This is a genomic window from uncultured Rothia sp. (assembly GCF_963507905.1).
GTDB lineage: Bacteria > Actinomycetota > Actinomycetes > Actinomycetales > Micrococcaceae > Rothia.
Genome location: NZ_CAUOUU010000010.1, coordinates 1 through 92,620 on the forward strand (window position 1 = coordinate 1; position 92,620 = coordinate 92,620).

At 58.1% G+C, this 92,620-nt stretch carries 70 protein-coding genes, 1 tRNA gene and 1 riboswitch; of the genes, 27 read left to right on the forward strand and 44 right to left on the reverse strand.

The genetic code is table 11. From position 1 onward, the window contains the following. Positions 1-229 precede the first annotated feature (229 nt). A complete protein-coding gene (locus RQ593_RS06970) occupies positions 230-763 on the forward strand; it encodes a GTPase (protein WP_246823251.1) in 534 nt (177 codons plus the stop codon). Positions 764-810: 47 nt separating this feature from the next. After that, positions 811-2,244, forward strand: a complete 1,434-nt coding sequence (locus RQ593_RS06975; protein ID WP_070633871.1) for a D-mannonate dehydratase — start codon at positions 811-813, stop codon at positions 2,242-2,244. A 24-nt stretch (positions 2,245-2,268) separates the two neighbouring features. On the opposite strand, the gene RQ593_RS06980 is transcribed toward RQ593_RS06975, so the two are convergent. Continuing rightward, a complete protein-coding gene (locus tag RQ593_RS06980; protein WP_049354383.1) occupies positions 2,269-2,901 on the reverse strand; it encodes a LysE/ArgO family amino acid transporter in 633 nt (210 codons plus the stop codon). Positions 2,902-3,106: 205 nt separating this feature from the next. On the opposite strand from RQ593_RS06980, the gene RQ593_RS06985 reads away from it, so the two are divergent. Further along, positions 3,107-4,024 (forward strand): LysR family transcriptional regulator ArgP, encoded by a 918-nt coding sequence (locus RQ593_RS06985; protein ID WP_049354382.1) that lies wholly within the window; start codon positions 3,107-3,109, stop codon positions 4,022-4,024. A gap of 14 nt (positions 4,025-4,038) precedes the next feature. Continuing rightward, a complete protein-coding gene (locus RQ593_RS06990) occupies positions 4,039-5,049 on the forward strand; it encodes a hypothetical protein (RefSeq protein WP_294644385.1) in 1,011 nt (336 codons plus the stop codon). A 94-nt stretch (positions 5,050-5,143) separates the two neighbouring features. Here RQ593_RS06990 and RQ593_RS06995 read toward each other — a convergent pair whose 3' ends face one another. Then, positions 5,144-5,458, reverse strand: a complete 315-nt coding sequence (locus RQ593_RS06995) for a cell division protein CrgA (protein WP_005507388.1) — start codon at positions 5,456-5,458, stop codon at positions 5,144-5,146. Between the two features lie 159 nt (positions 5,459-5,617). Between RQ593_RS06995 and RQ593_RS07000 the strand changes: the two genes are divergently transcribed. From RQ593_RS07000 to RQ593_RS07010, 3 genes are read left to right on the forward strand one after another with little or no spacing between them, the layout of a single operon-like run. Continuing rightward, on the forward strand, positions 5,618-6,367 hold the full coding sequence (locus tag RQ593_RS07000) for a class E sortase (protein WP_294629712.1): 750 nt from the start codon (positions 5,618-5,620) through the stop codon (positions 6,365-6,367). An 18-nt stretch (positions 6,368-6,385) separates the two neighbouring features. Next, positions 6,386-6,547: a hypothetical protein gene (locus RQ593_RS07005; protein ID WP_005507386.1), complete on the forward strand. Its 162-nt coding sequence runs from the start codon at positions 6,386-6,388 to the stop codon at positions 6,545-6,547. Between the two features lie 15 nt (positions 6,548-6,562). Then, positions 6,563-7,195, forward strand: coding sequence for an aminodeoxychorismate/anthranilate synthase component II (locus tag RQ593_RS07010; protein WP_200963524.1), 633 nt, complete (start codon positions 6,563-6,565; stop codon positions 7,193-7,195). A gap of 227 nt (positions 7,196-7,422) precedes the next feature. Here RQ593_RS07010 and pknB read toward each other — a convergent pair whose 3' ends face one another. The 14 genes from pknB to RQ593_RS07080 all read right to left on the reverse strand — a co-directional run bounded on the left by pknB (position 7,423) and on the right by RQ593_RS07080 (position 26,853). Further along, positions 7,423-9,573: a Stk1 family PASTA domain-containing Ser/Thr kinase gene (pknB, locus tag RQ593_RS07015; protein ID WP_311450180.1), complete on the reverse strand. Its 2,151-nt coding sequence runs from the start codon at positions 9,571-9,573 to the stop codon at positions 7,423-7,425. Positions 9,574-9,620: 47 nt separating this feature from the next. Continuing rightward, a complete protein-coding gene (locus RQ593_RS07020) occupies positions 9,621-11,375 on the reverse strand; it encodes a protein kinase domain-containing protein (RefSeq protein ID WP_311450181.1) in 1,755 nt (584 codons plus the stop codon). Next, a complete protein-coding gene (locus tag RQ593_RS07025; RefSeq protein ID WP_311450182.1) occupies positions 11,372-12,811 on the reverse strand; it encodes a penicillin-binding protein 2 in 1,440 nt (479 codons plus the stop codon). Before RQ593_RS07025 ends, RQ593_RS07020 begins: the two co-directional genes overlap by 4 nt. Further along, the gene (locus tag RQ593_RS07030) at positions 12,804-14,264 is read right to left on the reverse strand and encodes an FtsW/RodA/SpoVE family cell cycle protein (RefSeq protein ID WP_311450183.1); all 1,461 of its coding nucleotides are present in this window, start codon (positions 14,262-14,264) and stop codon (positions 12,804-12,806) included. Before RQ593_RS07030 ends, RQ593_RS07025 begins: the two co-directional genes overlap by 8 nt. Beyond that, a complete protein-coding gene (locus RQ593_RS07035; RefSeq protein WP_311450184.1) occupies positions 14,257-16,002 on the reverse strand; it encodes a protein phosphatase 2C domain-containing protein in 1,746 nt (581 codons plus the stop codon). Before RQ593_RS07035 ends, RQ593_RS07030 begins: the two co-directional genes overlap by 8 nt. Before the next feature lie 3 nt (positions 16,003-16,005). Then, positions 16,006-16,470 carry an FHA domain-containing protein gene (locus RQ593_RS07040; RefSeq protein ID WP_005507379.1) on the reverse strand — a complete coding sequence of 155 codons (465 nt, stop codon included), beginning with the start codon at positions 16,468-16,470 and terminating at the stop codon, positions 16,006-16,008. Beyond that, complete coding sequence (locus tag RQ593_RS07045; protein WP_311450185.1) at positions 16,470-17,354, reverse strand: DUF3662 and FHA domain-containing protein; 885 nt, start codon at positions 17,352-17,354, stop codon at positions 16,470-16,472. The genes RQ593_RS07040 and RQ593_RS07045 overlap by 1 nt, the downstream gene beginning before the upstream one ends. A gap of 228 nt (positions 17,355-17,582) precedes the next feature. After that, positions 17,583-17,669, reverse strand: a tRNA-Leu gene (locus tag RQ593_RS07050). Positions 17,670-17,781: 112 nt separating this feature from the next. Further along, entirely contained in the window at positions 17,782-18,126 is a 345-nt protein-coding gene (locus tag RQ593_RS07055) for a PLDc N-terminal domain-containing protein (RefSeq protein ID WP_311450186.1), read from the reverse strand. Positions 18,127-18,321: 195 nt separating this feature from the next. Further along, positions 18,322-19,884 carry an alanine/glycine:cation symporter family protein gene (locus RQ593_RS07060; protein ID WP_311450187.1) on the reverse strand — a complete coding sequence of 521 codons (1,563 nt, stop codon included), beginning with the start codon at positions 19,882-19,884 and terminating at the stop codon, positions 18,322-18,324. Positions 19,885-20,240: 356 nt separating this feature from the next. Next, a complete protein-coding gene (gene lysX / locus RQ593_RS07065; protein ID WP_311450188.1) occupies positions 20,241-23,591 on the reverse strand; it encodes a bifunctional lysylphosphatidylglycerol synthetase/lysine--tRNA ligase LysX in 3,351 nt (1,116 codons plus the stop codon). 51 nt (positions 23,592-23,642) lie between these two features. Next, entirely contained in the window at positions 23,643-24,995 is a 1,353-nt protein-coding gene (gene nhaA / locus RQ593_RS07070; protein WP_219102016.1) for a Na+/H+ antiporter NhaA, read from the reverse strand. Between the two features lie 245 nt (positions 24,996-25,240). Continuing rightward, a complete protein-coding gene (locus tag RQ593_RS07075; protein ID WP_303967274.1) occupies positions 25,241-25,765 on the reverse strand; it encodes a ferritin in 525 nt (174 codons plus the stop codon). A gap of 536 nt (positions 25,766-26,301) precedes the next feature. Beyond that, entirely contained in the window at positions 26,302-26,853 is a 552-nt protein-coding gene (locus tag RQ593_RS07080) for a MarR family transcriptional regulator (RefSeq protein WP_311450189.1), read from the reverse strand. Positions 26,854-28,299: 1,446 nt separating this feature from the next. Between RQ593_RS07080 and RQ593_RS07085 the strand changes: the two genes are divergently transcribed. Then, complete coding sequence (locus RQ593_RS07085) at positions 28,300-28,923, forward strand: superoxide dismutase (protein WP_005507370.1); 624 nt, start codon at positions 28,300-28,302, stop codon at positions 28,921-28,923. A gap of 127 nt (positions 28,924-29,050) precedes the next feature. Here RQ593_RS07085 and RQ593_RS07090 read toward each other — a convergent pair whose 3' ends face one another. The 5 genes from RQ593_RS07090 to RQ593_RS07110 form a co-directional block, all read right to left on the reverse strand. Continuing rightward, positions 29,051-30,877: an ATP-binding cassette domain-containing protein gene (locus RQ593_RS07090; RefSeq protein WP_311450190.1), complete on the reverse strand. Its 1,827-nt coding sequence runs from the start codon at positions 30,875-30,877 to the stop codon at positions 29,051-29,053. A gap of 453 nt (positions 30,878-31,330) precedes the next feature. Further along, positions 31,331-33,118 carry an ATP-binding cassette domain-containing protein gene (locus tag RQ593_RS07095; protein WP_311450191.1) on the reverse strand — a complete coding sequence of 596 codons (1,788 nt, stop codon included), beginning with the start codon at positions 33,116-33,118 and terminating at the stop codon, positions 31,331-31,333. 462 nt (positions 33,119-33,580) lie between these two features. Then, on the reverse strand, positions 33,581-34,393 hold the full coding sequence (locus RQ593_RS07100; RefSeq protein WP_304274695.1) for an NrtR DNA-binding winged helix domain-containing protein: 813 nt from the start codon (positions 34,391-34,393) through the stop codon (positions 33,581-33,583). Between the two features lie 261 nt (positions 34,394-34,654). Continuing rightward, a complete protein-coding gene (locus tag RQ593_RS07105; protein WP_311450192.1) occupies positions 34,655-34,975 on the reverse strand; it encodes a putative quinol monooxygenase in 321 nt (106 codons plus the stop codon). Positions 34,976-35,112: 137 nt separating this feature from the next. Further along, the gene (locus RQ593_RS07110) at positions 35,113-35,691 is read right to left on the reverse strand and encodes a TetR/AcrR family transcriptional regulator (RefSeq protein ID WP_311450193.1); all 579 of its coding nucleotides are present in this window, start codon (positions 35,689-35,691) and stop codon (positions 35,113-35,115) included. 198 nt (positions 35,692-35,889) lie between these two features. Between RQ593_RS07110 and RQ593_RS07115 the strand changes: the two genes are divergently transcribed. Both RQ593_RS07115 and RQ593_RS07120 read left to right on the forward strand, forming a co-directional pair. Next, on the forward strand, positions 35,890-37,455 hold the full coding sequence (locus RQ593_RS07115; protein ID WP_311450194.1) for an MFS transporter: 1,566 nt from the start codon (positions 35,890-35,892) through the stop codon (positions 37,453-37,455). A gap of 197 nt (positions 37,456-37,652) precedes the next feature. Next, positions 37,653-39,005 carry a CoA-disulfide reductase gene (locus RQ593_RS07120; protein WP_311450195.1) on the forward strand — a complete coding sequence of 451 codons (1,353 nt, stop codon included), beginning with the start codon at positions 37,653-37,655 and terminating at the stop codon, positions 39,003-39,005. A 505-nt stretch (positions 39,006-39,510) separates the two neighbouring features. Here RQ593_RS07120 and RQ593_RS07125 read toward each other — a convergent pair. The 6 genes from RQ593_RS07125 to RQ593_RS07150 all read right to left on the reverse strand — a co-directional run bounded on the left by RQ593_RS07125 (position 39,511) and on the right by RQ593_RS07150 (position 47,817). Continuing rightward, on the reverse strand, positions 39,511-40,581 hold the full coding sequence (locus RQ593_RS07125) for an alcohol dehydrogenase catalytic domain-containing protein (RefSeq protein WP_294644366.1): 1,071 nt from the start codon (positions 40,579-40,581) through the stop codon (positions 39,511-39,513). Positions 40,582-40,872: 291 nt separating this feature from the next. After that, complete coding sequence (locus tag RQ593_RS07130; protein WP_049338175.1) at positions 40,873-41,727, reverse strand: anchored repeat-type ABC transporter permease subunit; 855 nt, start codon at positions 41,725-41,727, stop codon at positions 40,873-40,875. Beyond that, on the reverse strand, positions 41,724-42,596 hold the full coding sequence (locus RQ593_RS07135) for a metal ABC transporter ATP-binding protein (protein ID WP_049338174.1): 873 nt from the start codon (positions 42,594-42,596) through the stop codon (positions 41,724-41,726). The genes RQ593_RS07130 and RQ593_RS07135 overlap by 4 nt, the downstream gene beginning before the upstream one ends. After that, positions 42,593-43,669 (reverse strand): choice-of-anchor M domain-containing protein, encoded by a 1,077-nt coding sequence (locus tag RQ593_RS07140; protein ID WP_049338173.1) that lies wholly within the window; start codon positions 43,667-43,669, stop codon positions 42,593-42,595. Before RQ593_RS07140 ends, RQ593_RS07135 begins: the two co-directional genes overlap by 4 nt. A gap of 94 nt (positions 43,670-43,763) precedes the next feature. Beyond that, positions 43,764-45,515, reverse strand: coding sequence for an anchored repeat ABC transporter, substrate-binding protein (locus RQ593_RS07145; protein WP_311450196.1), 1,752 nt, complete (start codon positions 45,513-45,515; stop codon positions 43,764-43,766). Further along, positions 45,502-47,817, reverse strand: coding sequence for a TIGR03773 family transporter-associated surface protein (locus RQ593_RS07150; RefSeq protein WP_311450197.1), 2,316 nt, complete (start codon positions 47,815-47,817; stop codon positions 45,502-45,504). Before RQ593_RS07150 ends, RQ593_RS07145 begins: the two co-directional genes overlap by 14 nt. 274 nt (positions 47,818-48,091) lie before the next feature. Between RQ593_RS07150 and RQ593_RS07155 the strand changes: the two genes are divergently transcribed. Continuing rightward, positions 48,092-51,106 (forward strand): choice-of-anchor M domain-containing protein, encoded by a 3,015-nt coding sequence (locus RQ593_RS07155; RefSeq protein WP_311450198.1) that lies wholly within the window; start codon positions 48,092-48,094, stop codon positions 51,104-51,106. An 88-nt stretch (positions 51,107-51,194) separates the two neighbouring features. On the opposite strand, the gene RQ593_RS07160 is transcribed toward RQ593_RS07155, so the two are convergent. The 9 genes from RQ593_RS07160 to RQ593_RS07200 all read right to left on the reverse strand — a co-directional run bounded on the left by RQ593_RS07160 (position 51,195) and on the right by RQ593_RS07200 (position 58,312). After that, positions 51,195-51,884: a hypothetical protein gene (locus RQ593_RS07160; protein ID WP_049347381.1), complete on the reverse strand. Its 690-nt coding sequence runs from the start codon at positions 51,882-51,884 to the stop codon at positions 51,195-51,197. A 90-nt stretch (positions 51,885-51,974) separates the two neighbouring features. After that, a complete protein-coding gene (locus tag RQ593_RS07165) occupies positions 51,975-52,637 on the reverse strand; it encodes a hypothetical protein (RefSeq protein WP_049347382.1) in 663 nt (220 codons plus the stop codon). A gap of 169 nt (positions 52,638-52,806) precedes the next feature. After that, entirely contained in the window at positions 52,807-53,466 is a 660-nt protein-coding gene (locus RQ593_RS07170; RefSeq protein WP_053089032.1) for a hypothetical protein, read from the reverse strand. 214 nt (positions 53,467-53,680) lie between these two features. Further along, on the reverse strand, positions 53,681-54,154 hold the full coding sequence (locus tag RQ593_RS07175) for a DUF4190 domain-containing protein (RefSeq protein WP_311450199.1): 474 nt from the start codon (positions 54,152-54,154) through the stop codon (positions 53,681-53,683). Positions 54,155-54,445: 291 nt separating this feature from the next. Beyond that, positions 54,446-55,105 carry a hypothetical protein gene (locus RQ593_RS07180; RefSeq protein WP_311450200.1) on the reverse strand — a complete coding sequence of 220 codons (660 nt, stop codon included), beginning with the start codon at positions 55,103-55,105 and terminating at the stop codon, positions 54,446-54,448. 148 nt (positions 55,106-55,253) lie between these two features. Then, positions 55,254-56,156 carry a hypothetical protein gene (locus RQ593_RS07185; protein WP_311450201.1) on the reverse strand — a complete coding sequence of 301 codons (903 nt, stop codon included), beginning with the start codon at positions 56,154-56,156 and terminating at the stop codon, positions 55,254-55,256. Positions 56,157-56,183: 27 nt separating this feature from the next. Next, entirely contained in the window at positions 56,184-56,675 is a 492-nt protein-coding gene (locus RQ593_RS07190; RefSeq protein WP_070819170.1) for a hypothetical protein, read from the reverse strand. A 410-nt stretch (positions 56,676-57,085) separates the two neighbouring features. Then, the gene (locus RQ593_RS07195) at positions 57,086-57,520 is read right to left on the reverse strand and encodes a hypothetical protein (protein ID WP_005508043.1); all 435 of its coding nucleotides are present in this window, start codon (positions 57,518-57,520) and stop codon (positions 57,086-57,088) included. A gap of 45 nt (positions 57,521-57,565) precedes the next feature. After that, positions 57,566-58,312 carry an ECF transporter S component gene (locus tag RQ593_RS07200; protein WP_311450202.1) on the reverse strand — a complete coding sequence of 249 codons (747 nt, stop codon included), beginning with the start codon at positions 58,310-58,312 and terminating at the stop codon, positions 57,566-57,568. A gap of 267 nt (positions 58,313-58,579) precedes the next feature. Between RQ593_RS07200 and RQ593_RS07205 the strand changes: the two genes are divergently transcribed. From RQ593_RS07205 to RQ593_RS07220, 4 genes are all read left to right on the forward strand, one after another. Beyond that, entirely contained in the window at positions 58,580-59,242 is a 663-nt protein-coding gene (locus tag RQ593_RS07205; RefSeq protein ID WP_311450203.1) for a hypothetical protein, read from the forward strand. A gap of 236 nt (positions 59,243-59,478) precedes the next feature. Then, positions 59,479-59,706 carry a transcriptional initiation protein Tat gene (locus RQ593_RS07210; RefSeq protein ID WP_311450204.1) on the forward strand — a complete coding sequence of 76 codons (228 nt, stop codon included), beginning with the start codon at positions 59,479-59,481 and terminating at the stop codon, positions 59,704-59,706. 187 nt (positions 59,707-59,893) lie between these two features. Continuing rightward, on the forward strand, positions 59,894-60,628 hold the full coding sequence (locus tag RQ593_RS07215; RefSeq protein ID WP_311450205.1) for a DUF6318 family protein: 735 nt from the start codon (positions 59,894-59,896) through the stop codon (positions 60,626-60,628). 102 nt (positions 60,629-60,730) lie between these two features. Further along, positions 60,731-61,504 carry a DUF6318 family protein gene (locus RQ593_RS07220; protein ID WP_311450206.1) on the forward strand — a complete coding sequence of 258 codons (774 nt, stop codon included), beginning with the start codon at positions 60,731-60,733 and terminating at the stop codon, positions 61,502-61,504. Positions 61,505-61,624: 120 nt separating this feature from the next. Here RQ593_RS07220 and RQ593_RS07225 read toward each other — a convergent pair whose 3' ends face one another. The 3 genes from RQ593_RS07225 to RQ593_RS07235 all read right to left on the reverse strand — a co-directional run bounded on the left by RQ593_RS07225 (position 61,625) and on the right by RQ593_RS07235 (position 67,310). Beyond that, entirely contained in the window at positions 61,625-63,607 is a 1,983-nt protein-coding gene (locus tag RQ593_RS07225) for a M13 family metallopeptidase (RefSeq protein ID WP_070614780.1), read from the reverse strand. 322 nt (positions 63,608-63,929) lie between these two features. Then, the gene (gene metE / locus RQ593_RS07230; RefSeq protein ID WP_311450207.1) at positions 63,930-66,257 is read right to left on the reverse strand and encodes a 5-methyltetrahydropteroyltriglutamate--homocysteine S-methyltransferase; all 2,328 of its coding nucleotides are present in this window, start codon (positions 66,255-66,257) and stop codon (positions 63,930-63,932) included. A 147-nt stretch (positions 66,258-66,404) separates the two neighbouring features. Further along, positions 66,405-67,310, reverse strand: a complete 906-nt coding sequence (locus tag RQ593_RS07235) for a methylenetetrahydrofolate reductase (protein WP_311450208.1) — start codon at positions 67,308-67,310, stop codon at positions 66,405-66,407. A 117-nt stretch (positions 67,311-67,427) separates the two neighbouring features. After that, positions 67,428-67,544, reverse strand: a riboswitch (SAM riboswitch). Positions 67,545-68,002: 458 nt separating this feature from the next. On the opposite strand from RQ593_RS07235, the gene RQ593_RS07240 reads away from it, so the two are divergent. The 4 genes from RQ593_RS07240 to RQ593_RS07255 all read left to right on the forward strand — a co-directional run bounded on the left by RQ593_RS07240 (position 68,003) and on the right by RQ593_RS07255 (position 74,146). Continuing rightward, positions 68,003-69,694 (forward strand): ABC transporter ATP-binding protein, encoded by a 1,692-nt coding sequence (locus RQ593_RS07240; protein ID WP_311450209.1) that lies wholly within the window; start codon positions 68,003-68,005, stop codon positions 69,692-69,694. Positions 69,695-69,698: 4 nt separating this feature from the next. After that, positions 69,699-71,441: an ABC transporter ATP-binding protein gene (locus RQ593_RS07245; RefSeq protein ID WP_311450210.1), complete on the forward strand. Its 1,743-nt coding sequence runs from the start codon at positions 69,699-69,701 to the stop codon at positions 71,439-71,441. Between the two features lie 36 nt (positions 71,442-71,477). After that, the gene (locus tag RQ593_RS07250; RefSeq protein ID WP_311450211.1) at positions 71,478-72,479 is read left to right on the forward strand and encodes an aldo/keto reductase; all 1,002 of its coding nucleotides are present in this window, start codon (positions 71,478-71,480) and stop codon (positions 72,477-72,479) included. A 224-nt stretch (positions 72,480-72,703) separates the two neighbouring features. Next, the gene (locus tag RQ593_RS07255; RefSeq protein ID WP_311450212.1) at positions 72,704-74,146 is read left to right on the forward strand and encodes a sugar porter family MFS transporter; all 1,443 of its coding nucleotides are present in this window, start codon (positions 72,704-72,706) and stop codon (positions 74,144-74,146) included. Positions 74,147-74,230: 84 nt separating this feature from the next. On the opposite strand, the gene RQ593_RS07260 is transcribed toward RQ593_RS07255, so the two are convergent. Continuing rightward, positions 74,231-74,512 (reverse strand): type II toxin-antitoxin system prevent-host-death family antitoxin, encoded by a 282-nt coding sequence (locus RQ593_RS07260; protein ID WP_005509047.1) that lies wholly within the window; start codon positions 74,510-74,512, stop codon positions 74,231-74,233. Positions 74,513-74,840: 328 nt separating this feature from the next. Between RQ593_RS07260 and RQ593_RS07265 the strand changes: the two genes are divergently transcribed. The 3 genes from RQ593_RS07265 (at position 74,841) to RQ593_RS07275 (ending at position 78,372) form a co-directional block, all read left to right on the forward strand. After that, positions 74,841-75,665: a hypothetical protein gene (locus tag RQ593_RS07265; protein WP_311450213.1), complete on the forward strand. Its 825-nt coding sequence runs from the start codon at positions 74,841-74,843 to the stop codon at positions 75,663-75,665. A 2-nt stretch (positions 75,666-75,667) separates the two neighbouring features. Beyond that, the gene (locus tag RQ593_RS07270) at positions 75,668-76,876 is read left to right on the forward strand and encodes a hypothetical protein (protein ID WP_311450214.1); all 1,209 of its coding nucleotides are present in this window, start codon (positions 75,668-75,670) and stop codon (positions 76,874-76,876) included. Positions 76,877-77,160: 284 nt separating this feature from the next. After that, entirely contained in the window at positions 77,161-78,372 is a 1,212-nt protein-coding gene (locus RQ593_RS07275) for a cytochrome P450 (protein ID WP_311450215.1), read from the forward strand. A 189-nt stretch (positions 78,373-78,561) separates the two neighbouring features. Here the strand turns inward: RQ593_RS07275 and RQ593_RS07280 are convergent, their stop codons facing one another. Together RQ593_RS07280 and RQ593_RS07285 are read right to left on the reverse strand one after the other, a co-directional pair. After that, positions 78,562-79,446, reverse strand: coding sequence for a lytic transglycosylase domain-containing protein (locus RQ593_RS07280; protein ID WP_311450216.1), 885 nt, complete (start codon positions 79,444-79,446; stop codon positions 78,562-78,564). Between the two features lie 231 nt (positions 79,447-79,677). Then, positions 79,678-82,572, reverse strand: a complete 2,895-nt coding sequence (locus RQ593_RS07285; protein WP_311450217.1) for a multicopper oxidase domain-containing protein — start codon at positions 82,570-82,572, stop codon at positions 79,678-79,680. 352 nt (positions 82,573-82,924) lie between these two features. Between RQ593_RS07285 and RQ593_RS07290 the strand changes: the two genes are divergently transcribed. Then, positions 82,925-84,313, forward strand: coding sequence for a glycosyltransferase 87 family protein (locus RQ593_RS07290; protein ID WP_311450218.1), 1,389 nt, complete (start codon positions 82,925-82,927; stop codon positions 84,311-84,313). Next, positions 84,310-85,908, forward strand: a complete 1,599-nt coding sequence (locus RQ593_RS07295; protein WP_311450219.1) for a glycosyltransferase 87 family protein — start codon at positions 84,310-84,312, stop codon at positions 85,906-85,908. Before RQ593_RS07290 ends, RQ593_RS07295 begins: the two co-directional genes overlap by 4 nt. Before the next feature lie 131 nt (positions 85,909-86,039). Here the strand turns inward: RQ593_RS07295 and RQ593_RS07300 are convergent, their stop codons facing one another. Beyond that, entirely contained in the window at positions 86,040-88,190 is a 2,151-nt protein-coding gene (locus tag RQ593_RS07300; RefSeq protein WP_311450220.1) for a hypothetical protein, read from the reverse strand. Positions 88,191-88,432: 242 nt separating this feature from the next. Between RQ593_RS07300 and RQ593_RS07305 the strand changes: the two genes are divergently transcribed. From RQ593_RS07305 to RQ593_RS07315, 3 genes are all read left to right on the forward strand, one after another. Then, positions 88,433-89,410, forward strand: a complete 978-nt coding sequence (locus RQ593_RS07305) for a CPBP family intramembrane glutamic endopeptidase (RefSeq protein ID WP_311450221.1) — start codon at positions 88,433-88,435, stop codon at positions 89,408-89,410. A 143-nt stretch (positions 89,411-89,553) separates the two neighbouring features. Then, on the forward strand, positions 89,554-90,861 hold the full coding sequence (locus RQ593_RS07310) for a M18 family aminopeptidase (protein WP_311450222.1): 1,308 nt from the start codon (positions 89,554-89,556) through the stop codon (positions 90,859-90,861). A gap of 214 nt (positions 90,862-91,075) precedes the next feature. Then, complete coding sequence (locus RQ593_RS07315) at positions 91,076-92,362, forward strand: RNA-binding domain-containing protein (RefSeq protein WP_049354402.1); 1,287 nt, start codon at positions 91,076-91,078, stop codon at positions 92,360-92,362. Positions 92,363-92,412: 50 nt separating this feature from the next. Here RQ593_RS07315 and RQ593_RS07320 read toward each other — a convergent pair. After that, on the reverse strand, positions 92,413-92,620 hold a 208-nt coding region (locus RQ593_RS07320), incomplete at its 5' end, for a hypothetical protein (protein ID WP_311450223.1).

Here is a 92,620-nt window from a genome sequence, read left to right on the forward strand (position 1 = left end):
TTTCAAGAAGTTTTGTGTTGTTTGCGTTCACTGTATGGTTTTTGGATAACAATCCAATAGGCAATAAAAAGAGCCCGCTTACGCGGGCTCTTTTGCTTTAACAGCTAAAGTTGGAAAAGGGGCAGACCCACGCGGGTCTGCCCCTTTTTTGTACCCTCAGAACCCCATGAATCTACCGGGCCCTCCAGAGAGGAGCGCACTGGGATAGAGTAGAACCATGCAATACCCCATGTTTTCCCACGCACCCGAGCAAATCGATCAGCAGCAACAGGCTAATGAAGAACGGACTGCGGCACTCTACGTAGAGAGCTCGCTGGAGCCTCACGAAGCATGGGCAGCACTCACCGAATACATTCACCTCTGGTGGCCCAGGCAGATCCTACAGAGCGAGGAAAGCCATATAGACCTCTCTACTGAGCTGCTGCTCGAAGAGACAGCAGACGGGGATATTATTCCTGTGGCACGCATTATCCAATGTGAGAATGAAGACGTCCTCACCATCGCACCCTACCCGGGTACATACCTGGGGCGCCTCATGGGAGTAGACGAAGATGCAGAAGAAAGCCTGAGCTTCATCCTGGATGCCCTAGCCCCGGAGACTGCAGAAGGACCGCTATCCCTACTCGAGATCAGTAGCGGCACCTACACAGGTCGCGAGGACGAGGAACTAGGAATCTACGAGGGACACGAAGAAGCGGCTGCGCTACTCATGGGCGCATACGCTCGCTTTATTGGATCTGAGCTCGAGAAAGAAGAACTCTAAAAGGTACATAATCAAAGGGCCTGCTCGACCCTGTAGAGTGGTATGTCATGAGCACACAGGAGCAGAACACCGCACAGCAGAAGGACGCACGCCCCATCTGGGCGCGGCTGCGCACTAAAGCTGTGGCAGAAGAGGCACAACCTCAGCGCTACAGCAAGACTGATGTGCTGAAGCAGAGCAATATCTGGTTCCGCAAACAGGGCGTACCCCTCATCATTCCTGCACGTCAGCGTGCTCTCGATGCGTTCCCCCGCTCCGTACCCTGGATCCTGTGGGCGAGTATCATGCACGTCTGCTATATCTTCCTACGCGATATCCTCATTCTCGTAGTTGATAACGCAAATGGTTCCCTCCCGGAATACATTAAAGCCATCACGACCAACACCGCGCTCAGCGATGAAGTGCTACCCATGCTGGTGCTCGGTGGTATCTTCCTCGTGATGCCGATAATCTCCGGTGTGTTCATTACTCTTGCCCATATACTCATGGTCCGCACCCCGCAGTGGGTTCAAATCACCACGGGTATTCTTACCGTACTTTTTGCCGGCATGCTCTTTGTCGCCAGTGTCTTTGAATCCAGCAGCCTCGACGGCCTCGACTTCGTCTACGACGGTTCCCAAGTATTCCCGCTCATCGTTGTGGGCATCTACCTCGCCATCTTCCTCGGCGTAGACACCATCCTAGGGTGGTCCTTCAAACATGCCATCCACCAGCTCGCCTCCCTGCCACCCATGATTGCGAAAGTACTACCCGTACTCATGGTGTCCGTGCTCTTCATCTTCGTGAACGCAGACCTCTGGAAGCTCGCCAACAGGCTCAGCTTCCCGCGCACCTGGGCTGTTCTGGGGCTCATGGGACTCCTCGCCGTGTTCGTGATCGTCACGACCTCCCTAGAGCGCACAGCGCGCCTTCTGGGCCGCAATAGAGGCGACGACATTGCAAGCTTTACCGAGAACGACTACGAACGCGCCGCGGCCCTCGAAGGGGGAATCTGGAACACCGTCCAAGACTGGGTCGAAGAGAAGAAAATCCTCGAACACCGACCCCTCAAAATTGCGTCCTGGGGCAACCTTATCATCATCCCTATGATTGGGCAGATTATTCAGGCGAGCCTCTTTATGTTGCTCGTCTTCGGGTTCTTCATGGGGTTCTCCTCCATCGCCATTAGCGACACCACCATCGAATCCTGGATGACCGTCAAACCCGAACACCTCAAAATCCTCGGCGTAGACACCAACATCAACGCCGTGGTCATCAAGGTGTCCATGATCGTTGCCGTGTTCTCCGGGCTCAGCTTCGTCGCAACCACCAGTAGCGACGAAAAATACGCCCGAAGCTTCCTCAAACCCATGATCGAGCGAATCAAGCACATCCTGGTTATTCGCGATATCTACCTGGGCCTGCTTACCATGCCCAAAAACGAGGTACTCATAACCCTCGAAGAGGAGAAGAGCGCGGAAAAGGAGACCGACAAGGCATAAAAGGGCTCCTCAGGGGGGTAGAAGCTAGTGGGTCGACAGGTTCATCGTCAGCAGATTGAACACCAGGTATGCCATCAGAAGTGCCGTCGCCCCATCCAAAACACGCCATGCCGAAGGACGCGCAAAGAGCGGACGAAGCAGACGCGAACCGTACCCCAGCCCCAAAAACCAGATAATACTACCGCAGCAGCACCCCAGGTAGTACCACCAACGGCCAGGATCGCCCTGGGCGTTCGCCAGCGAACCCAAAAGAATAGTCGTATCCAACCACGCCAGCGGATTCAAATACGTCACCGCCGCCGTGGTCAGCAGAGCCGCCTTCAACGACTGAGAATCGCCCTCCGCATCATCCACCACGATGGAATGCGGGGTAAACACACGCCGCCCAGCCTCAAAACCAAACCACGCCAAAAACGCCGCACCCACATAACGGAACACCTCAATGAACCACGGTGCCGCATCCAACAGAGCGCCCAGGCCCACCACGCCCAAGCCAATCATCAGAGCATCCGACAGAATGCAGAAAATAATGATTGGGGTAATATGCCGACCCAAAATACCCTGACGCAGCACAAAAGTTCCCTGGGCACCAATAGCCGCCACCAGAGAAATCGTGGTGGTAGCACCCAGAAACAGCAGGGACAGGGAGGTGGACATGGTGAAACTTTCTATGCGGGTCAAACGGGGCGCGGGCTTCGCGGATATGCGGGTGGTGGCTCCTCTAATACCAGCTTGCCAGGCAAAAGCATGCGACACAGGGATTATTGCCCCGATAGCTAGAGTGTGAAGCGCCAGAGACGAGAATACGGGAAAACAAACCCTAAATCTATCTAAATATTTTCACACTGCGTAAGATATTCTTATGACACGTTTCAGTACCGACCAGCTCTCCACCTTTGCCGCCGTCATCGAATACGGCACTTTCGATGCCGCGGCAGATGTTCTGCGAGTGAGCCCCTCCGCCATCTCCCAGCGCATCAAAGCCATGGAACAGATCGCCGGAAAGGTCCTGCTACGTCGAAGCAACCCCGTCACCCCCACCGATGCTGGACAAAGCGTGCTGCGCATCGCCCGTCAGAGCGAATTCCTGCAGCAAGAAATGGAACGCGAACTCATGGGTGCTGGCGGCTTCCAAAGCGTCTCCGTGGCGGTCAATGCCGACTCGCTCGCCACCTGGTTCATCGACGCCGTCGGAACTCTCAGCCGCGAAGACAGCATCTTCTGCGACCTGCGACGAGAAGGTGAATTCCACTCCTCCGCCATGCTCCGCTCCGGAGAAGTCATGGCAGTCATCACCTCCAAACCCGAAAAAATCCCCGGCTGCTCCGTTGAAACCCTCGGAGTGGCACGCTACTGGTGCGTCGCAACCCCCGACTACGTACAGCGATACCTACCCGGCTGGCCCAAGCGCGTAAGCCGCGAAGAGCTCAACCGTGCCCCCGTCGTCGAATACGACCGCAAAGACTTCGTGCAGGACGTAGCGCGAGTCCTCATTGAACAAGAAGTAGGTCTGGAGGCTGAAGAAACCTTCACCCAAAGCCCCACCATCTACATTCCCTCCTCCCCGGACTATGCGCGCGCCGTCAGCGCCGGTATCGCCTGGGGTCTCATTCCCGAAGCGCAATGCGCCGAAGAGCTCGCAAGCGGGCACCTCGTGAAGCTCGCCGCAACCCCCGTAGAATTCCCCCTCTACTGGCAGCGCTGGAACATCAACTCGCCCGTCATGGAAACCGTAACCCGCCGCGTCCACGAAGCGGCACGAGGCGACCTGATCTACTAGAAGAGGATGGCTCCGTGAGCTATATGGAACGCCACCAGGTGGCTCTCTACCTCGCCTCCATGGCCGTGGGAGGTGCCAGCGCGGGGCTGAGTGGGTGGAGCCTAGTTTCTGAGCAGCTCGTGCCCTACGCGCTCGGTGCGCTCCTGTGGACCAACTTCGCTCTCATGCCTCTAGTCGGCATGAGTGTCGGTCAGCATAAGAGGCTCGCTCGCACGGTCGTGCTGGTGGCTACCCTTGGAACCCCGATTCTAGTTGCGCCTCTGGTCTCCCTCTTCATTCCCGAGGGCGGCCCCATTGCTCTAGCCACGGTGATTGTTTTGCTGGCTCCATGCGTGGATTACGTTGTGGTTTTTGCGTGTATTGCTGGAGGGGAATATCGCGGTTTGCTGGCGACAACGCCCTATCTTCTTGGTACCCAAATCGTTTCTATTCCATTCTGGACTAGTGCGTATGCATATATAGGAATATTAGATATTGGGGTGGTGGGAGAAATATTCCCCCTTCCCACCGAAAGCTACCTCAGCTTGGCACCGCTCATCGTGCCCCTGATAGCCGCCTACCTCGTGCAACGCTGGTCAACCCGCTCACCGCAGCGTCAACAAGCCTACGAACGCGTACGCAGCATGAGTGATGCCGCGATGATTCCCCTCATGTGCCTGCTCCTTGCTCTCATGTGCTCCGCCTACACCCCGGCGGTGCTCAACCAGGCACAGCTCATTCCCCGACTCGCCGGACTCTACCTCACCTACGCCATCCTCGCAGGAGGCACCGCATGGTGCCTCAGCAAGGTGATGAGCCGACCGGAACGCATCTCCGTAACCTTCAGCGCCGTCACCCGCAACGCCCTCATCATCTACCCCGTCGTCGCGCTCTGCGCACAACGCCTGGCACACAACGGGAACCCCGAAGCGAGCCTCATGGGCGCCACCGTACTCACTCAAACCCTTACCGAGCTGCTCATCATGGTCGCCATGACCGCAATCTTCCGAGCAAGAACAAAGACAGGTAATGCGGAGGCGCTCTAACTCCAGCCCTGCCAAACAGGCAGACCCCAAACACAGAGAGGCGGCCGCCCCATACGGGACGACCGCCTCTCTCATAAAATCTAACGCATAAGTCTTAACGCCAGCGAGTCATCATCAGCATGCTCACCATCATGGCGCCCACACCAACACTCACATTCCACATACCCAGATCAGGAATCGGGAACAGGCCCTGCGTAATGTAGAAAACAATAATCCACAGAATGCCCACCGCCAACAGCGAGAACATAATCACGCGGTACCACAACGGAGTCTGCTCCTTCAGCTGCGTGCCGCTCTCCATCTCACGAGCAATCTCACGCAGACGCAGCTCGCTCGCATCCTCCACCTCAGACTTAGCAGACTTCTGAGACTTCTTCTTGGACGATGCCTTAGCCGAGTTGGTCGACATACTTCCTCCGCTTATTGTTGTATGGGTAACCTAAAAATATATGTTCACACCTATCTTTGCAGACTTACGGGATGATTTCACCTTCTCTATGCGTTGAAAGATAAGGAACGCCACCCGGCGCCCAAGAACATACACAACCCAAAGGACAAAGGAGAACGCATGAGTCAAGGAACGGCACCCACCGCAGAGCGCCGGCCCCGCACCGTGCTGCACTGGATCATCCAGATTACAGGCGAACTCCTTATCACCATCGGCCTGCTGCTACTGCTCTTCGTCGCATGGCAGCTCTGGTGGACCAACATCGACGCCGACCGCACCCAATCCCAAGCCGTCAGCACCCTCGTCCAGGAATTCGACTCCAACCCCGCCGAACCCCTCCCCGACTGGGATCCCAACACCCCGCCCGCCGGTCTGAGCGAACCCGGCCACGGTGAAGTCTTCGGCGTCGTCTACATCCCCAAGTTCGGATCCGACTACCAGCGCCCCGCCACCCAGGGCACCAGCTCCGACGTGCTCGACTCCCTCGGACTCGGCCACTACGAAGGAAGCGCCATGCCCGGACAGGTCGGCAACTTCTCCCTCGCAGGCCATCGCCAAACCCGCGGTAAAGTCCTCAACGACATCGACCTGCTCACCGAAGGCGACCACATCTACGTGCGCACCAAAGATGGCTACTACACCTACACCGTCTACAGCCACGAAATCGTGCAGCCCGACCAGGTAGAAGTCATCGAACCCGTCCCCGGACAGCCCGGCGTAGCACCCACCGAGCGCCTCCTGACGCTCACCACCTGCCACCCGCGCTACGGCGACACCGAACGATACATTGTCCACGCCCGCCTCGAATCCTGGCGGCCCGCCGCAGCCGGAGCGCCCGCAGAAATTGCCGCCTCCGTCGCAGGATCCTAAATCAGAGAGGAAAAGCAGATGTACGCATGGATTTTCCGCCACCTCCCCGGCCCCCTGTGGGTTCGCATCATCATCGCCATCGTGCTGATACTCGCCGTAGTCTACCTGCTCATGGAATTCGTCTTCCCCCACTTCGCAGAGTACGGCCCCTTCAACCTGAACGTCACCATCAACCATTAGCGCTAAGGACGTGCCATGACCCGCATCCTTGTCATCGACAACTACGACAGCTTCGTCTTCACCCTCGTCGGCTACATCCAGCAGCTCGGCGCTGAAACCACCGTCATCCGTAACGACGAATACGAACTCGACGCCGTCATCAAGCTCGCCGAAGAACACGACGGCGTGCTCGTCTCCCCGGGCCCCGGCGCCCCCGCAGAAGCAGGCGTCATCATCGACACCATCCGCTGGGCAGCCGAAGCGAAGAAGCCTCTACTGGGCGTATGCCTCGGCCACCAGGCCATCGCGGAGGCATTCGGCGGCACCGTCACCCACGCCCCCGAACTCATGCATGGCAAGACCTCCCGCCTCGTGCACGAGAACGTCTCCGTGTTCAAGGACGTGCCCTGCCCCTTCACCGCGACCCGCTACCACTCCCTGGCAGTCGTACCCGAAACCATGCCCGAGGTCCTGGAAACCACCTCCACCACCGACAACGGCATCATTATGGGTCTGCGCCACCGTGAAGCCCCCATGCACGGCGTGCAGTTCCACCCCGAATCGGTCCTGACGGAAAGCGGATACCTCATGCTCGGCAACTGGCTCGAAGAAACCGGCCTGCAGGGAGCCGCAGAGCGCGCTAAGAGCCTCTCACCCCTCATGGCTTAGTACCTTTTTAGCCTTAGACGCCCTCAACGGCTTATATCGCCTCCAGAAGCCTCGTAGCAGACACGCTATAGGGAAACTGGAGGCGATAACTCTACCCCCGCACACTTCCTAACCCGAACCCAGGTACACAAAACCTAGGTATACGAAACCCCAGGTACACAAAAAGGGGCGGCACCCCACACCGTTTGGTGTGGAGCGCCGCCCCTTTTGCTAGCCGCTAGAACCCCTTAGCGGGCGTTAGCGTTATTAGCGTTGTTCGCATTGGCGTTCGCGTTAGTACCCTGAAGCGTACGGGTACCCGCAGTAGTGGACGCAGCCGGTGCCGGAGTAGCCGTAGCGGTAGAACGCTGCTGGTTATTCGCTGCCGCAGGCTGAGTAGCCGCAGTAGTCGGCTGGGTAGCGGTAGAACGCTGCTGGTTATTGGTCGCAGCAGAATTCTGATTACCAGTCGTTGCAGCAGAGTTCTGGTTACCGGTTGCTGCCGCAGGCTGAGTAGCCGCAGTAGTCGGCGCGGTCGTCTGAGTCGGAGTAGCAGCCACACGGATCGTCACAGTGCTGTTCTGAGCCACCAGAGTACCCGCTGCAGAGCTCTGCGAAAGCACAGTGCCCGCAGGACGCTCGTTAGTCTGAACGGTCTCAATGTTGGTGTTCAGCAGAACATCCTGAGCGGTCAGAGCAGCAATCGCCTGATCCTTGGTCAGACCCACCAGCGAGGGGACCTTCACCTTACCGGAGGACAGGACGATGTTCACGGTGCTACCAGCCTCAACGGTCTGAACGCCCTTGTCATCGGTCGAGCCCTTCTCCGGGGAAAGCTCCACAACCATACCTGCAGGAACGGAAGCGCTCTCCACAGTGGAGACGCGACCATCCACCAGACCCAGGTCCTTCAGAGCGTTACGAACATACGCCTCACTCTGACCCTGCAGGTTACCCGGCAGCTTGACCTTCTCCGGACCGCTAGAAACAGTCACGGTCACAGTCGAGCCCTTATCAACCTTAGAACCGACACCCGGCTCAACGCTGATAACGTCACCCTTCTTGATGTTGTCCGAGTAGCCCTGACGGTACTCCACCACGAAGCCTCGGTTACGCAGCTGGTTATCGGCATCATCGCGGGAAACATTCACCACAGCCGGAACCTGAACCTGCGGAACCTCATTCAGCTTGTTCTGGTAGTACAGCACCGAGCCGACACTGAAAACCAGCAGAGCAGCAATCAGAGTACCCACGAGGAAGCGAACCCACGCACGCTTACGCGGCGAAGACTCATCGTACTCCGCGTACTCCTCATCCTCGTACAGCTCCTCATCGTCTTCATACTCAAAGAAGCCATTGAGGCCGCCATCTTCCACCGAAGCCTCAGTAATCGAGGTGGTGTACGGAGCGTAGTCATCGCCCAAAGAAGCGGTAGTTGCCGAAGGTACAAACGCAGTAGTCATTGCAGCATCCTGCACCACGGTCTCTTCACCCGGGCGGGCAACCGACACCAGAGCCTGAGCGAACTCAGCAGCACTCTGATAACGCTCATCCGGGTTCTTCGCCAGGCCCTTCAAAATGACCTCGTCCAGACCGGCAGGAACCTCAAGCGGGGTGAACTTACTCGGAGGCTCAGGAGTGTCAGAGAGGTGCTTAGCCGCCAAATCAACATTCGACTCAGCATCGAACGGAGAACGACCAGCAATCATCTCGTAAATCACGCAAGCAGCAGAGTACAGGTCGCTACGGGCGTCAACATCCTTGCCGCTGACCTGCTCCGGGGACATGTAGCGTGCGCTACCCATCACCACGTTAGCCTTGGTCAGCGCCTCGCCGGCTTCCTCAATGGCACGGGAAATACCGAAATCCATGACCTTAATCTGGCCGGGCTGACCCTTAGCGATGTCCTCGCTGGTGCGCTCCAGCACCATAATATTCGCCGGCTTAATGTCGCGGTGAATAATGCCCATGGAGTGGCTGTACTGCAAAGCGCCCAGAAGCTGCTCGGAATAACCCAAAGCATCACGGACCGGCAGGTGGCCGCCACGAGACAGAATGGAACGCAGAGTATGACCCTCCACGTACTCCATCACAATATAAGGAATAGCGGTGCTATCTTCCGAAGAAGACTCCTCACCATCCTTCGAGGGGTTATATGAGCCGGTGTCATAGACAGCAACAATCGCAGGATTGTTCAGAGACGCAACAGCCTCCGCCTCACGCTTAAAGCGTGCGCGGAACGTAGCGTCCTGGGCCTGCTCCGGGCGCAGAATCTTAAGCGCAACCTTGCGGCCGAGGCGAGTATCCTCAGCAGCATAAACGGTTGCCATTGCACCGGTACCGATTACCTCGAGTACCTTGTAACGGTTATCAACCGTGTCGGGAACCGACAGGTCCATAAGTTCTCCTGGATCACTAAGACTAAAACTAAATCAAAACGTAGGGGCTAACGCGCCGACGCAGAAGCGGAAGCAGAAGCCGACGCAGACGGTGCAGCAGAAGCGCTCGCACTCGAACCCCTACCCGAACTGGAAGAGGCCACATACATGTCTACATTACTACCAACCGTGACCTTGGTGCCAGATGAGGGAGTAGTACGAAGCACCGTACCGGGGGCCGCAGTGTCCGAATTCTCATAATGCAGAGAAACATTCACACCCAAAGCGGCAACAGCCTTCGACGCCTCATCAACGTTCTTACCCTCAAGGTTCGACGGCAAAGTCACCGACTTCGGACCGGTCGAATAGCGAACAGTCACGCTATTACCCTGCTCCAAAGTACCCGTCGGAGAAACCGAAATCACCGTGTTCTCCGGCTGAGTCGACTCAACGCCCTCAGTCTTGGGGGACAGGCCAAGGTTCTTCAGCTCGTTCACCGCATCCTGCAGCTCACGACCCTCATAGTTGATCGAATTGACGGTCACTTTCTGCTTCGTAGTACGAGCAGAAGCAGACTCAGTCGGCTCCACCGTAGAAACAGTGCCCGTATTCGTCGGAACAGCAGAAGCCGAAGTGCTCGGAACCGGATCAGTTGAACCTCCACTATTAGAGGAAAGAACCGTCCAAATACCGCCAGCAATCAGCACGATAGCCAGAAGCAGAGCAACCCACATCCACACGTTCGGTCCACGCTTAGCCGGAGGGGCAGGAGCAGCCTTCACACGACCCGAAGCCGGACGCATGGTCTGCGCACCCGTACGAGGAATAGGCGCCGTCGTCGGCTCCGGCGAAAAACGACCACCAGAACCAAAACGCGGAGTAGTAGAAGCGCTAATCGGCTCCGCCGCCACATCCGTCGCAGTCATAGCGACAGTAGCATCGTCAGCATTCTCCTCAGCCAAGAACTGAGCCAAAGAAGGAACAGCCTTCACCGCAGCCTTCAGATCGCGGCGACGAATCGCATCTACAGCAGACGCCAGAGCGGTCGCATCCTTAGGACGCTGAGCCGGGTCCTTAGCCAGCAAGCACATAATCAGCGCGCGAGCAGCAGCCGGAATGGTCTCCGGAAGAGGCGGCGGCGGATCATTCACCTGAGCCAAAGCAATCGCAATCTGCGACTCACCCGTAAACGGACGACGACCCACCAGGCACTCATAACCAATGATGCCCAACGAGTACATATCCGAAGACGCGGTAGCCGCCTGACCGGTTGCCTGCTCCGGCGCCAAATACTGGGCGGTACCCATCACCTGGCCGGTAGCCGTCAACGGCACCTGATTAGCCAAACGAGCAATACCGAAATCAGTCACCTTCACGCGATCATCCGGGGTGATGATAAGGTTACCCGGCTTCACGTCACGATGCACCAGACCCTGCGAATGAGCCGCAGCCAACGCGCGAGCAGTCTGAGCAATGAAGTTCAGAACACGGTCCGGCGGCAGGGTAGTCTCGTGCTCAATGATGCTAGAGAGCGGATTGCCCGGCACCAGCTCCATGACCAGGTACGCGGAGTTGTCCTCCTCGCCGTAGTCGAAAACATTCGCCACGCCGGGGTGGTTCAACAGCGCCGTATTGCGGGCCTCAGCGCGGAAACGCTCCAAGAAGCCCGGGTCACCGGTGTACTCCTCCTTGAGGATCTTGACCGCAACGGTGCGCCCAAGCACCTTGTCGCGAGCTTTCCACACCTCACCCATACCGCCAACCGCGATACGTTCGGTTAGGGTGTAGCGCCCGCCCAAAGTGATATCAGCCGCAGGCCTCACTTGTTCAACACCGCCTCAAAGAGTAGCTTACTAGTACTGGTTGCCAACTGGGCACCGGTCGCCACGTCAATATCCTCATAAACCACAGCAATCGCAATCTGAGGATCATCAGCCGGAGCAAAACCGGTAAACCAAGAATTATTCAAACCTGCCGTCGTCTCCGCGGTACCGGTCTTACCCGCCACCTTCACACCGGGAACACCAGCATTGCGTGCAATACCATTATCAACCGAATTGACCATCCACTGCTTGACCTGGTTAGCAATTTCGGGACTAGTGGACGTACGCAGCTTTTCAGGAGAGAACTCCTGCAAAGTGCTCAGGTTGCTGGTCTTCACCGAACGAATTAGATTCGGCTTCATCTGCACACCGCCATTCGCAATCGCCGCAGAAGTCATCGCCACCTGCAGCGGAGTGGTCTTCACGTCATACTGACCAATCGCCGACTGAGCCAGCTGGCTCTGCGTCAGATTCGACGGGAAAGAGGACTTAGAAACCGTCAACGGAATCTTCAAATCCTGGCCGTAACCAAAATTCTCAGCGGTCTTCGCGATACGCTCCTGACCCAAATCCATCGCAATCTGCGCAAAAGGCGTATTGCAGGACTGAGCCAAAGCCCACTCAATCGTCGCCTGAGTACGGGTTCCACACTGACCGCCCGTGTAGTTCGGCAGGCTAATGTTCGTGCCCGGCAGCGGCAGCTGAGCGGGGTTCGGAATGACCGAAGATGCGTTGTACTTGCCGGACTCCAGCGCCGCCACCGCATCAATAATCTTGAAGGTCGAACCCGGCGAATAGGTGTTACCCGCAATCGCACGGTTAAACAGGGGGCTGTCCTCGTCAGAAGTCAGCGCCTGGTAATTCGCCAAAACCGAAGAGCTCGTATGAGCCGACAGAAGATTCGGATCATAGGACGGCGAAGAAGCCATCGCCAGAATCTCACCGGTCTTCGGGTTCATCGCCACCACAGCACCCTTACGGCCCTGTAGCGCGTTGTAGGCAATATCCTGAAGCTTCGAATTAATCGTCAGCTCCACGCTAGCGCCCTGCGCGGAAGAACCACTGAACAGCTGCGCCACACGATCGTAGAACTGGCTATCACTCGTGCCGGCAAGCTCCTTATCCATAGCAGCTTCCAAGCCGGTCGCGCCATAAATCGTGGAGAAGTAACCCGTCAGAGCCGCATACTTGAGCGGGTGGTTATACACACGCTGGTAGTTGTACTCATCATCGGACTTCACCGACGAAGCAATCTCCGTACCGTCAACCACAATCGAACCACGTGCCGAACCGTAATTGTCGTAGAGCGCTCGAGAATTCCACTGATTATTCATCAGCGTCTTTGAATCGAAGAACTGAATATAGCTGAGGGTACCCATCAGCAGGACAAACACGCACGCGGCAGACATCCACATGCGGCGAATAGCCCTATCCATTCTTCTCACCTCCAGAATCCTTAGCCGTAATGCGCGCCAGAACGCTAGTAGCACCCTCCGGCTCGTAGCTAGTGTCCGCATGGTCAATACCCTGCGGAGCATCATAACCAGCCACCAGGTGAGGTGCGCGGGCACTATGAGAAATAGACAACCACAGCGCCACAATAATCCAGTTAGCCACCAACGAGGAGCCACCGGCAGACATGAAAGGAGTCGTCAGACCAGTCAGCGGAATCAGGCGAGTCACGCCGCCAATCACCACGAACAGCTGCAGAACCATCACTGTAGACAGGCCGGCAGCCAGCAGCTTGCCGAAACCATCACGAGTACCCAACGCCGCACGGTAACCGCGCGAAACCAGGAGCATGAACATCATCAGGATGGCACCCAGACCCACCAGGCCCAGCTCCTCACCCAAGGAGGAAATGATCATATCCGAGTTAGCGTACGGGACGAGGTTTGCGCGGCCCTGACCCCAACCGCGGCCAAAAAGACCGCCGTAAGCTAGACCGAAAACGCCCTGCAGAATCTGACCCGAACCACCAGGAGACGCCTGGTACACCTCCGGTTCAAAAGCATGCACCCACGCATAAATACGGGCGTGCACGTGCGAGACGTAGTGGTACGCAAAATAGCCACCCACAGCTATGCCGACACCCGCAACCACCAGCCACGAAATACGACCGGTCGAAAGGTACAGCATCGCCATGAACAGACCAAAGAACATGATTGCCGAACCAAGGTCCTTCTGGAACACCAGAACACCCAGGCTCACAATCCACGCCAAAAACACCGGCGCCAAATCACGCAGACGCGGCAGATTGATAGGACCGATGCGGCGGCCAGCCACCAGAATCAGGTCACGGTGCGTCGCCAAATAGCCGGCGAAGAAAATCGCCAAAGTAATCTTCGCGACCTCACCCGGCTGGAACGTGCGGTTACCGATATGAATCCAAATACGAGCACCGTTGAGCTCCATACCCAGACCCGGAACCAGCGGCATGATGAGCAGAATCATCGACAGCACCAGGGAGGTGTACGTGACCTTACGCAGCAGACGGTAATCCCTGAGCACAAACACGATAATCGCGCACAGCAGCATAGACACGCCGGTCCACATCAGCTGACCATCACCCACCGGAGCCGCAATCTGCGGATCCAGACGATAAATCATGGTCAAACCAATACCGTTCAGCGCCACCACCAGCGGCAGAATAAACGGATCAGCGTAACGGGCACGGAACTGCATGACCAAGTGAATCAGAAGAGCACCGGCACCCAGCACCACCGTGCACGGCAACCACTGGCTCTTCGACGTATCAAAAGCGTGCTCCGGATCAATCAGGTACATGCCAAAGGAGCTGATACCCACCGCCAAAACCAGCAGGAAAAGCTCCGTAAAACGGCGTGCACGAGGCGCATCTGACTCACGACGGAACGAGAACTTAGCCATTGTTCTCACCACCCTCTGCCGCAGGTGCGGAAGCCTGCTCAGGCGCTACAGGAGTCGCGGAAGCCGGATCGGTGCTCGGAACCGCAGAAGCAGACGGCGATACAGACGCAGAGGCGGAAGCCGAAGCGGAAGCAGCAGCCTGCTCAGCCTTCTCACGCGTCTGATCCGCCTGAGTCTTCAAACGAGTCACAATCTGATGCGCATCATCCAGGTCCTTCGCCGTAATCGCATTACGCAGCAGGGAACGAGTATGATCATTCAGCTCACTCGTCTGAATATCAGTATTCTCCACCACGTGAGAAAGGCGAATCGGACCCAACGCATGCGGAATACCGTTGTACACCGCAACCGTGCCGTCACTCTCACCCACATAGTAGCTACGCTCCACATAGCGCAGACCAGTCCACGCACCCAGCGTCAAAACAGCGGCAATCAGCAAAGTAACGAACAGGCGGATCGACCACGACCGCGGGCGCGAACGCTCCGCAGCATCCTCAGCAATCAGCTCCTCCAACTCAGCCGGCAGAGCCGCCTCATCAGACTCAACCTTCAACGGCACACGCTGAGCCACCGTCGCACGGTGCTCCAGGGTACGCGAAGTCACCGCCGGAATCATGCCGGTCTCAGTAGCCACCGAAGCGGCACCAACCAGCTGATGCGGGCGGGAACCCAACTCACTACGCAAAATCGCAGCGTTCGTAAGAGCCGCATCCACGGCGTTATCGTACGTACCGATATAGTGACGCACCGCCCCAGAACCGCTATGCAACAGCGTTCCAGAGAAGTCACGAGCACGACGGAAACGGCGCAACGACCGACGAGACTCCTCAGAGTCCTCATCATGGTGCGCACCCAAAAGAGCCTCAGCAGCCTCAGCCGTGGCAGCAACCTCGGGAAGCTTCTGAGTATTCGTGCTGACCTCCTGCTCCGCCACAATCGAATCAGGCAGAGCAGACTCAGGCAGGCTCGAAGGACCCACCGGCTCATCCACCGGCAGAACCTCACGGTTAATCACCTGTAGGGACACAACCGTCACGTTATCCGGCGCGCCACGCTCCAACGTCATCGCAATCAGAGTGTCAGCAATCTCAGACAGGTCATCGGTAGAACGCATCACCTGCTCAATCTCCGCCAGGGACACCACAGCATCCAAACCGTCCGAAGAGAGCACCCAGCGCTCGCCGGGAACAGCGTCCAGAGTCTTCAACTCCAGCTCGGGGGAGGCGTCAACATCACCCAGAACACGCATAATCACGTTCTTATGCGGGTGGTTCTCCGCCTCCTGCGGGGTAATACGACCCTCATTGAGCAGACGCTGCACAAACGTATGGTCAGTAGAAATCTGCTCAAACTCGCCATCAGCGCCCGGACGCAGACGATACGCACGCGAATCACCAATATGGGCGAACTCAATGCAATCACCATCAATCAGCAGGGCAGTACAGGTCGTACCCATACCCGCCAGCTGAGGGTCATTCGCCGCCAGCTCATTAATAATCAGGTTCGCACTCTGAATCTCATCAGCCAGATAGACACCGCCGGCACCATCCTCAAAATCGGGGTGATCAAGCGGAGTCAAATTCAAAACCGTCGTAGCCGACGCGACATCGCCGCCCACGTGACCGCCCATGCCGTCAGCAACGACAGCAAGGAAACGACCACCGTAGCCGGAGTCATCATTCTTCGAGCGTTTCAGACCCGTATCAGAGCGGGCCTCAAAACGAAAAGCAATCTTCATACACTAGCCCCTCAACTGCATGGTGGTACCGCCAACGCGGAAATCATCACCGGGCTCAATCGGGGTCGCACGAGTCAGACGCTCGCCATTGACGAACGTACCATTAGTAGAATTCAAATCCTCCAGGAACCAACGGGAACCCTGAGGGAACAGGCGCGCATGACGGCCCGAGGCGTAATCATCCTGCAGGGACACCTCAATGTCATTAGCGCGACCAATAGTAATCGGGTGATCACCCAGCTGCATCATCGCGCCAGCCTGCGCACCCGCAGTAATCACAAGCTGCGAAGGGCGAGTCGGCGGAGGCGCAATATGGGTAGCCTCCGGAACCGCATCAACCGGCGCCGCACGATAGTTCTTACCCAAACCAAGGTCACGGCGAGCAGCCGAAACCACCAGGAAAACAAAGAACCAGATGAGCGCCAGAAAAGCGTAACGAAGGATAGTAACAGTCAGTTCGGACGCCATTAACGGGCACCTCCGGTCGAACTATGGAAAATGATGCGGGTATTACCCATGCGAAGCAACGAACCGTTCGCCAGCACCACGGGCGCACGCAAAGGCACCCCATTAATCAGCGTGCCATTAGTAGAACCCATATCGGAGGCGACCACCGCACCACCCTGCATCGAAAGCTGCAGGTGACGGCGAGAAACGCCCTTATCATCCAGACGAAAATCAGCATCAGAACCGCGGCCCAACACAAACGGCAGACGATCCACCGGGTGCATGCGACCCTCAATCTCCAAGAAGAAACGGGGAGCGCCCGCCGCAGGGGACGGTACGGGCATGTTCAGGCGAGGTGCCGGAGCCTGCTGAGGCGCAGGTTGAACAGGCTGCGCGGGCTGGGCGGGCGGAGCCGGCTGAGCTGCAGGCTTCGTAATGCGGGTCGGCAAAGAAGACTCACGCGGCGGACGCACCGGCGCATAGTTAGTGGCACCACGCAGAGACGACGGGGACGCCGGAGCCTCCGGCACAGAGAACGGCTCGAAGGTCGCAACAACCTCAAACTCGCCCTCAGAGAGAGAATCAAGAACGTTGAACGTCACGCGAACCGCACCAATCAGGGTGTAACCCTGCGCGCGGGCGTGCGAAATCGCCAAATCGCACAGCTCAACAGCGAACGGGTTGCCCCACTCGCGTACGCGGGGGAAATCAACCGGCGCAAAACGGAGAGTATAGACATTAGGAGCCATAGTGCGGCCACTGCCGTCCACATAGGACTCGTCATCCATCATGATGCGGACGCGGTTAGCAACATCCGCCTTCGCAAAGGTGCCGAAGCCCTTGGAAAGGCCGACAGTGCGACCGATGCCTTGCTCCAGCTTGCCCAGCTTGTCGAAAAACTTCATGCCGCCTCCTTCTCAACGACCATTCCGAGCAACAGACCGCGCAAACGGTCTTTATCCGAAAGGCTCAGTTTAACGAGCGTGTCTGTGCGTTAGCTGTGTGCCCTGTGAAAGAACACACCCGATTCTATTTTAGGTGATGCACTAGCCATCGCTCTGGAACCCCGTCATTTAGCGGGGAATTGGTTATGGATATGAAAAAATCCCCGGTTCTTTCGAACCGGGGATCGTTGGTGCGCGAGGGGGGAGTTGAACCCCCACGCCCTCACGGGCACACGGACCTGAACCGTGCGCGTCTGCCTATTCCGCCACTCGCGCATGTGTCTTACGGTGTATCACCGCAGGCAACACATAAAACTATACGGACTGCATGCGGTGCTGTCCAATCGAGAATGTGTGACCTTCGTTACTTGCCTTGCTGTTTGCTTTGTTACTTGGAGGTGGTGGAGGGTTTAGAAAGAGCCTTCGAGGCACTATCAGACACTCCGCCGGCAGTAGCCGTATCAGATACAGTCGCACCGGACCCGGCCGCGGAACCCCGCGCCGTACGCTCGTGTTCAGCCCGTTCCCGGTCAATACGTTCTAAACGCGCACGCAGCAACCACGTCACCGGACCCACATACGGCAGGCACAACACCAGCAGAAGCCACTTCAACTTCTGCACCTCAGAAAAATACGGATTCCGATGAATCGTCACCAAGCACAGTAGCGCCAACGCAATACCAGCCAGAAATACGCCCGTGACCACCAACTCCAGTACGGCATGCCAATCCATAAACCCTCCTAATATCCTCCCTAAGGATACAGACCCCGGACACGCCCCAGGATATGCATCAGGACGCGCCCAGAACGTGCGCCGGCAGGCACGCTCTCCACACGCGCCTCGGGCACGCAAAAGGGCCCGCCCCGCACACAGCAGGACGGACCCTCCACAAAAGCCATACACGCACTCTTACGCCAGGCTCACAAACTAGCGGCTAACCTTCTTAGCCTTCTTTGCAGCACGACGCTCAGCAGCCTTCGCATCATACTCAGCCCAGAACTCACGGGTGGTCACCGCATCGGTACCATCCCACGCCGCAAGATTCTTCAACTCAGGCATATCCGAAGCCTTGAAAATAGGCTCCAAACCAGCCTTACGCTGAGCCTCATAGTTCTTCAACACCGCAACAACCTGCGGAGTCATCAACAGAACCGCCGTCAAGTTCACAATCACCATGCCGGCATTCAACATATCCGCGGTAGTCCACACCAGGTCCAGCGAAGAAATCGCGCCGAAGAACACGAACACCAGAACCAGTGCACGGAAAATATTCATCGGCAGCTTACGTTCAGTCACGAAACGCATGTTCGACTCGCCGTAGTAGTAGTTACCAATCACAGTCGAGAACGCAAACATGAAAATAGCGATAGTCAGGAAGTGAACCGCCCAGTCGCCCAGCTGTATAGCCAGTGCCGACTGAGTCAGCGACGCACCGCGCGAACGATCACCATAGGTCGGGTTCGACAGCAGAACAATAAACGCGGTCACAGTACACGCCATCATCGTGTCAAAGTAAACACCCAGAGTCTGCACGTAACCCTGCTTAGCCGGGTGAGAAATAGTAGCGGTCGCGCCAGCGTTCGGAGCAGTACCCATACCCGCCTCGTTAGTCAGCAGGCCACGCTTCATACCCCAAATCACGGCACCCATCGCGCCACCGGTCACAAACTCCTTAATACCGAAAGCACCCTGGAAAATCATCAGCAGCATATTCGGAACCTCAGAGATATTCAGCAGAACAACCAGCAGACCCAGCAGCAGATACAGCACCGCCATAATCGGCACCAGCCACTCAGTCACCGAAGAAATCGCGCGAATACCACCGAAAATAATAGCCGCAGTCAGCGCCACCATAATCAGACCAATAGTGATGCGGAAGCCCATCGAGTTAGTACCCGAAACATCAATGTTGAACGAGTTCGCCGCAGCATCCACCACAGCATTCGTCTGAACCGCCACAAACACAAACGCATAAGTGACCACAATAAACGCCACGAAGATGTAACCCATCCACGGAGCATTCAGGCCGCGCTTCATGTAGTACGCCGGACCACCAATGTAAGAATCCTTACCGCGCTCCTTGTACAGCTGACCCAGAAGGGACTCCGCGAAAGCAGAAGCCGCACCAACAGCAGCAATAACCCACATCCAGAACACAGCACCCGGGCCGCCCATAGCAATAGCCAAAGCAACACCCGCAACAGTACCGGTACCCACACGAGAAGCCGCCGACACAGTAAACGCACGGAACGAAGAAATACTCTTCTTACCGTCAGCCTCACGAGCAACCGGGTCACCCAGGACACGAATCATTTCCTTAATGGAACGCCACTGCACGCCGCGAGTACGAATCGTAATGTACAGACCAGCCGCAATCAGAGCGTAGTAGAGGAAATTACTCCACATCCAGTTCTGCACGGCATCCACGGAGGAAGTCAGCCCTGCAGTATGCGTATTAATGTCCCCGATGATATTCAAAAGAAAATCCACTCGGTACTCCAATCTTGAAAGCAAAAAGCCCGCACGCTCAAACCCGGAAGACGGACGAGGTGGGGGCTACATTGCTGGGTGATGCGGACTCATGCCGCGTAACGGAGGGGTATATGCTCCGTATAATTAGTCACCCCATTGTGTCGGGTGTAACCCCCGCTAGGCAACTTAAAAAGGGGCGCAACGCAAAATGTAACGAATACTTAATATATGCGCAGAGTAAATATAGGCTCCGTGAGGGTACCACCAATACACGCGGGGCGGGTGGTGGGAAAAGCCCGGCACAAGGCACAAAACCTCGCACCGGGCATAGCGAATAGCGGGGGTTCGCAAATAAACGGGGGTTCTGGCCGGGGCTATGAACGCTCAGGCTTCACAAACGGGAACGACAACACCCCACGAATCTGCGTCTGAGCCAACAGCATCACCAAACGATCCACACCCAGACCCAAACCACCCGTCGGCGGCATACCCGTCTCCAAGGCGTACAGGAAATCCTCATCCACCTCCATCGCCTCCAGGTCACCCGAAGCCGCCTTCAACGACTGCTCCGTCAGACGCTCACGCTGCACCAGCGGATCCGCCAACTCAGAATACGCACAGCCCATCTCCATGCCGTTGATCACCAAATCCCAACGCTCCGCCAAACCCGGAACACTACGATGCGGTGCCGCAAGCGGACTCGTCTCCGCAGGGAAATCCGTATAGAACGTCGGCTCCACCGTATGCGCCTCAACCAGCTCACCATACAGCTCCTCAACGATGGCCCCCGGACCCATACCCTTATGAACACGCACACCGTGCTGCTGCGCCAGAGCCAGCAGCTCCTCAAAGTCCGTCTGCACATCCACGCGGCGACCCAGCGCCTCCGACAGGGCATCACACACCGACACCACACGCCACGGACCCGATACATCAGACACCGTGCGCTCACTCGACGCCTTATGCCCCAGCGGCAAAGACACCGAACCAAACACCGCCTGCGCGGCATCCTTAATCAGGCGCTCCGTCAACTCGCGCATCTGCACATAATCCGCATACGGACGATACGCCTCAAGCACCGTAAACTCCGGATTATGGGTCGCATCAGCACCCTCATTACGGAAATCACGACCCAGCTCATACACCGGACCGCTACCGCCCACCACCAGGCGCTTCAGGTACAGCTCCGGCGCAATACGCAGCGTCAAATCCTCACCATAGGCGTTGATATACGTGCGGAACGGACGCGCGCTCGCGCCACCGTGCACCGTATGCAGAATCGGGGTCTCCACCTCAAGGAAACCCTCCGCATCCAGTCGGGCACGCAACGCCTTAATGACCGCGGTGCGCAGACGCAGGTTCCGCATCTGATCCGGATGCACCAACAGGTCCGTGGAACGGCGACGCAGACGCGCCTCCGGGTCGGTAAAGGAGTCGAAGGGGATGGGGTGCAGACTCTTCGACGCCATGTGCCAGGTGGAGGCAATCAGCGATGGGGTGCCGTTGCGACTCGCCCCGTAGTTGCCCCGTACGGTGATGATGTCGCCGGTATCCAGGTTGCGGGAGGCGAGGCTCAGCAGGCGCTCGCCCACCAGGTTGCGCTCCATGACGACCTGTAGGGTTTTGCCACCTTCAATAAGGGTTACAAAGAGAACTCCACCGTGGTTGCGAAGCGCGCGAATACGGCCCGAAACCATGAATTCCGAATCTGGAATATTTTCAGAAGAGAATATATGCAGAGCATCCTTGACACCCAACACAGGGGCGCTAGCACTACCCAAAGAACCACCCAGCGGATACGGCTCCATACCCGCCGCACGCAACGCCTCCAGATGGCGCAGACGATGCTGGGTCTGATCGCTACGCGACACCTCAGGAAGCTCATCCACAGTAGCAAGCTGCATCTGCTGAAGAGCCACCAACTCATCAGCAGAAAGAAGCTGCTCCTGATCCTGCAAACGGCGCGCCGACAGATTCGGCAAGAAACCCTCCGCCATGCCCGCAGCAAACACAACATTCACCATCGCCAAGGTCGGCTCCGTCGCCAAAAAACGAGGAACCCACAGCGGGGCAAACTTCAGATTGAAACGATACAGACGGCGCAACTGCAGAAAACGATCCAGCACACCCAAAGAGCGGGAAGCAAAACGGTTCCACGCCGACGCACCCACTTGATCAGCAGCCTCAAAAATATGGCCGAACATCGCAAAATTCAGCGACACCCGACGCACACCCAAAGACGCCGCCTGCTCCATCAGCGACGCCACCATAAACTCCACCACACCATTAGGCGCATCGGGGGAGCGGCGCATAACATCCAACGACAGGCCGGTAGAACCCCACGGGACGAACGACAGCAGAGCCACCATCCGGCCTGACTCATCATGAGTCGAAACCAGCAGCGAGGAAGAATCCGCCGGATCATTCACACGATTCAGAGCCATCGAAAAACCGCGCTCCACACGCCCATGACGCCACGCAGAAATATTCTCCGCAACCTGCTGACGCTGCTGCTCATCCAGCTCTGAAAAACGGCGCATCTGCACCGTGTACCCGCCGCGGCGCACACGCTGAACCGCCTGACGCACCGGCAGCATCGACGTGTCATTGAGCGTGAAACGGTCCGCTTCAAGAACCGCCTCCTCACCCATCTGAATAATCGACAAGCCCGCACGGTTATAGGCGCGAGCACCCGCCTCACTCACGCTCAGAGCCGCAGGAACCCAACCGTAACTACGCGCCTGCAGCATCCACTGCTCAATCGCGGCATCCCACGAATCAGGGTCACCCACCGGGTCGCTCGACGCCAAACACACCGAACCCACCGAGCGGTACGTAATCGCCGCCCTCTGGTCGGGAGAGAAAATAACCTGCTTATCGCGGCGCGTCGCAAAATAGGAGAGCGAATCATTGGCACCGTACTGCTGCAGCAGGGCACGAATCTTCAGCTCCTTCTCACCGGTCCACGCATCCGGGGCACGGTAACCGCGCGCCAACAGGTACAGCGCCGCAACCAGCGAGGCACCGTAACCAAACGAAGCCAAGAAAGCCACCACATCAGCAGCCCAAACACCAGGATGCGTACGCTCAATACCCATGCCGTGCATGAGCAGCTCCCACGGGGTGATGGAACGCAGCGGCTCCCACACACCAATACGGCAGAGGTACCAGAGCACCACAGTGGTCAGCAGAATACCGCCAGCTGCCGTAGCAGCCGCACCCGCCCACGAGAGGCGACCAATGCGTGCCGGGAACGCCGACCGAATCGAGAAAAGGAAAGGCACCAGCGCGCACGCAAACACAATGGAGAGCGTATCGACCGTCGAGGAGAAAATACGGTCCTTCGGCATGATTCCCGCCGGGAACGCCAGCGTGAAAGCGCTATGGGTCGCGATCAGCGCGCCGAGCACCTGAAAAACGATGGCCGCAATGAGGGCAGCGCGCTTGCGCACAATCAGCCCGGACACCATCACAATCATCGTGATGGCGCTGGGCAGAGTATGCGTGGAGGGAATATTCAGCAGGTCCGCAATGACTTCCCACCAGGTGAAGCCACGGCCGTGCCGCAGAGGAGAGATAATCCACGCGAACGTGGTCAGAAGCGCGGCAAAAGAATACACCCCGATGACCACGCGTGCTGATGTCTCTGCATACCTAGAGGGAGGCGCAGACGCCTGCCCTGCTCGTGCTGTACGGCGACGTGAGGTAGTGCGGTGAGACATCATTATTAGCGAGGAATCGGGGTGTAGAGAAGGTATTGGACCTAAAGAATCTGGCTAGGCTTCAGCCTTCGGGTCACGGTAGGTGTCTTCGAAGACGTCGGGGATGCCGTTGTCGTCAGCATCCACGCTTTCCTTCTCAGCCAGCGCACGGTAGTGCTTGTTTCGGCGAGACAGGATAGACGCACCCACAATGGCAGCCAGAACAGAGCCGACGAGAATCGCAATCTTTGCGTCCTCGGTGTGCGCCGAGCCGTGCGGGAAGGACAGCTCAGCCACCAGCAGGGACACGGTGAAACCGATACCACTGGTTGCAGCCAGACCGACCACGTCAATCCAGGCGATATCCGGGTCGAGGTTAGCGTTCTTGAAGCGGGTGACGAGCCAGGTGGTACCAAAAATACCGATGGTCTTACCGGCAACCAGCCCAACCATAATGCCGACCGCCACGGAGTCGGTGAGGGCGCGTCCGAGGCCTTCAAAACCGCCCACAGCCACACCCGCGCTGAAGAACGCGAAAATCGGCACGCAGATGCCGGTAGAGAGGGGGCGGAAGCGGTGCTCCAGCACCTCCGCAAGACCGTGTTCAGCCTGCGCCGCCTCAGAGCGAGCGGACATCTTCACGGGCACTAGGAAGCCCAGAACCACACCAGAAATGGTGGCGTGAATACCGGACTCAAGGAAGAGCGCCCAGGTGATAATACCCAGGGGCAGAAGCAGCAACCAGGCAGCCAGCGGCTTCAGGTGCAGCATGGTCTCACCGCGGTAGGCGATGAACGCGAAAAGGGCGAGGGGGATGAGTGCAAAGAGCAGGTACTCGCCGTGGAAGTTATTGGTGTAGAAAATCGCGATAATGCAGATTGCAATCAGGTCGTCGACCACAGCCAGGGTCAGCAGGAAGACACGCATCGCCGAGGGGAGGAAAGTGCCCACTGCGGCGAGAACAGACACCGCAAACGCAATATCGGTTGCGGTGGGGATAGCCCAACCGCGCAGAGCGGTGGGGCTGGTGAAGTTCAGAGCCGTGTAGATAATTGCGGGCACCGCAACGCCGCCGAAAGCAGCCGCAATCGGCACAATAGCGGTGGACGGCGACTTGAGGTCACCGATCACGAATTCTTTCTTCAGCTCCAGACCGGTGAGGAAGAAGAAAACGACGAGCAGACCGTCTGCCGCCCAGGTACCGACGCTCATCTGTAGGTGGTTGAAGCCGGGGATAACCGGGCCGACCACGGTGTCTCGCAGACCAAAGTAGAGGGTGGAGGCGGGGGTGTTGGCGAGTACTACTGCCAGTACCGTTGCGATCAGAAGCACGGTACCGCCGACTGATTCTGCACGCAGAATATCGGCTACGCGGCGTGAGTTGCTATACGAGCCGCGGCTGAGGGTATCTGGGTTGGTGTGAGTCATTCTCTCCTCTTTCTGCCGCGGTATTCTGCGGCATCTAAGGCTTTTAAGTTTACTCCGCACTGTATGAGTATTCGAGTACCCGCCGGCGGCTTTTAGCTCATGGACGGTGCACCGCGGTGTGTCTTTATGGCGTATATGCATAAACGTTCCGCCCTCGCCGCGTGGTGCGGTGAGGGCGGAACGTTTTAATATTTCTGCAGGTATTCTGCGTGGTCGACTAGTGCTCTAGTCGCGCAAATGCGAGATTATGCGCCTGCGATAGCGGGTGCGCCGGACTCCTGGCCGTGGTCGTCTGCCAGCTCGCGTGCAACGTAGTTCTCCAGGTCGAAGAGGTTGCCGTTTGCGCGCTTTACGACGGTCACGAGGGTCTCCATGGTTGCAACTTCCTCAACCTGTTCCTTCAGGAACCAGAGGATGAACTGCTCGCCCAGTGCGTAGTTCTCAGCGCGTGCTGCGGAGAACAGCGCCTCGATCTGACCGGTGACGGCCTTCTCCTGAGCCAGGGACATGTCAACGATTTCCTGGACGTTCTCGAAGTCGTTCTTCACGGCGGGAACGGAGGGAATCTCGACCTTGTGGCCGCGGTCCAGCTTGTACTGAACCATCATGAGTGCGTGCTCGCGCTCTTCGAGGGACTGGCGGTAGAAGAACTTAGCCAGCTGGGGCAGGTCCTCACCGTCGAGCCAGATAGCCATGGACAGGTACTGGTGAGATGCTGCGAACTCGTGGCCGATCTGCTCGTTCAGAAGGTCGTAGAAAGACTTAGACATATGGTTTCTCCTTATATGGTGATTGCTTCGTAGGCGCCGGATGGCGCGGTGCAACCTGTTGGTATTTATCGTACGGTGTGCAGTGGGTCGTGTACAGAGAGAAAAGGCTAATCGGTGGGGCAGATGAGGTATCCCTGACATATTGTCACCACTACCCTTAGTGTGGGTGACCTGAATATACCCTTTGGTTTGGGTGGTATTGAGTGTGTTCCCTTGATATTTCGCGGTTTAAGGCGGCATGAAGCACCTAGATTTCCCACGCACATGCACGATGCATTTGTGTCCGGTAGCTGATAATCCGGCGTTTCTGGGCGGTGCGTTACGGCGTAAAAAATTTTTAAAAATTCTTCGCAGATGACGGTGCGTGGGACTACTTTGAGGCTACTTTAGGGGTTTTAAGGTTCGCGCGTGCTGTAGCGCTCGCGGCTACACGGGCCTGATCAAGAAATCTGTTAAAGAGATAAGGCACGTTCCCGGTGGGAATGTGCCTTATCTCTGGTTCTCTCAACTCTCACCCGCAGGGCAGGTGGAGGAGGTTATTGTGTGGGGTAGTCCCCACGTTTGAGCGCATCAATGGAGATGACGTTTGAGGGGGTGTTGCCAAGGACCGCCTCGCCGATTTCTGCGAGGTGCTCAACCTGCTCGGTGGTGAGGTGGTCAAAAATCTGGCGGCGTACTTCGTTCACGTGGCCGGGTGCGACCTCCTGCACCTTCTGGTCGCCTGCGGGGAGCAGGTGACAGATGCTGACGCGGCGGTCTTCTGCACTGAGGGAGCGGCGGACGTATCCGTCCTTCTCCAAGCGTGCCACGACGCGGGAGAGACGTGCAGGCAGGGTGTTGGTGGTAATTGCCAGTTCGGTCATGGTCAAGGAATTGTCCTTGGACTCGGAGAGCATCGCGAGCACCATGTATTCAACGAAGCTAATGCCGGCTTCGGTCTGCAGCTGGTTTTCCAGCTTGCGGGTGAGGTTGAAAATGATGGAGCTGATAAAGAGCCAGCCTTCTCGCTCCTGGGGGGAGAGCCACTGGATGGATTCGCTGTGTGCGGTATTTTCGGACCGCTGCGCAGACGTGGTTGGTGTGGACACGGGATTGGTTCCTCTTTTATCGGATATGGAGCTCCCTTATTAAGGGGAGATGCGGTGTGTTGGCACCCATTGTAGCGAAAGGTCTTACTCGCAACCTGAAATTGGTACGGTCAAGTAATGGTTGACACTTTGGTGCTAATTTTTTAGAGGGTGCTAGGGTCATCTTTTTGCACGCAGTGACTGCAAAAACCTTGGGTAGGTAGGTGATGCACGACATATTTAAAAAGATTTCCGGTACAAGTATAGATGAGAACGTACCAAGAAGCACACTCGTGTATCGAGCCGAATTCCGCGGAATATCAAGGGTTTTAGGGGTGTGAATGAAAATTCTGAGGGGTGCAAAGAGGTTGCCAGGGGTGAAAAATAACGAAACGATAACAAAAATTTTAAGAAAATCACGGTTTTGGCTTTGCAACCGTAATGAAACCGTGTACACTAATTACATAACGGGGTCGAAGGAAGCCTCCGAGGCGAGACCGGAAGCTCGCTTCGATAGGTTCGACTCTCTATTTATCGGTGATTGTCGTCGGTGTACGAGTAACTCGTATTTCTACCGACGGATGTGCGGTGCGGGTGCAGTTCGTGGTTGGGCTGCATTCCGTACCGTATCTTTTTAACTCGAATATCTATCAACTCACTCTAAGAGCATCCAATGATCGGGTGCTCTTTTCTTTTGCCCTCATGTAGGTGCGCCGACAAGGGAGCTGCGGGAGCCGGGGGAGGGCTGTATGAGGCGGTGTGCACATCTGTACCGTGCGGCTGCAGTTCTACTGTGCCGTATCGCGCCGAAATGGTTATCCACAGGGGTTATCCACAGTGTGGAGAACTTACACGCATGTGATTTGGCAGAGCAGAATCGAGGTCCTCCCCAGGTTTAATTTAAGAGTGCTACAGAAAAATTCTTGTAATTACAGGCTTTCACGACCATTAAAACCGAGGGTAAGTTCTTAAACAGAAGACCTTTTTATCTTTAAATCCGCGGAACCCGAAAATTTCCACAGCTGTGGATAACCCTGTGCACTTAATCCACCGCCTCCGGCGTAAGGAGGCGCGTAAGATCGCTCGGCGGCTCTGTTGGCACTCAATATTTTGGCTAGTAGAAGGAAAAACGCCCCGGATGAGGGCGAAAATTCTGCAGTTTATCCCCCGCGCATCCCCAAAATAGGATGTTATCCACAGCAGTTATCCACAGTGTGGAGAACTTACAGTACTGTTATTCACATGAGTGCATACCCCGGTATTTCGCGGCAGAAAGGGGTGTAAGCCTTAAATAGCCTGTTGATACACACGGTTTTCCACAGCTGTGGGGAAAAGTCTCCGCCTAAAATCCACAGGCTCGAGCGAGGTCTTACATAAATGTGACGCTCCCCAACTCATGAAAAGTAAAGTAAACGCTACGCTGGTAATCTTTAATACAAGCCAAGTTTTCTAATGAAAGGCATCATCATGGCTGAAAAGTACACCCTCCCCGAGCTCCCCTACGACTACGCGGCGCTCGAGCCCCACATCTCCGCAAAGATCATGGAGCTGCACCACGACAAGCACCACGCAGCATACGTTGCAGGCGCTAACGCAGCTCTCGAGCAGCTCGAAGAGGCACGCGAGAACGGTGCATACGGCAACGTCTCCAAGCTCTCCAAGGACCTGGCGTTCAACCTGGGTGGCCACACCAACCACTCCATCTTCTGGAACAACCTGTCCCCCGAGGGTGGCGACAAGCCCACCGGCGAGCTGGCAGCAGCAATCGACGAGTTCTTCGGCTCCTTCGACAAGTTCCGTGAGCACTTCACCAATGTTGCACTGACCATTCAGGGCTCCGGCTGGGCAATCCTCGCATGGGACACCGTTGGCAAGCGCCTCATCATCGAGCAGCTTTACGACCAGCAGGGCAACATCTCCGTTGCGCTGATCCCCGTTCTGCAGCTGGACATGTGGGAGCACGCATTCTACCTGGACTACCAGAACGTCAAGGGCGAGTACGTCAAGGCATTCTGGAACATTGTGAACTGGGCTGACGTTCAGGCTCGCTTCGAGCGCGCAGTGTCCCAGACCAAGGGCCTGGTCCTCTAATCTAGATTTTCGTCAGCGCGGTGAAGTGGCCGCGGTGAGGTAACTGAAACGGGTGCCCGGCGCCTCCATATTCGGAGGTGCCGGGCACTCGTTTGTTGTATTCAGATGTTGCTCCGGGGGTGGAACCCTAGAGCGCCAGCGTGCGGTCAATGCGGATGCGGCGGCAGAAATCCTCATCATGGCTCACCACGATAAGCGCACCGGTGTAGGCTTCGAGCGCCTGCACCAGCCAATCCACCGAAGAAATATCGAGGTTATTCGTCGGCTCATCCAGCATGAGTAGCTGCGGCACCGGATCTGCCAGAAGCACCTGCGCCACCGCTGCGCGGAAACGCTCACCGCCGGAGAGCTCACCGGTCTTATGGTGCACGCTCTCACGGCGGAAAAGCAGGCGCGCCAACTGGTCACGCAGATGCTGCTCGCTCACGCCGGGGTTAGTCCGCTGCACGCTCTGCAGGAGGGTGAGCTGCGGGTCGAGGGTGATGCGCTGGGGAATGTAGGCCCCCTCGAGGCAATAGTCGACCCGGTAGGCGGGCTGCACGGGGGAGCGGTACTCCGGGTCTTTTGCGTGGGCAATTGCCTCAAGGAGGGTGGTCTTGCCGCTGCCGTTCGCACCGGTGATGCGCAGATGCTCGGGGCCGCTGAGAATCAGGTGTTCGGGGTGCTCCGCAGGGGTTCCCTGCCGGCTCTCGCCATCTGCCTCAACGGGTGAAAAATGCAGAGAATCAACCTTAGTGGGTTGCTGAGTGGTAAATGTTTCACGTGAAACCTGCTGAGGGTTAGTCCCACGAGAATCAACCCTGTGCAGCTCCAGTACCTTGCGCCCCGCGGGTAGGGGCTGCTGGCTCAGCTCGGCATAGATTTTCTCCTGCACGCGCACCTCATCCTGGGCGTTCTGGTATTCCTCCTGAGCCTGCTCCTGCTTGCCGATGCGCAGAACTCGAAGCTTTGCCGCCGCCTGACGTGAGGCGTCCTTGGCGAGGGCAAGAATCGTATCCGGCTGGTCGTCCTTCCACACCTGCGCCATGTTCTTCGAGATAATCTCCTGCGCCTGCACCCACTCGCGATGCGCCGAACGCACCCGGTTCTTCGCCTCGCTCACGCGACGCTGAGCCGCCTGCTGCTCGGTGTCCAGTGCCTGCCGGTAGGTGCTGTAGTTACCCTCGAAGAGGCGCAGATGCGCCAGCCCCTGACGGTCAGCATGAAGCTCGGCAATCACGTTTACACGCTCCAGTAGGTCACGGTCGTGGCTAATGATGAGCGCCGGGCAGGGTAGCGCCTCCAACGCGGCGAAGAGCTGAGCCTTCGCCGCGGAGTCCAGGTTGTTCGTCGGCTCGTCGAGCAGAATGAACTCGGGGTCAGAAATCATCAGCGAGGCAAGTGCAGCAATGACCGCCTCGCCACCGGAGAAGCTGCGCATGCTGCGAGCAAAGAGTGCCCGAATCGCCTCCGGGTTGTCTCGATCAATCAGTGCCGCCGGGGTGAAGCCGTAGGTCGCAAGGGCCGCCAGGGTGCGCTCCTCAACGTCCCAGTTATCCCCGATGGTCTCGTAGAGTTCGGGGGAGTATTCGCCGGATTCCACCGCCTGTAGCGCCCGCAGAATCTCGGTGATTCCGCAGAGCTCGGCGAGGGTTTGATTCCGATTCAGACCCATATCCTGAGGTAGATACGCCATGTGTTCCGGCGCCGCCAAAGAACCGGAATCCGGGGTCAAATCACCCAAAATCAACCTCATGAGGGTTGTTTTTCCGCAACCATTATCACCAATGAGCCCGGTCAGAGGTGCCGAAAATACCGCCGACAGATCCGCAAAAAGCGGAGGCTGGCTCGGGTGCGCAAAGTGTAGATGGGCGATACTAACGTGCGCCGCCGCGTGGGAAATGGCGTGCGAGCGGGCATCGCGGGAAGAAGCGGAACGGGGAAAGGTCGCCTGCGGCTGAAGTACGTGTGTCATACGAGCTCCTTGAGGTATGGATGCTCGGGTGCTCTCAAACTCCGACGGTGGTGCGTTGCAGTAGTGTGCCGGCGGTTTGGGTGCCTATGCTGAGCGCGTGGCGGTAAGAGGATCGCCCCAAAAGGGCGCGAAAAAACCCGAGCGTAACGGTGGATGTACCTGTGCCCGGGTGCGTGCGCGCTGATTGGAACACGTAGGAAACGTGTCCGTAGAGCTGCTGCGTGAGCGCGCGAAAAATTCTGTGAGGTCCGGGCTTATGCTCGGTGGGTCATTTCTTTGATGCCTCCTAGATTCCGAATACCGCCCCGGTCGCGCCTTGGGTGGCTTCGGTCAAACGATACGTTCAGCTCCGTAACTACCCCCACGATGGGGCGGCGTCGGAAGAGAGCTGAGGACTCCAGCATAGGAACTAACTGGGCGCTGAGTCAAACACCTTCCTATGTAGGAGAAGATTCAGCGTGCTGATTCCCTGAATGGTTCCTTCCCGAGAGTTTTTGTTGAAAGGTTGAGTGTGCGGTCAATGCGGATGCGGCGGCAGAAGTCCTCATCATGGCTCACCACGATGAGCGCGCCGGTGTAGGCTTCGAGCGCCTGCACCAGCCAATCCACCGAGGAAATGTCGAGGTTATTCGTCGGCTCATCCAATATGAGTAGCTGCGGCACCGGATCTGCCAGAAGTACCTGTGCCACCGCGGCACGGAAGCGCTCACCTCCGGATAAATCCCCAATGCGCTGATGTACGCTTTCGCGACGGAAAAGCAGTCGCGCCAGCTGATCCCGAAGATGCTGTTCGCTCACCCCGGGGTTAGCCCGCTGCACGCTCTGCAGGAGGGTGAGCTCCGGGTCGAGGATGATGCGCTGCGGCAGGTATGCGGTGTTGTCCAGGCGGTAGAGCACTCGGTATGCAGGCGGCACTGGGGAACGGTAATCAGGGTCATTTGCGTGCGCTATCGCATTGAGAAGCACAGTCTTGCCACTGCCGTTTGCTCCCGTGATGCGCAGGTGTTCGGGTCCGGTCAGGATAAGAACCTCGGGAAAATCTTGGATTTGAAGCAGATAATCAACTTTATATGGTTGTGTTTCACGTGAAACGGTGTTTTGGGTGTATGCATTCTTAAGGTCGGCGCTCTGCAGTGTAGATGCGCAAGAGTCGTTCTTCACCCGATGTAATTCCAGTACTTTCCGCCCCAATGGGAGTGCATCCTGAACAAGTTCCAGATAGATACGCTCCTGCACGCGCAGGTTCTCTTGGGCTTCTCCAACTGCTGCACGTGCATCCGCCACCATGCTTTCGTGGGCTGTGTGAAGTTTCCCGGCAGAGCGCTCTGAACTGTTTTTATCCAGGCCCATAGCCATGCCAGGTTTCCGCTTTGACCGTTCAAATTCGCGGCCTCGGCGGGCGTTGCGATCGAGCTTAATCTGGTTCTCGGTGCGCTCACGCACAGCCTTACGCGCCTCATTCTTCGCCTCGGTCACGCGACGCTGAGCCGCCTGCTGCTCGGTGTCCAGTGCCTGCCGGTATGTGCTGTAGTTACCCTCGAAGAGGCGCAGATGAGCCAGTCCTTGACGGTCGGCGTGAAGCTCGGCAATCACGTTCACGCGCTCCAGTAGGTCGCGGTCGTGGCTGATAATGAGCGCCGGGCAGGTGAGGGTTTCAAGAGCCGTATAAAGCCGATTCTTCGCCGAAGAATCCAGATTATTTGTGGGCTCATCCAGCAGAATGAACTCTGGGTCTGAATACAGAAGCGCGGTGAGTGCGGCTGTGACCGTCTGGCCACCTGAAAAGGTGCTAAGGGGACGCATCAGAAGGTTGCGACGGGCCTGTGTATCGGTCGTAGTGAGGGCAGGACCAAAACCATGTTCGGCAAGGGCTGCGAGGGTGCGTTCTTCAATATCCCAGGCGTCGCCTATGGTGTCGTAAAGGCTGGGGGAATAGTCGCCCGATTCCAGCGCATCAAGCGCCTGCAGTATTTTTGTAATTCCAAAAATATCGGCAAGATGCTGATGCCCACTCAACCCTAAATCTTGCGGTAGGTACGCTATGCGCTGTGGGGTGCTGATTATGCCTTGACTAGGGTTTATGTCGCCAAGAATAAGTCTGAAGAGGGTAGTTTTTCCGGCGCCGTTATCGCCGATAAGTCCGGTGAGTGGCGCAGAAAATACCGCGGAAAGGTCGGTGAAAAGTGGGGGCTCACCCGGATGCGCATACGAAATATGGTCGAGTGTAATGTGGTGTGGCATGGGCCGAGTTCCTTCGAATGGGTGCTCGGATTTCCGCCAGCGCACGTGAAGGCGTGAAGGCATGAAAAACCCGAGCGCGGTCTGTAGGTACACGTAAGCCCGGGTAGTGGGGTGGACGCATAAAAGCGCATTGACCTGGTGTTGTTGGATCCGGGCTTATGCTCGGTGGGTCATTTCTTTGATGCCTCCTAGATTCCGAAGACCGCCCCGGTCATGCCTTGGGTGGCTTCGGCCAAACATTGCGTTCAGCCTCTTAGGTTTCCCCCACGGTGGGGCAACACGGATAGAGAGCTGATGGCTCAAGCATAGGGAGCGCGCGGGTGCTGAGTCAAGCACCCTCCTGTAAAACCTTCTGACAAGTGCCGATACCCCCTAGAGAATGCAAAAGGAGGGACGACACCACGCGGTGCCGCCCCTCCTTTTAGGCATTAAATCTACGCGCGTACAACGCGCGAAACGCTATTACGCCTCGTGACGCTCACGGTACATGCCCAGCGGGCCCGCATCCGCGTACGCCTGAGCGTCGTTGTAACGGTACAGGCGCGGCGGGCGGTGGCGGGTGCCCTCCACGCGGCGGCCGGTGTCAATAATCGACTTCGATGCCGCAATCTGGCGGCGGAAGTTCGCCGGATCCAGGGTGCGACCCAGAATCGCCTCGTACACCTCACGCAGCTGCGCCAGGGTGAACTCCTCACCCAGGAACGAGTGCGCAATACGCGAGTACTCGACCTTGTTCTGCAGGCGGTAGAGTGCGTACTCAATGATTTCGTTGTGGTCGAAAGCAAGCTCGGGCAGCTCATCCACCGGGAACCAGCGGATGTTCTCGTGCACGCGAGTGTTTGCGACCTCGGTGGCGGGAATCGACGCCCAGTACACTACGGAAACCACGCGCTCGTGATCGGCGCCGGGTGCCGGGTCAGGCTCGCCCACAACGCGGGCGGCACGCGCCTCGGGGGTGCGCAGAACATCACCGAATGCGTAGAGCTGCTCCAGATAGCCGGGCTGCAGGTTGGTAGCGCGCTTCAGGGTCGAAGCGGCAGCCTCTTCCAGAGAAAGATTCGGGTTGAGCGGACCGCCAGGAAGCGCCCACTGACCCTTATAGGGCTCGCGGAGGCGGCGAACCAGCGGCAGCCACAGAGTCGGGTGGGTCTCGTTTTCCTTGGGGCGCAAAGCTAGAATCACGGTTGAGACAGCGAGAGATACAGAGGTGTGGTCCACGTCGTTGTGCTCTTCAGCGGCGACTGCGCCGGGAAGAGGCTGGGATGCGATGCTCATTCAGGCCTCCTGTGCGAATGGGTATCGATAGGTGTGCATACTCTACCCATTTTAAGGGGTTAATAGGGTAAAAATGCACGCAAGGCACCCGCTGACCCGAAAACCGGTACCATCCGCGTCGTGTCAAGGGGAAAAAGTTCAGGTACCGGACACGCAAAGCGCCCCTCCGGTATGTCCAATAGAACAATGCGGAGGGGCGCTCCAGGGTCTAACTATGCAACGTCTACTTATGCAGTTTTAGATGCAGAGTAGGGGTGTAGGCTAGTCGATCTGCAGCTCGCCCATAGCGTCCCAATCCTCGCCGTCAACCAGGCGAGAAATAATCTTCGGGGTTGCAGTCAGCAGCGGACGCATGTCCTTCATAGCCTGCTGGAAGTGGTCAGAGTTCACGTGCGGGCCAGCTGCGTCGTCGTTGAAAGCCTCGAGCAGAACGAACTCATTCGGGTCCTCAACGCTGCGGGACCACTCGAAGAACTTGTTGCCTTCCTCGGCGCGGGTTGCCTCGGTGAAAGCGCGGGTCTTCTCAATCCACTGGTCAGCGTATTCGGGCTTGACGGGGAACTTTACAGCAATGAAAATCATCGGAACTCCTTAGGTTGAAGAGTAGATACGTACCCTTCCAGTTTAAGCCCCGGGTGCTCGCCGGCGCTGAAGAATAGGGTGTGAGGCAACGGTTTTAGCTTGTGGCTTTAACCGCTGTGTCGAGTGGCTTTTGTGGTTTAACGAGCTGCCGCCTTGAGTACCTGCAAGGCGCGTTCCAGCGCCGCTCGGTCTGTCGCGATGGCTGTAGCCCTCTGCGGGCTGGCGGAGTCACCTCCGAACGCCGCGTTGTAGTACATGCCGTCGCCCAAAAGCAACACGGTGCGGGCAATCTGTTCATCACCCAGCTCAGCGAGAACGAGCGCATGCCAGCCATCCTGTACGCGACTCATGGTCTGCTGGGCGAGCTCATTATTGTTCTGCGCCAGGCGGCTGAGGGCAATGAGGGCACGGTCGAACGGGGTGTTATCCGGCGTGGAGGAATTGATGTAGTAGGCGCTTGCCCCCTCGGGTGCCTGCTCCATTGCCGCGAAGTCCTCTTCAGCCAGGGTGAGGGTGCGTTCTGCGAGCGCTTCAAGGAGCGCCTTCTTGGATGAGAAGTGGTAGAGTAGCCCGCCCTTGGAAACCTTGGCGGCGGTGGCGACGGCGTCGAGGGTTGCGGCGCGTTCTCCCGAGCGAATCAGCAGGTCGACGTAGGTGTCGAGGATGTGTTCGCGGGAGTTGTTGGCGCGTTGTTTTCGGTGGTTGGGGGTGGTCATGTGTACCAGTTTAACCGCTTGAAACTATACCGTCCAGTTGGTATAGTTAATCTTCGTTTGTGGACCCACCCGGACCCCTAAAAACTCCGGGTAAGCCCCGAAAACCTCACTAAAAGACCTAGTCCAAAAGATAGGCCGAGCTGATGCCGCCGCGTCCGCCGCATCAGCCGATACCTTATAGACGCACGAAAACAACCCATGACGAATCACAATCCGCACACCACGGCTCTGCCCATTCACGCCCCCGACCAGAAGACCAAACGCTGGGCGGCACTCGGCGTGCTCATGCTCCCGGTGCTCCTGGTCTCTATCGACAACACGGTGCTTGCCTTCGCGGTGCCCGCAATCGCTAAGGCGCTGAGCCCCTCCTCCGCGGAGCAGCTGTGGATCGTTGACTCCTACCCGCTGGTGCTCTCCGCCCTGCTCGTGCCCATGGGCGCTATCGGTGACCGTATCGGCCGCCGCAAGCTACTGCTCATCGGTTCGACCGGCTTCGCGGCAATCTCTGCGCTCGCGGCATTCGCTCCCTCCGCGCTGATGCTCGTGGTTGCCCGTGCCTTGCTCGGTATTTTCGGTGCGATGCTCATGCCGGCAACCCTGTCGATTATCCGCAATATCTTTGTGGACGCAACCGAGCGCCGCATCGCTATTGCCGTGTGGGCTTCGGGCTTCTCTGCCGGTGCGGCGCTGGGCCCGATTGTGGGTGGCTTCCTGCTGGAGCACTTCGACTGGGGTTCGGTGTTCCTGCTCGCTGTGCCGATTCTGATTCCTCTGCTGATTCTTGCCCCGATTATGGTGCCCGAGTCTAAGGACCCGAATCCCAGCCCGGTGGATCCGCTGAGCATCCTGCTGATTATGACCGGCATGACCGGTATTACCTTCGGTCTGACTCACACCTCCGAAACCGGTTTCGATGCGGTGGCTATTAGCACCATCCTTGCCGGCCTGTGCTTCATTGTCCTGTTCGTGCTGCGTCAGCTCAACCGCGAGAAGAACGACATTCAGCCCATGCTGGATGTGCGCCTCTTCCGCAACACCGTGTTCACCGGTGCGATTACCGCAAACCTCATCTCCATGACGGTGGACGTTGGCTTCATCTACTTCGCCTCCCAGCACCTGCAGCTGGTCTCCGGCCTGCCGCCCATGTACGCCGGCATGCTGCTGATTCCCGGTACTTTGGCGACTATCATCGCCGGCCTGGTGATTGCGCGTGTTGCGGTGCACTTCCACCCGGCGCAGGTGGTGTCCTTCGGTCTGGCTCTCAACGCCGCCGCGTTCGCGGTGCTCGCCTTCCTGGGTGCGCACAGCGACGTGGTTATTATCCTCATCTTTATTGTGCTCGGTACCGGCATCGGTATTGCTCAGACCATTTCGAACGACCTGATGCTCTCCAGCGTGCCGCCGCGTAAGGCCGGTGCGGCGTCCGCGATTTCTGAGACCTCCTACGAGACGGGTGCGGTGCTCGGTACCGTCATCATCGGTGGTATGCTCACCGCCGTCTACCGTGCGAACGTGGTCGTGCCCTCCGGCCTGGATGAAACCCTCGCCGACCATGCCCAGGAAACCCTCGGCGGTGCCGTGTCGGTTGCCAGCCATGTGGGTGGTGAGCAGGCAAACCAGCTGCTCTCTTCCGCATTCGCCGCCTTTGACTCCGGCGTGGTGCTGAGCTCCGCGTTCAGTGCCGTGCTCATGGGTGTTATGGCTGTTATCAGCTACCTCATGATTCGCAAGGCGCCGCGTGAAATGAAGCCCGCTGAGCACTAAATCTTGATAGATAAGCCCTGCCTCCTGTTGCTCTTAAGCATCGGGAGGCGGGGCTATTTTACGCACCCACCTGCGCATTTAAAGGTTCAGCACAGGTACCGGTGGTACGGTAAAAACAGTGGGCTCACGCCCGAAAAAGACGCCCACAAAAAGACCGAGGAACCAGCGGCTCCACACAATCAAGGAGGAACGCCACCATGGGACTCAAAGACTGGATTGCACCCTTCATTACACTGCTCATCGGTGCCAGCACCATCTTCATCTCCTACAAGAACTACCAGGCGCAGGCGGCGGCAAAACCCTCCGAACTGGCGCGACTGGAACTGTGGAGCAAACTCCTCACCGAAGCCGGCTTGGACCTCAACGCCCTACCCGACCCCGAAAAGCTCACCTCCGACCAGCGCGTCGTCCTCGAAAACTACCGGGTCTTCCTCAAACGTGCGTCCCTCGAATCGAAGCTGCGTAAAGTTGGCATCGACAGCAACCGTATCTTCAGCCTGCTCATGAAGCGTGCGCACTCTTCCGTGAAGCCTACGCCCATCCCCATTGGCGACTCGATTAGCTACTACCGCCTGATTCTACGTGCCCTGCTGTACATTTGGGTTCCGCTGGCCGTGATTTTCATCGGCGTGCCCATCATCGTGGTCACCATCGCCTACCTGATTGGCCTGTTCACGAACCACCGCGGCAATCTGTCTGACTTTGCACTCTCCCCGCTCGCCGTGGTGCTCCTGATTGTTGGTGCGGTCGCCGTCGGTGCCCTCGTGTACCTGCAGAACCGCATTATCTCCGCCATTATCGCGAACAATGTGTACTTCTACTTCTGGGATATTTACGGCTCCAAGAAGGGCGCTCGCGACTCCAAGGACGCCTACAGCGAGCGCCTGGCGGCTAAAACCTACGCCGACCAGCTGTTCCTCGGTCAGCAGGAGTTCGCTCACCAGTTCCGCGAGAACATGTACATGGCGGGTATTCAGGAGATTGATGAGTACCCGCGCGTGCTCAGCGACAGCGTGATGCTGCCGCGCAACTACCGGGTTGCGGAAACCACCGAGGGTGAGGACCGTATCGACCGCTTCGTGAACTGGGTGCGCTCCAAGATTGGTTTTGAGCGCCTGGAACCGCGCATCATCTACAGGCTCGAACATAAGGACGCGCACAAGGATGCGAAGAAGGAATCCGCGCACGGTGAGCCGGTAGCTACTGAGCAGGGTGTTTCTGGGCAGCCTGTAGAGGCGCCGGCTCAGGATAAGCCGGAGGATGCACAGAAGGCTCCGGAGGCGCCTGCCTCTGCGGAGTCCGCCTCGGAGGAGCCCATCGTCGCGGAGGTGTCCGTCGAGGCTCCTGCCGAGAATCTGGCTGAAGTACCCGTTGAGGATGCGCCCACCGAACCCGTCATCGGAGGCGCCACCGACTCTTCTGCCGCAGCTGGGGCAGACGACCCCACGGAGGCGTTCACCCGCATCCTGCACGATGCTGCCGGTCATGAGAACACCGGTGAAAAGAATGCCGCCGGAGAAAAACCCAGTACTGAGAAGCCTAAAAACTAAATAGCCCGCCCGAGGCACCGAAAACCGGGCATGAGAAAAGGGTCGCAGCCTACGAGTTCGCCATTGAACCGTAAGCGTGCGACCCTTTTCCTTTCCCTTCAAGGGCGAGCAGAATCGGAGGTACCACCCGACCAAGAAGAGCCAAATGATGCGCCCCTCCACCGGTAGAGGTTGCCTGGCAGAAGAACCCGCCGAAGCAGGTTGGCAGAGCGCCCGGCAGAGGGTGCATCACGCTTGAGGAACCGCCCCAGAGCCCACCGGAGAGGGGGCTGAGGGAACAGAAAACCCCGAGCTGGCGCATCTCTACATCTTCAGATTTCTTACATCATCAGAAAATAACTACATCTCGGGGTAGGGGAGGACGATTCGCGCTCCGGGTGGGACCTACCCACTCCCACCCGGAGGCGAATCGTGGGGATGTTCGCAGTGTATTGAATACATCCCACCGAAATCCCTAACGAACGTTCGGGGTTTCAGTATCAGCGGTATATGAGCCTACCGCAGTCTATGCCGCAACCTCGGGGTCGCGGGAGATAACAACCTTCACCACGTTGTGCTCAGCAGCGTGGCTGAACAGGTCGTAGGCTTCCTCGAACTGGTCGAACGTGAAGCGGTGGGTTGCCATCGCCTTAGCGTTCAGACGACCCGAGCGGACCATGTTCAGCAGGTTACCGACGGTGTTGCAGTTGACCAGACCCATGTTGATGCTCACGTTAGAAATCCACATGGTGTTCAGCGGCAGCTCAACGGGCTTGCCGTGCACGCCGGCATTCGCGATGTTGCCGTAGGGGCGAACAATCTTGGTGCAGGTCTCGAAAGTCTGCGGAACGCCCACAGCCTCAATTGCCACGTCCACGCCCAGGCCGTCGGGGGAGAGTGCCTTAATCTTCTCGATGAAGTCCGGGTCGCCCGCGTTGACCTTATCGGTTGCGCCCAGCTCCAGCGCCTTGTTCATGCGGTTATCGTCAAAATCGACGGTGATGACGCGACCGGCACCGCAGAGGTTAGCGGTCATGATAGCGCCCAGACCCACGGGGCCTGCACCCACCACAGCGACGGTGTCGCCGGGCTTGGTGTGACCGTTCAGAATACCGATCTCGAAGCCGGTGGGCAGTGCGTCGGTGAGGAAGAGGACGTCCTCATCGGACAGGCCCTCTGGAACCAGGTGAACCGAAGTCTCTGCGTAGGGAACGCGCACGTACTCAGCCTGGGTGCCGTCAATCATGTAACCGAAAATCCAGCCGACACCACCAACGGTCTGGCAGTGCGAAGGCTGGTTCGCCTTACAGTAGGAGCACTTACCGCAGCTGGTCACGGCGGGAATGATAATGCGGTCGCCGACCTTCAGATCAGTCACCGCGGAGCCAACCTCGGTGATGGTGCCGACAGCCTCATGGCCGAGGATGCGTCCGTGGTCCACCTCGGGGCAGTCACCCTTCAGGATGTGCAGGTCAGTACCGCAAATGGTGGTGGTGTCGACACGGGCGATAACGTCCGTGGGCTCAAGAATGGTGGGGTTCGGGACTTCCTCCCAGGCGCCCTTCTGATCGGGACCGTGGTACACATATGCCTTCATGGTGCCTCCTCCGTTGAAGTTCTGATGAGGGTGCAGTGACTGCTTTATCACTACATGTATCAACCTATAAGGAATATTTGATAGGTTGTATTTTCATTAAACCCGACGTGTTGAATTAAGCGCTTTTATTACGCGGAGTGTATCTTTTAGTTCTTTAAACATAAACATGATTCAGTTTGGGTATTTAATACCTGTAAATAACGCACGAGGCGCACCCCTGAAAATAGGGATGCGCCTCGTGCGTTGTATGTAGAAAAGTTGGGTTCAGCTGGGCTTAGCCCTTCACTGGGTTTAACTCTTGAGCTGCGCACGTGCTCGCGAACGAACCGCCGTCACGGCCCACACCAGCACAAAAGCCGCCACCATCGACAGCACAATCGTGCCACCGGTCGGCAGGTTAAACGCCCACGACAGGTACAGGCCAACAATCGAGCAGATACCGCCGAACACCGGCGAGAACACCATCATCGACCCCAGTCGGCGGCACGCCAGGCGGGCTGCCGACGCGGGAATCACCAGAAGCGCCAACACCAGCACATTACCGAGCGTCTGCAGGCCCAGCACCACAGAAATGGTCACCAGAACGTACAGTACGATGTCCAGGGCAAGCACCGGCAGGCCCATCGCGCGGGCACTCTCACGGTCCAGGCTGACCGTCACAATCTGGCGGTGAAACAGCCACAGCACCAGCAGGATAACGGCACCCATAATCGCGGCGTTGGTAATGTCCTCATTCGAGACACCTACAATCGAGCCGAACAAGAAGTCCTGCACCGACCCCGAATAGCCCGGCGCCAACGAAATAATCACAATACCCAACGCAAAAGATGCGGCAAAGAAAATACCAATGACCGAATCCTCGCGCAGCCGCTGATTCTGACTAAAAATAGCCACCAGAATAGCCGTCACCACGCCCGCCGTCAGGCCGCCCACCATCAGGTTACCGCCCAACACGAACGCCACCGCCAGGCCCGGGAACACCGAGTGCGCCACCGCATCGCCAATGAAGACCATGCCGCGCATCAGCACGTGGCAACCCACCACGCCGGTGACCACCGACGCGAGCAGTACCGCCGCCAGGGCGCGCGGAAGGAACGCCAGCGACGGGTTGAACAGGTCGGCAAAAAAATCGAGAGGAGTAATCAACGGGCACCCCCGGTAGAAGCAGAATCAGCGTGGGCGGGGGAAGCGGTGCAGGAATCCGGCAGCTCGTGGCCGTACTCATCCAACGCACCACCGGCACAGGTGAAGCCCGTGCGGGCGTGGCCCTGCGCCTCCTCAATATCGTGACCGTGCAGCCACGTGTGCAGCTGCTCCAGACTAAAGGACGCCGCCGGGCCATCCAGGTGAATATTGCCGCGCACACCGCATAGACGCGAGCAGGACTCGCGCGCCGCCAGCATGTCGTGCGTGGACATCAGAATCGTGATGCCCTCGTCCGCCAACTCACGGTACAGGCGAGTCAGAGTGGTCTGAGTGGGTGCATCCACGCCCGTAAACGGCTCATCCAGCAGCAGCAGGGAGGGGTTCGCCGCCAGAGCGCGTGCAAGTAGCACTCGCTGACGCTGACCACCGGAAAGTTCCGCAATGGAAGCATCCTGCAGGTGCAGAACATCGGTGCGTTCCATCGCCGAAAAAACCTGCACCCAATCCTTCTTTGCCGGGCGGCGGAAGAACCCAATCTCGCGCACGCGGCCGGTCATCACCGTATCCTTGACGGTCAGCGGAAAATCCCACTGGAACTGGTGCTTCTGCGGCACGTAACCAATATGCGCACGCGCCGCGCGGGGCGATTCACCCAACACCCGAACCTGGCCGGACGCCGGGCGAATCAGACCCAAAATGGTGCGCAGCAGCGTGGTCTTACCGGCACCATTAGCACCAATCAGACCCGCAAACTCGCCACGCTCCAGGGTCAGGGACAGATCCCTGAGGATGGAGCGGCGCGCGTAGCCCGCGTACAGGTTCGAAATCTCTAGAACGGGTTCAGTACCCGCTGTTACCGACGCGCTCACGAACGGTCACCGCGCACTTCATCCAGAGCCTCACGCTGCGCGGAGGAACGGCGGCGGAACGAAAGGAACGCGCCCACGGCAATCACAGCTACCACGCCTGCGGCAATAGCGCCCCAGGGGATAGTGAACTCTGCCTTGTAGCCGCTCTGGTCGCTCGCCGCGGCAGCAGACGAAGAACCCGAAGCCTGAGTACCGGATGCCTGAGAAGCAGAGCTAGAGGAAGTATCGGAAGAAGCCGCGCCCGAGGATGCAGAACCGCGCGCCTGCGCCTCCATCGCGTACAGGGCATCAGCGCTCGCGGAGTCACCCACCGCAAACTTCAGGTAGCGGGTATCAGACACAGTCGAACCGTCAGAGAGCTCAGCGCTCGCGGTGACCTTCAACAGGTACTCGCCCGGAGCGGTGAACACCCAGTTCGCGTGGGTGTGAGTGTTCTTCTCAACCCACAGCTTCTGCGGCTCGCTCTTGGTCGAGGACCACAGCACCTGCGGTGCCGAGAAGTTGCCGTTCTCCAGGTACAGGCTGAACGTGCCGGGGCCGCTCACCTGCTCCAGGGTCAGGTTCACGCCGCGGTTCAGCTTGGACACCAGCTGCGGATCCTGCGTGTTCCAACCCGGCCAGATCACACCCTTGGTTTCGGTCTGCGGAATCACGTACACCTTCGAGCCGGCGGGTGCGCCCACGAAGGAGTAGCGCGGATCGTTCGGCACCTCCAGGATGGCCTTATCGCTACCGCGGTAGATGACCTCGTCCAGGCTGCGCCAGACGGGGCTCTCGCCGTGATCGTCGTGGAGCATGAGCTCAAACTTGCCGTTGTTGAAACGAGGACCCATATCCACGTGACCGGCGGAGATTTCAATGCGGCCGGATGCGACCGGCTGCTCCGCCGACAGGGTCTGGGTGAGAGCGCGCTCGCCGCGGCTCAGGTTGCTGTCGCTCGGCTGAGCGGAGGCGCTCTCGGCGGTTGCCGGGGTGGTCTCCGCGTGTGCCACACCCAGGGGTGCGAGCATGAGGCTAGCGCTCAGAGCCAGGGCGGACAGGCTACGAGAAGAGCGGGTGGTTGAGTTCATCATGAGGACTTCCTTGAATCATGACCTAGGTGGTGTGTGAAAGATTATCTATATGCTGATACGGCTATATGAGCTTGTGGGTAGCTTAAAAACCGGGTTACGAGGTGCTAGCCTCCGAGCAGCTAGCGCCCGAAGAATCGCCGCCAGAACTAGCCCCAGAACACAGCGCAATCGTGTGAGCATTCGCCAACATCATCTGCGCGTAGTGAGGAGCCTGCGCATCCAGGGTGTCCGAATAGAGCACCCCGGTACGCACCTGCGCCTCCCGAGCCAGCTCCGTGAGAACCGGTGAACGCATTGCCGTGGACTTATCCAGATAAATCGCTGGAACCTTCAAATCCTCGACCGTGCGGCGCAGGCGCTGACGCTGCTGAATACTCGGCTCGCCGCTGGCACTAGCACTCACAAAGCCGGCAATGTGCAACCCGTAGGTGCTCGCCAGGTAGCGGTAGCCGTCGTGCGTGGTGACCAGGTTGCGTGCCGCCTCCGGCAGGGCCCCGTACACCTGACGCAACTGAGCGTCCAGGGCATCAAGCTCTTTCAGCACCTGCTCGGTGCGCGCCGCGTACTCGCTCGCACCCTCCGGGTCGGCGGAGGTGAGTGCGTCACGGATGACCTGCACGCTCGCCTTCGCGTTCGGCACCGAATGCCAAATGTGCGGGTCGATTTCGCCGTGCACGTGCTTGCCCAGAACGGCCTGCGCCAGCAGGTACACCTGACCGCGATGCTCCGAAGCGCCCGAACGCAGGAAACGGTAGCTACCGCCGGCGGGCACCTCCTGCAGGGTGCGGGAGGGGACCGCGACCACGGTGCGGTTCAGTTCGTGCTCGACGGCGCCCTGGGAGGAGTCCGCGCGGAGCACGAGCCTGCCGTCGCGGGTGCGTGCCGTAATATCGGCGTGACCTGCGGAAAGAACCTTGATGTCCGAGGCGGGTACGTTCTGTTCCTTCGCCAGGCGGTCCACCAGTTCCTGCGGGTCGCGACCGACCGCGCAGTACAGGGTTCCGCGCGAAGAACGCACCGACTCCGGTGCATTGACCGCGGTGGCGCTCAGCTCAATGGCGTACTCGCCGGCATCACTAAACGCCCACGACAGGTGCGTATGCGCCTGCAGGGGCAGCTCCAGCGAACCCATATCGCCGGTACGGATCGCGGTGTCCCCCTCACGGGTGAGGTTCACGCCGCGCGCATGCGAATCGCACAGCATCTCCACCGCGCCGAAGGTCTGCGTAATGAACGCAGCCAACTGCGCATTCGACGAATCGGTGGCGGTACGCGCCCGCACGCTCTGCACCTCAAAGCGCATGCCTGCATCCGAAGAATCGGCGGGTGCAGACTCGTTCTGCCCGCCCTCTTCAACGCGCAAACCCAGCCAGATGGAGTCCAGGGAGGCGTCCTCCACGATGGCTTCCAGCTTGCCGCCATACTGCTCAATCTTCTCCGCAACCGCCACGGACACAACCCCGGCGGGCAGGTTCGCCTCAACCATTTTGGAGAGCTTACGCTGCTCCAGCAGCAGGCCGTTCGTCAGGGCGCAGCGGGCGTAGGCGACGTCGCGGATATCGCGCAGGCTCGGCTCGTACGAGTGCGGGTCGGCACCGGCAGGCACGAGGGAGTGCACGCTGGCGCGGTCGCCGGCAATCTGCTGCGCCAAGTCTGCCAGAATCGGGGTCGTGGCGACCACGCGCATCCGGTCGGAGGAGGCGTTCTCGGTGCTGGCGCATCCGCTCAGCGCGAAGGCGCCAGCCCCCACCCCGGCACCTGCCGCAATGCGGGATGCGAGGGTGAGGGCGGCGCGTCGACTATAGGCGTGTGACCCCTTGCCGGTATGCCCGCTATGCGGTGTCACCGCTACGGCCCTTTCGGCGTGCCGAACGCAGAATCATGGCACCGAGTGCCAGCGCCAGAATGGAGGTGCTGACCATGAACGGGTCGATGACCACACCGGTGTTCGGCAGCTTACCTGCGGCGGCTGCCTTCTGTGCGTTGGCGAGTTCCTGGCTGGTCAGGGCGCAATCCTCACCGGAGGCGGTCTTACCAACGATGCGCACCTTGGATCCGTCGGGCTTGGTGACGATGCCGGTGGCTTCGTCTACGGTGCCGTTGACGGGGTTCTTTGCGGTGCTCTTCTCGCCGCCGTTGTTGGCGCTGTTAGCGTTGCCGCCGTCCTGCTTGGCGCCTGCCGCACCCTGGCCGTTGTTGCTTGCCGGGGCGTTATCGGGGTTGCCGACGGTGAAGTGCAGAACCGATTCGCTGCTGACCTGCTGGCCGTTCTTCAGGCGTGCAGTCCAGCCGATGGTCACGGTGTAGCGTCCCTCAGCGGTGAACACCCAGTTGCTGTGCTGGTGGGTGTTTGCGGGCACCTGGAAGGAGCCGCCGCTACGCGAATCGAAGACCTTCTGACCTGCGGAACCGAAGTTACCGGAGAGGAAGGTGGACATGGTGCCGGGGCCCTCAAAACCGTTGAGGCTCATGGTGACGGGGCCGTCGAGCTGCTTGAGCAGTTCGGGGTCCTGGGTGCTCCAGCCGAGCCAGGGCACGCCCTGCTGCTGGGTTGCACCGATCATGTGCACGGGGGTGCCCGCCGGGGCGATGTTCTCCATGCCTGCGGGCAGGTTGATCTTCGCGGCGTCATTGAGCACGAACTCGAGGGCGCCGGGGGAGACGTGGCGGGCGGGGCTGGTGCGGTCGTCCTTCACGCTGCTGGTGAGGTTGCCGCCGTTGAGGATCGGGCCTACGTCGAAGTGGCCGTGGGTGACTTCTTCACGGCCGCTGTGCTCAGCGGTGTTGACTACGGCGAGGGTGGGGATGCTGGTCGGTGCCTGGGCTGCCTGGTTACTCTGCTTGCTGTCCTTCTGAGCGTCCTTAGAGCCCTTGGCGTCTTCGGCGGGAACCTCGGTGGCGATGCACTGCTGGTTCATGCTGCCGGGCAGGCCGGAGGACAGCACACCGTTACCGGTAATGCCGCCGCCGTTACCGGGCGCGGTGACGTTCTGGGCGTTGGAGCCCTTCACGCTGCGAGAGCTGCCATTATCGCCGCCACTCTTGCTTTCGCCCTTGTCGGAGCCGTTATTGGTGTTGTCGGTGCCGCTGATAGCGGTTACACCGGATCCACCCTGGGATGCCTGCTCACCATTCGCCGCCGCTTTTGCACCGTTCGGGTCGGTCACCTGCGCGGCGTTCTGACCGTTCACAGATCCATCCACGCGGCGAATACCGGTGGATGCGCTCGCCTCAGCAGAAGCACTCGCCTCAGCACTTGCGGAGGTAGATGCGCTGGGGCTGCTGGTGGCGCTCTCGGTGGCGGTGGAAGTCGCCTCGGGGGTAGTGGTCGCCTCGCTCGTGGCGTCCTTGGTTGCTTCCTTTGCGGCGTTCTGCGCGTTCAGGAGCTTGAAGCCTTCCTCAGCGTTAGTGCCCACGGCGATGGTGTAGGTTGCCTCGGAGCTGACCTGGGTGCCGTCGGCAAGGGTTGCGGTGGCGCGGAACGTCAGCTGGTAGATGCCTTCGCGGGTGAATGCCCAGCTGAGGTGCTCGTGGCCGCCAGAGGTGATGGTGTGCGGTGCGAGCTTGTCGTTGGTGCTGAAGACGCGCGGGTTGTCGCGGCCGGATTCGGTGAAGACTTCGGCGCGGCCGCCTTCGGGTACGCTGCTGCGCACGAGTTCAAGGTTGATGGTGTTGTCCTTGAGCGCGCCGGGGCGGATTCCTTCCGCACCGAGGCCGGGGTAGAGCAAGCCGCGGGTGCGGGTGGAGGGAATGTAGAAGATGTCGGTGCCTTCGGGGGCAATGTAGTCGTAGCCGGCGGTGACGGTGGTGTGTGCATCCTCGACGTCGGGCAGGTGGAAGACGGTACGGGCGGGGTTGAATCGTCCCTGCTCGCCGGGGGCGGTGTCTGCGAGGGTGCCGAGGGTGAACTGGCTGCCGTCGAGGAAGGCGTTGAGCATTTCGGTGTGTACGCCCGCGATGACGTAGTCACCTTCGTAGTTGACGTAACCGCGCGACTCGGTGCCTGCCTGGGTGCCAGCCTGGTTTTCCTGCGCCTGTGCGGCGGTGAAGGTGCCGACCTGAGGGAGGGCGAGGGGTGCCCCGAGTGCGAGGGTGCATCCGAGGGTGGTTGCGCTGAGTAGGCTCAGGGGTTTGGTGCGTCCTTGCATGGTGGCTCCTTGGATGACTGCTCGTTGGCTGGCGCGCTGCCCGATGCTTTCGGGGCTTGCCCGGTGCTGGGTCCGGCGGCCTGTTGCCGGTTTCCCTCTTGGGTTCGGGGTGCGCTCTGCCGTGTTTTTCTCTTTGTGGATGTACGTGGTGTGCGTTTTTGGGCGCGCCTCGGCGCACACGTGTTTCTGGGAATCACTATACTCACTTAGGTTCTAAATGACAATTATTTGCAAAAGAGCTACCCTAGAGGATAGAAAAATGAGAAAGGTTGTCATGAGCTCTCAGAAGCAGACCCAACGACGGGTCACCACACACACCCCCGCACTCTTCGTCCCCGGCGGCAAGCCCGCCCTCCGTCGCGCAGCCGCATTCCTCTCTGCCGCAGCGCTGCTCGCGCTCGCCGGCGCTGCCCCCTCCCTGCCCGCCGCAGCAGGCCCCGACGACGGCAAAATCGTCACCACCAAGGGCCACGTTGACGCCCCCAAGGCATACTGGGACGAGCAGAACGGCACCTTCGTCCTCATGAACGAGGCGAACCCCTACAAGACCGGCGCAGACACCTACGAACTGGACAAGACCGTTAACTGGGTCGGCAAGGGCTACAGCACCAGGGACGGCAAGTCGCAGTACACCATGACCCTGGGCGACTCGCCCTCCCTGGCGTTCCTCGGCGAGCCCGGCCAGACCCTCTACATGGCACCGCACCTGACCTACGGCAACCAGGACCCCATCTGGGCTGGCCTGGGCGCATCCACGAAGGTACCCACCGAGCGTTTCCGTGACGGCGTGTTCGCTACCGACATTCTCTCCGTTGAGGGTCCCGGCCGTATGGAGCTCTTCCGCTACAACCCGGACGACGCCCCCGCTGACGTGTACCGCATGCTCTCCAGCAGCTCGACCGGCTGGCACTCCTGGCTACTCGACAAGGGTAGCCACACCCACAACACCACGACCTTCACCCGCCCCGGCCGCTACGTGGTCACCTACCGCACCGTGGCGCGCTCCACCGACGGCCGCATCATTAGCTCCAAGCCGTCGAAGCTGGTCTGGCAGGTTGGCGGCATGCAGCCCGTGCTCGGTGACGGCACCCCCACCGCCGTGCCCACCGTTGACCGCTACAATGCGGCACCCGTTGGTGACCTGGACGCCGCAAAGTACATGCTGTCCGTGGCACCGCACCGCCTGGACGCCGACCCGGCAAAGAACAAGGACGCCGACGACAAGCTCAGCGACATCACCTTCACCGCCGCGAACAAGAACCTCAAGGGCACCCTGACCCTGTACAACAACGGCTACTTCCTGACCGACCTGCCGGTCGTGAACGGTACCGCCACCTGGTCTGAAATGCTCGGTAGTGAGGGTTCTCAGCTGCAGGCTGTCTTCACCCCCGACACCTCCGACGCGAACAGCGCGGAGGCGTCCCGCTGGATCTCGCACAAGCTCACCTACGAGCCCGGCAAGGCTGAGAGCGTGTACAGCGACGACGGTAACGGTTCCTGGCCCGAAGAAATCCCGGATCAGGCGAACACCGTACTCAGCACCCAGCAGTACACGCCGACCAGCATGGACTACGACGTGACCGTCACCCCGAACGGCAACGGCTTCAGCACCGTTGAGGTCCGCTTCAAGGACCCGAAGGTGCGCGGCTTCATGCGCGGCGGCTTCTACGCCCAGGATGACCCGGTCTACCCGTACCTCGATCTGGAAGGCTCCGTCGAGGATGGCGTGGCGCGCTTTACCTTCCGTGACGAGTCGTTCTACAAGGGCACGGCTCTGCGCGTGAAGATGCTGACCCACCCGGATATGAACGCTTCCGCCTCCACCACTGAGGTTGCGGCGAACTACGAGCCGGGCACGAAGTACACCGCACACGGTGCTTTGGCTCCCGATAGCGCACCCATTGGCGATGCGCCGAAGCCTGCTCCGGTGGACCCGTCGCCGAGCGCTGAGCCTACCGTCGCGCCCTCTGCCGAACCTTCTGCTGAGCCGAGCGAGGCTCCCTCCGAGGCTCCGACCGCTGAGCCCAGCACCGTTCCGTCGGTGTCCCCCAGCGAGGTTCCGACCGTGCCTGCGGTGCCGACCGCCTCCGCAGAGCCGAGCGTGCCTGCTCCGGCGCCCTCCACTCCGGCACCGACGACTCCCGCGCCCGCGAACCCGACCCCGAGCGCACCTGCTCCGACTAGCCCGGCACCGTCTGCGCAGCCGTCCACCCCCGGAACCCCCGGTAACCAGTGCGTGCCCGGTCAGATTGACGGCCGTACCAAGATTTCGCACGGCCACCTGGACATTCAGGCGACCCTGAAGGACCGCCAGCTGTCCGTGGGTCTGCGCGATGACAGCGGCATCATTGACGCCGATTCGACCGTGCGCCCGCTCGATTCGGTCGTGTGGACTGTCAGCGAGAACGCCCGCCGTGTGCGCACCGAACGTATGGCTGACGAGAAGCTGAACTTCATGGGCCCGGTCGGCACCGCCTTCTACGGTCTGCCGCAGACCCAGCAGAGCGGCCTGCCCTGGCCCGGCTACAACACGCAGGACATCGACTACTCGCAGCTGCGCGGCCCGGTGCGCCTGCACGTGGTGCCGAAGGTCATGCCTGAGGGTGCACGCTTCGGCATGTTCACTGAGTCGCTGAATGGTGCGGATGTGCTGCTGGATTCGACGACCGGCAAGACCACGATCGACATTGATTACGCGACGCACGCGCACGCGAACTGGGTGTTCTCTGAGCCCGGCCAGTACATGTTTGACGTGCACTATTCTGCGACCCTGGCTGATGGTACTGAGGTGAACAGCCCGGTGCAGCAGCTTGCGGTTGCTGTGGGTAAGAAGGCGTCGGATGCGTGCTCGTTTGAGACTGCCGTGCCGAAGGACCCGAACGCGGCTAAGGACGACTTTAGCGGTGTGCGCCGTGTGGATTCGGCAACCCCGGGCGGTACCGCTGGTGCTAACCAGCCCGGCTCCGCGCAGTCTGGTACCGCGCAGGGTGGTCAGTCCGGTCAGGCTGGTGCTTCTGGCGCTGCCGGTGATGTGAACGCGCAGGGCTCCTCTGACGGTTCGGCTGATGGTTCTACTGGCGGCGTGTACCCGGGTGGTGTCTCCGGTGGTGGTACTGGCGGCGGCTCTTTGGGTCAGTCCGGTGTGTCGGCTGCGTCGGGTGGCGTGAGCTCCCAGCAGGGCGGCCTGGCGCGTACTGGTTTCGGTGCGGTGTCTGTGGCTGTGGGTGGCGCACTGGTGCTCGGTGCTGGCACTGCGATGGTGCTGCGTTCTCGCCGCCGCGCTTCTTAGCACTCGCCGCGTGAGGATGCGCTGATACGATAAAGCCCCCGCGGCTGAGAGGATGACTCTCGGCTGCGGGGGCTTTCTCTATGCGGTGTTACATCTTGATATCCGCTAGGCCGGTGATTTTGTTGCGTCTTCTGTACAGCTTCCTGAACAGGGGTCGGGTCCACTCGAGGTTATCCCATGTATCAACCCACGCCAGATCTTGCGGGTTCCGCATATCGGGCCAGCGGTCGAACTCGAGCCTGAACCGTACGATTGCCAGCAGCCGGTGGTTCCTTCCAACGGGGTCTAGCTTGGCGATTTGCTTGCCTTTCTTGGTGTAGAAGGTGGCGCTGTCGGTCGCTTCCCCATCCCAATCCTCCGCCTCTGTCTTACCCTGGAAGTAGAAAACCTGGTCGATAGCCCTAATCGGGTAGGGGGTCACGGTAGCGAACGGTGAGAGTTTCTGTTCCACAGTGTCGGGCGTGATTTTCGTGTACACCAGGTGAACGTGCAGAAGGTGGTAGAGGAAGACCAGCAGCAGGATGAACATCAGGAGGTTGAAGAGGATGCCGAGCTCTGCCTGCGTGTAGAGGTAGAACGCGAAGAAACCTGCCGGGAGTGTGGGCGTGAGGAGGCTTATGAGTGCTTCACGGCGGGGCACGCGCGTAATGTAGATGCCTTCGTCGCGTAGCTGCATGTCCTGGCGCAGGTGCCTATTATGCAGGATAACGACAATGATGGCGCCGATGATTGATGCGAGGGTGCAGGTGCCCCAGAGTAGAAGGAAAAAGGTGTGCATGATGCCGTTCTCCTCTTTCGCGGTGTTGGTGGTGTTCGTGCCGGTTGCGGCTCTTCGGATGCAGGGGGTAGCCGGCGCTTATTGGGAGGGTTACATGTAGACGTCGGCAAGGCCAGTAACCTTCCCCAAATTTTCAAAGTAGCGCATCGTCTTCCCGGCACAATCCAAACGGTCCACCTGCGCCACATCATCCGGGTTGTCCATGTCAGGCCAACGTTCGTTCTCAATCCTGAACCGTACAATCGCCAGAAGTCGGTAATTTTTATGAGGCATCGGGCTAAACAGGGCAATCTGGGTGCCTGACTTGGCGTAGAACCCCACCATGTCATCGTCTTCATAATTCGATGCCTTGTAGAACACGACGCGGTTGATCGCGTTGAAGGGGTAGCGGGTCGGGTTGGAGAACCAGATACGTTGCTCGATGCCCTCGGCGGAGGTCTTCACGTAGGCGACATGCACATAGCGCAAGTATGCGGCAAATGGTACTGATACTAACAAGGCCGTTATGTCAATCGTTATCCTTGCTGATTCAGGGTCAAAAAATATATGACCTGCAAACATAAGGCACGGAAAAACGGGGGTAAATATCGTCATGAGAGCTTCGAGCCGCGTAACCCGTCGGATATAAATACCCTCACGTAGCCGTTGCTTATCTTTCCAGCGCTGCACCTCGTAATTGATGATGACGTAAAACGTCGCAACTGTTGTGAACGTAGCAAAGATACCCCAGAAGATAATCAGGAAAGTGCGCATGGCGGGTTCTCGTTTCGTGTGGTTGGTGAATAGGAAGGGTATGCACCCCACCCAAATTAGGCGGCGGTGCCTACGTGCTGAGGATACCAGCGCATGAGCCCCGAAAGCCCCGGGGTAGCGCGGGGGTGAGCCGCGCATCCCCGGGAGCTTTCAGCCCGCAAACCGGGGGCTACATATCGACGTCAGCAAGACCCGAAATCTCTTGATTATTCATGAAATACGGAATGACTTCATAACGGTTATCCAGCTGGTTCACCTTATCCACGTCAGCCGGATTATCCAGGTCAGGCCAGCGACCATACTCAATCCTGAACCGAGTAATGACCAAGAGATAGTACTCATCATAATTCGGGTTCAACGGGTTAATACGTGCACGCGACTTAGTGAGAAACCACATCCGGCTTGGGGTATCTTCATCCTTGGACTCGCTATAAACAACGCTATCAATCGCGCCGATGGGGCAGATCCTCGACCCGCGAACGGGGGTGTGCATATTAATACCCTCAGAAGAAATCTTCATGTACGTGGCGTTGACGTGCCACAGGTAGAACAAGAGGAAAGCAGTCATGAAGATGTAAATACCCTCTGCATAGGGGTTAGTCTCGGGGCCATTGAGCGACAAAAAATAGCGGATAATCGGGAAGCCCGGGATAAAGACAATAACGTACACCAGTAGCGCTCGCAGACGACTAATGTAGATGCCTTCACGCTTCTTCTTCTCGTCGCGGCGTCGATTGATGATGTAAGCGGCAAGGGTGAGAATCGTGAAAATAGTTGTGATGATGGAGCATACGCCCCAAAAGGTAATAGCAGATTCTTGAGACATCATTTTAGCTATTCGCTCCTTCGGTCGGGTTGGAGTCGGTGGTGGTAGTGGAGTGCGCATCAAGGATGCGCTGCAGATGCTCCGAGGCATACTTGCCGCCAGATGCTGAAGCACCCACGGAGGATACGGTTGAGGGGCGCCCGCAGGTGCGGCGACTGCCGCGTGAACGAACGCCCCTCCATCAGCGACGGCTAATCATGGAACCAAATAAACCGGTTTACTTATCCATCTCGTAGACCCAGCCACCAGCGTTGCAGTAACGCTTACCATCCTTCTCAATGATGTAGTAGCCGGGCTCGTGGTTCTCGCACTTCTGGATAACCTCACGGGCCTCTCGGTTAGACTTCTCAAGGTTCGCCGCACGAATCTGGAAGAAAGCAAACGTAGCAATGTACGCCACCAGAACCAGCACGAGAGCAGCAATCGCCATGCCCTTACCCTTGCCAGTGCCGTTCTTAACCATTACCAGAGCGATTACAGCGAAAATGATGGTCGGGATGGTCAGGAACGAACCGATCACAAAAATGCCGGTCAGGGCGGAGATAATGCCCAGGACTAGTGCGGTTACTGCCGCCCACTTCTTCTTTTTCGGAGCCTCGACGGATGCGCCGTATGCGGGCTGTACGGCGGGTGCCTGCTGGGTGAATTGCGGCTGCTGCGGTGCAGCCGGCTGCGGAGTGTTCTCAGACATGAAAGTCCTCATTTCGTATGTGGTTGGTGAATATCCGGAAGTGCACCACCTGCAGGTGGCGTACCTTTCCCAAGGATACTCTATGTGCTTGAAAGCTCTGACAAGTTGAATTGTCGAGTACTTTGATGGTCTATGGGTTAGGTGGCTAAAAAGTTAACTCGGTGCAAGGCTCGGGTGAAGACTGGGCGACCATTCACCGGCGGGTGGTGCTCAGGTGAGTTGCCGCTGGCATGCAGAAAGCCCCTGGGCTGAGAGGTAATCTCTCAGCCCAGAGGCTTTCTCTATACGGTGCTACATATCAACGTCGGCAAGACCGGTGACTTTCTCCTTTTCCCTGAAGTACGGGACTGTATCAGGGCCACTATCTAGAGCATCCACCCGAGCAATATCACTCGGATTATTCATATCAGGCCAGCGGTCATTATCAATCCTGAACCGCACAATCGCCATGAGGCGGTAATTCTTGTGAATAATCGGGCAGAAAGCGGCAATGAGTTTTCCGGATTTACTGTAGAAAGACACAAGGTCCTGGTCGTCTGTAGAGGTTGCCTCGTAGTATTCAATGCCGTCAATAGCGTTGACCGGGTACACGGTCGTACGCGCCGACCACATACGCTGCTCAATACCTTCAGGGGAGATCTTCACATAGGCAACATGGACATACCAGGCGTACAGCATGAACATAATTGACATAAGTATCCCACCCAGTTCATACCAAAAACCTGGAGACCCCTCCTCAACAAGATGGAGAAAGAAACCAAGACACGGGAACCCAGGGGTAAATATTGTTAGAAGAGCCTCTGCCTGATTAACCCGTCGGATGTACGCGCCTTGGCGGCGGCGCTCCATATCCTTCCAGCGCTGAATCTCATAGTTGGTAATGATGTAGAGCGTTCCGGTTACCGAGATGAAGGCCATAATACCCCAGATAATAATCAGGAAAATGCGCATGACGGGTTCTCGTTTCGTGTGGTTGGTGAATATCCGGAAGCGCACCACCGGCAGGTGGCGTACCTTCCCCAAGGATACCCCGGTGTGCGAATCGTCCTAGACCGTGCGCTTGGCGCACAAGACTCATCAACCCGCGGGGCTCCACGGTTTAGCTTGCTGCAGGTTCAGCCTCCGGGTCCTCTTCATCTTCCTTCTCGGGGATAGCAACACCCACGGTCATGTACCTCTTCACCAGCAGGTACGAGGCGATCACCGGCACCACATACACCAGCGACAACCCGCTACCGGACTGCACAACATCAGCAGCAAGACGGACCGCCGCCAAACATCCACCCAAACCCACCAGGGCTACGCAGAAGCCACGCAACACGCCATACCCGGCAGTACCCTCCTCAAAGGTCGCGGCCCACAGCTTGAACAGGGTGCGGCGCACAAAAATCAGGAAGACCGGCACCAGGCACAGCACCACCGAAACACCCACAGGCTCATAACCGGCAGCAGCGAAAGAAACCACCGGAATCAGCAGGCAGAAGAGCACCATCAGGGCGCTCACACCCAGCACCACCGCGCGCACGTACCGGTTGATGCGCTCCATACGGTGTTGGTTAGGGATCTCGTCGTTCGGCTGCGCGGCATTGTAGAAGAACAGCAGCAGAACCAGTGCGGACGCCGCCACATACCAGGGCGCGAAATTGATGCCGTCCACCTGCGGGGTGGAGGCAACCTGCGGGACACCCACCAGGGAGAGAGCAGTGAGCAGAACGATCGCGGCAACGCAGAACGTGCCCACCGTCAGCAGAAAGTAATGGTACGCGCCGCCGTTCTTTGCATCCTGCACACCGTGCTCACGCGTGCCGTCAATCATCACGACGGAAAACAGCATCGCGGAGATGGATAGGATGCTCCACGCGTACTCGCCCGTCATGACGGGGACAAGCAGGAGGAGCAGGGACGCAGAGAACAGAATCCACAGGAGTACTCGCTGCAGTGTGGGTGAGGACGCGATGGCCTCTCCAATAAAGTCGATAATAAATTCGCCGATAAAGCTCACGGTGGGATCCTTTCTGCGGGGGTGGGGTTACTCTTTGATCTCTTCAAAGCGGAGGACGCTGAAGTCGAATTCATCGTTGCGGGTTAGCAGAGACTTATATGCCCTGTATTTCTTGCCCGTCTTGAAGTTCTGGAGGTAGGGGTAGATACGTTCTCCATCGGGGGCGTTCGATGTTGTGATGATTCCGCACTCTTCCGTTTCGAATTCACCGGATATTGAGTAGGGGTCCTCATGTTCAACGATTTCTACTGACGTAACAGTGCAGATAGTGGAGTCGTTGTACGGATTGACATAAGAAATGAAATATAAGGATGCGGGAAATGCCAGAAGGCACAACATCAGTAGGATTCTCTCGCGGTCACGCCAAATATCGCTAGCCTTTGAACGAAGAAAATTCTTGAAAGCGACTTTCTTTGTGGGCTTCTTCGTGATAATAGATTTTTTCTTTGGGTAACCATTTTTCTTTGAACTGTTTCTTTTCTTTGAAACATTCTTTTTCCTTGGGGAGTTCTTTTTCACTGCTTTTCACCTTCTTTCTGGGCTAGAGGCTGTTGCTCTGTGATGTCTTCAAAGCGGGTTGCCTCAAAGAGCTGCACTCATGGTGTGTACGTCCTTGTGCGGTAGTGGTTGGTGAATCGTGCTCGCTACGGCGAGGTGGCGGGCACATCCTTAGCCTATCGCACGGTATCTGACCAGAAGGTTAACTGGATGCAAGGCTCGGGTGAAGACTGGGCAACCATTCATCAGAGGGCCGGGACCCGTGCGTAACCACCCAATTTCCTGAGCTGCTCTGGGGGCGAGTCTGCGCTCTGCATCGTTGAAGGTGAAGGGTGGTGCGAAATGGTTCGCTGATTTCATATGGAAAGCCCCGGACGGTGCGAGTTGAAGACTCGCGCCACCCGAGGCTTTATTTATGGCTCATGAGCTGGTTATTCTTTGATTTCTTCAAAGCGGATGGCAGTGAAGCCTGTTTCATCGTTACGGGTATCGAAGGACTTATAGGCCCTATATTTCTTACCCGCCTCAATGCTGTTGAGGTAGGGGTAGATACGTTCCCCATCGGGAGCGTGCCACATCGTGATAGTTCCGCACTCTTCCGTCTCAAAGACACCGGAGATTGCGTAAGGGTCCTCGTGCTCAATAATTTCAACCGACTCGATAGTGCATATTTCAGAGTCATTATTCGGGTTGTAATGAGTCATGAAATATAAAAAACCAAATACGGCGATAACACCTACGCAAAATATGATGGCTTCACGGTCATACCAAATATCTCTTCCTTTTCTGCGAAGATACTCTTTGAAGGTAACTTTATTCTTCTTTTTCTTTGAACTATTCCTTTTCTTCGAAACATTATTTTTCACCGTGAATCACCTCTTTCCAGTGTAGAAATTTACAGCTTCACTAACTCATTCTTTTTCGCGGCGTGTCTCCTCACGCGCCTGCTGACGCTCCAACCTACGCGCCTCATTACGAGCAGCCCGGCGGCGGTGCTTCTGACGCTCACTCTTCGTCTGCCCAACGATGTACTTCGTTTCGCACAAGTCATAAAACTGGGCATAAATATCGCGCGAAGAACCATACATCCCCACCACGTTCATCACATCCAGGCCGTCCTCCTCAGCCCAGCGCCCGTGATCGTCACGGTACAGCACCTGCGCCATCAGAATCGTCGCATCGAACTGATACGGGTCAAAGCTGCAAGTACGCTTACCCATCTCGGTGCTACCAATACGCAAGAACCCGTTCTTGCCGTTGTTCTCCACATGGGCAAACGTGATGGAGGGGTAGGTGAAAGTGCGTTCCTTCCACCGCCAATTACGCCACCGCACGTGGTCCTCACGCAACTCGAGGTAGAAGGCGTAGCAGTGGTTCAGAGGAATAGCACCCAGCAGGCCAAGCCCAAAGGCGCCTACGAATAGTAGAACCCATTGATTAACAATCTCTCGGTCGCCGGAAGGACGCGGATATCCCAGGCTTAGCCAAATAATAGGCCAGATGACGAACCCAAGGATTGTGGCGCTCCAAGAGAAGAGAAATCCAAAAAGGGGCCTTTTCTGCCTCTTATTCAGTGTGGGTTTGCCGAGCTTAATGCGGATACCCGGTACCAGGGCGACGATAAGTCCCCCGAGGAGTCCGTCTTCAACAGCGCTCATAGTATGTACGTCCTTGTGCGGTGGTTGGTGAATCGCGCTCGCCCCGGTGAGGCGGCGGGCACATCCTTAGCCTATCGCACCGTATCTGGACGGGAGGTTAACTCGACGCAATGCTCGGGTGAAGACTCGGCAACCACTTCGCAGATAGCCCGAATCCGTGCCTAACCACCCGATTTCGTTAGCTACTCTGAGAACGAACCCGCACCATCCGCACCGTTGCCGGAAGGCTGCGAGTCACCGATAAACAGAAAGGTCAGTGAAACGACCATGATAATTACCTACACCATGATTGCCGTATGGGGCGTACTAAGCCTTGGGCTGACGTACAAAATCTGCCGCACCGCTATCGTCCATGAGATGAGCCGCCACCATGACAAGAAGCTACGCGCCGAAAACATCCACATCATCCGAGGCAAGCTTCGCAATATCATCCTGGCCGGCTTTGTAGCTCTCATATTTCCTGTCGCAATGTTCCTAACGCACCTACTCGGCGACATGGGATTCCACCTTTTCTACGACATCGCAGCGTTCTGCGCCATGTGCATGGCTATCTGCTTCTTCTACGGACCTGTTGAGGATTACACCGAAATCTCGTCGGAAGGAATCGAAAGGGGCGAATCATTTCTAGACACGGTCTTCTACCCGCTCAACGCAATCGACGCAGTCTCATACAGTCAGGCCTCTGATAGTGACGAGTCAGACAGCGTTACTTTTAAAACAAAATCAGGCAAGACAATTACGAATTTCAGCCCCGGCGATGACGGTTACTACCTCCTCGCAATGACCCGATTCAAGATGGAAAACGACCGCTGGCCAGATATGAACAACCCCGAAGAAGCCGCCCAGGTCAAGGCGTGGATGAACTGGAGATCCACCATCCCGCACATCAAGGACAAGGAAATTTCGGGCCTCGCCGAAGTAGACATGTAGCCCGCGATTCAGCCCGTATTGAGTGCGTGCCCGGCGTGTTTCTCAACCAATATTTCCGCAATTTTTCTGCCAGAAAAACGTTGACTAGCCCGCATGGTCTAACCCTCAACCAGAAGGTACATTCTGCACGTAAAAACATTAACGTTGAGGCTTACAATAAAAAAGGTTTAACGCACAGCCGCATGCCGTGCACACACCCGTCACTTCACAGAAACACCGACCCCGAAAGGCAGATTATGGCCACCAAGAAGCCCGCGCGCCTCACCCGCCGCGCAGCCCTCGCCGCCGCAGGCGCAGGCGCAGCAACCGCCCTCGGCGCACTGCTCACCCCCGCGCAGGCAACCACCTACCGCCCCACCGTGCGCCGCAACCCCTACAACGGCTACTACTCCAACCGTTACGGCCGCCGCGGCCGCATCGTCATCAGCGACTACTACGGCAACTATTACTACTACGGCGGCTAAACCCCGCCCCTAACCCCCGGATGCGCGGGGGACCGGCTGAGTGGCTGACGGGGCGACCCCGCGGCGCCCAGCCACAAAACATATACTGGAAGACGGCACCACACTCGTGTAGTGCCGTCTTCCCGTTAGATGCCCCAGGCATCACCCGCGCCACGGTGCGGACTCACACCACAGATAGAGAGAACCCATGAAGAACGTAACCCGCCGATCCGCCCTCGGCCTGCTCGCAGCAACCGGCGGCGCAACCCTCCTCGCGGCATGTGGCGCGCAGCCCCAGGCAACCAGCGGCAACGCATCCGGTAGCGCATCTGCTTCCGCGGCGGCATCTAAGACCGCACGCACCGACTACTCCGGCGTTGCAACCCTCGACGGCTACACCTCCAAGCCTTCCGACTACCAGGCCGCAACCCGCACCGAGCCGTCCAAGAACGCTCCCGTGCCCGTCAAGCCCGCCGTCGCCAACGAGAACAGCGTGGAGGGCCTGTACCAGTCCATCGCGTTCTTCGGCGCAGCCATCGAGTACTACATGCGCACCGGCAAGACCGAGCCCCTGCGTGAATGCGCGGTTGACAACTCCGAGCTGAAGAACATGCTCGAACCCGAAGCCGGCACCCTGGGCGCTGGCCTGCAGCAGGGCAAGATTTGGATGCAGGACCCGTCCGTCACCATCACCATGCTTACCCCGCAGCCTGAGCGTGACGGTGATACCTACAACTGGGATATCCGCCTGACCATGGACAGCGGCGAATTCATCGCAAGCAAGGACCGTGTGGAGGAAGCTACCTCCGATTCGGACCGTAAGAACGATGTGGAGCGCACCCTGCACGGTGTGTACGAGAACGGTGCATGGAAGCTGACTGGCATGCGTACTTCTTCCTCTTCGTCGTCTTCCGCTGCTTCCGCTTCCGCTTCTGCTTCTTAAAACTCAGTAGCCTAGAAGCGCATAGCTTCTGAAATAGAAAGGCGCCCGCCCCGTGGTGTGAAACCATGAGGCGGGCGCCACCACCGTAGATAGAGAGAACCCATGAAGAACGTAACCCGCCGATCCGCACTCGGCATGGTTGTAGCCGCCGGTGGCGCAACCTTCCTCGTGGCGTGTGGCGCGCAGCCCCAGGCAACCAGCGGCTCTGCATCCGAGAGTGCATCCAGCAATGCATCCGGTAGCGCATCTGCTTCCGCGTCGGCATCCAAGAGTGTTCGTAGCGACTACTCCGGCGTTGCCGTCCTGGAGGGCTACACTTCCAAGCCTGCCGACTACCAGCCTGGAACCCGCACCGAGCCCTCTAAGAATGCACCCGTGCCCGTGAAACCTGCCGTTGTCAATGAGAACAGCGTGGAGGGCCTGTACCAGTCCATCGCGTTCTTCGGCGCAGCCATCGAGTACTACATGCGTACCGGCAAGACCGAGCCGCTACGTGAAAGCGGACTCGATAACTCTGAGCTGAAGAACTTCCTCGAACCCGATGCGCGTTCCCTGGGCGCCGGTCTGCAGCAGGGCAAGCTCTGGCTTCATGATCCGACCGTCACCATCACCATGCTCTCCGCGCAGCCCGAGCGTGACGGTGATACCTACAACTGGGATATTAGCCTGACCATGGACCCCGGCGAGTTCATTGCAAGCAAGGAACGCGTGCAGGAGGCCCCCTCTGAATCGGAACGTAAGGATGAGGTGAAGCGTACTCTGCACGGTGTGTACGAGAACGGCGCGTGGAAGCTGAGCGGTATGAATACTCGTTCCTCTTCAGCCGCTTCAGCGTCTGCCTCTGCTTTGGCTACCGCTTCGGCTTCTGCTTCCTAAAAGCTGCAGTCTAGAAGCGTATAGCTTCTACACCTAAAAGGCGCCCGCCCCGTGGTTTTCAAGCCACGAGGCGGGCGCTTTTCTTATATGCGCAATAAAGCATATACCCTTATCGGGGTGCTACCAGATGCGCACTCGCTCCTCCGGAGCCAGGTACAGTGCATCGCCCTCAGAGACACCAAACGCCTCATAGAACTCATCAATATTGCGCACCACACCGTTCACACGGAACTCATCCGGCGAATGCGGATCCACCGAAATCATCACCTCAGCATGCTGCGGGCGGGACTTCGTGCACCAGCCGCGAGCATTCGAGAAGAAGAAACGCTGAATACCGGTCATACCGTCAATCACCGGCGCGTCAGCCAGCGACTCAATGCCCTGCTTCTTCAAAGCCAGACGGTACGCCTTCAACGCAATAGACATGCCAGCCAGGTCGCCAATGTTCTCGCCCAGAGTCAGCTCACCGTTCACGTGGAACTTCGGGTCCAGACCCACCGGAACGTACGCGTTGTACTGCTCCACCAGCGCGGAGGTACGCTCCTTGAACTTCGCGTAATCCTCCTCAGTCCACCAGCTCTCCAGCTTGCCGTCGCCGTCATAGCGGGAACCCTGATCGTCAAAACCGTGACCAATTTCGTGGCCAATAATCATGCCGATATTGCCGTAGTTCGCCGCATCATCAGCATCCGGGTTGAAGTACGGGGGCTGCAGAATAGCTGCCGGGAACACAATCTCATTCGCCGGCGGCATGTAGTACGCGTTCACGGTCTGCGGAGTCATCAGCCACTCCGACTTATCCACCGGCTGACCCTTACGGGCAATCAGCCAGTCAGCATCAAACGCACCGGTACGGCGCAGGTTCTCAAACAGGTCACCGGGCACCAGCTCCAGGGCGGAGAAGTCACGCCACTTATCGGGGTAACCGATCTTGGTGACGAACTTCGACAGCTTCTCCAGCGCCTTCTGGCGGGTTGCCTCAGTCATCCAGTCCAGCGACTCAATAGACTCGCGGTACGCCTCCAGGAGGTTGCCGACCAGAACCAGCATCTTCTCCTTGTGCGAAGGCGGGAAGTGCACAGCCACGTACTCCTGGCCAATCTCCTCACCCAGAGCCTTCTCAACAGCGCCCACGCCGCGCTTCCAGCGCTCACGAATCTGCTGGGTACCGGAGAGGGTCTTGCCGTAGAAGTTGAAGCTCTCCTGAACCAGTTCGTCGTACATGAACGGCGCACGCGAACGCAGAACGGTCCATACAGCCCACAGCTTCCAGCTCATCAGCGGGATGGAGGTGAACAGCTTAGCCGCACCCTCAAAGAAAGACGGCTGAGCCACAATAACCTGGCCCAGGGTCTCCGGGTCAGCGCCGAGAGCCAGCAGCCACTGGGAGAACGGGAAGCCGGGGAACTTCTCGTCCAGCTCGGTCGCCTGGTACGGGTTGTAGGTCGCCTCCGCGTCGCGGTTCTCCACGACGTTCCAGTGCAGGCGAGCCAGCTCCGACTCGTGGGTGAACACCAGCTGAGCCGCCTGCTCCGGGGTGAGACCGAAGCCCTCAGCCAGACCGGTCAGCTGGAACATGCGAGCAATATGCTCAACGTACGCCGCGCATGCAGCCTCGTGCTTCTCTTCACGGTAGTAGGATTCGTCCGGCAGACCCAGACCCGACTGGTACAGGAAGAACGTGTAATTCTTCGGGTCCTTCGGGTCGTTGCTGGTGTACCAGGCGAACAGCTGCGGCAGACCCGCACGAGACAGCAGTGCCAGGGTCACAGCCAGGTGGGAGGGGGTAGCCGAGTTCAGAATCGGGGCGATTTCCTTCAGCAGCGGCTCCAGGCCGTCCGCCTCAATCTTCTCAACATCCATGAAGGAGTTGTACAGCGCGCCAATACGGGACTCCGGCTGCTCCTTCGCAATCTTCTCCACCAGCTCACGCACGTGCTTCTCAGCATTATCACGGAGGGTGTACAGGCCGCCATCCTTGGGGCGGTCCGCCGGGATTTCGTGGGTAGCAAGCCACTTACCGTTGACGTGGCGGAAGAAATCGTCGCCCGGCTTGACGGTTTCATCCACCCATTCTTTAGTGATTCCAGAGTTAGTAGTCATGGTTCCATTCTATGTTCTTACGCCCGCAAGCCACAGGATGACCGGCATGCCGCCAGATGATGGCTCACCGGTACAGGCGCTTCTCAGAGGCGTTTTAGGCGGCAGAAAGGGGCAGGGTAGCCCCCCAGGATGCAGAAAAACCCGCCCGTACGGTGCAGAAGAAAAACCGTACGGGCGGGCCTGTTATCTATCCCCAAAAGCTCGGCATACAGTCGGTACGCATACCGGAACGAAGCCGAACAGCCGCCGCCTGCCGCAGGTTACCGCGAGCAAACCATCATCCGGTCAACCCGCAGCAGGCAGCGGAACCAATAGGCGCCTCCTAGAGGGATGCGCGAATCGCCTTGGTGGCATCCACCAGGTGACGCAGAGACTGCTTGGTCTCCTCGTAATCACGAGTCTTCAGACCACAGTCAGGGTTCACCCACAGGTCAGCAATGGTGCCGTAACCAATCGCAGCCTTCAGCAGGGACTCAATCTCATCCTGCGAAGGAACACGCGGGGAGTGGATGTCCCACACGCCCGGGCCCAGACCGGAAACGAAGCTCTCCGGAATGTCAGCCAGCAGCTCCATGTGCGAACGAGCCGCCTCAATGCTGGTCACGTCAGCGTTCAGAGCGTTAATCGAGTCGATAATCTCGTTGAACTCCGAGTAGCACAGGTGGGTGTGAATCTGGGTGGAATCCTTCACCGCGCTGGTTGCCAGGCGGAAGGAGTTCACCGACCAGTCCAGGTACTGCGGCTGCTCATCGCGGCGCAGGGGCAGCAGCTCACGCAGAGCCGGCTCGTCCACCTGAATGATGCGGATGCCCGCCTGCTCCAGGTCAGCAATCTCATCGGCAAGAGCCAAAGCCACCTGGTTAGCGGTCTCGCGGCGCGGCTGGTCGTCACGCACGAAAGACCACGCCAGAATCGTCACCGGGCCGGTGAGCATGCCCTTGACGGGCTTGTCGCTCAGCGACTGTGCGTGGGAGCTCCACGGAACGGTGAACGCCTCACCGCGCAGGCCCTCACCGTGACGCTTCACGTCACCGAACAGGATCGAGGGACGGGTGCAACGCGAACCGTAGGACTGAACCCAGCCGTGGCGGGTGGTTGCAAAGCCGTCGAAGTTCTCGGCGAAGTACTGAACCATGTCGTTACGCTCAGCCTCACCGTGAACCAGCACGTCCAGGCCCAGCTCCTCCTGCAGCGCGATAACCGAGGCGATCTCGTCACGCAGGAAGCCGTTCAGCTCCTCAGCAGAAATCTTGCCCGCACGAGCCTCCGCACGGCGGCGGCGAATCTCAGCGGTCTGGGGGAAGGAGCCGATGGTGGTGGTCGGCAGCTTCGGCAGGTTCAGGTCAGCCTGAGCCGCGCGGCGAACGTCAATGGTCGGGCGGTTGAAGTCCTCGGCGGTCACAGCGGCGGCGCGGGCACGAATCTCGTCGTTGTGCTTGCGCGGGTCAGCGGCGAAGCGAGCCAGCGCCTCGTCGGCAGCCTTCAGCTCCGGCTCAACAGCGGCCTCACCCTCGGCCAGGCCACGAGCCAGCAGAGCAATCTCGGCAACCTTCTGGTCGGCGAATGCCAGGCCGTCCACGGGAACCTCGGCGGGATCTTCCAGAGCCAGGTCGTGCGGCACGTGCTGCAGGGAGGTCGAGGAGGACACCGACACGGCACCCTCGGATGCGCCGGGCAGCGCCTCCAGAGTCTTCAGAGCCGCGCGAACATCGGCGCGCCACACGTTACGGCCGTTCACAACACCGGCAACCAGGTGCACACCAGCGGCAGAGACAGACTCCAGCTCAGCCTTCGAGTACACGCCGTGCACCAGGTCAAGGTGCAGAGCCTCAATACCGGTACCCAGCAGTGCCGGCAGGTTCTCACGCAGGGAACCGTAGGGGCTGGTCACCAGAATCTGCGGGCGCTTCTCGCCGGTAGCCAGGGCACGGTAGGTGCGCTCGGCAAGCTGCGCAACCTTCGCGTTGTCGGCACGGTCCACGGTCAGGCCCGGCTCGTCCAGCTGAACCCACTCAACACCGCGCTCAGCCAACTGCTCCAGCACCTGAGCATATGCGGCAACGAACTCATCCAGGCGGTCGATGGGTGCGAAGTCCTCAGCGGAACCCTGCTCAGCCTTAGCACCCAGCAGCAGGGTCAGCGGGCCAACAATCTGCGGGCGAACCTTCACGCCAGCCTGCTTTGCTACCTCGAGCTGCTCGTCAATAGCCTCAAGGTTCAGCTTAATCTCGGTACCGGCACCAATCTCGGGCACCAGGTAGTGGTAGTTGGTGTCGAACCACTTAGTCATCTCCAGAGGAGGCAGGGTCTCGGTACCGCGCGCCAGGGCGAAGTAGCCGGGCAGATCCAGCAGGCCGCGTGCATCCTTAGCCTCGGCCAGACGCTCGGGCACCAGGGTGAACAGGCGAACAACGTCGAGCACCTGGTCGTAGTAGGAGAAGGTCGCCGGAATCGAGTAGTTGTCAGCCTTCAGGCCCGCGGCGGTCACGCGCTCAAAGTAGGTGCGCAGCACGTCAGCGGCAGTATCCTGCAGCTCCTGCAGGGTGGCCTTGCCCTTCCAGAAAGCCTCCTGAGCCTTCTTCAGCTCACGGAAGCGGCCCACGCGGGGGTAACCAACAATAGTTGCGGCGGGGAAAGCAACGTTAGACATAGTGCATATTCCTTTACTGGGGATAGAAATGGGAGAATCAGCGGGCCCTGCCGGCCCCGTCGATGGGGCCGAGATCCGCGGGACGCTCCCGGGGTACTTTGGGGGAAACTTGGGTGGCGCATCCGCGCCGGGCGGAGCGGGTCGCGTTTAGGCGAATTCCAGCTCGCTCAGGGACTGGGAGAAACGGTTGCTGTATCGGGGCAGGTCCAGCTGGTCCAGAACGTCAAGCACCGCGGCATGCTCGTTGAAGGTGAAGAAGTGCAGGCCCGGTGCGCCCGCATCCATCACGGTGCGGCACTGGTTCAGTGCGTAGTCCACGCCGATGCGGTGCAGCTCTGCGCTGCTGGTTGCCGTCTCCAGGGCGTACGCAAGATCCGCCGGAACCGACATGCCCGCCATCTGGCAGAGGTTCTGCAGGCGCTTCAGGGAGGTCACCGGCATGATGCCCGGAATAATCGGGATGTCCACACCCGCCAGGCGAGCCGAATCGACCAGGGCACTGTAGCGCTCATCCTCGAAGAACACCTGGGTGATAGCGAAATCCGCGCCGGCACGCTGCTTCGACAGCAGAATCTCAATATCCTGCAGCAGGGATGCGGACTCGGGGTGCTTCTGCGGGTACGCCGCCACACCGATGGACACCTTACCTGCCGCCAGGTGGGCGAAATCTTCGCGTTCCACGCGGCGAATCAGCTCGACCAGGTAGCGGGCGAAGGGAAGCTCCGAAACCTGACCTTCCTGCACGTCACCGCGCAACGCCAGGAAACCGCGCACGCCCAGGCCCAGAATCAGGCGGACCGCACGCTCCAGCTCGTGCACCGAGTGGCCTGCACAAATCAGGTGTGCCAGGGGGGTGAGGGAGGTTTCGTGCACCAGGTAGTCGAGCAGCGCCAGCGTCTTCTGACGGCGCTTCGCGTCACCGGAATAGGTGACCGAAACGTAGTCGGGGTTGGTACCCTCAAGCTCCGCAATGGTGCGAATCAGCGACTCACAGCTTGCGTGTGAGCGCGGAGGGAACAGCTCAAAAGAAAGAGCCGGGTGAACTGTCGTCATAACCATCCTTCGTGTTCACCCGATAGATACGCACCGTAAGGGTGCGCGAATTCTTCTGCAGGATGCGCGCCACCGGTTTGCGGGTGCGCATCATCAAGGGGTGCCGAAGGGTATTCTTCTCTATCGGTTCTGGCGGGAGCACCTTGTCCGCACCCTGCACCGTGACGGTGGGGGATACTGGCGAGGTTGCTGCGACGTCGACGAGCCAGATCTCTCGGTCGCTCTTGATAGATAACGCCTTCACTGTACCGGGCGTTTTGGAGGGTGCGCAAGAACTTCGGGGGATGATGACCCAATATGTCGAGAGATGACGAGTCACCGAAATATGAACTTAATATGACCGACTATGACGAGGGGGGCTGGGGGCGTTGTGGGTAGGACTGTCGGCTGACCCCTGAATGCCCGAAAATATCACAGATATATCTGCTTAATATTCTTGGACACGCACGAATATGTGTGTTTTATATTTCATTGAAGAGTAGAGTTAGTTAGTGAGGCACGGGTAGTGTTTCAATGTCCGCTCATCGAGGAGTTTCAGGGCTCAAAGATGAGTTCAATATGACTTTGTGAGCGTGGTGAGAATGAAAAAGCTATTTTCTTCTATACTCTGGTCCTTCCGCCTAGCATGGAAAACCTGTCCCACAACCCTGGTGAGCGTCGCCCTATCGCTAGCCGTCATTGCCTGCATTCCCTTGAGTCAGTCCCTGCTGATTGGTAATACAGTATCAGCCTTGAGCGGTTCAAATGGTGGCGCGGCCTGGATTTATATCGTTGCTCTTGCCCTTGTTGTCGGAATTAATATCATTGCTAAACGCTGGGTCATAAGTAACATGCTCATCCTCAAATCAAAGGTGAACTATCGGGTTCACTGCATGTTAAATAACAGGTTATCTACATTTCCGTTATCTGATATAGGTAGCACAAAATCACAGGAAGATATACGTGCTGCAAGAGAGGCAATATCGAAACAGGAATTGCAGGTTCACACCATGTCAGTTATGACACTGGTGAGTGCCTTCGCAATGGTGTTACTTCTCTGTCTTAATATCGCGAACGTCAGCATTGTGGCAGCAATTTTTGCGGCACTGTGTTCATTGCCCCTAGCCATTGCAATGGTGATTCTCGCTAAACGTGATTACGCTATCTACACCCTAATGTACGAGGATTATCGGGCAGAGAACTACTATCTAGACAATCTGATGGCTCAAAGTCGCGCCCAAGAACTTCACCTCATGAGAGCCTCCCGATTTTTCTCGCAACGCGTAGCGTCCTGGCGACGCCGGGCGGCCGGTAGGGAATTGAGCCTTGAAAGTGTTAGAGGAATCATCTCCATAGTTGCAGGGCTACTCTGCTCTGTCTTACTTTTTGCGTCCCTGTACTTCCTTGTGGATTCAGGAGCCGATATATCGTATGTGGCCGGATCGCTGATTGGAATCATTGCCTGTGTTGACGCGACCCAAGAGGTGGGATATTCATTCGGCCAGATTATTAATGGAGCATTATCTGTTCAGCAATTTAGAAGGGTATGCGACTCTAATACTTACGACCATGCTTCTGAGATAAAAACTTCTAACCCTAACCATGAAAATATTTCAAAAATTATATGCAAAGATGTATCTGTTCAGTATGAGGGCGCGTCGTCTTTTGCACTTAAAGATATTAATCTTGAGCTGATGAATAATCAAATGATTGCAGTAGTTGGTGCCTCGGGCGCGGGAAAAACAACGCTAATAAATGCAATTCTTGGAATTACACCAATTGCCCAGGGGAGCATAACGTATAAGGGTGCTTCTTCTGAGAGTAAATACAACATGTTGGCAAATGTGGGTTTGGTGAGTCAAGACTACGGCCGTTATGAACTGACTGTGCGTGAAAATCTTCTTCTGGGTTTGCCGCAGGCGGCGGTTGAGCGTCTTGGTGATGCTGATTTGTGGTCGGCTTTGTCGGTGGCTTGTGCTGATGATTTTGTGCGTGGTCTTGAGGGTGGTTTGGATGCTCAGTTGGGTGAGTCGTTTGGTGGTGTTGGTCTTTCGGGTGGTCAGTGGCAGCGTTTGGCGTTGGCGCGTGTGGTTCTTCGGGATGCGCCGGTGTGGGTGTTGGATGAGCCGACCAGTGCTGTGGATGCTGAGACTGAGGAGGAGATTTTTGCTCGGTTGAAGGTGGCTGCTGTTGGGCGTTTGGTGGTGTTGGTGTCTCATCGTGCGTGGACGTTGCGTGGTGTTGATTCTGTGGTGGTGTTGGATGGTGGGTGTGTGGTGGAGCAAGGAACCTACCGGGAGCTACTGAAGGCAGAGGGAAAGTTTATGGAAATTTTCAAAAATCAGATCTCTGAAGATTCTGCAGGGCGCAAAACTTCTGCTGAAAGGGGCTATAAAGATGCGTAAGATTATGGCTAATACTGTTTGGTCCGTGGTTTATGCTTTCAGAAATCACCCCGTATGGACCGTTTCCTATCTAGCGTCTGTTATGTGCCTATCATTATTCCCTGCTCTGCAGATGGAGGCTGTCACTAGACTTGTTGAGCATTTGGGCCAGAGCCAGGATGAAGTGCTCCCGCTAGCTCTGGGGGTTAGTTTTGTGCTGGCAGGATACATTGCCCTGGGACAAGCATCAGACTCTCTGCGTATGATCCTAAATTCTCGAATGTCAAGTACAGGTATTCAGAATGTATCTTCTCGTCTGGCGACTTGTTCCTCTCAGGAAATCGCGAGTGGTGATTATGCTCGCTCATCAAGGGCAGCTCATGAAGCTGTGACAGGGGGGAGTCTAGGATCTCAAGTTTCCACTATGGGTGCTCTGATATTCATCATTTTTTCGACGGGAGCCCTTAGTTATTCCGTAGGAAAAATCAATGTATATGCTTCACTCTGCATGCTTGCAGGCATGATTCCTGTTGCCTTGATGTCACATCTCTATTCGAGTAAAAATGCTGAGGCAATGGAAAAAATATATTCATATAGCTACAACGCATGGCATAGCACTAACCAGATTGCACAAATAACTACTGCTCGTGAGCTTGCAATTCTTAATGCTCGGTCGTTCTTTGCGCATCGTGCTAATCAAGAACGGAAAAAATCCGGTGAGGAGGAAATTGGCCTAGCTCGTTACATCCTCAGAATATATACAATTGTTGGTTTTATAAGCGCTGCATTGCTAGCTTTAGCCCTTATTTTTCTAGCGGCCTCGGTGCCGGCTCCCGGCGTTCTTGCTGGAGCTGTTATAGGTATTACCTCAGCTATAGTCTCGCTTGGCTCGATGGGAAGCGACCTTAGCTCGATGGCGGCGGGGTCAAACGCAATTGATGTATATCGAAAGTTTATTTCTAGCGCACAGCCCGGGCAGAAAAATCCGGTTGCCGATACCTACCTCGAGATTTCCAGCGTTTCCATTAGGAATCTTGCTATCCAGTATCCAAAAGCTGATTCTTTAGCTCTTAAAAACATCAATCTCACATTTGGTCCCGGGCAGATGATTGGTATTGTCGGGCCCAGCGGATCGGGAAAGACAACCCTAGTAAATGCACTCATGGGCATGCTTAAGCCCTCCAAAGGAGACATCCTCATTGGAGATAAACCGGTACAGGACATATCACCTGATGATTTATTGGCAAATGTGGGTTTGGTGAGTCAAGACTACGGCCGTTATGAACTGACTGTGCGTGAAAATCTTCTTCTGGGTTTGCCGCAGGCGGCGGTTGAGCGTCTTGGTGATGCTGATTTGTGGTCGGCTTTGTCGGTGGCTTGTGCTGATGATTTTGTGCGTGGTCTTGAGGGTGGTTTGGATGCTCAGTTGGGTGAGTCGTTTGGTGGTGTTGGTCTTTCGGGTGGTCAGTGGCAGCGTTTGGCGTTGGCGCGTGTGGTTCTTCGGGATGCGCCGGTGTGGGTGTTGGATGAGCCGACCAGTGCTGTGGATGCTGAGACTGAGGAGGAGATTTTTGCTCGGTTGAAGGTGGCTGCTGTTGGGCGTTTGGTGGTGTTGGTGTCTCATCGTGCGTGGACGTTGCGTGGTGTTGATTCTGTGGTGGTGTTGGATGGTGGGTGTGTGGTGGAGCAAGGAACCTACCAGGACCTAACGACCGACCCCACATCACGCTTCAGAAAGCTCTTCGCCTCCCAACTGGAGGGGAAATAACCTCGCAACATACCCGCACAACGTAGAGTTAAAAACATGGAACGTATTGAATCCCCCGTCTACCGCAGGCTCGGCAACTCCGGTCTCGTCGTACCCAGCGTCGGCATCGGCTGCAACAACCTCGGCCGCCCCGGCACCCCCACCCGCACCCAAGAAGGCACCAACGAAGTCATCGCCGCCGCAGTCGACGCCGGCATCAGCTTCTTCGACATCGCCGACCTCTACGGCGCCGAACCCGGCCTCTCAGAAACCATGTTCGGCACCGCCCTCACCCAGCTCGGCCTCGACCGCGACGAACTGACCATCGTCACCAAATTCGGTCTGCCCGTCGGCGACCTCAATGGCAACGACCGCAACGCTCGCGGATCCCGCCGCTACATCATGCGCGCCGTCGAAGGGTCCCTCCGCCGCCTCGGCACCGACTACATCGACCTGTACTTCTACCACAGCCCCGATCCCAACACCCCCATCGAAGAAACCCTCAGCGCCCTCGACCAGCTCGTACGCGACGGTAAGGTCCGCTACCTGGGCCACTCCAACTTCTCCGGCTGGCAGCTCGCCCACGCCGAACACTGCGCCCGCGAACTCGGCACCGAACGGTTCATCGCCGCAGAAAACCACTACAACCTGCTCGACCGCCGCGCAGAACTCGAAATCCTGCCCGCCGCCAAGCACTTCGGCATGGGTGTGCTGCCGTACTTCCCGCTCGCTAACGGCCTGCTGACCGGCAAGTACCGCCGCGACAACATTCCCGCCGGTTCGCGCCTGTCCCACTCCAAGAAGAACGTGCTTGACGCCGCCAACTGGGACCAGCTCGAAGCCTTCCACACCTTCTGCACCGAACGCGGCATCACCGAGGTGCAGGCGGCGTTCTCCTGGCTCGCACAGCAGTCGCCGGTCACCTCCGTCATTGCCGGTGCAACCAGCGCCGAACAGGTGCGCGCCAACGCACAGGCAGCCTGCCTGCGCTTCGACGCCGAGGACCTCGCCGCCCTGGACGCCATCTTCCCGGCACCCGAGAAGATCGCACTGTTCTAAACACGGGCTCCTTCTTAAAGGGGCGCGCAGGCGGTCGCACGCGGCGGCCGTAAAATATGCTGAAAAATGTGTGCGGTGAGAAATAAATATCACCCGCCGAGCGTTTTCGCTAGGATTAGGTGAGGTGCGTCTAACCTGACGCACCTCACCTAGCCCACTGACAGTGCTGAAGAACCACCAATGTCGGTGTACTCTCCCCTAACCCCTCGGCATCAAAGGACACCATGAGCGCACAGAGCACCGCCTCCACCCTGCCCCCGCTGGGCACCGGGACGCACAGCCGATACCTCGGCATCATTGCACTCATCGCCACCTTCGGCGGTCTGCTCTTCGGCTACGACACCGGAGTCATCAACGGCGCGCTCGAACCCATGAGCCGCGAACTCGGCATGGACTCCACCGCCCAAGGCTGGGTCACCGGGTCGCTCGCCTTCGCCGCCGCTATCGGCGCACTCGGATGCGGCCGTATCTCCGACCGGTTCGGCCGCCGAACCACCATCATTGGGCTCTCCACCATCTTCTTCATTGGTGCCCTGACCTGCGTGTTTGCACCCAATGTCGCCGTACTCATCACCGGGCGCACCCTGCTCGGCCTGGCGGTTGGCGGTGCCTCCGCCGTGGTGCCGGTCTTCCTTGCCGAACTGGCACCCTACGAAATTCGCGGCTCCCTCTCGGGTCGTAACGAACTCATGGTCGTGGGCGGTCAGCTCGCCGCGTTCATCGTGAACGCCCTCATCGGTAACCTGTGGGGCGAGCACGACGGCGTGTGGCGCTGGATGTTCGCCATCTGCACCCTGCCCGCTATCGGCCTGTTCGTCGGCATGCTGCGAGTGCCGGAGTCGCCGCGCTGGCTGCTGCGCGTCGGTAAGCGTGAGCAGGCGCTCGAGGTGATGAAGCGCATCCGCTCCACCGAACGTGCCGAAGCCGAGATTGCCGACATTGAACGCACCCTGCAGGCGGAGGCTGCCACCCAGAACGACGCGGCGGGTAAGGAAAGCGTGGGCGTGCGCGGCTGGTTCGTGCGCATCCTGCTCGTCGGTATTCTGGTCGGCGCGGGCCAGCAGCTGACCGGCATCAACTCGATCATGTACTACGGCATTAAGGTGCTCAAGGAAGCCGGTTTCAGTGAATCCGCGGCGCTCATCGCGAACATTGCGCCGGGTACGATTGCGGTGCTCGGCTCCATTCTGTCGCTCCGCCTGATGGAGCGTGTACCGCGCCGCGTCATGGTCATTACCGGCTACAGCTCGACCGCGTTCTTCCACGTGCTGATTGCGGGCGCATCCATGCTTCTGCCCGCCGATAATGCGGCGCGTCCCTGGATTCTGCTGGTGCTCATCGTCTGTTTTGTGGGTGCGATGCAGACCTGCCTGAATGTGTCCACCTGGGTGATTATGAGTGAGCTGTTCCCGCTGCGCGTGCGTGCGGCGGGTATGGGTATTTCGGCGTTTAGCGGCTGGATGATGAACGGTGTGCTGTCGCTGGCGTTCCCCGTGATTCTGGGTGCGGTCGGTCTGACCGGCTCCTTCATCGGCTTTGCCGTGGTGAACGTGATTATTGCGCTGCTGATGTTCCGCAACCTGCCGGAGACTCGCGGCGTGAGCCTGGAGCAGGTGGAGCGCGGCGTGATGGACGGAAGCGCCTACCCCTTCGCACGCAAGCGGTAGACCCGACGGGTTTTTAGGCAAGAATGAGGCGGGCGGCCCCTCCCCGGTGGAGGTGCCGCCCGCCTCGCAATATGCGTTGAAAGACTAGTCTGCAGGGTTCTCTGCGAGGAACTCGTCGAGGCCGATGCGGTAGCCGTCATCTTCGGCGCGTGCCTTGCGAAGAGCCTCAATGTCGAGGAGCTCTTCGTACTCTTCCAGCAGCTTCAAATCTTCGTAGGAGATGAGCGCGGCAACAGTCTTACCATTGCGGCTGATGAGGGGACGTTCGCCGGAGAACACGGCTTCGTTGACCTTGGTGCCGAGGTTGTCGCGGAGTTCTTTAAGAGTCGTGACATTGGAACGAGTCCGGTGAGTGGTGACAGTCATGACTGGTTCCTTTCTGGGGGTTTATGCGTTAGCTCCGAGGATAGTTCCTGTGTAGGTTCTATTCAAGGGGCCGCAGTGCGAAGAAGGGTACAGGGCACGAGTAGGGAATTACCGCATCCTGTACACCATTGATAACGGGGCGTTTTTTCCTGCATGACGGATCCTCTTAACGATAGAATGAGGTACGGAACACTAAAAACTCGCCTGGTCAGAAATCATATCTAAGGTATGACCTGCTGAGTTAGACAGTTTCCGGTGTTATGTATCGATGAAGGCATAAGACCGACCGCGGGATGCCAAGAGGTGACCCGCCAGAAAGGAGGGTGTCGTGAACGCCCTGCATACCAATTTCAAAGCCTTGAAGGAAATGAGCATCCTCAAGCCTAGGCATTCTGCTTCAGAGGAATCACGAAAAGGATTTGTGCGGAAAATCTATACAATCGCACTGATACTTATTGCATTCCTTGTGCCGCTTAATCAGGCACATGCTTACTCTTCTGAACTTGATGAGATTATTTCCGCAGCTGGGCTAAATCCGCTTAGTTCTGAAGACCGAGAGATGATTACCCGCGAGATTCATCAGACGGCGCTTGCGATGGGAAATTCATATGACGAAGAATTGCATCGTATTGCGACAGAGTCTCGGAATGCAATGACTGCTAAACAGAAAGATTCTGCGCGCCCTCCGCGAGGATTCTTTGATAAAAATATTCCTGCAGGTAAGGCTGAGCGAGTAGGAGATATTTTCTATTCATCAAATAGTACAATTGGCATCCCTCATGGACATACTGCAATATATGTATCACATTACACTTATGTTGAAGCTACCACCCCTCATGTTCGTTCGGTTTATGCCAATAAGGCAGAAGCGCCAAAGCCTGTCTATAAGTATTATGTAGGCTGGTCATGGCAAAGTCCTAATAAATATAAGGCAGCAAATTTTGCCAAGACAAAAATTGGGAAGAGTTACAATTACTTTTTTTGGAACAATAAAACGGTACACGCCAATTCTTATAACTGCTCGCAGCTAGTTTGGGCTGCCTATAAGAGCACGGATCCTAACGTGGACCTCGACTCTGACGGTGGCCCCGGCGTATACCCGACAGATATCCAGAAGTCACACTGGGTACATCACTACGAAACGAGGTGGTAGCAATGACCACATCCCGTTTTTCAGGAAGTATGCGCCTGGGACTTATCGGCGCCCTCCTCCTGTCAGGCTGTAGCGCAACCATCCCAGTAACAAACGACCCCCGCAAAGCCCTCGACGAAAGCAGCATCGCTATATCCATTGCAGGCGACTCAACATACCTGCCGAATGCTGGAGGAGGCGTAGCATTCTACAACTCAGAAACCCAAAAATGGTCAAGAATCAAAAATGTTGGGGTCCGAAACTCGCCAATTGTATACAAAGATAAAAACCTATATTTCACAGATACAAATTCACTATTCACCCTCTCCGATAAACTGCACACATACCCAAAGAAAACAAAAAATGATTACAGTGAAGATGTGTACGTTGCAGACAGTAACACTATTGTGGCTATAGATAATTACAGAGCGGATGAAAATGGTGATTATATATTTCTTGTGACAATTGTAAAAGATGGTGAGGTGAGGGAAGAGAGAATTAAAAATATTATACACATGACAGCTCAGTGCGCTGACGGCAGCATATGGGGCTACGACAAAATCAGCAATTACGAAGGAACAGATAACCAATACCTACACCCAAGGAACCCCACGTTCCTTACCCGCGTGTACCCGAACCCTTCAAATGAAAAAATGTTCTCGAAGAGTCTCGAAAGTAACACAATGTATGGTTCCTACATCGTGTGTGCAGGGAATAGAATTGTGAAAATCCATGATACTTACCCGCAAAGCATTACCGACTACCAATATGCAGATTTAAAAGATATTGACGGATCCATGCTCGAAGTAATTAATGTGCAAACAGGCGAGCATACAGAACGCCAAATTACCGGTGAAGCGAGCAAACGTGTAGATGGAGAAAATGTTCCTTCAGGTGCACCGTATGCAATACACGCATACGGGGACGACATCTGGTGGGTCCATCACGACGGGCGAATCATCTCAACCAACATTGATACCGCCCACAACACTGTACGATTCAGCCTCAAGATCCCAGAAGGAGTAAAGGAAGTCTCTACATACTACTGGACCGAGAAGAACCTCTACGCCATGTACGAGCTGCAAGGAGAAACCTATATTCAAGCCTATTCCGTTGAGTCCGGTGAACTCATCAAAACCCAGAAAATACCGCACTACAACGCTCTTCTGAACGGGCGCGAATACCCCTCATACTTCGTTATTACAAACGAAGAGAAATTCCTTAAAAACTAGCCTCTCGCGCTGAAATACTGCATATTGCTAGGCGGGCGGCCCCTCCCCGGTGGAGGTGCCGCCCGCCTCGTGCGTCCCGTGACCCGCCGCCCCTCGCCCCACCGCACTGTTCGTTGAAGGAGAAGCAAGGAACCCCTACCCTGCGCCACCAACCCATAAGTGATACGGTCAAAGAACAAGTAATGGATTCACGTGCTGAAATGCACGCCCGACCCTGCCCCACACGCATCGCCCGGACGCCCGCATCCAGCACGCCACCACTCTATAACGAACACGGGTGAACAATGACTGAGAACGTACACAACGACTGGGATCTCCGAAGCGAAGAGGTCCAGAAGGATCAGGTAGCCGCCTACGACGCAATGCGCCGCCGCTGCCCCGTCGCCCACGACGAATTCATGGGCTACTCCGTCTTCAAAAACGCCGACGTACAGCACGTACTCGACCACCCCGAAATCTACTCCAACGTCGTCTCCACCCGCCACATCGCCGTCCCCAACGGCATGGACGCACCCGAACACACCACCTTCCGTGCCGTCAACGACAAGTACTTCACCCCCGAACGCCTCGAAAAGTTCGCACCCGTCATCCGCGACGCCGTGAAGACCCTCATCGCAGAACTGCCCCGTGGCGAAGAGGTAGACGTCATGCAGGGCTTCGGTCAGGCCTACGCAATGCGCGTGCAGAACGCCTTCATGGGCTGGCCTGCATGCCTCGAGCAGCCCCTCACCGAGTGGATCGAGAAGAACCGCGTCGCCACCCTGCGCCGTGACCGCGCAGAAATCGCGAAGGTTGCCCTCGAATTCGACGGCTACATCCGCCAGCTGCTCGACGAACGCCGCGAGGACGCCGCAGCCGGCAACCCCAAGGACGTCACCGCCGAGCTGCTCACCGACACCGTGCAGCTGCCCGGCGAAGAACCCCGCACCATGACCGACGAAGAAATCGTCAGCCTCATCCGCAACTGGACCGTGGGCGAGCTGTCCACCGTCTCCGCAACTGTGGGCGTATTCGTCAACTTCCTGGCACGCAACCGCGCCGAACAGGACCGCCTGCGCGCATCCCTCGCCGACGGCAACGCACTCGACGACCGCAGCGAAATCGCCCTCGCCGTCGAAGAAATCATGCGACTCGAAGACACCCTCGTCACCAACCGCCGCATCACCACTCAGGACACCGAACTCGGCGGCCGCACCCTGCCCGCCGGCTCCCGCGTGACCATCAACTGGGCAAGCGCCAACCGCGACGAGGACGCCTTCGAAGACGCCCTCACCTACAACCCGCACCGCGACCAGTCCCGCAACCTCGTGTACGGCGACGGCATCCACGTCTGCCCCGGCGCGCCCCTGGCACGCCTGGAACTGCGCATCCTGCTCGAGGAGCTACTGCGCGGCACCGAGTCCATTGAGATCGCGGACGAGAGCGAGAAGCCCGCAACCGTGAACGCCGTGTACCCGGTCTCCGGCTACTCGGTCGTGCGCGCCATCTTCAACTAGGCACGCTCCAGCTCTAAAAAGTGCGAGGCGCCGAACCCCTGAGAATGGGGGTCGGCGCCTCGCGCTGTTAAGAGTAAATATAAGAGTGAATAGTAGGGGAGCGGTGGCCGGTATCAGCCGCTCACTATAGATAAAACGGAATATTCCCTGACGGCTATATAGCCTAGTGGACTATCCAAAAAGCTGAATTTAGCGGCCGGAACTCGTTGCCGAAGGCTTCACCGAAGAACCCGCAGAACCGCTCGCAGACGCATGAGCCGAAGCACTCGCAGAAGCCTCCGCCGCAGCCGAAGCCGACTCCTCAGCAGACAACGCCGTGCCATCCGCATGAACACCAGCCATCGCCGGAGTCACACCATTCACGAAGCTCAACTTCGCCTGCTTGAACTGGTACTCGGGGGAGCAGGTCAGCTTATACTTCGAATTCGCCAGCTCGCGAATCGACTTCACGTAATTCTGAGTCTCCTCGTACGGGGGAACACCGCCGTACTTCTCCACAGAACCCGGACCCGCGTTATAACCGGCGAGAACCACATCCTGCAGCTCATCCTCATTGGAAGCGTACTTCGCCAAACGAGTACGCAGCTCACCCAGGTAGCGTGCCTGCGCCGCAATCGCATCGTGCGGGTTCAGAACATTACCGCCATTGCCGAAGCTGTAGTGGCCGCCGCTCCACGCGTCATCAGTGAACTGTGCAATACCCTTAGCGCCCTGGTGGGACACAACGCCCACACGCCAGTGGCTCTCAGTCTCAATCTGCGCCGCCAGCACGCCGGGACGGAAACCCGCCACCTTAGAGCCCTCCTCAAAATCGGATCGGAGAGCCGCCGGAGCATACGAAAGCTCCGTCATACCGCAATAGTCGTCATAGGTGGCTGCCAGGCCGGCAACACCGCCACCCAAAAGAACCGCAGAGGCAATAATCTGCCAATGCGCAAGTGCCCCGGCGAGAAAGCGAAGCGGGAAAGCTTTACGCTGCCGAGGAGAAGTCTGTGCGTCCGCCGAAGCGGGGGTGTGGTTGGAGGCGCTCGTAGCGCTGCGCTCGGAAGAGGCGCTCGAAGTGCTATCTGCCATTCCTATAGACTAGCGCACCATGCCCGCTCCTGGCTAAGAAAAGTTCGCCCATGAGGCTAAAAGCATAGTTCGCCGTGGTGCGTGCAGGCTCCTGCTTGGGTGCTTGCGCGGGCGCAGAAAGACAGTGCAGAAAGACCCCGACCGGCGCATCCAATCACAGGATGCACCGGGCGGGGTCAATCTCTCGGCGGGCGTTAGAAGCGCCCTGTGCGAGCTACGAGCTACCAGCTATTAGCGGTCGGTGACCACAATCTTGCCGGCGGCACCGCGCTCCATCTCCGAGAAGGAGTGGTTCACGAACACGTAGGTGCCGGATTCCAAGAACTGCATCTCCACGAAGCCGCCCTGCGCGGGCGCCAAATCGAGTGCCTGACTGTGGCCGTCACGGCTGCCGAACGCATCCGCGCCGCGGCGCATCAGGTAGCCGCCCTCCTTGTAGACCGTGTCGAACTGCGAACCGACCACGTGGAAGCTCGTGCCATGGTTCGGGCCAGCCGCCATCACCCAAACACGGATACGCTCGCCCTTCTTCACCTGCAGCGGCTTCGCCTTGTACTGGGTTGCGTGGCCGTTGAACATGGTCAGCGTGGGGGTGCCCGCCGCAATCAGCTCCGGCGAGTTCTCCGCCAGCTTGTTGCCGTCGGAGGCGGTCTTGCCGGTGTCGTGCAGGTACGCCTCGCCCTGAACCATCACGTACTCGTGGTCGACCGGGTCAAGGTCCGCAGGGTCGATAATGACCGCACCGTACATGCCCTGGGTCATGTGCAGGCTCAGTGGGGCGGTACCGCAGTGGTACAGCCAGATGCCGGCGGCCTTCGCCTCGAAACGGTAGACGAGACGCTCACCGGGGGCGATGGTCTTCATCGTGTTATCGGGGGAGACCATGCCCGCGTGGAAGTCCAGCGAGTGGCCCATCGTGCCGTTGTTGACGAGTGTAATTTCAAAAATGTCGCCGACCTTGCCGCGCAGAATCGGTGCCATGTTCTGCCCGTTGAACGTCCACATGTGAACGGTCACGCCAGGCGCGACCTCGCGGTCGACCTCCTGCACGTCCAGGGTGACCTTGCGGACGGTCTTGCCGTTCACCTGCTCGGCGGTGTTCGGTGCCGGGATGTTCGGGTCGCGGTACTTGTAGCCGCTACCGGGTGCCGCAGACATGTCAATCTTGCTGTTCGCAACGGTCATGAGGGTCGGGGTACTACCCGATGCGGCGTGGTTGTGGGTGCCCGCAGAACCGTGGTTGTGGCCGCCCTGCGCCACCTGGTTTGCGGAGGCGCCGGTCGCCTTCACCTTGAACACCATGCCGAGGGAGCGGTGGCCCGCCACGGAGCAGTAGGCTTCCTGGTCGGCGCTGATGATGCCGGCGTCGACGGTTTTCGTTTCGCCGGGGTTGATGGTGCCGGTGGTTGCGCCGTTGTCGAAGGTCAGATCGTGGGTCATGCCCTGGTCGTCGTTGGTGACCTCGACGACCAGGCGGTTACCGGCGGGCACCTCCACCTCGGCGGGGGTGAATCGGTAGTTGCTGGTTGCCTTCACCTTGACGGTGGTGGTCTGGCCGGTCGCAGCCACGGAGCCCGCCGAAGAGAACGACGGCAGGTTCAGCGCGGACGGGTTCACGGCGAAGCCCAGCAGGAACGCCATGGCCACCGCGAGTGCCGCCTGGAAGCTCTGCTTGGCGTGCGGGACGGGTTCGGGAGTGAGCGCCTCCGGGGTGAAGACGGGCTTCTCACCGCGGGCGCGTGCCGCCATCATTTCCTTGCGGGTGTTCACGGACGCCTTCACGCCGCGCACCATGAGCGGAATGAACGCGATGAGCGCCAGGGCGCCCACAATGGCGACCGCCATCTTAATGGACTGGCCCACCACGGAACTGGGCATCATGAAGATAACGAGCGCCAGGTTCACTGCGGTCACGCGTGCCGCCGCGAAACGGCTGAACTCCTTATTGGAGGCACGAACCACCGCCGGGCCGCCGCCCATACGCTGAGGCAGCAGGTAGCTCATTGCGCCGAGTAGCAGCTGCAGCAGGAAGCCGACCACAAAGATGGGGGTGACGGCGCGCATGTCCAGCTGTGCGAACGGAGTGGTTGCCACCATGTACGCGGTCGCAGCCACGCCAACAATCAGCCAGAGGAAGCCCATACCGACGCTCATCGGCGGGTACTCGTTCGGGCGCTTGGTGCGCAGGGTACGCACCATCACCCAGGCGACAATCAGCAGACCAACCAGGTAGACGACCAGGCCGGCGGCAGCGAGCGGACGCATCCCAAAAATTGCGCCGACAAGGGTCAACACCAGGCCGCCGCACATCAGGTACAGGGCACGCAGGCTGTGGGTGAGCGCCTTGTCGACCATCTTGGTGCGCAGCATGGTCGGCCAGAACGTCACCAGCGTACCCACCGCGGTAATACCGACGAAGCCGAGCACGTTCACTGCCTCGTGCGCGAGCAGGAACTGCGAATGCAGGGTACCGGACAGGTTCGGGTAGGCAATCATGCCGCCAAACGCCGCACCGAGGGGCAGCATGAGTGCCGCAACAATGTAGAAGCGAATCGTCACACCGAACCGCGACGGCAGGGCCTGACGCACCTGCTTCAGCAGGTAGATACCGTGCCAGGCGACCATCGAACCGACGATGAGCGCACCCACCACCGTGGCGGCGTAGAGCCCGGGCACGCTCAGCTGACCGATCATGCCGATCATGAGCACGAGAATACCGGCGTTCAGAATGAAGATGCGGCGCACCTGGGTGCCGCGGTGCTCGTCCGGGATTTTGATCTTCATGAGCGCTTCGGTGAAGTGCTGCGACCAAATCAGAACCGAGTTCGTAATCAGGCCGAGAGTGACAATGTGCACCATCAGCCAGCCGCTATTCGGGATGAACTTATGCAGCAGAAGCACGGCGATAAGGGTAAACATCCAGTGCGAGACCGGCTTGGAGGCGCGACGATGCCACGTACCGCGACCGGATGCGCGGCGTGCAATCTCTTCGGGGGTGAGGTTCGCGCCGGGCGCCTCAGCGGGACGCATGCCAATGCTCAGGCCGGAGGAGCCGCCTCCGGAGAGGCTTGCGGGCTTGCCGTTCGTGTTCTCGCCTTCGGGTGGGGTGCCGAGATGTTCACTCACGTGATCACTGCTTTCACTGCTGGTTGTTCGTGGACGTCGGTGTGCGGGGTGGCATCGCTTGCCCCTGCGTTGGGGTGGGCCCTGCGCTAGGATAGGCGGAGTGCCAATAAGCCCATTATATTGCCCCTGTAGTACCAATTTTGAAGACATTACGTGCATATGAAGGCGGCTCGTACCGTGATGGTTGCGCTTGCTCACTCGAGCGATTCTGCCCCTGTAAATCTTCTCTCCTGATTCTTCTCCCCGATGCACCCTTCACAGGTGCGCGCGATAAACTATTAGGATTCCAAAATCAGATGCCCGCCCACCCTACGCGCGCATCCGCCGGCACCAAGGTAAGGACAAGCACCTCGTGACAAGGACTGACTCCACCACCCCCATCTGGGGAAAAATCGCTATTGTGGCACTTATCCTCATTGTTGGCGGTGGATACGTCGTCAAACTGCTCACCAACCCCTTCGCCGGTATGGACTTCTCCATCTACCGTCTGGGTGCGATGACCATTTTCGATAACGAGGGTTTCACCCAGGACCTGTACTCCCCGACCCTGAACGATCACGGCGTGAACAAGCCGCCGTTCACGTACCCGCCGTTCGCGGCGATGCTGTTCTTGCCCTTCGCGTTCATGCCTCTGGAAGTCGGCATGGTCATTATGGTTGTCGGTTCGGCTGTGGTGGCGTGGTGGATTTCCACGATTATTTACAACTACGTGAATGCGCGCGGCCGCGAGCTGCCCCTGCAGCAGTACTTTGGTCGTGCCGGCACGATTGCGGTGCTGACCATTCTGGTGGTGGCGGCTGGCCCGTGGCAGCGCACCCTGGATTTGATTCAGATTAACCCGTTCATTACGGCGCTGATTCTTGCCGATTTTGTGCGCCCGGCAACCCGCGTGCCGCGCGGCGTGCTGATTGGTATTGCGGGCGGCGTGAAGCTGACTCCGCTCGTGTTCGGTCTAATTCTGCTAGTCCGCCGCGACTGGAAGGGCATTGCGACCCTGGGCGCGACGTTCTTCGGTACCATTGCGTTGGGCTTCATTCTGATGCCTAAGGACGCGCCTCAGTTCTGGTTCTCCGCGCTGACGAACCCCTCGCGTGTGGGTGGCCTGAACTTTGTGGATAACGTCTCGATTCAGGGTTGGCTGCTGCACTTCGGCCTCTCTGAGAGCGCCGCGAAGCCCGTCTACTACGTCCTGGCGCTGGTCACGATTGTGCTGACCGCCGCGCTGCTGTACCAGCTGGAACGCCGCGGTGCCGCGCTGGCGCAGGTGGCGGTGACCGCCTCCTTGATGGTGGCGTTGTCGCCGATTAGCTGGTCGCACCACAACGTGCTGCTGCCTCTGCTGGCTGCCGTGTTCATCCTGGATGCGTTCCCGACCTATTTTGCGGTTCAGCCGTCGTGGTTGCGCGTGACGGCGACCGTGTTCGCGGTGGTTGCGGTGTTGGGTCTGTACCTGTCGCCGATTAGGATTGCGTCGTGGTTCCACGGTAGCGCGGAGGGTTTGGAGCAGCTGGCTCCGGGTGCGTTGGCGGTTTCGGCGGTTCCGGCGTTCTGCCTGTGGGTGACGATGACGCTCTGGTCGGTTGCCGCCCTGAGCGCGCCGGTGCGTGGCGCGAAGGTTGAGCCCGTGCAGTACGGTTCTGTGCGTAGCGATGCACCGCTGGGCTGGTGGGGCGCTCGCGACCTGGTGACCGAGAGCGCCCAGTCTGTGCGTGCCGCTGCTTCTCGTGAGGCAACCCCGTGAGCCGCGATAAGGAACTAGAAAAGACCCCTGTGAAGAATACTGATAAGAACTCCGCTACGAACGCGGTGAAGACCGCGGAGAATACTGCGGCGGCTGCGCCGAGGATTCCCTGGGCTTCTACCGCGGTTGCGGAACCGGCTGTCGAAAGTGCTACAGAAAGCGCGGAGCCTGCCGCTGAGCCCTCTACTGAACCCGCGGCGGAAACTGTCGAACCCACCGAGAAAACCGCCAAGGGAACTGCCAAGGCAACCGCTGCGGAACCTACAAAACCTGCGCGTCCCAGATTCTTCGACCGCATCCCCGGCATGCGTAGCGGCGCTCTCTGGGCGCACCTGCTGTTCATCCTGGTTGCCCTCTATGCCTTCGACTACGTGACGTACGCGGCGGCTGACGATATTTACGTGTACCGCCTGGGCGCTGTCTCCCTGGCGGACGGCCCGGACGGCTACCAGCTGTACACCTTCAGCACGCGCGGCCTGCCGTTCACGTACCCGCCGTTTGCGGCGCTACTCTTCTACCCGCTCGCGTTCCTCACCGAACCGCAGAGCATGCTGCTGATTACCGCCATTATTTGCGCGCTCAGCTACTGGTGCGCGTACCTGCTGTACTCCTACGCGCGGAGCCGTTCGTGGCGTTTGCCGTTGCAGAAGCACCTGGGTCATTGGGGTATGGTGTCGCTGATTGCGGCGCTGATTTGGATGTGCGGCCCGTGGCGTTTGACCACACATTTTGGGCAGATTAACGCCATCATTTTGGTGCTGATTCTTGCCGATTTTATGCGCCCGGCAACCCGCGTTCCGCGCGGTGTGCTGCTGGGTATTGCGGCGGGTATTAAGCTGACCCCGCTCGCGTTCGGTCTGCTGCTGCTCATGCGTAAGGACTGGAAGGGCATTGCGACCCTGGGTGCGAGCTTCGCCGCGACCGTGGGTATCGGCTTCCTGGTGATTCGTGAGGAGTCGCTGACGTTCTGGTTCCACGCGTTGCGTGATACTTCGCGTGTGGGTTGGTTCAGCTACTTCGATAACGTGTCGATTATGGGTGCGTTGACCCACGCGGGCCTGCAGCATCACCTGACGGCGACCGCCCTGTCCGTGGTGCAGGTGGCGTTGACCCTGCTGATTGTGCTGGTCACCGCGGTTCTGCTGGTTCCGCTGATTCGTGCCCGCGCGCTCATGGCGCAGCTGGCGCTGACCGCGTTCATGATGCTGCAGATTTCGCCGATTAGCTGGTCGCACCACAACACCTGGTACCCGCTGATGCTCGCCGCCGTGGTTATGGAGATCTTCCCGCTCATGTACCAGCGGGTCAGCTCCTTTGTTTTCACACTGGCTGTTGTTTTGGCGACCGCGGCGCTGGTGGGCATGTACATTTCGCCGTTCTGGATTGTGCTGGCGTTCTCCCCGCACTTCAGCTCGGATCAGATTCTGATGGTGCCCGAAGGCTCCCTGGGCCTGATGGCGGGCACCATGCCGTACCAGCTGATGTACCTGTTCTTCCTGGTGACGTTCTTCGTGTACCTGGCGAATCGTCAGCTGGTGGAACGTGCGGCACGCATCGCAGGTGACGAACTGGCGGAGGCGAAGTACTCCCGCTAAAGCGGCGGGCGCCTCCAGCAGGGCGTAAACCCCGCCGGACATAACCGCTGAGCATAAAAGTATCCCCCGCACCCATCACGGGCGCGGGGGATACTTTTATACCCAGCCTGCTGACCTAGCCAGCCAAGCTGCTAGTTAGTGCCGATGCTCCAGGTAACAGCGGAGTCGGTACGAACCTGCAGGTAGCTCTTGTTGCTCTGAACCCACTGCAGGCTGCTCTTCACAGTCGGCATGGTCGAGGAGAAGAACGGGTCGTTCTTGGTCGCGTTCAGAACGGTGAAGCCGCGGGTGGTCGGGCCGTTGGTCTGGAACTCCATGGTCGCCTCGGTGCCTTCGTAGGTGAAAGCGTAGTAGTTCATGGTGCTCTGGAACTTCTCACCCTTCTTGTAGTGGGGTGCGGAGTCTGCATCGTAGACGCGGATGGTCCACTCGCCCTTACCGGTCAGATCCAGCTTGCGGGTGGGGGTGGAGTGGCTGCTCGCGTCAATCCACGCGGTGCCCTTGATCTCCTTGCCGTCGCGGCTGGAGTCGAGAACGCTCACACCCGAGGTGAGGTTGCCCTTGTCGTCACGGCTGGTGATGAAGGCGTTGACCACGCCCTCTGCGGGCTTGAACTCGTAGTAGATCAGGCCTGCGGACACATCGCCCTTGATCTTCTCAATGTCGATGGTGTCCTTGTTGTCGGCGACGGTCTTCTTGTATTCCTTGAACTCGCCCTCGGGCATCTTCGCTTCAGCAGCAGCAACGGGTGCTGCGGAAGAAGCGGAAGTACCTGCCGCCGCGCTCTCAGATGCGGGAGCGGAAGAAGCCTCAGAGGATGCTGCCGCGGAGGACGCCTCAGCGGAAGTAGCCGCCGCGCTCGATGCCGCCGCAGAATCGGAGGCGGGGTTCGAGTTACCGCGCGGAATCAGCATGACAATCGCCAGGATGATGACAATCAGCAGAGCCAGCGCACCACCGATAACACCCCAAATCTTGGTGCCGGAGAGCAGACCCTTCTTCTCGGAGCCGTCCTCGCCATTGCCCTGGTTGCCGGGCTCGGTCATGTAGGGGTTGCTGAGCGCCACGGTTGCCTGGTCCTGATCAGACACCTGACCCTGGTAGGGCTGCTGAGCGTTGTACGGCTGACCCTGGTAGGGGTTGCCCTGGAACTGGCCGCCCTGAGCGTTCTGACCCTGGAAACCCTGGTCCTGGTAGTTGCCACCCTGGAAGTTCTGGCCCTGGAAGCCCTCAGCCTGGTTCGGCTGGAAGCCGTTCGGTGCCTGACCAGCTGGGATGAACTGTGCGTTCTGGTCACCCTGCACGTTCTGGCCGGGCTGTACGTTCTGGCCGGGCTGTTCCGAGAGGTTCACGGTGCGCTCGGACAGGTTGACGGTGCGCTCAGTCTCGGGGGTGTGGAACTCAACGAGCGGGGAGTTCTCGATGGTGTGGGGAGCCTCTTCGGTGGAGGCGGGAGCCTCAGCGACCGGCTCGACTGCCGGCTCAGCGGCAGCGGGTGCCTCGGGGGCAACCTCGGCGACCGGCTCAACAACGGGCTCTGCAACAGGCTCGGAAACGACCGGCTCGGATGCAACAGGCTCAGAGAGCGCGGGCTCGGCAACCGGTGCCTCAACAACGTGCGCCTCAACGGGCTGCTCGGAGACCACCGGCTCAACGACCGGCTCAGCAGCTGCGGGAGCCTCAACAGCGGGCTCTTCAGCCACAGTCTCCTCAGCAGAAGCCTGCGGGGTCAGAACCTGCTCAGGCAGAGCGGTACCTGCCAGCGGAACCTGAGTCAGGTGACGCATCGGCTTCGGCTCAGACTCCTCAGCGGACTCCTGCGCGGGTGCCTCAGTCTGGGGTGCCTCAGCCTGGGGAGCTGCAACCTCCGGAACCTCAACGATCTGCTCACCTTCGAGCTCAGCGGCGAGCTGCTCCAGGTCAACGTCCTCAACGGTCAGCGGTGCCGCAACATCGGCGGGCTGCTCAGCCTCAACAGCGGACTCAGCCGCGGGTGCCTCAACAACGTGCGCCTCAGCGGACTGCTCGGAAGCAACCGGCTCAGCGACTACCGGCTCAACAACCTGCTCAGCGGGAGCTGCCTCAGCAGCGGGCTCCTCGGGAACCAGCGGCTCAATAGTAGCCTCTTCAACCTGAATGGGTTCGGGCTCGGGCTCTTCGACCCACAGCTGCCAACCTTCAGGAACGGGACCCCACGCGGGGTCGGGGCGCCACGTAGGAGTGGGGGCCCATCCGGCAGGAGGAGCGGGCCAGTTGGGCGGCGGATTGAAGACGAGTGCCATAAGAAAGCAGCCTTTCTGGTGCTGAAAAAACACCCCGGAAGAGCGGTCATCAGCGACTATGTATATGAGCGTATTATCGCTTCAAATTATGGCATAGGTTCAGAAAATGAACCCCGTGAATGGTGGGTTTTCAGCCTTATTCACGGCTTTTTCAATGGTTTTGAAACAATCCGTATCAATCAGCACTTGAAGGTTTCAGTATGCCCGGTCACCATCGAGCCCGCGAAAGCTAGGATTAAAGAATGAACACGACACCGCCCCCCGCACCCCCGCAGGTAACCCCCGGAACCCCCGCTGCTCCTGCGCCTGCCGGTCTTGCCTACCACCGTCTCTCTCACGCCGACCCGAAATCCCGCTGGTTCTCACCCCTGCTGGAAGGTCTGCTCGGCGTCGCCGTATTTCTTGGCCTTAACCTGATCATTTCAGTTGCCTTGGCTATGACGATTATGGGTTCGGGACTTTCCCTCCATGATGTAGCGACGAACCGTGCCGTCATTATGGAACACCCGGCGCTGTTTGCGCTGACCTTCCTCTCCCTCATCGCGATTGTGCCTTCGCTCTTTCTGGCGCGCCTGGTTGTGGGCCCGAAGCCCTGGGGTCTGATCCATTCGGTGGCTGGCCGTCTGCGCCGCTCGCTGCTGCTTCCTTACCTGGGTTTGAGCTTCGCTGTTTACGGCATCTACTACGCCGTGATGCTGGCGTTGAGCGGTGAGAGCCTGCCCGAATACCGCTATTTTCAACCTCCACAGGTTGAATTTTGGGTTTATGTGGCGATGATGCTGCTTCTGGTGCCCGTGCAGTGCTACGCCGAAGAGCTCGCCTACCGCGGCTTCATGATGCAGATGCTGGGCCGCTGGCTCCGCACCCCCTGGCTGCCGATTGTGCTGCCCGCCGTGCTGTTCATGCTCTCCCACGCCTACGACCCCTGGGGTCAGAGTACGATTCTGGCGATGGGTATTTACGCGGGTTTCCTCTGCTGGTACACCGGCGGCCTGGAAGCCTCCATCAGCCTGCACGTGGCAAATAATGTGATCCTGATGCTGCTGTCCATGGTGGCTGGCATGGATCCCTTCGCCTCCGAGGGCGTGACCCCCGTGGATGCGCTGCAGGGTATCGCGCTGGAAGGCCTGTACGTGGTGCTCGCCTGCCTGATCTTCAACGCACGCGCTCGCCGCGGCGAAGTTTCACGTGAAACACAACCGCTCAAGGTTGATAAATAGGCTATTCGGCGGGTTGTTTTAGCTCGGCTACCTCGCCCGCCCGCCCCGCCCCATACGAGCCTTACCAGGGCTATTGCTCCACACCGCGTGGACTATCAGCCCCGGTCACCCCGTCAACACCCAAGAAAAGGTAGGGTTAAACCATGACTGTTGATGCTGTAAAAAATATTGAAGACCTCGCCGCATTCGTGGCGGATTCGCCGGTCTCTTACCTCGCCGCGCGCACGGTAGCGCGCCGCCTGCAAGCAGCAGGCTTCACCGAGCTCGTAGAGACCGAAGCATGGGGCCCGCAGGTCGCAACCGGCCGCCACTTCGTTGTCCGTGACGGCGCGATTATCGCCTGGGCTGGCGGCGCGAAGGCGCAGAAGGCAAGCGGCTACCGCGTGCTGGGTGCGCACACCGACTCGCCCTCCCTAAAGGTCAAGCCTTCTTCCTCCATCACCACGAAGGGCTGGCACCAGATTGCCGTGGAGAATTACGGTGGTGCACTGCTGAACTCTTTCCTGGACCGCGAGCTGTGCGTGGCGGGCCGCCTCACCGTCCTTGAGGGCGGGGAGTTGAAGGACCGCCTGGTGCGCACCGGCGCGATTGCGCGCATCCCGCAGCTGGCGCCGCACCTGGACCACAAGCGTAACGAACTGGTGCTGGACAAGCAGTTCAACATGTACCCCGTGTGGGGTGTGGATCCGGCGGAGAACGACGTGCTCGGCTACATGGCGAAGCACGTGATTGACGGTGAGCCGGTCGACCCGCAGAGCATTGTGGGTTACGACCTGCTGTTCGCTGATTCGCAGCCGCCGCGCCGTTTTGGTGCGGATCAGGAGCTGTTCGCTTCTGGCCGCCTGGATAACCTGTCTTCGGTGCACGCGGGTTTGACCGCCCTGGAGCGTTACGTTGCCGATAATGCGGATGAGCACGCTACCGAGACTGTGATGCTTGCGGCGTTTGACCATGAGGAGCTTGGTTCGGAGTCGCGTAGTGGTGCGGCGGGCCCGTTCCTGGAGGATATTTTGGTGCGCCTGTCCGCTGCGCGCGGTGAGAGCACGGAGGAGTACCGCCGTTCGGTGGCGGCGTCGTTCTGCCTGTCGGCTGATGCCGGTCACCTGGTGCACCCGAACTATCAGGGTCACCACGACCCGACCGTGCAGCCGCTGCCCGGTGGTGGCCCGCTGTTGAAGATTAACGCGAACCAGCGTTACGCGACGGATTCGGTGGGTGCTGGAGTGTTTGCGGCGGCGTGCGCGAAGGCTGGTGTGCCGTATCAGGAGTTCGTGTCGAATAACAATATGCCGTGTGGTTCGACGATTGGCCCGATTACGGCGACCCGTCTGGGTATGCGCACCGTGGATGTGGGTATTGGCCTGCTGTCGATGCATTCGATGCGCGAGATGTGCCATGTGGACGATATGGCGTACATGACGCGCGCGGTGGAAGGCTTCTTCCGCCTCTAAATTGAACCCCGCTGAGGTATGAACAGCTGGGGAGTGGGCGCCGGGAACGTAAGGTTCCCGGCGCCCTTATTTTTTAAAAATTTTTCGGGGGTGTCCACGAAGAGTGACGAGGCAAGAAGTAATATCTGGGTTTTCCTCATACAATAGAGAGCAAGTAAGAGTAAACGCTAGATTGCATTTCTAAATATTTTGTTCTTCTTAGGAGAGAAATTTTATGGAGAACCTCGATACTAATATTGACCCAAATATTCCAGAATCACGGGATAAGATTGCTGCGTGGGTTAAAGCAGTGGGGGATAGTGCAGAATCACAGGGGCTAGAAGTTAAAAGTAGCCTTGAATTTTCTAGAAGTGAGCGTAAAAAATCATTTGCGAAAATAACTAAGTTTATTTTGGCATCCGCAAACCGTGACCAAAATCATGCAATGAGAGACTACCGGGGATATGGAGTGATGCTCATTGGTGTTACTAAGGATGAGGTATGCGGTCTTGAGAATATACCAGAGCAGCATGAGTTTGAAGGAGCTGCAAGAAGCTATTTTGGGTCCGCAGTTCCAAAGTACCGCTTTGTGACTCATGCTTTCGAGGGCAAAAATCTTCTGTTTGTAATTGTTGATCCTCCAGTGAATGGGCAAGAGATTTATGTATGCTCTGGAAGTTACGACGCTGATAAGCGTGTTGATCAGCTCAGGGATGGCGCGATTTATTGTCGTGAATCAACGCAAACAATCGAGGCAAACTCTGTTCAAGTTCGCGACATGATTAATCGATTGCTTGGTGGATATGTAGATATTAATTTGGGTGTATCTGAGATTTTTGCAGGACCTCGTGTTGATGCTGATTTTCTTAAAAACTTGTATTCTTACCCCAAGGAAAAATATAATGAATTCTTGCGGAAAAAAACTATTGAAAATAAAAGATCTAATTCATTATGGGGAAATAGCTGGATAATAAAAGATCCTCTACATCATATATCTGTTAAGGATATGCTTGAAGCGTATAGAAATGATGAAAAACGATATGAAGAATGTTTTAATAGGCTATTGGAGTTAAATCTTAAACCAGCTATATTCTCGGTCATCAACACTGGAAGCAAAGTGCTAGAAAATCCTTTCATTGAATACAGGTTCTCAGGAGATGTCTATTTGGTAAATTTGGAGGATGAGGATTATGAATGTAAAGACTTTGAGATATTTCCATTCATGGCGGTACCACAATACTATTTCATGCGCCCCTATGGGTTAATGAATATTAGGTCATCGAACTTTACTCAAGTTGGTGATTCGAGGGTTGTAACCTGGCGACCTGGTTCTATTAGTCCCGGGCAAACTGTAACTTCAGAAGAGGACAATATTGGAATATTTGTAAATGGAGATAATGTGAATACGGGTGTTTTTTATCGTGTGACTGACCCGAATCTCCAGCGCCCCATTGAGGGGGAGATTAATGTAAGTATGATTAATGTTGACCCCTCTAACATCTTTGAAAATGTTGAGTTTTGAAAAATGAAATTGAGGGCTTTCCTAATGATTTTAAATAATTATTTATTTCCTTAGTTAATTTTTAAACAATTTCCGCTATACACCTTGCTCGTTTCTTGAATAGGGAGTGTGAAGGGCGCCGGGAACGTAAGGTTCCCGGCGCCCTTATTTTTTAAAAATTTTTCAAAATTTTTCGGGGGGGGGGGGGGGGGGTTTTCTTTCTTAAAAGGGGTCTTTGTGGTCTTTGAATTAACCCACAATACGATAAAACCTGTTGGC

Bases quoted from the DNA above. Each gene is read 5' to 3' on its own strand.
- RQ593_RS06970 (WP_246823251.1), top strand. From the start codon at position 230: ATGTTTTCCCACGCACCCGAGCAAATCGATCAGCAGCAACAGGCTAAT.
- RQ593_RS06975 (WP_070633871.1), top strand. From the start codon at position 811: ATGAGCACACAGGAGCAGAACACCGCACAGCAGAAGGACGCACGCCCC.
- RQ593_RS06980 (WP_049354383.1), bottom strand. From the start codon at position 2,901: ATGTCCACCTCCCTGTCCCTGCTGTTTCTGGGTGCTACCACCACGATT.
- RQ593_RS06985 (WP_049354382.1), top strand. From the start codon at position 3,107: ATGACACGTTTCAGTACCGACCAGCTCTCCACCTTTGCCGCCGTCATC.
- RQ593_RS06995 (WP_005507388.1), bottom strand. From the start codon at position 5,458: ATGTCGACCAACTCGGCTAAGGCATCGTCCAAGAAGAAGTCTCAGAAG.
- RQ593_RS07000 (WP_294629712.1), top strand. From the start codon at position 5,618: ATGAGTCAAGGAACGGCACCCACCGCAGAGCGCCGGCCCCGCACCGTG.
- RQ593_RS07005 (WP_005507386.1), top strand. From the start codon at position 6,386: ATGTACGCATGGATTTTCCGCCACCTCCCCGGCCCCCTGTGGGTTCGC.
- RQ593_RS07010 (WP_200963524.1), top strand. From the start codon at position 6,563: ATGACCCGCATCCTTGTCATCGACAACTACGACAGCTTCGTCTTCACC.
- pknB (WP_311450180.1), bottom strand. From the start codon at position 9,573: ATGGACCTGTCGGTTCCCGACACGGTTGATAACCGTTACAAGGTACTC.
- RQ593_RS07025 (WP_311450182.1), bottom strand. From the start codon at position 12,811: ATGGATAGGGCTATTCGCCGCATGTGGATGTCTGCCGCGTGCGTGTTT.
- RQ593_RS07030 (WP_311450183.1), bottom strand. From the start codon at position 14,264: ATGGCTAAGTTCTCGTTCCGTCGTGAGTCAGATGCGCCTCGTGCACGC.
- RQ593_RS07035 (WP_311450184.1), bottom strand. From the start codon at position 16,002: ATGAAGATTGCTTTTCGTTTTGAGGCCCGCTCTGATACGGGTCTGAAA.
- RQ593_RS07040 (WP_005507379.1), bottom strand. From the start codon at position 16,470: ATGGCGTCCGAACTGACTGTTACTATCCTTCGTTACGCTTTTCTGGCG.
- RQ593_RS07045 (WP_311450185.1), bottom strand. From the start codon at position 17,354: ATGAAGTTTTTCGACAAGCTGGGCAAGCTGGAGCAAGGCATCGGTCGC.
- RQ593_RS07055 (WP_311450186.1), bottom strand. From the start codon at position 18,126: ATGGATTGGCATGCCGTACTGGAGTTGGTGGTCACGGGCGTATTTCTG.
- lysX (WP_311450188.1), bottom strand. From the start codon at position 23,591: ATGATGTCTCACCGCACTACCTCACGTCGCCGTACAGCACGAGCAGGG.
- nhaA (WP_219102016.1), bottom strand. From the start codon at position 24,995: ATGACTCACACCAACCCAGATACCCTCAGCCGCGGCTCGTATAGCAAC.
- RQ593_RS07075 (WP_303967274.1), bottom strand. From the start codon at position 25,765: ATGTCTAAGTCTTTCTACGACCTTCTGAACGAGCAGATCGGCCACGAG.
- RQ593_RS07085 (WP_005507370.1), top strand. From the start codon at position 28,300: ATGGCTGAAAAGTACACCCTCCCCGAGCTCCCCTACGACTACGCGGCG.
- RQ593_RS07090 (WP_311450190.1), bottom strand. From the start codon at position 30,877: ATGACACACGTACTTCAGCCGCAGGCGACCTTTCCCCGTTCCGCTTCT.
- RQ593_RS07095 (WP_311450191.1), bottom strand. From the start codon at position 33,118: ATGCCACACCACATTACACTCGACCATATTTCGTATGCGCATCCGGGT.
- RQ593_RS07100 (WP_304274695.1), bottom strand. From the start codon at position 34,393: ATGAGCATCGCATCCCAGCCTCTTCCCGGCGCAGTCGCCGCTGAAGAG.
- RQ593_RS07105 (WP_311450192.1), bottom strand. From the start codon at position 34,975: ATGATTTTCATTGCTGTAAAGTTCCCCGTCAAGCCCGAATACGCTGAC.
- RQ593_RS07110 (WP_311450193.1), bottom strand. From the start codon at position 35,691: ATGACCACCCCCAACCACCGAAAACAACGCGCCAACAACTCCCGCGAA.
- RQ593_RS07115 (WP_311450194.1), top strand. From the start codon at position 35,890: ATGACGAATCACAATCCGCACACCACGGCTCTGCCCATTCACGCCCCC.
- RQ593_RS07120 (WP_311450195.1), top strand. From the start codon at position 37,653: ATGGGACTCAAAGACTGGATTGCACCCTTCATTACACTGCTCATCGGT.
- RQ593_RS07125 (WP_294644366.1), bottom strand. From the start codon at position 40,581: ATGAAGGCATATGTGTACCACGGTCCCGATCAGAAGGGCGCCTGGGAG.
- RQ593_RS07140 (WP_049338173.1), bottom strand. From the start codon at position 43,669: ATGATGAACTCAACCACCCGCTCTTCTCGTAGCCTGTCCGCCCTGGCT.
- RQ593_RS07150 (WP_311450197.1), bottom strand. From the start codon at position 47,817: ATGCAAGGACGCACCAAACCCCTGAGCCTACTCAGCGCAACCACCCTC.
- RQ593_RS07155 (WP_311450198.1), top strand. From the start codon at position 48,092: ATGAGCTCTCAGAAGCAGACCCAACGACGGGTCACCACACACACCCCC.
- RQ593_RS07160 (WP_049347381.1), bottom strand. From the start codon at position 51,884: ATGCACACCTTTTTCCTTCTACTCTGGGGCACCTGCACCCTCGCATCA.
- RQ593_RS07165 (WP_049347382.1), bottom strand. From the start codon at position 52,637: ATGCGCACTTTCCTGATTATCTTCTGGGGTATCTTTGCTACGTTCACA.
- RQ593_RS07170 (WP_053089032.1), bottom strand. From the start codon at position 53,466: ATGATGTCTCAAGAATCTGCTATTACCTTTTGGGGCGTATGCTCCATC.
- RQ593_RS07175 (WP_311450199.1), bottom strand. From the start codon at position 54,154: ATGTCTGAGAACACTCCGCAGCCGGCTGCACCGCAGCAGCCGCAATTC.
- RQ593_RS07180 (WP_311450200.1), bottom strand. From the start codon at position 55,105: ATGCGCATTTTCCTGATTATTATCTGGGGTATTATGGCCTTCATCTCG.
- RQ593_RS07200 (WP_311450202.1), bottom strand. From the start codon at position 58,312: ATGAGCGCTGTTGAAGACGGACTCCTCGGGGGACTTATCGTCGCCCTG.
- RQ593_RS07205 (WP_311450203.1), top strand. From the start codon at position 58,580: ATGATAATTACCTACACCATGATTGCCGTATGGGGCGTACTAAGCCTT.
- RQ593_RS07210 (WP_311450204.1), top strand. From the start codon at position 59,479: ATGGCCACCAAGAAGCCCGCGCGCCTCACCCGCCGCGCAGCCCTCGCC.
- RQ593_RS07215 (WP_311450205.1), top strand. From the start codon at position 59,894: ATGAAGAACGTAACCCGCCGATCCGCCCTCGGCCTGCTCGCAGCAACC.
- RQ593_RS07220 (WP_311450206.1), top strand. From the start codon at position 60,731: ATGAAGAACGTAACCCGCCGATCCGCACTCGGCATGGTTGTAGCCGCC.
- RQ593_RS07225 (WP_070614780.1), bottom strand. From the start codon at position 63,607: ATGACTACTAACTCTGGAATCACTAAAGAATGGGTGGATGAAACCGTC.
- metE (WP_311450207.1), bottom strand. From the start codon at position 66,257: ATGTCTAACGTTGCTTTCCCCGCCGCAACTATTGTTGGTTACCCCCGC.
- RQ593_RS07235 (WP_311450208.1), bottom strand. From the start codon at position 67,310: ATGACGACAGTTCACCCGGCTCTTTCTTTTGAGCTGTTCCCTCCGCGC.
- RQ593_RS07245 (WP_311450210.1), top strand. From the start codon at position 69,699: ATGGCTAATACTGTTTGGTCCGTGGTTTATGCTTTCAGAAATCACCCC.
- RQ593_RS07250 (WP_311450211.1), top strand. From the start codon at position 71,478: ATGGAACGTATTGAATCCCCCGTCTACCGCAGGCTCGGCAACTCCGGT.
- RQ593_RS07255 (WP_311450212.1), top strand. From the start codon at position 72,704: ATGAGCGCACAGAGCACCGCCTCCACCCTGCCCCCGCTGGGCACCGGG.
- RQ593_RS07260 (WP_005509047.1), bottom strand. From the start codon at position 74,512: ATGACTGTCACCACTCACCGGACTCGTTCCAATGTCACGACTCTTAAA.
- RQ593_RS07270 (WP_311450214.1), top strand. From the start codon at position 75,668: ATGACCACATCCCGTTTTTCAGGAAGTATGCGCCTGGGACTTATCGGC.
- RQ593_RS07275 (WP_311450215.1), top strand. From the start codon at position 77,161: ATGACTGAGAACGTACACAACGACTGGGATCTCCGAAGCGAAGAGGTC.
- RQ593_RS07280 (WP_311450216.1), bottom strand. From the start codon at position 79,446: ATGGCAGATAGCACTTCGAGCGCCTCTTCCGAGCGCAGCGCTACGAGC.
- RQ593_RS07300 (WP_311450220.1), bottom strand. From the start codon at position 88,190: ATGGCACTCGTCTTCAATCCGCCGCCCAACTGGCCCGCTCCTCCTGCC.
- RQ593_RS07305 (WP_311450221.1), top strand. From the start codon at position 88,433: ATGAACACGACACCGCCCCCCGCACCCCCGCAGGTAACCCCCGGAACC.
- RQ593_RS07310 (WP_311450222.1), top strand. From the start codon at position 89,554: ATGACTGTTGATGCTGTAAAAAATATTGAAGACCTCGCCGCATTCGTG.
- RQ593_RS07315 (WP_049354402.1), top strand. From the start codon at position 91,076: ATGGAGAACCTCGATACTAATATTGACCCAAATATTCCAGAATCACGG.